Origin of the sequence: Ichthyobacterium seriolicida (assembly GCF_002369955.1) — a bacterium.
GTDB lineage: Bacteria > Bacteroidota > Bacteroidia > Flavobacteriales > Ichthyobacteriaceae > Ichthyobacterium > Ichthyobacterium seriolicida.
Genome location: NZ_AP014564.1, coordinates 1,357,854 through 1,473,196, shown reverse-complemented (window position 1 = coordinate 1,473,196; position 115,343 = coordinate 1,357,854). Strand labels below are relative to the sequence as shown.

General features: G+C 32.1%; 59 protein-coding genes and 11 pseudogenes (1 of these 70 only partly in view). 40 read left to right on the top strand and 30 right to left on the bottom strand.

The window, feature by feature from the left end; all coding sequences use genetic code 11:
* Nucleotides 1-241 precede the first annotated feature (241 nt).
* The 14 genes from JBKA6_RS05620 (at nucleotide 242) to JBKA6_RS05555 (ending at nucleotide 19,098) form a co-directional block, all read left to right on the top strand.
* On the top strand, nucleotides 242-1,240 hold the full coding sequence (locus tag JBKA6_RS05620) for a hypothetical protein (RefSeq protein ID WP_096686683.1): 999 nt from the start codon (nucleotides 242-244) through the stop codon (nucleotides 1,238-1,240).
* 33 nt (nucleotides 1,241-1,273) lie between these two features.
* Entirely contained in the window at nucleotides 1,274-2,446 is a 1,173-nt protein-coding gene (locus JBKA6_RS05615; protein ID WP_096686681.1) for a hypothetical protein, read from the top strand.
* A gap of 37 nt (nucleotides 2,447-2,483) precedes the next feature.
* Nucleotides 2,484-3,599, top strand: a complete 1,116-nt coding sequence (locus tag JBKA6_RS05610; RefSeq protein WP_096686679.1) for a hypothetical protein — start codon at nucleotides 2,484-2,486, stop codon at nucleotides 3,597-3,599.
* Between the two features lie 33 nt (nucleotides 3,600-3,632).
* The gene (locus JBKA6_RS05605) at nucleotides 3,633-4,796 is read left to right on the top strand and encodes a hypothetical protein (protein WP_096686677.1); all 1,164 of its coding nucleotides are present in this window, start codon (nucleotides 3,633-3,635) and stop codon (nucleotides 4,794-4,796) included.
* A 33-nt stretch (nucleotides 4,797-4,829) separates the two neighbouring features.
* Nucleotides 4,830-5,930, top strand: coding sequence for a hypothetical protein (locus JBKA6_RS05600; protein WP_096686675.1), 1,101 nt, complete (start codon nucleotides 4,830-4,832; stop codon nucleotides 5,928-5,930).
* Between the two features lie 35 nt (nucleotides 5,931-5,965).
* Nucleotides 5,966-7,129, top strand: a complete 1,164-nt coding sequence (locus JBKA6_RS05595) for a hypothetical protein (RefSeq protein WP_157776966.1) — start codon at nucleotides 5,966-5,968, stop codon at nucleotides 7,127-7,129.
* 34 nt (nucleotides 7,130-7,163) lie between these two features.
* Complete coding sequence (locus JBKA6_RS05590; RefSeq protein WP_157776965.1) at nucleotides 7,164-8,342, top strand: hypothetical protein; 1,179 nt, start codon at nucleotides 7,164-7,166, stop codon at nucleotides 8,340-8,342.
* A gap of 37 nt (nucleotides 8,343-8,379) precedes the next feature.
* Entirely contained in the window at nucleotides 8,380-9,537 is a 1,158-nt protein-coding gene (locus JBKA6_RS05585) for a hypothetical protein (protein WP_096686668.1), read from the top strand.
* A 234-nt stretch (nucleotides 9,538-9,771) separates the two neighbouring features.
* Nucleotides 9,772-10,899 (top strand): hypothetical protein, encoded by a 1,128-nt coding sequence (locus tag JBKA6_RS05580; protein ID WP_096686666.1) that lies wholly within the window; start codon nucleotides 9,772-9,774, stop codon nucleotides 10,897-10,899.
* A 152-nt stretch (nucleotides 10,900-11,051) separates the two neighbouring features.
* The gene (gene lpxB, locus JBKA6_RS05575; protein WP_096686664.1) at nucleotides 11,052-12,176 is read left to right on the top strand and encodes a lipid-A-disaccharide synthase; all 1,125 of its coding nucleotides are present in this window, start codon (nucleotides 11,052-11,054) and stop codon (nucleotides 12,174-12,176) included.
* The gene (locus JBKA6_RS05570; RefSeq protein WP_096686662.1) at nucleotides 12,176-14,002 is read left to right on the top strand and encodes an ABC transporter ATP-binding protein; all 1,827 of its coding nucleotides are present in this window, start codon (nucleotides 12,176-12,178) and stop codon (nucleotides 14,000-14,002) included. Before lpxB ends, JBKA6_RS05570 begins: the two co-directional genes overlap by 1 nt.
* 37 nt (nucleotides 14,003-14,039) lie before the next feature.
* The gene (locus tag JBKA6_RS05565; RefSeq protein WP_096686660.1) at nucleotides 14,040-15,353 is read left to right on the top strand and encodes a UDP-glucose dehydrogenase family protein; all 1,314 of its coding nucleotides are present in this window, start codon (nucleotides 14,040-14,042) and stop codon (nucleotides 15,351-15,353) included.
* The gene (gene pepT, locus JBKA6_RS05560; RefSeq protein WP_231952044.1) at nucleotides 15,350-16,591 is read left to right on the top strand and encodes a peptidase T; all 1,242 of its coding nucleotides are present in this window, start codon (nucleotides 15,350-15,352) and stop codon (nucleotides 16,589-16,591) included. The genes JBKA6_RS05565 and pepT overlap by 4 nt, the downstream gene beginning before the upstream one ends.
* A 26-nt stretch (nucleotides 16,592-16,617) precedes the next feature.
* Complete coding sequence (locus JBKA6_RS05555) at nucleotides 16,618-19,098, top strand: bifunctional UDP-N-acetylmuramoyl-tripeptide:D-alanyl-D-alanine ligase/alanine racemase (RefSeq protein ID WP_096686658.1); 2,481 nt, start codon at nucleotides 16,618-16,620, stop codon at nucleotides 19,096-19,098.
* A 158-nt stretch (nucleotides 19,099-19,256) separates the two neighbouring features.
* Here JBKA6_RS05555 and JBKA6_RS07950 read toward each other — a convergent pair whose 3' ends face one another.
* Nucleotides 19,257-23,513, bottom strand: coding sequence for a tail fiber domain-containing protein (locus JBKA6_RS07950; protein WP_157776964.1), 4,257 nt, complete (start codon nucleotides 23,511-23,513; stop codon nucleotides 19,257-19,259).
* 585 nt (nucleotides 23,514-24,098) lie between these two features.
* Between JBKA6_RS07950 and JBKA6_RS05545 the strand changes: the two are divergent.
* Nucleotides 24,099-24,398 (top strand): annotated as a pseudogene (locus JBKA6_RS05545) (transposase); the annotation flags it as partial.
* A 149-nt stretch (nucleotides 24,399-24,547) separates the two neighbouring features.
* Here the strand turns inward: JBKA6_RS05545 and JBKA6_RS05540 are convergent.
* A complete protein-coding gene (locus JBKA6_RS05540) occupies nucleotides 24,548-27,916 on the bottom strand; it encodes a tail fiber domain-containing protein (RefSeq protein WP_096686656.1) in 3,369 nt (1,122 codons plus the stop codon).
* A gap of 395 nt (nucleotides 27,917-28,311) precedes the next feature.
* Here JBKA6_RS05540 and JBKA6_RS05535 point away from each other — a divergent pair, with 395 nt between their 5' ends.
* The 6 genes and pseudogenes from JBKA6_RS05535 to JBKA6_RS07825 all read left to right on the top strand — a co-directional run.
* Nucleotides 28,312-28,866: a ComF family protein gene (locus tag JBKA6_RS05535; RefSeq protein ID WP_096686654.1), complete on the top strand. Its 555-nt coding sequence runs from the start codon at nucleotides 28,312-28,314 to the stop codon at nucleotides 28,864-28,866.
* Between the two features lie 97 nt (nucleotides 28,867-28,963).
* Nucleotides 28,964-29,756 (top strand): annotated as a pseudogene (locus tag JBKA6_RS05530) (IS256 family transposase); the annotation flags it as partial.
* A gap of 314 nt (nucleotides 29,757-30,070) precedes the next feature.
* Nucleotides 30,071-31,513 carry a hypothetical protein gene (locus tag JBKA6_RS05525; RefSeq protein WP_096686652.1) on the top strand — a complete coding sequence of 481 codons (1,443 nt, stop codon included), beginning with the start codon at nucleotides 30,071-30,073 and terminating at the stop codon, nucleotides 31,511-31,513.
* Nucleotides 31,514-31,536: 23 nt separating this feature from the next.
* Nucleotides 31,537-31,671 (top strand): annotated as a pseudogene (locus JBKA6_RS08115) (IS256 family transposase); the annotation flags it as partial.
* A 319-nt stretch (nucleotides 31,672-31,990) separates the two neighbouring features.
* Entirely contained in the window at nucleotides 31,991-33,409 is a 1,419-nt protein-coding gene (locus tag JBKA6_RS05520; RefSeq protein ID WP_096686650.1) for a hypothetical protein, read from the top strand.
* Nucleotides 33,410-33,433: 24 nt separating this feature from the next.
* Nucleotides 33,434-33,574: pseudogene (locus JBKA6_RS07825) on the top strand (IS256 family transposase); the annotation flags it as partial.
* 68 nt (nucleotides 33,575-33,642) lie between these two features.
* On the opposite strand, the gene truA reads toward JBKA6_RS07825, so the two are convergent.
* The 7 genes from truA to JBKA6_RS05485 all read right to left on the bottom strand — a co-directional run bounded on the left by truA (nucleotide 33,643) and on the right by JBKA6_RS05485 (nucleotide 44,360).
* Nucleotides 33,643-34,398 (bottom strand): tRNA pseudouridine(38-40) synthase TruA, encoded by a 756-nt coding sequence (gene truA, locus JBKA6_RS05515; RefSeq protein WP_096687384.1) that lies wholly within the window; start codon nucleotides 34,396-34,398, stop codon nucleotides 33,643-33,645.
* Nucleotides 34,399-34,417: 19 nt separating this feature from the next.
* Nucleotides 34,418-37,084 carry a methionine synthase gene (gene metH, locus JBKA6_RS05510; RefSeq protein ID WP_096686648.1) on the bottom strand — a complete coding sequence of 889 codons (2,667 nt, stop codon included), beginning with the start codon at nucleotides 37,082-37,084 and terminating at the stop codon, nucleotides 34,418-34,420.
* Between the two features lie 9 nt (nucleotides 37,085-37,093).
* Nucleotides 37,094-38,131, bottom strand: a complete 1,038-nt coding sequence (locus JBKA6_RS05505; protein ID WP_096686647.1) for a homocysteine S-methyltransferase family protein — start codon at nucleotides 38,129-38,131, stop codon at nucleotides 37,094-37,096.
* Between the two features lie 60 nt (nucleotides 38,132-38,191).
* Nucleotides 38,192-39,391, bottom strand: a complete 1,200-nt coding sequence (sucC, locus tag JBKA6_RS05500; protein WP_096686646.1) for an ADP-forming succinate--CoA ligase subunit beta — start codon at nucleotides 39,389-39,391, stop codon at nucleotides 38,192-38,194.
* 7 nt (nucleotides 39,392-39,398) lie between these two features.
* On the bottom strand, nucleotides 39,399-40,466 hold the full coding sequence (aroC, locus tag JBKA6_RS05495) for a chorismate synthase (protein ID WP_096686644.1): 1,068 nt from the start codon (nucleotides 40,464-40,466) through the stop codon (nucleotides 39,399-39,401).
* Nucleotides 40,467-40,516: 50 nt separating this feature from the next.
* Nucleotides 40,517-41,524, bottom strand: coding sequence for a type I glyceraldehyde-3-phosphate dehydrogenase (gene gap, locus JBKA6_RS05490; RefSeq protein ID WP_096686642.1), 1,008 nt, complete (start codon nucleotides 41,522-41,524; stop codon nucleotides 40,517-40,519).
* A gap of 79 nt (nucleotides 41,525-41,603) precedes the next feature.
* Nucleotides 41,604-44,360 carry an ATP-dependent Clp protease ATP-binding subunit gene (locus tag JBKA6_RS05485; protein ID WP_157776961.1) on the bottom strand — a complete coding sequence of 919 codons (2,757 nt, stop codon included), beginning with the start codon at nucleotides 44,358-44,360 and terminating at the stop codon, nucleotides 41,604-41,606.
* Between the two features lie 384 nt (nucleotides 44,361-44,744).
* Here JBKA6_RS05485 and JBKA6_RS07820 point away from each other — a divergent pair.
* Nucleotides 44,745-45,016, top strand: a pseudogene (locus tag JBKA6_RS07820) (transposase); the annotation flags it as partial.
* Between the two features lie 61 nt (nucleotides 45,017-45,077).
* Here JBKA6_RS07820 and JBKA6_RS05475 read toward each other — a convergent pair.
* Together JBKA6_RS05475 and JBKA6_RS05470 are read right to left on the bottom strand one after the other, a co-directional pair.
* Nucleotides 45,078-47,819 (bottom strand): tail fiber domain-containing protein, encoded by a 2,742-nt coding sequence (locus tag JBKA6_RS05475; RefSeq protein ID WP_096686640.1) that lies wholly within the window; start codon nucleotides 47,817-47,819, stop codon nucleotides 45,078-45,080.
* Nucleotides 47,820-48,342: 523 nt separating this feature from the next.
* Nucleotides 48,343-49,965 (bottom strand): BspA family leucine-rich repeat surface protein, encoded by a 1,623-nt coding sequence (locus tag JBKA6_RS05470; RefSeq protein WP_096686638.1) that lies wholly within the window; start codon nucleotides 49,963-49,965, stop codon nucleotides 48,343-48,345.
* Between the two features lie 576 nt (nucleotides 49,966-50,541).
* On the opposite strand from JBKA6_RS05470, the gene argS reads away from it, so the two are divergent.
* Nucleotides 50,542-52,326, top strand: coding sequence for an arginine--tRNA ligase (gene argS / locus JBKA6_RS05465; RefSeq protein ID WP_096686636.1), 1,785 nt, complete (start codon nucleotides 50,542-50,544; stop codon nucleotides 52,324-52,326).
* A gap of 23 nt (nucleotides 52,327-52,349) precedes the next feature.
* Nucleotides 52,350-53,486 (top strand): cysteine desulfurase family protein, encoded by a 1,137-nt coding sequence (locus tag JBKA6_RS05460; RefSeq protein WP_197703108.1) that lies wholly within the window; start codon nucleotides 52,350-52,352, stop codon nucleotides 53,484-53,486.
* 299 nt (nucleotides 53,487-53,785) lie between these two features.
* Here JBKA6_RS05460 and JBKA6_RS05455 read toward each other — a convergent pair whose 3' ends face one another.
* The 9 genes from JBKA6_RS05455 to JBKA6_RS05415 form a co-directional block, all read right to left on the bottom strand.
* Nucleotides 53,786-55,333 (bottom strand): hypothetical protein, encoded by a 1,548-nt coding sequence (locus JBKA6_RS05455; RefSeq protein WP_096686632.1) that lies wholly within the window; start codon nucleotides 55,331-55,333, stop codon nucleotides 53,786-53,788.
* A gap of 12 nt (nucleotides 55,334-55,345) precedes the next feature.
* Nucleotides 55,346-55,888: a hypothetical protein gene (locus tag JBKA6_RS05450; RefSeq protein ID WP_096686630.1), complete on the bottom strand. Its 543-nt coding sequence runs from the start codon at nucleotides 55,886-55,888 to the stop codon at nucleotides 55,346-55,348.
* Nucleotides 55,889-56,247: 359 nt separating this feature from the next.
* Complete coding sequence (locus JBKA6_RS05445) at nucleotides 56,248-56,787, bottom strand: hypothetical protein (RefSeq protein ID WP_096686628.1); 540 nt, start codon at nucleotides 56,785-56,787, stop codon at nucleotides 56,248-56,250.
* 358 nt (nucleotides 56,788-57,145) lie between these two features.
* Nucleotides 57,146-57,682 (bottom strand): hypothetical protein, encoded by a 537-nt coding sequence (locus JBKA6_RS05440; protein WP_096686626.1) that lies wholly within the window; start codon nucleotides 57,680-57,682, stop codon nucleotides 57,146-57,148.
* Between the two features lie 595 nt (nucleotides 57,683-58,277).
* A complete protein-coding gene (tsaB, locus tag JBKA6_RS05435; RefSeq protein ID WP_096686624.1) occupies nucleotides 58,278-58,940 on the bottom strand; it encodes a tRNA (adenosine(37)-N6)-threonylcarbamoyltransferase complex dimerization subunit type 1 TsaB in 663 nt (220 codons plus the stop codon).
* 17 nt (nucleotides 58,941-58,957) lie between these two features.
* A complete protein-coding gene (locus tag JBKA6_RS05430) occupies nucleotides 58,958-59,626 on the bottom strand; it encodes a ZIP family metal transporter (RefSeq protein WP_096686622.1) in 669 nt (222 codons plus the stop codon).
* Nucleotides 59,627-59,711: 85 nt separating this feature from the next.
* Entirely contained in the window at nucleotides 59,712-60,437 is a 726-nt protein-coding gene (locus tag JBKA6_RS05425; protein ID WP_096686620.1) for an SAM-dependent methyltransferase, read from the bottom strand.
* A gap of 5 nt (nucleotides 60,438-60,442) precedes the next feature.
* The gene (gene prmC, locus JBKA6_RS05420; RefSeq protein WP_231952043.1) at nucleotides 60,443-61,285 is read right to left on the bottom strand and encodes a peptide chain release factor N(5)-glutamine methyltransferase; all 843 of its coding nucleotides are present in this window, start codon (nucleotides 61,283-61,285) and stop codon (nucleotides 60,443-60,445) included.
* 51 nt (nucleotides 61,286-61,336) lie between these two features.
* Nucleotides 61,337-62,959 (bottom strand): mechanosensitive ion channel family protein, encoded by a 1,623-nt coding sequence (locus JBKA6_RS05415; RefSeq protein WP_096686618.1) that lies wholly within the window; start codon nucleotides 62,957-62,959, stop codon nucleotides 61,337-61,339.
* Nucleotides 62,960-63,174: 215 nt separating this feature from the next.
* Between JBKA6_RS05415 and JBKA6_RS05410 the strand changes: the two genes are divergently transcribed.
* The 6 genes from JBKA6_RS05410 to JBKA6_RS05385 all read left to right on the top strand — a co-directional run bounded on the left by JBKA6_RS05410 (nucleotide 63,175) and on the right by JBKA6_RS05385 (nucleotide 74,067).
* Entirely contained in the window at nucleotides 63,175-65,844 is a 2,670-nt protein-coding gene (locus JBKA6_RS05410; protein WP_096686616.1) for a T9SS type B sorting domain-containing protein, read from the top strand.
* A 13-nt stretch (nucleotides 65,845-65,857) separates the two neighbouring features.
* Nucleotides 65,858-66,448, top strand: coding sequence for a riboflavin synthase (locus JBKA6_RS05405; RefSeq protein ID WP_096686614.1), 591 nt, complete (start codon nucleotides 65,858-65,860; stop codon nucleotides 66,446-66,448).
* Nucleotides 66,449-66,493: 45 nt separating this feature from the next.
* Nucleotides 66,494-68,260, top strand: coding sequence for a peptide MFS transporter (locus JBKA6_RS05400; protein ID WP_096686612.1), 1,767 nt, complete (start codon nucleotides 66,494-66,496; stop codon nucleotides 68,258-68,260).
* 181 nt (nucleotides 68,261-68,441) lie between these two features.
* Nucleotides 68,442-69,158, top strand: coding sequence for a C40 family peptidase (locus JBKA6_RS05395; RefSeq protein WP_231952042.1), 717 nt, complete (start codon nucleotides 68,442-68,444; stop codon nucleotides 69,156-69,158).
* 79 nt (nucleotides 69,159-69,237) lie between these two features.
* Complete coding sequence (gene folB / locus JBKA6_RS05390) at nucleotides 69,238-69,591, top strand: dihydroneopterin aldolase (RefSeq protein WP_096686608.1); 354 nt, start codon at nucleotides 69,238-69,240, stop codon at nucleotides 69,589-69,591.
* Nucleotides 69,592-70,047: 456 nt separating this feature from the next.
* On the top strand, nucleotides 70,048-74,067 hold the full coding sequence (locus JBKA6_RS05385; RefSeq protein ID WP_096686606.1) for a tail fiber domain-containing protein: 4,020 nt from the start codon (nucleotides 70,048-70,050) through the stop codon (nucleotides 74,065-74,067).
* A 58-nt stretch (nucleotides 74,068-74,125) separates the two neighbouring features.
* Here JBKA6_RS05385 and JBKA6_RS07815 read toward each other — a convergent pair.
* Nucleotides 74,126-74,271 (bottom strand): annotated as a pseudogene (locus tag JBKA6_RS07815) (IS256 family transposase); the annotation flags it as partial.
* Between the two features lie 455 nt (nucleotides 74,272-74,726).
* On the opposite strand from JBKA6_RS07815, the gene JBKA6_RS05380 reads away from it, so the two are divergent.
* Nucleotides 74,727-79,139 carry a tail fiber domain-containing protein gene (locus JBKA6_RS05380; RefSeq protein WP_096686604.1) on the top strand — a complete coding sequence of 1,471 codons (4,413 nt, stop codon included), beginning with the start codon at nucleotides 74,727-74,729 and terminating at the stop codon, nucleotides 79,137-79,139.
* A gap of 497 nt (nucleotides 79,140-79,636) precedes the next feature.
* Here JBKA6_RS05380 and JBKA6_RS05375 read toward each other — a convergent pair.
* The 3 genes and pseudogenes from JBKA6_RS05375 to JBKA6_RS05370 all read right to left on the bottom strand — a co-directional run bounded on the left by JBKA6_RS05375 (nucleotide 79,637) and on the right by JBKA6_RS05370 (nucleotide 81,675).
* Nucleotides 79,637-80,832 (bottom strand): annotated as a pseudogene (locus JBKA6_RS05375) (IS256 family transposase).
* Nucleotides 80,833-80,928: 96 nt separating this feature from the next.
* Nucleotides 80,929-81,074: pseudogene (locus JBKA6_RS07810) on the bottom strand (IS256 family transposase); the annotation flags it as partial.
* Nucleotides 81,075-81,330: 256 nt separating this feature from the next.
* Nucleotides 81,331-81,675 carry a transposase gene (locus JBKA6_RS05370; protein ID WP_096686602.1) on the bottom strand — a complete coding sequence of 115 codons (345 nt, stop codon included), beginning with the start codon at nucleotides 81,673-81,675 and terminating at the stop codon, nucleotides 81,331-81,333.
* A gap of 180 nt (nucleotides 81,676-81,855) precedes the next feature.
* On the opposite strand from JBKA6_RS05370, the gene JBKA6_RS05365 reads away from it, so the two are divergent.
* From JBKA6_RS05365 to JBKA6_RS05350, 4 genes are all read left to right on the top strand, one after another.
* On the top strand, nucleotides 81,856-86,973 hold the full coding sequence (locus JBKA6_RS05365; protein WP_096686600.1) for a tail fiber domain-containing protein: 5,118 nt from the start codon (nucleotides 81,856-81,858) through the stop codon (nucleotides 86,971-86,973).
* A 481-nt stretch (nucleotides 86,974-87,454) separates the two neighbouring features.
* Nucleotides 87,455-90,319, top strand: coding sequence for a DUF5018 domain-containing protein (locus JBKA6_RS05360; protein ID WP_157776960.1), 2,865 nt, complete (start codon nucleotides 87,455-87,457; stop codon nucleotides 90,317-90,319).
* Between the two features lie 758 nt (nucleotides 90,320-91,077).
* Complete coding sequence (locus tag JBKA6_RS05355; RefSeq protein ID WP_096686596.1) at nucleotides 91,078-93,198, top strand: hypothetical protein; 2,121 nt, start codon at nucleotides 91,078-91,080, stop codon at nucleotides 93,196-93,198.
* 16 nt (nucleotides 93,199-93,214) lie between these two features.
* Nucleotides 93,215-99,601, top strand: a complete 6,387-nt coding sequence (locus JBKA6_RS05350; protein WP_096686594.1) for a tail fiber domain-containing protein — start codon at nucleotides 93,215-93,217, stop codon at nucleotides 99,599-99,601.
* A 73-nt stretch (nucleotides 99,602-99,674) separates the two neighbouring features.
* Here the strand turns inward: JBKA6_RS05350 and JBKA6_RS08180 are convergent.
* Nucleotides 99,675-99,844: pseudogene (locus JBKA6_RS08180) on the bottom strand (IS256 family transposase); the annotation flags it as partial.
* Between the two features lie 596 nt (nucleotides 99,845-100,440).
* Nucleotides 100,441-101,739, bottom strand: coding sequence for an IS1380 family transposase (locus JBKA6_RS05345; protein ID WP_096686592.1), 1,299 nt, complete (start codon nucleotides 101,737-101,739; stop codon nucleotides 100,441-100,443).
* 138 nt (nucleotides 101,740-101,877) lie between these two features.
* Here JBKA6_RS05345 and JBKA6_RS05340 point away from each other — a divergent pair, with 138 nt between their 5' ends.
* Together JBKA6_RS05340 and JBKA6_RS05330 are read left to right on the top strand one after the other, a co-directional pair.
* On the top strand, nucleotides 101,878-103,113 hold the full coding sequence (locus tag JBKA6_RS05340; protein ID WP_157776959.1) for a hypothetical protein: 1,236 nt from the start codon (nucleotides 101,878-101,880) through the stop codon (nucleotides 103,111-103,113).
* 6 nt (nucleotides 103,114-103,119) lie between these two features.
* Entirely contained in the window at nucleotides 103,120-106,797 is a 3,678-nt protein-coding gene (locus JBKA6_RS05330; RefSeq protein WP_394340184.1) for a hypothetical protein, read from the top strand.
* 55 nt (nucleotides 106,798-106,852) lie between these two features.
* Here the strand turns inward: JBKA6_RS05330 and JBKA6_RS08175 are convergent.
* Nucleotides 106,853-107,021, bottom strand: a pseudogene (locus JBKA6_RS08175) (IS256 family transposase); the annotation flags it as partial.
* 318 nt (nucleotides 107,022-107,339) lie between these two features.
* Between JBKA6_RS08175 and JBKA6_RS05325 the strand changes: the two are divergent.
* Entirely contained in the window at nucleotides 107,340-108,440 is a 1,101-nt protein-coding gene (locus JBKA6_RS05325; RefSeq protein WP_096686584.1) for a hypothetical protein, read from the top strand.
* Nucleotides 108,441-108,611: 171 nt separating this feature from the next.
* Here JBKA6_RS05325 and JBKA6_RS05320 read toward each other — a convergent pair whose 3' ends face one another.
* The 3 genes from JBKA6_RS05320 to JBKA6_RS05310 all read right to left on the bottom strand — a co-directional run bounded on the left by JBKA6_RS05320 (nucleotide 108,612) and on the right by JBKA6_RS05310 (nucleotide 111,021).
* Complete coding sequence (locus JBKA6_RS05320; protein WP_096686059.1) at nucleotides 108,612-109,910, bottom strand: IS1380 family transposase; 1,299 nt, start codon at nucleotides 109,908-109,910, stop codon at nucleotides 108,612-108,614.
* 305 nt (nucleotides 109,911-110,215) lie between these two features.
* The gene (locus tag JBKA6_RS05315; protein WP_157776958.1) at nucleotides 110,216-110,425 is read right to left on the bottom strand and encodes a transposase; all 210 of its coding nucleotides are present in this window, start codon (nucleotides 110,423-110,425) and stop codon (nucleotides 110,216-110,218) included.
* Entirely contained in the window at nucleotides 110,422-111,021 is a 600-nt protein-coding gene (locus tag JBKA6_RS05310) for a transposase (RefSeq protein ID WP_096686580.1), read from the bottom strand. The genes JBKA6_RS05315 and JBKA6_RS05310 overlap by 4 nt, the downstream gene beginning before the upstream one ends.
* 137 nt (nucleotides 111,022-111,158) lie before the next feature.
* Between JBKA6_RS05310 and JBKA6_RS08110 the strand changes: the two are divergent.
* Nucleotides 111,159-111,407 (top strand): annotated as a pseudogene (locus JBKA6_RS08110) (hypothetical protein); the annotation flags it as partial.
* Nucleotides 111,390-115,343, top strand: partial view of a tail fiber domain-containing protein gene (locus JBKA6_RS05300; protein WP_096686576.1) — the 5' portion only. It continues 579 nt past the right edge of the window; the window shows 3,954 of its 4,533 coding nt (coding positions 1-3,954); it begins with the start codon at nucleotides 111,390-111,392; the stop codon falls past the right edge of the window. The pseudogene JBKA6_RS08110 and the gene JBKA6_RS05300, both read left to right, overlap by 18 nt.

Sequence of the window (115,343 nt, the reverse complement as noted above, 5' to 3'; positions counted from 1 at the left end):
ATGAATAAAAAAGCTTCTCAATTAAAATAAAGCTACTAACTTAGTTCTTTGATTTGGTTTTTATCTAAATAGAGATTTGATTGAATCATTTTCTTGTGATCAATGGTTTTAATTGAGCTATTAAGGGCATTCGTCTTTTTTAATAATTATAAAAATTTCAAAAAAATGAAAAAAAATTTTTAAAAAAACATCTTATCATTANTAACACTTGGATTAGTAGTTTTTTTTTGTAACAAACCAAGTGAAGGACCTAAAACAGAGGAAGAAGCTATACAGAGAGCAATTGCGAACATTAAACGCATTGTATTTACAAAAGCTAAAAATCTTTGTAAAAAAGACTCCTGCTGTTACATATGCTGACTTAGCTACAGAATTTCCTGCAGTTATTCAAGGTGATACTGTTATTAAAGTAACAGTGCCATTTGATAAAACATTAAACATAAGTACTGCTGCAACGCTAATAGCTACAATTACTCTAAATGAAAAACCTGGTGAAAATGTTTATTTAGGAGACAAAAAATTAACAGATTCTACCGCTCCTTTTGATTATCCTATTAGCACTACATTGGTTCATGCCAATTTAATAGAAAGTACAGAAGGTGTTAGCCAAGTTTTAGAAATCAAAAAAAAAGACAAAGATGGCAATGTTCTAATCAAGAAATCTTTTAAAGTGGTCTTTGTTCATGATATTCCTTCGGATAACGCTATTATAGGACAAGATGATTTTAAATTTACTATTGCTGCCAGTGGCATTAACACTATTACTAACCTTACTCCAGTGGCAACAAGCTCTGTTACTGCTCCTACAGCTGGTAGTATAATAAAAGCTCATTATGTTGCTTCTACTAATGGTAGCACTAAAGATGGCACAGAGTCTAATCCATTTGAATTTCAGCTTAGAAAGAGTGACAGTAGCAAAACTACTCCTGGCGAGCTCCTTGCTGCTGGAGTTGGTAATACCGATTATTTCAAAGCAGATGCTTTAAAACTTCCAGATGGAGCCTATATTGAACTAGGCACTACTGATTGTTCTGGTAGTACCACTACTACTCCTTGCAGTAATGTCAATCCAATTACTGGAGTTAAAACTGGCGGAACCACTAACACTACTACAACAGACCTTAAAGGTCATTCTACATCTGGTACAGCAGTCGAATATAAATTCACAGTAGTAGCACAAGATGGAACGACTAAAAAATACTACAAGTTAACTATTAATGCTGCTGCTCCTACTAGTTAGTAGTATTCAAAATCACGATTAATTATTTAAATTATGAAAACAAACAAAATATTTAAAAATACTTTATCATTACTGACTCTTGGTCTTGTGGTTTTTTCTTGTTCTAAACCATCTGAAGACCCCAAGACAGATCAAAACTCAAAAGCATTAGACTTAGAGGTTACTTCTGTGAAGATTGAGAAAGCTCAAAATCTAAATGAGTCAAAGAAAACTGAGGTTTCTGAATTTTACGAAAAGCTCTTTATTACTAAAACTCCTGCTAGAGACAAAAAATTAGCTGCCGACGAAGGTTCTAACGGTTATCCAGATAAGTTTGAAGCTAAAGATGGGGATATAAAAGGAGACACTATTTTTATAAAATTTCCTTATAACCCAAATTTTGTAGCATTATCAGCGGATATGATTATTAAGACTAAGGTTACTTTTAAATCTTCTGTTGATGTTTTCTTAGAAGATAAAAACGGCAATAAGCTTCCTATTAAAGGAACAGAGGTAGAGCTTCCTGTTAAAGTAGCTGCAAGAGATCTTACTAAGGCGACATTAGAAGCTGCATCTACTAAACAAGTTTTTAGATTCACTAAACCTGGAGCTATAGCTAATGACCCTATTTCTGTAAAAGAATATACCGTAGTTCTTAAGTTTTCAGATAGTAAATCTGATCTATGTGCTATAGAACCAGATGCTTTTGGGTTTAAAGTTGGTGGTACTAGTAATGCTAATCTTATAGCTTCTTTTAGAGCAACTAAAACAACAGGCGATATAGTTAGAGCTCATTATGTTGCTCCTAATAGCAATGATAAAGATGGCACAGAAACCAGACCATTTGAGTTTGAGCTTAGAAAGGCTAAAAGTACTGCTAGTACTCCAACCCCTACTGATACTACGGATGGCGAGCTTAAAACTACTGGAGTTGAAGCTACTGCTTATTTCAAAGCAGATGCATTAAAACTTCCAGATGGGGCGTTTATTGAGATTGGCGATACGCCTTATCCTGCTACTGCTAATAGTAATATTTTTGCCTGTAATAGCGTTAATCCAATTACTGGAAACACAAAATCTATTACTAATGGTCAAAATCTTAAAGGTAATGCTGATGCATCTAGTAAAAAAAGTGAATACAAATTCACAGTGGTAGCACAAGATGGAACGACTAAAAAATACTACAAGTTAACTATTAATGCTGATGCTCCTACTGGTAGTAATTAGTATTATTCAAAATCACGATTAATTAATTATTTAAATTATGAAAACAAACAAAATATTTAAAAACCTTTTATCACTACTAACTCTTGGGGTGGTGATCTTTTCTTGTAACAAACCAGGTGAAGGACCTAAAATAGAGGAAGAAAATATACAGAAAGCAATTGCGAATATTAAAAGCATTGTGTTTAAAAAGGAGAAAAATAGCGCAACAGAAAACACTTCTGCTACTCCTGCTTATGCAGCTCTTTTTGTAAAAAGGACCCCAGCTCTTCCATACACTGATGATATATATATAAAATTTGATGCAGTTATTGAAGGAGATAGTGTTATTAAAGTACTTGTGCCATTTGATAAAACATTAAATATAAATACTGCTACAACGCTAACAGCTACAATTACTCTCAATGAAAAACCTGGTGAAAATGTTTATTTAGGAGACAAAAAATTAACAGACTCTACCGCTCCTTTTGATTATCCTATTAGCACTACATTGGTTCATGCCAATTTAATAGAAAGTACAGGAGGTGTTAGCCAAGTTTTAGAAATCAAAAGAAAAGACAAAGATGGCAATGTTCTAATCAAGAAATCTTTTAAAGTGGTCTTTGTTCATGATATTCCTTCGGATAACGCTATTATAGGACAAGATGATTTTAAATTTACTATTGCTGCCAGTGGTATTAACACCATTACTAACTTTACTCCAGTGGGAACAAATGCTGTTACCCCTACAGCTGACACTACAATAAAAGCTCATTATGTTACTCCTACTGGTGAAGATAGGAAAGGGACAGAGGATAAGCCCTTTGAATTTCAACTTAGAAAGAGTGCAGATAGCAGTAAAACTCCTGGCGAGCTCCTTGCTGCTGGAGTTGGTAATACCGATTATTTCAAAGCAGATGCTTTAAAACTTCCAGATGGAGCCTATATTGAAGTTGATGCTACCACTGCTGCTTGCAATACTAATGATTGTAACAATGTCAACCCAATTACTGGAATCAAGAGTGGAACAACTACCGCTACAGTTGGTCAGACAGACCTTAAAGGTCATTCTACATCTGGTACAGCAGTCGAATATAAATTCACAGTAGTAGCACAAGATGGAACGACTAAAAAATACTACAAGTTAACTATTAATGCTGCTGCTCCTACTAGTTAGTAGTATTCAAAATCACGATTAATTATTTAAATTATGAAAACAAACAAAATATTTAAAAATACTTTATCATTACTGACTCTTGGTCTTGTGGTTTTTTCTTGTAATAAACCAACTGAAGACCCCAAGGCAGATCAAAACTCAAAAACATTAGACTTAGAAGTTACTTCTGTGAAGATTGAGAAAGCTCAAAATCTAAATAGTGGAAAGACTGAAGTATCTGAGCTTTACGAAAAGCTCTTCATTACAAGAACTCCTGCTAGAGACAAAAAATTAGCTGCCGACGAAGGTTCTAACGGTTATCCAGATAAGTTTGAAGCTAAAGATGGGGATATAAAAGGAGACACTATTTTTATAAAATTTCCTTATAACCCAAATTTTGTAGCATTATCAACGGATATAATTATTAAGGCCAAGGTTACTTTTAAATCTGCTGTTGATGTTTTCTTAGAAGATAAAGACGGCAAAAAGCTTCCTATTAAAGGAACAGAGGCAGAGCTTCCTGTTAAAGTAGCTGCAAGAGATCTTACCAAGGCGACATTAGAAGCTGCATCTACTAAACAAGTTTTTAGATTCACTAAACCTGGAGCTATAGCTAATGACCCTATTTCTGTAAAAGAATATACCGTAGTTCTTAAGTTCTCAGAAACTAAATCTCAAGATTGTACTATAAAACCTACTGATTTTGGATTTAAAGTTGCTAGTGCTAATTTTAACCTTGCAGCTTCGTTTAGAGCTATTACTAGCACAACTAGAGCAGCTAACTCAATAGTTAAAGCTCATTACGTGGCTCCTTCTAATGGTGATAAAGACGGTACAGAGGCTAAACCATTTGAATTTCAGCTTAGAATAGGACAAGATAGCAAGGACAGTGAATCTGATGATTCTAAATATGGAGAGCTTGTAAAAACTAATGGAGCTACTGCTACTACTTACTTCAAAGCAGATGCTTTAATTCTTCCAAATGGGGCTTATATTGAAGTTGGTAAAACTGCTTGTCCTACTACTGAAAATAGTGGTGTTTTTATTTGTGATAGTGTTGATCCAATTACTGGCGGCACTAATAGTCAAAATCTTAAAGGTAATGCTGAGGGATCTACTAAAAAAAGTGAATACAAATTCACAGTAGTAGCACAAGATGGAACGACTAAAAAATATTATAAATTAACAATTAATGCTGCTGCTCCTACTGGTGCTTAGTGTTATTCAAAATCACAATTTATTATTTAAATTATGAAAACAAACAAAGTATTTAAAAACATTTTATCATTACTAACGCTTGGATTAGTAGTTTTTTCTTGTAACAAACCAAGTGAAGGACCTAAAACAGAGGAAGAAGCTATACAGAACACAATTGCGAACATTAAACGCATTGTATTTACAAAAGCTAAAAATAGCACCACTGCAACAAACCCTAATACCGCTACTCCTGCTTATGCAGCTCTTTTTGTAAAAAAGACTCCTGCTGTTACATACGCTGACTTAGATACAGAATTTCCTGCAGTTATTCAAGGTGATACTGTTATTAAAGTAACAGTGCCATTTGATAAAACATTAAACATAAGTACTGCTGCAACACTAACAGCTACAATTACTCTTAATAAAAAACCTGGTGAAAATGTTTATTTAGGAGACAAAAAATTAACAGATTCTACCGCTCCTTTTGATTATCCTATTAGCACTAAATTGGTTCATAGTGAGTTAATAAAAAGTACAGGTGGTGTTAGCCAAGTTTTAGAAATCAAAAGAAAAGACAAAGATGGTAATGTTCTTATTAAGAAATCTTTTAAAGTGGTATTTGTTCATAATGCTCCTTCGAATCTTTGTACTATAGGACAAAATGATTTCAAATTTACTGTTGATACTACACATAATATTGTAGGCTCTTTTAGAACTACTTCACCTGCCAGGGAAGCTGGCACTATAGTAAAAGCTCATTATGTTGCTCCTAATAATAATGATAAAGACGGCACAGAGGCTAAACCATTTGAATTTCAGCTTAGAACTAAAAAGAATACTGGTACTGGTGATGACTCTACAATGGGAGAGCTTGAGCAAACAGCCAATGCTACTACTTATTTCAAAGCAGATGCATTAAAACTTCCAGATGGTGCTTTTATTGAAATTGGAACTAGTACTGATGCTTGCACTACTAGCGAATGTAATAATGTCAATCCAATTACTGGAATTATAACAGGTGGAACTGCTAACGCTACTACAACAGACCTTAAAGGTTTTACTAGCTCTATTAGTTATAAATTCACAGTAGTAGCACAAGATGGAACGACTAAAAAATACTACAAGTTAACTATTAACGCTAACGCTCCTAGTTAGTAGGCTTCAAAAACTCCAATTAATTTATTTAAATTATGAAAACAAACAAAATATTTAAAAACATTTTATCATTACTGACTCTTGGTCTTGTGGTTTTTTCTTGTTCTAAACCATCTGAAGACCCTAAGGAAGGTCAAAACTTAAAAGCTTTAGACTTAGTAGTTACTTCTCTGAAATTTGAGAAAGCTAAAAATCTAAAAGAAACTAATGTTTCCGAGTTTTATGAAAAGTTATTTATTACAAGAACTCCTGCTAGGGATAAAAACAAAACTAAAACTGATAGTGAAACCGACAACGGTTATCCAGCTATGTTTTCGATTGAAACAGCAGATATAGTAGGAGATAGTATCATAAATATAAAACTTCCGTTTAACTCAAAGTTTACAAACTTAACAGGTAAGGCTAGTGCTACGGCTACTATTACTTTTAAATCTGCTGCTCAAGGCGTTAAATTAGGGGAGACTACTATCAACGGTACTACTGCGGATATTACTTTTGAAGTACCTACAACGGAGCTTACTAAGGAGAAATTAAGCGCTGCATCTACTAAAAAAGTTTTTAGATTTACTAAACCTGGAGCTACTCCTACAGACGCTCCTTCAGTAAAAGAATATACCGTAGTTCTTAAGTTCTCAGAAACTAAATCTGATCTATGTACTATAGAACAAGATGCTTTTGGGTTTGTAGTTAATACTGCTACTTCTGGTGCGGCTAATCTCACAGCTTCTTTTAGAAGCGTTAATTCTACTGCTAAAGCAGCTGGTGATAAAGTATTTGCGCATTATGTTACTGGTAATAGCAGTAAGAGAGGGTCAAGTAAAACTGATGCAATTGAGTTTGAGCTTAGAAAAGGTAAAGATGCTACTACTGCTGGCGACTCTGCAAATGGGGAGCTTGTAGCTACTACTGGAGCTACTGCTAGCCAATATTTCAAAGCAGATGCATTAAAACTTCCAGATGGGGCTTATATTGAGGTTGGTAAAACTGCTTGTCCTACTACTGCTACTGGTAATAAGATAATTTGTGATAGTGTCAATCCAATTACTGGAAATACTAGTTCAAGCACTGATGGTCAGCAGCTTAAAATATATTCTTCTACTGCAACTGACGCTCATAGTTATATGTTCACTGTAGTAGCTCAAGATGGAACGACTAAAAAATACTACAAGTTAACTATTAACGCTAACGCTCCTAGTTAGTAGGCTTCAAAAACTCCAATTAATTATTTAAATTATGAAAACAAACAAAATATTTAAAAACATTTTATCATTACTGACTCTTGGTCTTGTGGTTTTTTCTTGTTCTAAACCATCTGAAGACCCTAAGGAAGGTCAAAACTTAAAAGCTTTAGACTTAGTAGTTACTTCTCTGAAATTTGAGAAAGCTAAAAATCTAAAAGAAACTAATGTTTCCGAGTTTTATGAAAAGTTATTTATTACAAGAACTCCTGCTAGGGATAAAAACAAAACTAAAACTGATAGTGAAACCGACAACGGTTATCCAGCTATGTTTTCGATTGAAACAGCAGATATAGTAGGAGATAGTATCATAAATATAAAACTTCCGTTTAACTCAAAGTTTACAAACTTAACAGGTAAGGCTAATGCTACGGCTACTATTACTTTTAAATCTGCTGCTCAAGGCGTTAAATTAGGGGAGACTACTATCAACGGTACTACTGCGGATATTACTTTTGAAATACCTACAACGGAGCTTACTAAGGAGAAATTAAGCGCTGCATCTACTAAAAAAGTTTTTAGATTCACTAAACCTGGAGCTACCGCTAATGACCCTATTTCTGTAAAAGAATATACCGTAGTTCTTAAGTTCTCAGAAACTAAATCTGACAAATGTGAGATAAAACCAGATGATTTTAAATTTACTGTTGCTTCCAATGGAATTAACGCTATTAATAATTTTAGAGCTATTACTGGCACAACTAGAGCAGCTAACTCAATAGTTAAAGCTCATTATGCTGCTGCTAATACTACCACCAGTAATGCTAATGATGGTACAGAATCTAAACCATTTGAATTTCAACTTAGAATAGGCAAAAGTACCGACACCACTAATAATGGCAATGACTCTGAAAATGGTGAACTTCCAAAAACTACTGGAGCCACTGAGACTACTTATTTCAAAGCAGATGCATTAAAACTTCCAGATGGGGCTTATATTGAAGTTGGCAATACGCCTTATCCTGCTAGTGCCGATAGTAATGTTTTTGCCTGTAATAGCGTTAATCCAATTACTGGAAACACAAAATCTATTAACAATGGTCAAAATCTTAGAGGTAATACTGATGCATCTACTAAAAAAAGTGAATACAAATTCACAGTAGTAGCTCAGGATGGAACGACTAAAAAATACTACAAATTAACAATTAATGCTACTGCTCCTACTGGTACGTAATTAGTATTATTCAAAATCACAATTAATTATTTAAATTATGAAAACAAACAAAATATTTAAAAACATTTTATCATTACTGACTCTTGGTCTTGTGGTTTTTTCTTGTTCTAAACCATCTGAAGACCCTAGGGAAGGTCAAAACTTAAAAGCTTTAGACTTAGTAGTTACTTCTCTGAAATTTGAGAAAGCTAAAAATCTAAAAGAAACTAATGTTTCCGAGTTTTATGAAAAGTTATTTATTACAAGAACTCCTGCTAGGGATAAGAACAAAACTAAAACTGATAGTGAAACCGACAACGGTTATCCAGCTATGTTTTTGATTGAAACAGCAGATATAGTAGGAGATAGTATCATAAATATAAAACTTCCGTTTAACTCAAAGTTTACAAACTTAACAGGTAAGGCTAGTGCTACGGCTACTATTACTTTTAAATCTGCTGCTCAAGGCGTTAAATTAGGGGAGACTACTATCAACGGTACTACTGCGGATATTACTTTTGAAGTACCTATAACGGAGCTTACTAAGGAGAAATTAAGCGCTGCATCTACTAAAAAAGTTTTTAGATTCACTAAACCTGGAGCTACTGCTAATGACCCTATTTCTGTAAAAGAATATACCGTAGTTCTTAAGTTCTCAGAAACTAAATCTGACAAATGTGAGATAAAACCAGATGATTTTAAATTTACTGTTGCTGGTACTGGAGTTAATGTGATTGCTAATTTTAGAACACTTACAACAGCTAGAACAGCTAACTCAATAGTAAAAGCTCATTATGTGTCGCCTTCTGGTGGCGATAAAGACGGTACAGAGGCTAAACCCTTTGAATTTCAGCTTAGAATAGGGAAAGGTAGCAGCAGCAGCAGTAATGATGATTCTGCAAATGGTGAACTTCCAGAAACTAATGGAGCTAATGCTACTACTTATTTCAAAGCAGATGCTTTAAAACTTCCAGATGGGGCTTTTATTGAGATTGGCGATATACCTTATCCTACTAGTGACACTAGTAACGTTTTTACCTGTAATAGCGTTAATCCAATTACTGGAAACACAAAATCTACTACTGATGGTCAAAATCTTAAAGGTAATGCTGAAGGGTCTACCAAAAAAAGTGAATACAAATTCACAGTAGTAGCACAAGATGGAACGACTAAAAAACATTATAAATTAACTATTAACGCTCAAGCTCCTAGCTAGTTAATATTATTCAAAAATTGAATTAATTATTTTAAAATCAAAAGGGGCTTTTTTGCCCCTTTTTCGATCCCCTAGCTAAAAGTTGGGGGATTTTTTTATGTCCATTTTAGTTCAAGGGATAAATAAAAAACTTCTAAATTAAAATAAAGCTACTACCTTAGCTCTTTAGTTTGGGGTCACTGGCTTAGTTATTCATTTAGGTCGTTGACATTTATTTTTTAACAATAATTAGATATGAAAACAAACAAAATATTTAAAAACATTTTATCATTACTAACGCTTGGGTCGATAATCTTTTCTTGTAACAAACCAAGTGAAGGACCTAAAACAGAGGAAGAAGCTATACAGAACACAATTGCGAACATTAAACGCATTGTATTTACAAAAGCTAAAAATAGCACCACTGCAACAAACCCTAATACCGCTACTCCTGCTTATGCAGCTCTTTTTGTAAAAAAGACTCCCGCTGTTACATATGCTGACTTAGCTACAGAATTTCCTGCAGTTATTCAAGGTGATACTGTTATTAAAGTAACAGTGCCATTTGATAAAACATTAAATATAAGTACTGCTGCAACACTTAAGGCTACGATTACCCTTAATAAAAAACCTGGTGAAAATGTTTATTTAGGAGATACTAAATTAGCTGACTCTACTGTGCCTTTTGATTATGAGATTAGCACTCAATTAGTTCATGCTGAATTGAAAAAAATTGGTGGTGTTAGCCAAGTTTTAGAAATCAAAAGAAAAGACAAAGATGGCAAGGTTCTTATTAAGAAATCTTTTAAAGTGGTATTTATTCATGATACTCCTTCGGATAACGCTATTATAGGACAAGATGATTTTAAATTTACTGTTGCTGACAGTGGGATTAATGCCAAAGCTTCGTTTAGAACTACTACTATAGCAGCTAACTCAATAGTTAAAGCTCATTATGCTGCTGCTAATACTGCTAGCAATAGTCCTAATGATGGTACAGAAGCTAAACCATTTGAGTTTGAACTTAGAAAAGGGCAAACTGGTAAGGACAGTGAGTCTGATGATTCTAAATATGGGGAGCTTAAGACTGCTGGAGTTGGTAATACCGATTATTTCAAAGCAGATGCTTTAATTCTTCCAAATGGGGCTTATATTGAGGTTGGTGATACTGCTTGCAGCAGCAGTACTGCTACTTGTAATAATGTCAATCCAATTACTGGAGTTAAAACAGGCGGAACTACTAGCACTACTACAACAGACCTTAAATGTCATTCTTCAACTGCTGGTACAAAAACAGAATACAAATTCACGGTAGTAGCTCAAGATGGAATGACTAAAAAATACTATAAATTAACAATTAATGCTGATGCTCCTACTAGTTAATAGTATTCGAAAATCACAATTAATTATTTTTAAATCAAAAGGGGCTTTTTGGCCCCTTTTTTTATGTTATAAATTTATCTCTAATCTAACTGAGATATTGTTATAATTCATGTAAAGCAGAGTTGATATATTTGCTTGATCTGAAAAAGCAAATGAAATATTATATCGTAGCTGGGGAACCTTCTGGTGATCTTCATTCATCTAAACTCATAAAAGAACTCAAATCAATAGATAAATCCGCTGTATTTAGAGGATTTGGTGGAGACCTCATGCAAAATGAAGGATTACAATTGGTCAGACACTATAAATATCTCTCATTTATGGGCTTTTTAGAGATCCTCATAAATATAAAAACTATAATCAAAAACCTAAGGATATGTAAAAATGATATTAAATCCTTCAATCCAGATGTGATTATCTTGGTAGACTATCCAGGTTTTAATTTGAGAATAGCCGCTTTTGCTAAATCCCTGGGAATAAAAGTATTCTATTATATCTCTCCTAAGGCTTGGCTATGGAAAAATTCTCGTGTGGAGAAAATAAGAAAAAACGTGGATCGGATGTTTGTAATATTTCCATTTGAAGTTGACTTTTACAAAAAAAAAGACATAGATGTCAATTATGTGGGAATGCCCCTTTTAGATGAAATTAGCAATGAAAAAAGAATTTCAGAAAAACAACTGAGAGATGAATTATCTATAGATAATGACAAACCTATAATAGCTCTTTTGCCTGGTAGTAGAAAACAAGAGATAACAAAAATGTTGCCCATTATGTTAACGCAAATTGATCTGTTTAAGGAATATCAATTTGTATTGGCTGCTACCTCTTTGAAGATTAAACATATATATGAGAAAATTATAGGTGATATAGATATTCCAATAGCTTATAATAAAACTTATGATTTGCTTAATCATTCTCATGCAGCTTTGGTAACATCAGGCACGGCAACTCTTGAAACAGCTCTATTTAGAGTCCCACAAGTAGTATGCTATAAAACTAGTTTTATAAATTATCAAATAATCACAAAAATAATTTCACTCAAAATAAAATATATCTCCTTAGTGAATATAATCTTAGATAAAAAAGCCGTAGTCGAACTGATACAAAATCGTTTAAACAAAAATCTTCTAAAGAAAGAATTGGGCTCAATATTAAAAGGTGAAAACAGAAAAAAAATATTGGAAGATTACCATATGCTGTATAATATACTGGGTGAAAAAGGTGCCTCTGCTAGAGCAGCTAAACAGATGTATAATATTCTAAAAAATCATTAATGAAAAACCTATTTAAGGTATTGAAAATAGCTAAACCTTATAAAATAGAGATATTCTGTGTGTTTCTATTTGGCTTGCTCGTGATATTATTTTCACTTTTTTCCTTAGCCACTTTGATTCCAATTTTGAAAGTACTCATAAATAATGTAGAACCAATATTAGAAATACCTGTTTACAAGGGAATTTTAGACATAAAAAATTTTTTAGAAAAAACAATTAACTATAACATATACAATTCAATAATTCAAAATGGTAAAATAAAAGTACTAGAGATAACATGTATTTTTGCGGGCGCTGCCTTTGTATTAAAAAATATATTTAGATATTTTGCCTCCATGTTTGCAGTTAAAATACGTAATACCATAGAGCGAGACATAAGGAATAAACTCTATAAGAAAATATTAAACCTACACATAGGATATTTTTCTGATAAAAATAGGGGCGATCTAATATCTCATTTTACAACTGATATAGTAGAGATACAAAATGCTATTTTGAATTCTATAAGTATGATTTTCAAAGATCCTATAATGATAATAGCATCATTGATAATTCTATTTATTATGAGTCCTCAACTCACAATATTTGTATTAGTTACTATGCCTATAGGGATTATCATTATTAGTTTTGTAGGCAAAAATTTAAAAAAGATAGCATCAAAAGAAAAGTCACAACAGGATAAACTCCTATCCATATTAGATGAAACAATATCTGGAATATCAATTGTAAAAGCATTTGTATCGGAAAAAAGAACATACGATAAATTTCTAAAAAGCAATCATATCGATTATAAACTGAAAAATTCTGTGATGTTTAGGAGAGAGATGTCTTCTCCTATAAGCGAAGTTATAGGATCCTTTATAATAATATTGATAATATGGTTTGGTGGAAAATTAATATTAGAACAACAGAGTTTAGAGCCTGAGATATTTATAACCTATTTGATGTTTTTTTATCAAATCATTCCTCATTCAAAATCTATTTCTACAGCTTTTTACGACATAAGAAGAGCAAGCGCCTCGGTAGACAGAATATGGAATGTATTATACACAAAAAACGAAATAAAAGACAGTGAGAGCTCAATAGAAATAAATGACTTTAAAGATGAAATAGTCTTCGACAGTATAAGTTTCTCATATGGAAGGGAAGATCTTATAAAAGAGTTTTCTCTCACTATAAAAAAAGGACAAAACATAGCATTAGTAGGAAAGTCTGGAGGGGGAAAATCTACATTGATAAAGCTTTTGCCAAGGTTTTACGACATAGAAAAGGGAAATATATATTTAGATAAAACTGATATAAGAGATATAAAAAAGCACAGTTTGAGAAGCTTAATAGCAATGGTGACACAAGATTCCATATTATTTAATGATACTGTGTATAACAATATCACAATGGGTTTAGACACCTACACACAACAAGAAGTTATAAATGCTGCAAAAGTTGCCAATGCTCATGAATTTATCACTCAGCTCAAATATGGATACCAGACTAATATAGGGCAAGGAGGCAACAAACTATCTGGTGGACAAAAACAGAGATTATGTATAGCTAGAGCTATATTAAAAAATCCACCTATTATGTTATTAGACGAAGCTACATCATCTCTAGACGCAGAATCTGAAATACATTTGCAAAAAGCATTAGATAACATAATAAAGGAAAAAACCTCAATAATAGTAGCTCATCGTTTGTCGACTATACAAAGAGCTGATATCATAGTAGTTATAGAAAAAGGACGAATAGTAGAAAAAGGAAGTCATCGAGATTTGCTAGATAAAAAATCGGTATATCACAAATTAATTCAATTACAGTCTTTTGATTGAATTTTTAATATAAAAAGCACTATTTAATTATTTTAATATGAATATAGCAGTAATAGGAACTGGATACGTAGGATTAGTAACTGGTACTTGTTTGGCAGAAACAGGAAATAATGTGGTATGTGTAGATATCGATAAGGAAAAAATAGAGAAGATGCAAAATAGGCAACTCCCTATTTATGAACCAAATTTGGATATCCTTTTCAATAGGAATATAAAAATGAACAGATTGAAATTTACCAGTTCACTAGAAAATGCTATACGAGAGGCACAAATTATATTTTTGGCTTTGCCTACTCCTGCAAATGGAGATAATTCAGCTGATATATCCTATGTTCTAAAGGTCTCAGAGGAGATAGGCAAACTAGTTTGTGATTATAAACTAATAGTAAATAAAAGTACTGTCCCAATAGGGACTACAAAAAAGGTATACGATATAATATCAAAAAATGCTAAATCCACTTTTGATGTGGTATCAAATCCTGAATTTTTAAGAGAGGGATTTGCTGTGAACGACTTTTTAAGACCAGATAGAATAATCATTGGCACTAGCTCGGACAGAGCTTTTGATTTGATGAGCGAACTGTATAAACCTTACGTACACTCGGAAAATCAGATTATAAAAATGGATGAAAAATCTTCTGAGCTGACTAAATACGCTTGTAATTCTTTTCTGGCTACTAAAATATCTTTCATAAATGAAATGGCTAATTTTTGCGATGAAGTAGGAGCAGATATAGATCTGATCAGAATAGGAATGAGTGCAGATGAGAGAATAGGCAAACACTTTTTATTTTCAGGATTAGGCTACGGAGGCAGTTGTTTTCCAAAAGATTTAAAAGCACTGATAAAATTAGGACAAGACAACAACTACGACTTTAAAATTATAAATGCCATTTCCAAGGTAAATGAAAAACAGAGAACATCTATATTGTTAAAACTAGAAAAATATTTTCGTGGAGATATAAAAGGTAAATCTATAGCTCTGTGGGGTTTGTCTTTCAAGCCTGATACAGATGATATAAGAGAGGCTCCATCTTTGTACATCATAGATAAACTATTAGAATTAGGAGTATCTGTAAGGGCCTTCGACCCAGTATCCATTAGCAATGCAAAAAAAATATACAATTCTAAAATATATTTTGCCACGGACATTTACGACTGTGTAAAAGATGTAGACGCCCTTATTATTGCTACAGAGTGGGCTTCATTTAAAAATCCTGATCTAGATAAAATGAAATCTATAATGAAAAACCCAGCTATATTCGATGGCAGAAATATATACGACCTAAAACATATGCAAAAAAACAATTTTCACTACGAAAGTATAGGCAGAAAAAAAATAGAAATATGAAAAATAATATGAAACCTATTGTAAAAAGATTTTTTAAATACCTGAGTTTTCACACTGAGTCAAAGCACGATGTGGATACTATCCCTAGTACTGAAAGACAATTTCAAATGGGAAATTATTTAGTAGATGAACTAAAAAGCATAGGATTAAAAGAAGTAGAGATAGATGAAAACTGTTATGTAATGGCAACCTTGCCTTCTAACACGGAAAAAAATATCCCAGTTATTGGTTTTGTAGCGCATATAGATACTTCTCCTGATTTCACTGGTAAAAATGTGAACCCTAAAATCACTTATAATTACGACGGTGGAGACATAATCCTCAACACAGAAAAAAATATAATACTTTCTGCCAAGTACTTTCCCGAGATAAAACTGTATAAAAATCAAACGATTATCACAACGGATGGGACAACCCTATTAGGAGCAGATGATAAAGCAGGAGTAACTGAAATAGTTACAGCTATGGAGTATTTAATCAATAATCCAGATATAAAACACGGTGAGATACGAATATGCTTTACCCCTGACGAAGAAGTAGGAAAAGGAGCTGATCTATTTGATGTGGAAAAATTTAGAGCTAAATGGGCTTATACTATAGATGGTGATAGAGTAGGCAAATTAGAATTTGAAAATTTTAATGCTGCTACTGCAATAATAGATATAAAGGGGAACTTGGTTCATCCAGGTTTTGCAAAAGACAAAATGGTAAATGCAAATACTATAGCTTCTGAGTTTTCAGAATCATTGCCTAAGGAGGAAACTCCCGAAAATACTCAAGGATATGAAGGCTTTTATCACCTATGCGATATAAACGGAAATGTAGAAACAGCACGATTGAGATATATTATAAGAGATCACGATCACATTAATTTTACCAATAGAAAAAATAATATAGAGCAGTTGGTAAATGATTTCAACAAGAGGTATAATAATTCTCTAACTCTAGAGATGAAAGATCAGTACTATAATATGAAAGAAAAAATAGAACCGATCATGTATATTGTAGATATAGCCAAAGAGGCTATGGAAAAAGCTGATATAAAACCTATAATAGAACCCATAAGAGGTGGCACGGATGGTTGTAGATTGTCTTATATGGGATTACCTTGTCCTAATATTTTTTCTGGAGGACATAATTTTCATAGCAAATACGAATACATAGCTGTAGAATCGATGGAAAAAGCCGTAGAAGTAATAGTAAATATAGCCTCTATAGTGGAAAATAAATTTAAGTAACTTTTTATCTTGATGTAGATAATAAAATGATTCAAGAAGTATACAGTGATACAATTCATTACGATATAGATATTATATCAAAAATAATATGTGCCCAATCTCATATAGGAAGTGATAAAAAAGAAATAAATAAAATAACTACTGACAGTCGTCAATGGGATAATGATAGCACTAGTCTATTTTTTGCTTTAAACACCCAAAATGACGACGGACATAATTATATAAAGAGTGCATATAACCAAGGGGTTAGAAATTTTGTAGTAGAAAAACTAGACTGTAAAATACCAAACGCTAATTTTTTATTAGTAAAGGATGTATTGACATCTCTTCAAAATTTAGCTGTATTCCATAGGGAAAAATTTAATATTCCAATTATAGGAATAACTGGTAGTGGTGGAAAAACTACAGTAAAAGAATGGCTCTATCAAATATTAAAGGAACGATTCAATACGGTTATAAGTCCCAATAGTTATAATTCTCAAACAGGGGTCCCTTTGTCGATATGGGAGATTAAACACAATCATAAACTAGGTGTTTTCGAGGCAGGCATCTCTAATATAGGAGAGATGGAAAAACTTGAAAAAATAATATCTCCTACAATAGGGATATTTACCAATATAGGTGATAAACACTCCGAAAATTTCACTTGTATAGAACAAAAAATACATGAGAAATTAAAACTTTTCAAAAATTCTAAAACAGTCATAGTACCATTTGATGACAAACTGATACTAAATGAAATTTTAAAATCAAATATAAAAAGAGAATCATTACTCACGTGGGGATACAATAAAGGAGCTGATTTACAAATACTCAAATTAAATAAATTAAAAAATTCATCTAACGTATTTCTAAATTTTAGGGGTTCTAATTATAAAATAATCCTTCCTTTCAAAGATGATTTTTCTATAGAAAATGCAATACAAGTTTTGCTCACATCCCTATATCTAGGTATAGACCTTAACTATTTAAAAGAAAAATTTGCTCAACTTTCCATATCTAAAATGAGATTAGAGCAATTTAGAGCAAAGCAAAATTGTATTGTGATAAATGACAATTACACCCTAGATTTTCACTCGTTTAAGATAGCTTTGAATAAACTGAATAATTTTCCTAAAAAAAAGAAAACACTTATCATATCAGATATTCATATTCAAGGAAATCAAAAGGTCGTATACGAAAATATATTTAGTTTGATAGACTCTTGCAGTCTACATAGAATTTTTACCATAGGTAAAAATATCGATAAATATACCCATCTATTCAATGGCTCGATAATGAATTTTAAGAATACAAAATCATTTTTAGAGTGGGTAAAAGACGACTCTTTTTCCGATGAAGTGATCTTATTAAAAGGAGATAGAAGTTTTAATTTAAAAAAAATATCTAAAGTATTAGAGGATAAAAAACACAACACTATTTTAGAGATAAACTTAAGTAGTTTAGTACAAAACTTAGATTTATACAGGAGTTTCTTAAAAAAAGAGACTAAAGTAATGGCTATGGTAAAAGCCTTTTCTTACGGTAGTGGAAGCTATGAAATAGCCCAAGCCTTACAATTTCACAGGATAGATTATTTAGCTGTAGCTTATGTGGATGAGGGAATATCTTTGAGAAATAACGGTATAACTACTCCTATTTTAGTTTTAAACCCAGAATACAACAGCTATAAGGCTTTGATAGAACATGACTTAGAACCTGAAATCTATACTTTTGACGCTTGGAAAAAAATTGCACAAATTATAAGAAGACATTCTAATAAAGCTCCTTACCCTATTCATCTCAAGTTAGATACTGGAATGCATAGATTAGGATTTGAATCTAAAGACATAAATAAAATTTGTGAGTATATAAACGATTATAAAGAATTAAAAATTAAATCTGTATTCTCTCATCTTGCAGAGAGTGATAAACTAAATTCAGATTTTACAGAAAAGCAGATAAATTTATTTAAAGATCTATCTGACAGGATACAGAAAGTTGTAAAATACCCAATTATCAAACATATTTTGAATTCATCGGGAATAATAAATTATCCATCTGCGCATTTCGATATGGTTAGACTCGGTATAGGTCTATACGGAGTATCCAACGAACTTGATATTAGAAATAAATCTAGTAATGTTTTTAATTTAAACACTGTAATATCTCAGATTAAGAATATAAAGAAAAATGAGACTATAGGTTATAATAGGAGTTTTTTAGCAAAAAAAAATATACGTATAGCCACTCTACCTATAGGATATGCAGATGGTATAAATACTCATCTGAGTAATGGCAAAGGTTATGTTATTATAAATAATAAAAAAGCTGAAATAGTAGGAAGGATATGTATGGATATGATGATGGTCGACATTTCTGATATTCAGTGTTATCAAGGCGATAGTGTAGAGATATTTGGTCAAAATATCAGCATAAGTGAAATAGCTGAAAAATTAAATACTATAAGTTACGAAGTATTAACAAGTATATCTACTAGGGTGAAAAGAGTATATGTATACGATTAACTTAAAGACACTATCGCTGAAAAGCTTATAAAGTTTTAATTGTTTTTTTTAAATGTCTAGGATTTTTTATCCTAAATATAAACTTTACACACTTCAAGCCGATAGTGTCAGTCCTATCAATTACACTGGTCTCTATTAGAAATGATGTCTTTCAAAAATTATTCTTTTGTTAAAGTTTTGATATCTTTCTCGCTGAGAATATTTGTATTGCTCAATACCTTTATTAGAATATCTAACTTCTTTTGAGAACTAAAAAGCTTTTGCTCAGTAGCATCTAATTTTTCCTTAGTGGCCGAAAGTTCTTCATAAAGAGCTTGAGTAGCTGAAATATTTAAAGTGGTAAGACCATCGTAATCTACTGATCGTAAATCATCTACTTGCTTACCATATACAAATACTCTATTTGGAGATACCTCATCTCCTAAATCTACCACAAAAGCATTAGCACTTTTTATCTCTTTTACTTTAACTAAACTCTCTCGGTCATCATCCAAAATTAATCTTACCATATCTCCCTTAGAAAAACCGTGAGATTTCTTTGTAGTAATTGATGTCATATTATCAATAGTTTCTACCAAACTCGATGATTCATAGACGCTAGGTATCACACCTCTATTCTTTTCTACAATATTTGGAACTATACCTTCTATCTGCTGAGCTATTACTTTTTTAAAATGCTGATTACCGGCTTTATTAGTATCTCTCATACTGTAATCCGTGATTTCTATATCTAAAAGTTTTTTAAGGTCTGATTCTTTATCTGAAATGCCTATTATGCTCTTGATACGTTTATCAGAAAGAACTTGTATATTTTCTGCATAAACAGTTCTTGCGTCTAAGAAAATTTGAGTAGTGGTCTTAGCATTACCAATGGTTACAGTATTATTCCCATGTCCTATAGCGTCATAACCTATAACTATCTCATTCTCGCTGTTATCTAATAATGATTTAGTATTAGCTCCTATGAAAATAGAATTAGTTGATTTCTTGAGAGGTGTTTTTTTGTCACGAATATAATAACCAGCGCCACTTCCTATAGCTATATTATTATCACCTGTAGTCACATTATGTAAAGCATTTGACCCTATAGCTGTATTTTCACTCCCTGTAGTTATCATATATAAAGGGTGTGAGCCTATTCCTACATTTTTTTCTCCATCTATTAATCTGTATAAAGAAGCGTATCCCATTGAAGTATTCAGAGCACCATTAGTGTTAAAAGCTAGAGAATATGCGCCAATAGAAGTATTCATATAACCTGTAGTATTAGCTTTCAAACTTTTAAAGCCAAAAGCCGTATTCCGATAGCCAGTGGTTATGGCATTACCAGAGCTTATACCTAAAAGACTATTTTCTTTACCAGTACCTGCACTAGTTCCATTACTGAGCTTACCTGACCATTTAGTTATGAGATTATCGCTCCCTACTTTTAGCAATTTATCAGAACTAATATCTTCCCAATTAGGATCAGAAGATGGGGTAGTGCTAGTGCCAGCAGATCCTGTTCTCTTATAAAAAATCCCATCGTAAAGAACTACATCATCAACGTTATAAGTAACCCCACTCATTTTACTTCTTTTGTTAAAACCTCCACTGTGCAATACACCTCCTAAATGAGTAGATGTAATACTACCTTCCTTACCTATGACTACCGTATTATCTCCTTTTCCTGTAGCGTCATAACCTATAACTATCTCATTAAGGCTGTTAGCCGCTAGCGCTTTAACATCTGTTCCTATGAAAATAGAATTATTTGATTTATTGAGAACCGTTGATCCGTTAGCCATATAATAACCAGCTTCATTTCCTATAGCTATATTACTATTACCTGTAGTTACATTATATAAAGGACGTACGCCTATTCCTACATTTTCTTCTCCATCTAATAATTTGTATAAAGAAGCGTATCCAATAGAAGTATTCAGAGCACCTTTAGTGTTATCAGCAAGAGAATATGGGCCAATAGAAGTATTCATATAACCTGTAGTATTATCTTTCAAACTTTTAAAGCCAAAAGCCGTATTCCGATAGCCAGTGGTTATGGCATTACCAGATTTTATACCTAAAAAACTATTTTCTTCATTAGTACCTGCACTAGTTCCATTACTGCCCTTTCCTGACCATTTAGTTATGAGATTATTAGTCCCTACTTTTCGCAGTTTATCAGAACTAATATCTTCCCAATCAGGATCAGAAGATGGGTTAGCGCTAGTGCCAGCAGATCCTGTTCTTTTGTAAAAAACCCCATCATAAAGAACTACATCGTCAACGTTATAAGTAACCCCACTCATTTTACTTCTTTTGTTAAAACCTCCACTGTGCAATACACCTCCTAAATGAGTAGATGTAATACTACCTTCCTTACCTATTACTACCGTATTATTTCCTTTTCCTATAGCGCCATCACCTATAACTATCTCATTAACGCTGTTAGCTGCTAGCGCTCTAACATCAGTTCCTATGAAAATAGAATTATTTGATTTATTGAGAGCTGTTAATCCGTCAGCAATAAAATAACCAGCGTCACTTCCTATAGCTATATTACTATTACCTGCAGTCACATTATATAAAGAATATGGCCCTATAGCTATATTATTACTCCCTGTAGTTATACTATATAAAGGATGTGAGCCTATTCCTACATTTTTTGTTCCATCTGCTAGTCGGGATAAAGAAGAGTATCCAATAGAAGTATTCCTATCACCTGTAGTGTTACGAGCGAGAGAATATGCGCCAATAGAAGTATTCCTATCACCTTTAGTGTTATCAGCAAGAGAATATGCGCCAATAGAAGTATTCCTTTCACCTGTAGTATTATCTCTCAAACTTTCAAAACCAAAAGCCGTATTCTGATAACCAGTGGTTATGGCATTACCAGAGCTTATACCTAAAAAAATATTTTCTATACCAGTACCTCCACTAGTTCCATTACTCCCATTTCCTGACCATTTAGTTATAATATTACTTTCTCCATTTGGTCTTATAAGCGTATGTGCTTTTTCTATTTTTTCATTTAAACGTTTACCCTGTTTAGCTGATAAGGCACTTATTCTATCCTCAGAAGTTAACTCATCTATAATTTTTACTGGACCTGGAGGACCTTGCACTCCCGTGTCTCCTTTTTCACCTTTAGGACCTGCAGCACCTGCTGGACCCTGTGGTCCTACTTGACCTGTGTCTCCTTTTTCACCTTTTGGTCCTTTTGGTCCTGTCGCACCTGCTGGACCTTGTGGTCCTGTTTGACCTGTGTCTCCTTTATCTCCCTTTTCTGCTTTTTTTTCTATCATCTCCTTTAACTCTTTCCCCTTTGCGGCTGATAAAACTTTACCATTACCTCCATTAAAATTATCAGCAATATCTATTTTATCTAATTTCTTATCCTCTAAAATTCTCCCTTGATTAGCTGATAATACCTTTGTAACATCATCTGTCATTAAATCATTTGCAACTTTATCAGTACCAATCTTGTTTTTTAATTGGCTGGATAATTCCCTACCCATATTGGCTGATAATGCATTTTTCTTATCAGTAGATGTCAACTCATCTAATACATCTACTTTTAAACTAGAATCTAGTTTTTTATCTATTTCTGCCTTAAGGGCTTTTCCTTGCGCTGCTGACAATACTTTATTAGGATCATTAGTAAATAAATTATCCGCTATTTTGTTCTCATGAATCCTCTTTTCTAAATCTTCAGCTAACTCTCTTCCCTTATTAGCTGATAATGCATTTTTCTTATCAGTAGATGTCAACTCATCTAATACATCCACCCTTAAACTGGAATCTAACTTATTGTCTATTTCTTCCTTAAGGGCTTTTCCTTGCGCTGCTGACAATACCTTTGTAGCATCACTGCTATTTAAATTATCTACGATCTTATTCTTATGGATCTTAGTTTGTATCCTTTTAGACAATATTCTGCCTTGGTTAGCTGATAGAGGGATTACACTATTATGAGAACTTAGATTATCTACAATATCAACTTCACTAGCACTATGCGAATGTATAGCATAAGGAACACTAAGCAGCTCGCTTTTTTTGTGTACATCGTATTGTCCATTATTATTAAGATCTAAATCGACCTTAACATTATGAGGAACCTTCCAATCTAGATCTGTCAATTTAACATCTTTATAATTGGAAAGTTTATTCCCTTCTCCTATTTTTAAAGATGCTACGCCTCCTTTATTAGTTTTTACTCTATGAGATTCGCTGTATGTGACTTTCTCATTGCCTGAAACATCATTAACAAATAAGGATATACGAACATTGACTGGGGTCTCCTTCAATAAATTTCCTTCATTATCTCTTATCAAGGTCTGGTAACTTAACCTATCAGGAAAGGTTTGAGAAAACAATGATACACTAGCTAATACTGACAAAAAAAATGACGTAAAAAAAATATTCTTCTTCATATAAAGTTGACTTTTATGATTAAAAAACTAAGCTATTTGGTTCTGTTTAATTTATGATTAACTCCGAAATGAGTTGATACAACTACTAGATAATAAAAACCAAAAGCCGCACAAATATACATTTTTTTTTGGAATATTCTAGTTAATGATACACGCCAGACACAATAACATTAGTTTAAAAGCATATATCTTAACTGAGGTATTAATTCTTCCTACAAATGGCAAGAGGATTAGAAATGAAGATAAAAACCTTAGAGCAGATATCCCCAGCCTTTATAGACGGCACATTTACTATACCTTAACCCAGATTATTCATAGTTATATTTCAATTTAGGCATAAAGTGTTAATTTTAAAGGACTTTACCCCAAAATCAACCACTTTAGATAAAGCCCAAAAATGAGGAATAAAAACACATTATTTATAACCTGAGTTAAATTGACAATTACTCATAAATACTGAATAAAAACGATAGATTTAACCTAAAAATTCATACGATTATGAATAATCTGGGTTAACCCTAGTCCTAGTTCCCAAACGCAAGAATATGTTCGATGGTATAGAGAATGTAATTATTAGACTTTACGCCAACTAAGCAAGCGGCCGAAGAGGTATTAAATGACTTTGCAAGGACATGGGAATCTAAGTATTCATACGCTATTAAAAGCCAGCGAAATAACTGGGAGGAATTATCTACTTTTTATAAATTTCCAATAGAAATCAAGAAAATTATTTACACCATCAACTTGATTGAAAACCTCAATAGAAAAATCAGAAAATACACCAAAAACAAATTGTCATTCCCAACAGATGATACTGTTATAAAATCTACTTTCTTAGCTCCTAGGAAGGCTACAAAAAAATGGCCCAAACCTATACTGAATTGAGAAATAATCCTGAATCAATTTTTAACTATTTTTTACAAAAGAGCTCAACGACTATGAATAAAAAACAAAAAAAATATGTCATTTCTTATTTACACACTTTAAGGGATAGTGTCCCTAAGGGCTAGTAGTAAGTTAACATAGTTCAGATATTATTCTTCTGTTAAACTTTTAAGATCTTTAACATCTAGAATCTTAGCTTTACTTAAGATATTAATTAAATTCTTAATCTCTTTTCTAGAATTAGAAAGCCCTTCCTTAAGGACCTTAACCTCTTGTTTAAGAACACTATTCTCATCTTTAATAATGCTACTTTCTTTTTCTAAGTCTACTACATGATTGAAAACAGCTTGAGTAGCTGAAATATTCAAAGTGGTAAGGCCATCGTAATCTACTGATCGCAAATCATCTACTTGCTTACCATATACAAATACTTTATTTGGAGATACCTCATATCCTAACTCTACCATAAAAGTATTATTGCTTTTTATCTCTTTTACTTTAACTAAACTCTCTTTGTTATCATCCAAAATTAATTTTACCATGTCTCCCTTAGAAAAACCGTGAGATTTCTTTGTAGTAATTGATGTCATATTATCAATAGTTTCTACCGATTTCGAAAATTCATAGACGCTAGGAATAACACCTCTATTCTTTTGTACAATATTTGGAACTATACCTTCTATCTGCTGAGCTATTACTTTTTTAAAATGCTGATTGCCCAGTTTATTAGTATCTCTCATAGTGTAATCCGTGATTTCTATATCTAAAAGTTTTTTAAGGTCTGATTCTTTATCTGAAATGCTTATTATGTTTTTGATACGTTTATCAGAAGTGAGTAGTGTACTCTTTGCATAAACTCTTCCTCTTAAGTAAATATCAGTAGTATAACCATTACCAATGGTTACAGTATTATTCCCATTTCCTATCGCATTAGCCCCTATAACTATTTCATTAACGCTGTTATTTTCTAGTGCTTTAACTTTAGCTCCTATGAAAATAGAGTTGTTTGATTTATTGAGAGTTATTGATCCGCTAGCAATATAATAACCAGCGCCACTTCCTATAACTGTATTATTATTACCTGTAGTTATTTTATGTAAAGCAGATGCTCCTATAGCTATATTTTCACTCGCTGCTTTCACATTAGATAAAGCATTTGCCCCTATAGCTATATTTTCACTCCCTTTAGCTATAATATTTAAAGAATGTGTACCTATTCCTATATTTTTTCTTCCATCTGCTAATCGGGATAAAGAAGCGTATCCAATTGAAATATTCTTAATACCTGTAGTACTATAAAATAGAGAATATGGGCCAATAGAAATATTCATAGAGCCTGTAGTGTTACGAGCGAGAGAAAATGCGCCAATAGAAGTGTTATCAGTACCTGTAGTATTATCTCTCAAACTTTCATGGCCAAAAGCCGTATTGCGACTGCCAGTTGTTATGGTATTACCAGACCTTATACCTAAAAAACTATTTTCCTCACCAGTACCTACACTAGTTCCATTGCTGCCCTTTCCTGACCATTTAGTTATGAGATTATCAATCCCTACTTTTCGCAGGTTATGAGAACTAATATCTTCCCAATTAGGATCAGAAGATGGGTTAGTGCTAATGCCAGAAGCCCCTATTCTCTTATAAAAAATCCCATCGTAAAGAACTACATCGTCAACGTTATAAGTAATTCCATCCATTTTACTTCTTTTGTTAAAACCTCCACTGTGCAATACACCTCCCAAATGAGTAGATCTAATACTACCTTCCTTACCTATGACTACAGTATTATTTCCTTTTCCTGTAGCGCCATCACCTATAACTATCTCATTAAGGCTGTTATTTGCTTTCGCTTTAACATTATCTCCTATGAAAATAGAATTATTTGATTCAGTGAGAGCTGTTGATCCGTTAGCAATATAATAACCAGCGTCGCTTCCCATAGCTATATTTTTATTCCCTGTAGTCACATTATATAAGGCATTTGCCCCTATAGCTGTATTTTTACTCCCTGAAGTTATTCTATGTAAAGTAAATGACCCTATAGCTATATTTTTACTCCCTGTAGTTATACTATATAAAGGATGTGAACCTATTCCTACATTTTTTGTTCCGTCTTCTAATTGATATAAAGAAGCGTATCCAATAGAAGTATTCCTTTCACCTGTAGTGTTAAAAGCCAGAGAATATGCGCCAATAGAAGTATTCCTTTCGCCTGTAGTATTATCTCTCAAACTTTCAAAGCCAAAAGCCGTATTCTGAGCGCCAGTGGTTATGGCATTACCAGAGCTTATACCTAATAAAATATTTTCTTTACCAGTGCCTGCACTAGTTCCATTACTGCCCTTTCCTGACCACTTAGTTATGAGATTGTTTTTTTTATCCTCTACCTTGATGAGAGTATTAGTCTTATTTATTTTTTCATCAAGCTTTTTACCCATTTTAGCAGATAATACCTTTGTAGCATCATCAGTGATTAAATTATCTGCTATTTTGTTCTCATGAATTCTCTTTTCCAAACCTTCAGCTAACTCTCTTCCCATATTGGCTGATAATGCATTTTTCTCATCAGTAGACGTTAATTCATCTAATACTTGCGCTCCAGAAATAAGACCTAATTTATCGATTTGATCCTTAAGTTTTTTACCCATTTTAGCAGATAATACCTTTGTGGCATCATCAGTGGTTAAATTATCTGCTATTTTGTTCTCATGAATCCTCTTTTCCAAACCTTCAGCTAACTCTCTACCCATATTGGCTGATAATGCATTTTTCTTATCAGTAGACGTTAATTCATCTAATACTTGCACTCCAGAAATAAGATCTAACTTATCGATTTGATCCTTAAGTTTTTTACCCATTTTAGCAGATAATACCTTTGTAGCATCATCAGTGGTTAAATCATTTGCAACTTTATCGGCATTAATTTTCAATTTTAATTGATCAGATAATTCCCTCCCCATATTGGCTGATAATGCATTTTTCTTATCAATAGACGTCAATTCATCTAATACCTCTACTTTAAAACTGGAATCTAACTTATTGTCTATTTTTGCATTATTAGGATTTAAATTACTTTGGGACAAAGTTTCCCCAGCAGTGTAAGCATATATAGCATAAGGGACACTAAGCAGCTCACTTTTTTTGTGCACATCGTATTGTCCATTATTATTAAGATCTAAATCGACCTTAATCTTATGAGGGACTTCCCAATCTAGATCTGTCAATTTAATATCTTTATACTTGGAAAGTTTATTCCCTTCTCCTATTTTTAAAGACGCTACGCCCCCTTTATTAGTTTTGACTCTATGGGATTCGCTGTATGCGACTTTCTCATTACCTGAAACATCATTAACAAATAATGATATACGAACATTGACTGGGGTCTCTCTCAATAAATTTCCTTCATTATCTCTTATCAAGGTCTGGTAACTTAACCTATCAGGAAAGGTTTGAGAAAGCAATGATGCACTAGCTAATAGTGACAAAAAAAATGACCTAAAAAAAATACTTTTCTTCATATAAAGTTGACTTTTATGATTAAAAAACTAAGCTGTTTAGTACTGTTTAATTTATGTTTTACCTCGAAATTAGTCGATACAGCTACTAGTTAGTAAAAAGTAAAAACCCGACAAAGATACAGTTTTTTTTTGGAATACTCTAGTTGATGAGACATGCCAGACACAGCGATAGTGTCTTTTTAAGCCTTAGTGATTCCTTGTAAATTTATTATAGTTAATTTTTAACTTGTTCGCTCAAATCTGAATTGTATTTTTTTGTGTTAGCTGTATTAAAGGATTTATTCTATTTATTTTATCCTTCCACCTGTCTATGTTGTGAAAGATTATTAACTGATAACGAGAGTGTTATTTGTGTATTTTGTAGGAATGATATTCCTCAAACTAACTTTCACCTTATGAAATATAATCTCGTTGAATCTTTTTTCTACGGCAGAGTTAAAATAGAAAGAGCTACTTCTTTTCTGTTATTTAAGAAAAAGGGCTTAGTGCAAAACTTACTTCATCAATTAAAATATAAAAATCACCCTGAAATCGGTTATATCCTAGGTAATTGGGCATATAGAGAGCTAGGCAAAACAGATTTTTTCAATGAATGTGACATAGTTATACCCGTTCCTCTACATAAAAAGAAGCAGAGAAAAAGAGGGTATAATCAAATTCACCTCTTTGCTAAGGCCATATCAGAAAATTTGAAAATCGACTTGTCTCTTTACAATCTAGTAATGAAATATCAAAAAGATACTCAGACAGAAAAAAGTCGTTTCGATCGTTGGGAAGGTGTAAAGAATGTGTTTTATTTATCAAAACCACAGGAAGTAGAAAATAAACACATATTAATAGTAGACGACGTGATAACTACAGGAGCCACAATAGAAGCTTGTATAAAAGCCATTAAAAATGACGTTAAGGGGGTAAAAATAAGTGTACTTACAATTGCATTGGCAAGTTAAGGTTTTCTAGACGCTATCGCGTAAAGTGAACAAAATTTATATTTAGGATAAAAAATCCTAGATATTTTTTTAAAAAATCAATTAAACCTTTATACAAATGAAAAAAGAAGATTTATTAAAAGATGAATTCTTAAAACAATTCAAAACAGGAGAAAATCTGACATCATATCTAAAAAAAATTCATAGGCGTGGTATTGAAAAGATTCTAGAGGGGGAATTAGATTCACATTTGGATTATTCTAAATATGAGCAATCTAACAATACGAATTCCCGAAATGGTTACTCTACAAAAAATGTTAGGACATCATTAGGAGAAAGCAAGATTAAAGTTCCAAGAGATAGAGATTCTTCTTTTAATCCTATGTTAATCCCTAAACGCAAGAATATAGCAGATGGATTAGAAAATGTGATTATCAGTCTTTATGCTAAGAGAATGAGTAACTCAGATATAGAGGATCAAATACAAGAGTTATACGATTTTGATATTTCTACATCTGCCATATCACGTATCACAGATAGAGTGACAAATGATATCATAGCCTGGCAAAATAGACCTCTAGAGCCCCTATATTTAGTTGTTTGGATGGATGCCATAGTATTTAAGGTTAAAGAGAATTCCAAAGTGATTAACAAGAGTATGTACATCGCTGTCGGTCTTAGTAGAAATGGTAAAAAAGAAGTATTAGGCTTATGGTTAGGAAAAAATGAATCCTCTGCCTTTTGGATGAGAGTATTAACAGATCTAAAGGCTAGAGGGGTTGAGGATATACTTATCACAGCCACGGATAATTTAAATGGCTTTACCCAAACTATAAAAAATGTATTTCCTAAATCCACGACACAAATATGTGTAGTGTCACCAAATCAAGAATTCCAGTAGATGCGTAGTAACCTGAGTTCGATTAATAATTTTCTTGATTAAAGCCGAAAGCCTTGAATTAACTGGGATTAAAGAGACTCGTGTTTGTGATAAATCGAGTATTTTTTGTGCAAAAGTTGTTAAATTTATACTAAATCGTCTCATAAACACACAAAAGAGACAAAAACTAAAGGAGCTTTTCCTTAAATCCTAATAAAATCAAAGGCCTTGAGTGATTTATTAATCGAACTCAGGTTCATAGAATAACTCTTTTTTACTACTAACTTAGACTAGTTAATCTCACATTATATTTGTACATCTGTACGATTAACTTTATTTAGCTAAATGAAGACAAGATATTTTTTAAAGGAGTTTTTTTCTCTAATGTTTTTATTAACGATCCCTTTCTCTTGTGTAAAGCATAAGAGGGTAACTGGATATGGAAGTTCAGAAAAAACAATTAAACTCTTTAAGTTTTTAAATTCTGACAATATAGGTAAAAATCTTGGTGAGAATCTCGAAACCACTATAGATGGTTCTATCATATCCTTAACTGTTCCACATGATGCCTCCCTAAAAGGATTAAAACCTAAAATAATTATTTCGGATAAAGCTAAAGTTTTCCCTTCGAGTGGTCAAAAGGTAGACTTTAAATTTATATCAGATCTTAATATTTATCAAAAGGTATTTAAAGTAACTGCAGAAGATGGCAGTTCTCAGAATTATAAAGTAAATATTACCAAATCATCTTTGTCTAAGTTAACATTTAATAAAGATAATGCAGTTTTAACATCTTTTACGATATCTGCTGATGCTTCTAAGGGTATTACAAGTCCTGTTACAGGAATTATATCCAATTCAGATACTGAAGCTACTGGTACTATTTTGTTAAAGTTTCCTAAATCTAATAATAACGATATTAATTTAGAAGGCTTAACGCCTATTATTGGTATTCCTAATGGTTATACGGTAGATCATACTAACAGTATAGCTGTATCTGGAGATATTACTAATAGAGTATTTACTCTCAAAAAAATAGATACAGATTATAGAAGAGTTTATACTGTTAAGGTAGTTAAAGGCCCTTATATTAAGTCTTTTGTATTTGCTACTCAAGAAGGCATAACCACTCCTGTAACAGGAATAATAGATCATGATGCTAATACTATAAAATTAGTTGTGCCTAGAGATTTAGATCTAAATACAACACTTCTAACTCCTACGATTGAATTAGAAAATGGTGAGGTCTCTCCAGCTAATTCTGTAGCTCAGAAATTTAGTAGTGGTATAAAGTATACAGTAGTAACATCAGCTACAGATTTAAATCCAATTTTTACTAAAGAATACACGGTTACAGTAACTAAGAAGGTTTCATCTGAGGCTAAGATCATAAATTTTTCAATCGGTGGCGCTAGAACTCTTTATATTAGCCATCCTGGCCAGTACAGTTCGTATACTGGAACTGTCAGGGATAGAGGTGAAATTTATATAGTTAATCAAATTACTTCCCCGCCTACAGACAATATTCTAACATTACCTGTACCTAATATAGGGATATCTGATCATGCTTCTATAGATACAAGTCAGGAAAAAAATTATGATGGTAATGAAAAACCGAGGTATTATTATACAGTAACTGCTGAGGATGGTACAAAAAATGTATACGATGTGAGAATACAGATTGCACTTGCTATTTCAAGTGCAAGTGGTAACCTTGGATTATTATTTAGTGCATCCGAAATACGAAGAGATACTAAGAGTTATACAATTCGTATGGCAAATAGGTAGGCCCCCTTAAATTTTCTTGGACCGTCAGGAAATACAACAAAAACAAGTTGTATTTCCCAACTAATAATGCTGTTATGAAACATACTTTCTTAGCTCTGAGAGAGGCTACAAAAAAACGGTCTAAGTCTATACTGAATTGGGGAATAATCCTGAATTAATTTTGAACTCTTTTTGACAAAAGAGTTCAAATATGAATAAAAACGAAAAAATATGTCATTTTTTATTTACACACTTTAAGCGATAGTGTAGCGTAAACTTTTGACTTGGGTTGGAACGTGTATAATAACTATTAAAGGGTCTACTATAGCAGCATGCAAATTTTTCATAGAATAACTCTTTTTTGCTACTAATTTAGATTAATTAGCCTCGCATTATATGCGTACCTTTGGTCGAGAAATGTTTAATGCATTGTATGCAATACAGTATTCATTTTTTTTTAGTTAGGTTTATGTGATATGATTAATTTTATTTAGCTAAATGAAGACAAGATATTTTTTAAAGGAGTTTTTTTCTCTAATGTTTTTATTAACGATCCCTTTCTCTTGTGTAAAGCATAAGAGGGTAACTGGATATGGAAGTTCAGAAAAAACAATTAAACTCTTTAAGTTTTTAGATTCTGACAATATAGGTAAAAATCTTGGTGAGAATCTCGAAACCACTATAGATGGTTCTATCATATCCTTAACTGTTCCACATGATGCCTCCCTAAAAGGATTAAAACCTAAAATAATTATTTCGGATAAAGCTAAAGTTTTCCCTTCAAGTGGTCAAAAGGTAGACTTTAAATTTATATCAGATCTTAATATTTATCAAAAGGTATTTAAAGTAACTGCAGAAGATGGCAGTTCTCAGAATTATAAAGTAAATATTACCAAATCATCTTTGTCTAAGTTAACATTTAATAAAGATAATGCAGTTTTAACATCTTTTACGATATCTGCTGATGCTTCTAAGGGTATTACAAGTCCTGTTACAGGAATTATATCCAATTCAGATACTGAAGCTACTGGTACTATTTTGTTAAAGTTTCCTAAATCTAATAATAACGATATTAATTTAGAAGGCTTAACGCCTATTATTGGTATTCCTGATGGTTATACGGTAGATCATACTAACAGTATAGCTGTATCTGGAGATATTACTAATAAAGTATTTACTCTCAAAAAAATAGATACAGATTATAGAAGAGTTTATACTGTTAAGGTAGTTAAAGGCCCTTGTATTAAATCTTTTGTATTTGCTCCTCAAGAAGGCATAACCACTCCTGTAACAGGAATAATAGATCATGATGCTAATAATATAAAATTAGTTGTGCCTAGAGATTTAAATCTAAATACAGTACTTCTAACTCCTACGATTGAATTAGAAAATGGTGAGGTTTCTCCAGCTAATTCTGTAGCTCAGAAATTTAGTAGTGGTGTAAAGTATACAGTAACATCATCTGCAGATTTAAATCCAATTTTTACTAAAGAATATACAGTTACAGTAACTAATAAGGTTTCATCTGAGGCTAAGATCACAAATTTTTCAATCGGTACAAATAGATCTCTTATTATTAGGCATCCTGTTGCTGGGGTTACCAATGGTAGAGGTGAAATTACCACACTTATTAATATTACTTCCCTTAGTAAAGACAAAATTATAAGATTACCTGCCCCTGTTATAGGGATATCTGAGCATGCCTCTATAGATACAAGTCAAGAAAAAAATGTTACACATAGCAATAATATATATTCTTATACAGTAACTGCTGAGGATGGTATTACAAAAAATGTATACGATGTGAAATTACGGGTTATGCTTACTATTTCAGTTGAAAACATTGATGTATTATTTAGTTCATCCAAAATACAAAGTGATCTTAATAGTCATGAAATTCGTATAGGAAATAGGTAAAGTCCCCTTAAATTCTCTTGGACCATCAGAAAATACAACAAAAACAAGTTGTAATTCCCAACTAATGATGCTGTTATAAAACATACTTTCTTAGCTCTGAAATAGGCTACAAAAAAATGGTCCAGACCTATACTGAATTGGGGAATAATCCTGAATCAATTTTGAACTCTTTTTGACAAAAGAGTTCAAATATGAATAAAAACAAAAAAAATATGTCATTTTTTTTACACGCTTTAAGCGATAGTGTTACGTTTGAATATTTCTTTAGGATAATCTATCTCGGTGAGATACAATCCTCTAGCTGGAACAGAATACGATACATTAGAACTATTTTCAATTATGTTTTTCAGATCATCAATTGTGATTTTATCTCTACTAATTTCCATCATGGTACCTACTATGGCTCTCACCATATTTCTGAGAAATCTATTTGATCTTATAGTGAAAATTAATAAATCTTCTTTTTTTTCCCAATGAGCTAATGTGATATCACAGTTATAAGTGAATACATCTGTATTTGACTTGGAAAAACATTTAAAATCAGTATAATCTAATAGAACTTTACAAGATTCATTCATCTTTTCTATATCCAGAAGAAAATTATATATCTGATACGTATAATTATACGTAAAAGAGTTTTTCACAGTTGAAATATAATATTTATAAGTTCTACTCGTAGCATCAAAACGAGCATGACTATCTGCGTTGACTTGAAAAATATTTCTTATAGATATATCCTTTGGTAAAAACATATTGAGCTTAAAAACTAATTTGTCTATATTTTCTATTATATCCGTATCGAAATGAGCAAAAGTCTGTTTGGCATGTACTCCAGAATCTGTTCTACTGGCTCCTACTATATTTATCTGTTTTCCAAGTATTTTACTAATCCTATCCTCTATTATCCCTTGTATAGTATATTGCTCAGGTTGTATCTGCCATCCACAATAATCATATCCACAGTATGATATCTCTATAAAATATCTCATCATTTATAACTATAAACCCTCAATAACCTAAATTTGGACGTAGCCACTTTTCTACATCGCAAATATCCATATTTCTACGCCTCGCTAAATCTTCTATTTGATCTTTAGATATCTTACCTATTCCAGTGTATCTAGCCTCTTTATTAGCGAAATAATATCCAGATATGGAAGAATTCGGCAACATAGCTAAATTATCAGTTAGAGAAATTCCTATCTTTTTTTGCGCATCTAAAATATTTAGAACAGTAGTCTTTTCAAAGTGATCAGGACAGGCTGGATAACCCGATGCAGGGCGTATGCCTACATATTTCTCTCTTATTAATTCTTCATTAGTGAAATCTTCATTACTGCTATATCCCCAGTAATTCGTCCTGACCTTAAAGTGAAGATACTCTGCAGTAGCCTCTGCAAAACGATCAGATATGGCCTTTATCATAATGGATTTATACTCATCGTGGTCTTCTCTGTATTTAGATACTAATTCATCCCCGCCGAAAACTGATATAGCAAAACATCCTATGTAGTCATCCCTCTCCTCTTTTGGAGCTATAAAATCCGAGAGTGAGATATAAGGTAACCCTTTGGCTTTTTTCAATTGCTGACGAACAGTTCTAAAAACACCTCTAATACTATTTCTGCTCTCGTCTACGTATACTTCTATATCATCGTGATTAACTGTATTAGCTGGGAATAAACCTAAAATTGCATTTATCTCCAAATAATTATTTTTTACCACATCATCTATCATACACAACGCATCGTTATATAACTTTTTTGCTTCCTTACCCTTTGTCTTATGATTTAATATCTCCGGAAATTTACCAGTCATTTCCCAAGTAGCGAAAAAAGGAGACCAATCTATAAATTCTAATATCCTCTTAAGAGATATTTTATTTAATAGTTTAATTACCAAGTGATTAGGTTTTTTAATTTCTGTGTTTTTCCAATCTATCTTATATCTATTTTTTCTACACTCCTCAATAGTCAGATATATTTTTTTAGAAGATTTATTCAAAAATTTCTCTCTAATATGTGAGTATTCTTTTTTTATATCAGCCAAAAATGAATCCTTACTTTTACCCAATAGAGATTCTATGACAGTCACACTACGAGAAGCATCTATAACATGTACCACGCCATTGTCATACTCAGGTTCTATCTTAACGGCAGTGTGAGTTTTAGATGTTGTAGCACCACCTATTATAAGGGGAATCTTCAAATTATTTCTCTTCATCTCCTTGGCTAAAAATACCATTTCATCTAAAGAAGGGGTAATAAGTCCACTGAGACCTATTACATCTACATTTTCCTCTATGGCTGTCTTAATTATCTTCTCAGGAGGAACCATCACTCCTAAATCTACTATCTCATAATTATTGCAACCCAAAACTACATTGACTATGTTTTTGCCTATATCGTGAACATCACCTCTAACGGTCGCCATGAGTATTTTTCCAGAATAATTGCGAGTATCTTCTTTTGTCTCCATATACGGCAATATACACTCAACCGCCTTTTTCATAACACGAGCAGACTTTACAACTTGAGGTAAAAACATCTTTCCATCTCCAAATAAATCTCCCACAGTATTCATGCCATTCATGAGATAAATCTCTATCACCTCTATGGGTTTTGATACACTTTTTCTAGCCTCTTCGACGTCTTGAACAATATATTCTGCTACTCCCTTTACCAAAGAATAAGTAATGCGATCTTGTAAACTCTCCTCTCTCCAAACTTGGCTTTTTACCTCTTTTTTATTAGTTGTATCTTTTATCTTATCGGCATAGTCTAACAAACGTTCTGTAGAATCTGCTCTGCGATTTAATAAAACGTCTTCCACTAATTCTAAAAGCGGTTCTTTTATATTGTCATACACCTCTAACATAGAAGGATTTACAATCCCAAATGTCATGCCGTTTTTTATAGCGTGGTATAAAAATGAAGAATGCATGGCTTCTCTAACCACATTGTTACCTCGAAAAGAAAAAGATACATTACTAACTCCACCACTAATATGAGCATGAGCAAGATTCTCAGATATCCATTTAGTGGCTCTAAAGAAATCTATTGCATTGTTATTGTGTTCTTCCATCCCAGTAGCTACTGGGAAAATATTGGGATCAAATATTATATCCTCTGGAGGAAAGTCCGCTTTTTCTACTAAAATATTGTACGACTTTTCACATATACTTATACGCCTTTGGTAAGTATCGGCCTGTCCCTTTTGGTCAAAAGCCATTACCACTATAGCTGCACCAAATCTCTTTATAAATTTTGCTTGAGTGATAAAATTCTCCTCACCATCTTTCAGACTAATGGAATTGACTATTCCCTTACCCTGTATAACCTTTAAGCCCGCTTGTATTATTTCCCATTTAGAACTATCTATCATTATAGGCACGCGCGATATATCTGGATCTGAAGCTATTAAATTCAAAAATTTAACCATGGATTCCTTACCATTTATAAGCCCGTCATCCATATTGACATCTATAACCTGTGCCCCTCCCTCGACCTGATCTTTTGCTATAGATAAGGCCTCTTCAAACTTGTCTTCCTTTATTAAACGTAAAAATTTTCTGGATCCAGATACATTAGTACGCTCTCCTATATTGACGAAATTACTGTCCTCTGTAATTATTAGAGGTTCTAGTCCCGATAATTTCGTAGCTTTCCTTTTCATATTTTAATATTAAAATATTCTCCTAGTATAATTTTTAGATATCCTAGATATTTCTGCTATATGATCTGGAGTAGTGCCACAACATCCCCCTACTATATTTATCAATCCTCTTTTAAAAAATTCTTCAATTTTTTCTCCCATCATTTCTGGAGTCTCATCGTATTGCCCAAAAGCATTTGGCAATCCTGCATTGGGATGAACACTTATATTAAACTCTGATTTATCCGATAATATCTGTAAATATGGAAGTATTTGTTCTGCCCCCAAAGCGCAATTTAACCCTATGCTCAAAAGGGGAACGTGAGAGACTGATATCAAAAAAGCTTCAGTCGTCTGACCCGATAGAGTTCTACCACTAATATCAGTAATAGTTCCCGATAGCATGATAGGAATATGTACATTCTTTTTTTTCATAGCCTCTTGACAGGCAAACATAGCAGCTTTGGCATTTAGAGTATCAAATACAGTCTCTATTAAAAATATATCAACTCGACCATCTATCAAAGCCTCACACTGCTGCTGATATGATATAGCTAATTCATCAAATGTAATGGATCTAAAACTAGGATTATCTATATCTGGAGATATACTAGCTGTTTTATTAGTAGGACCTATAGCTCCTGCTACAAATCTCGGTTTTTCTTCTGAACTATACTTTTGAGCAGCCTTTTTAGCCAATACAGCTGACTCGTAATTTATCCTATATACCTCATTTTCTAGATTGTAATCACTCTGAGCAATACTAGTGCCCGAAAAAGTATTAGTCTCTAAAATATCTGCCCCAGCAATCAAATATTTTTCGTGTATCTCTGAAATGACATCAGGCTGAGTTATAGATAAAATATCATTGTTTCCCTTTATAGGGTTTTCAATGTCTTTATATTTATCACCTCTGTAATCCTTTTCCGAAAAATCATATTCCTGTATCATAGTGCCCATAGCTCCATCTAATATGAGTATGCGCTCACCTAATATTCTATTTAATATAGAATCTGTCACTTTTGAATTTTTTAAAATACAAGAAATAGAAGGAATACAAGTACCCATACTAATGAGTATGGGTATTACTATTGATTAGTATCTATAACTTAGATCGTTATAATCCATCTATGCAGATATAGATTTAGTTACCTCATCACTAGCCTCCTGTAAAGTTATAGCAGGAATAACTTTTAATCCGCTTTCAACTATTAATTCCTTTGCCTTTTCAGCATTAGTACCCTGTAATCTCACTATAATTGGCATATCTGTAAGTTGTTCTTTTATATTTTTATACGCATCGCATATGCCTTGAGCTACTCTATCACATCTGACTATACCTCCAAATATATTTACCAATATAGCCTTTACATTTTTGTCTTTCAATATAATGCGAAAAGCCTTTTCTACCCTTTCAGCATCAGCTGTTCCACCTACATCTAAAAAGTTAGCCGGATTACCCCCAGCCTGCTTTATAATATCCATGGTCGCCATAGCTAATCCAGCTCCATTTACCATACAACCTACATTCCCATCTAATTTGACAAAATTTAATCCAGCTTCATTAGCCTCTATCTCGGTAGAATCTTCCTCTTCTTTGTCTCGCATCTCAGCGTAATCCTTATGACGATATAAAGCATTATTGTCTAATACCACCTTAGCATCCACAGCTAATATCTTATTATCTGATGTTTTTAAAACTGGATTTATCTCAAAAAGAGATGAATCAGATTCGTAATAAGCCTTGTAAAGATTAGTGACAAACTTAATCATATCCTTTAAAGCATCCCCTTTCAGACCTAAATTAAAAGCTATCTTTCTAGATTGAAATCCTGTTAATCCAACTTTAGGATCAATTTCTTCCACAAATATTTTTTCTGGAGTCTTATCTGCAACTTCCTCTATGTCCATCCCTCCTTCTGTGGAATACATAATCATATCTCTACCTGTGCTTCTATTCAAAAGCACCGACATATAAATTTCATCTGTGTCGGAATCTCCTGGATAATACACATCTTCACATATGAGTACTTGATTCACTCTCTTACCCTCTTTAGGAGTCTGAGGAGTTATCAATTGCATTCCCAAAATACTTGAAGCGTGTTGCTCTACTTCCTCTAGTGATTTAGCTAACTTTACTCCACCTCCTTTACCCCTACCCCCAGCGTGTATTTGAGCTTTCACCACATAAAACTTACTACCTGTAGTCTCAGATATTTTTTTAGCAGCATCTACAGCCTCTTGAACTGTCTTAGCTACAAAACCTCTCTGTATCCTTACCCCAAAGCTATTTAAAATCTCCTTTCCTTGATATTCGTGTAAATTCATCTTTTTTTTAGTTTAAAATATTCATAGCATTTAATAAAATATAATCAGCTATAACCATTGCAGCCATAGATTCTACTATAGGAACGGCCCTAGGAACCACACAAGGGTCATGTCTACCCCTCCCTACTATATTTATATTCTCATTGTTCTTATCTGTGGATATCTGATCTTGCATAATTGTTGCTACAGGCTTAAATGCAACTCTGAAATATATATCCTCTCCATTGGATATCCCTCCCTGTATACCTCCTGAAAAATTTGTCTTTGTTCCTCCCCCCTTCACAAAAAGATCATTATGTTTAGAGCCTAACATCTTAGTCCCTTCAAATCCACTTCCGTATTCAAATCCCTTCACCGCATTTATCGATAACATAGCCTTACCTAATACAGCATGAAGTTTATCAAACACAGGCTCACCCAAACCTATTGGAACATTTTTTATTACACAACTAACAACACCCCCTATAGTATCTCCACTTTTCTTAACTTCCTCTATTAAAGATATCATCTCTTTAGATTTATCTAAATCCGGACATCTGACTATACTATTTTCAGCTTCTGAAAGATTATATTCATAATAAGGCTTATCTAAAGATATACTTCCAACAGACGAAACATATGCAGAAATACTTATATCATTTAAAAACTGCTTAGCTATACTACCTCCTATAACTCTACTTATAGTCTCTCTAGCAGAGGATCTGCCACCGCCTCTATAATCCCTATGTCCATACTTTTTATCATAAGTAAAATCAGCGTGAGAAGGCCTGTATATATCCTTTATATGATCGTAATCTTCAGATTTGTGATTTCTATTTTCTACTAGAAATCCTATGGGCATACCAGTAGTCTTTTGTTCAAAAATTCCAGATAGTAAAACTACTTGATCAAGCTCTTTTCGTGAAGTAGTAATGGAAGACTGTCCTGGTCTCCTCCTATCTAAATCTCTCTGAATTTTAGATATGTCTATCGTTATTCCAGGCGGAACTCCATCTACAATACCACCTACAGACCTTCCATGAGATTCACCAAAGCTAGTTAATCTGAATATTCTACCAAAAGTATTACCCACGATATACCTAATATATAGGTGACAAATGTAGTTTAAAATAAAAATCTATCAAATTAATCTAAACCCTTCATATATTGAATCAGCTCGATGATCTTATTAGAATAACCCCATTCATTATCGTACCAAGAAACAACTTTAACAAAGTTATCATTTAACATTATCCCAGCATTTGCATCAAAAATAGAGGTTCTGTAATCAGTTTGAAAATCTGTAGATACAACATCCTCCTCCGTATAACCTAAAATTCCTTTCATCTCACCTTCAGATGCTCTCTTCATAACCTGTTTGATAGTTTCGTAATCAGTAGCCTTTTCTAAAACACAGGTTAAATCTACTACAGATACAGTAGGAGTAGGAACTCTAAAAGACATACCCGTCAGCTTTCCTTCGAGTTCGGGAATTACTTTTCCTACAGCTTTTGCAGCTCCAGTAGAAGAGGGAATTATATTTTGTAGAGAACCTCTACCACCTCTCCAATCTTTACGAGAATGAGAATCCACAGTTTTCTGAGTAGCAGTAACAGCGTGAACTGTAGTCATCAAACCCTCTTTTAACCCAAAATTGTCATTTAAAACCTTAGCTATAGGAGCTAGACAATTAGTAGTACAAGAAGCATTAGATACAATAGTCATATCCTTAGTGAGCTTATCGTGATTCACCCCCATAACAAACATTGGAATATCATCTTTAGAAGGCGCAGAAATAATTACCTTTTTAGCTCCTGCATCAATATGACTCTTAGCTTTTTCCTCTGTTAAAAATAGCCCTGTAGATTCAACAACATATTCAACGCCCACATCTCCCCACTTTAAATCAGAAGGATTCCTCTCATTGCTGACTCTAATATGTTTTCCATTTACCATTAGATTACCATTGTCTACTTCTACTACTCCATCAAATTTCCCATGGGTGGAATCGTATTTCAACATATAAGCTATATAGTCTACATCTATGAGATCATTTATCGCTACTACCTCTATATCATCTTTGGTTAAAGCCACTCTAAATACCAATCTTCCTATTCTTCCAAATCCATTAATACCTATTTTCGTCTTGTTCATGATTATACAATTAACAACATACTATATTTAAATTAACCTTATACTAAAAAAACAAGCCTTGTAAGTGCTTGTTTTGTAATTATCCCTGTTTTAGGATATGTATTTTCTCCTCATTATCCATATCTATGAGGATATTATCCCCTTCTCTTATTTTCTTACTTATTACCTCTTCTATCAAACTATCTTCAATCAACTTTTGTATTGTCTTTTTTAAATACCTTATGCCGTAATCTTTATTATATCCCTTTTTTGCTATATAGCTTTTAGTACTCTTACTTATTTCAACACCATATCCTGAACGTTTAATTCTGGATGCCAAATCTAATAATTCTAAATCTATAATTTTCATAATATTTCTCTTGGTCAATGAATTAAATATTATGAAATCATCTATTCTACTTAAAAACTCTGGAGAAAAATGTTTTTTTAGAGCATCTGTTAAAACTTTGTCTTTAAGGAGGTCTTTATCCTCTTGCTTGGCAGAAGTTTCAAAACCTACTCCAGTGCCAAAATCTTGAAATTTTCTAGCTCCTACGTTGGAAGTCATAATGATTATAGTATTTCTAAAATTTATCTTTCTACCAATATTGTCGGTTATCTCTCCCTCATCTAGTATCTGAAGTATGGAATTCATAATATCTGGATGAGCTTTTTCTATTTCGTCGAGTAGTATTACAGAATAAGGTTTTGTTCTAACCCTTTCAGTCAACTGCCCCCCTTCTTCATATCCTACATATCCAGGAGGCGCACCCAATAAACGAGATAAAGAAAATTTCTCCATATACTCATTCATATCTATTCTTATTAGACTGTCGTCAGAATTAAACATGAGATCGTTTATAACCTTGGCCAATTTAGTTTTTCCAACTCCCGTTGGCCCTAAAAAGATAAAAGAACCTATAGGTCTATCAGGATCACTAAATCCAACCCTATTTCTCTGTATAGATTTTGCTACCTTATCTATAGCTTGATCTTGTCCAATTACTTCTTTTTTTATTCTCTTTGGTAAATCCACTAGCATATTCGTCTCGTATTCTGTTATTTTATTGGCTGGAATACCAGTTATAACAGATATTACCTCAGAGACATCGTGTTCTGATATTACTTGTCTGTTTTTTTTGACCTGTTCATGCCACTTAGATTGGATTATATCCATATTAATTTTTAACTGTTCTTCAGTTTCCAAAAGATTAGCTGCTTTTTCAAACAATTGATCTCTGACGGCTAGTTTCTTTTTTAGCTTGACGCTTTCTAATTTTTTTTCTAGCTTGGTCAACTCCTTTGGAACCTTTATATTCTTAATATGGACATTAGCTCCAGTTTCATCCAAAATATCTATGGCTTTATCTGGCAAATTCCTATCAAAAATATACCTAGACGACAATTCTATACAGGCCTTTATTGCATCATTCGTATATGTTACATTGTGATAATCTTCATATTTATCTTTTATGTTGAGTAATATTTCCAATGTGTTTTCCTTAGAAGTAGGATTGATTATTATCTTTTGGAATCGTCTGGCTAAAGCCCCATCTTTTTCTATATATTGACGATACTCAGAAATAGTAGTAGCCCCTATACACTGAAATTGTCCTCTAGCAAGAGCTGGTTTAAACATATTTGAAGCGTCCATAGAACCTGTGGCATTTCCCACACCAACTATAGTGTGTATTTCATCTATAAATAAAATAATATCCTTGTTGCTCTCTAACTCTTCCAAGAGATGTTTTAACCTCTCTTCAAATTGACCTCTGTATTTAGTTCCTGCTACAAGACCTGCTAAATCTAACATTAATACTCTCTTGCCAGATAACACTCTAGATATCTTTTTATTTGCTATACGCAAGGCTAATCCCTCTGCTATAGCAGACTTTCCCACACCTGGCTCTCCTATTAATATAGGATTATTCTTTTTTCTACGACTGAGAACTTGAGACAAACGTTTTATTTCTTTTTCCCTACCTATTATGGGATCTAATTTGCCCTCTTCTGCTAAAAAAGTTAAATCCTTGGAAAATAAGTTTAGTGTAGGAGTCTTATTATTTTTCTTTTTTACAATAATCATTTTCTTATCCTTCATGGAAGAATAGTTTGCTTTTTTTTCTTCTTCTTCTTCATCAAATGTCTCAGATCTTTTATTACTAACATCTTTCAATGAAAAAAAACTACTATCTAAACTTTTATACTCTTCTATAACTCTATTGTAATCAATAGAATATCTATTCATAATTATAGTTACTGGATCTTTTTTATTCTTGAGTATGCTCAAAAATAGATGAATAGTATCTAAAATATCATCCTCTAAATACTCTGCTTGCGCATATAAACCTACATCTAGTATTTCCTGAACTTCTTTAGTGTATGGAATGTTAATATATTCAGATTCACCGAGCTTACATAAATTTATAAAACCCCTTAAGAAACATATAGACCTAGTTAAACTATCAGGAGTCTTATCATCTAGATTTATAGAATTATATAACTCTTCTAATTCAAAAGAAATTGAATTTAATTCCTCATCATCTAATAAATTACCATCTATTCCTAGTATATCTATAAGTTTATTGTATATCTTCTTTAAGTCTTCAGTGTTTTTTATACCAGTGATGCCTATCTTAAGTAAAACACTAGATTCTATTAATCCCTCTATATCTTTATTTAAGTCAACTAATCCATCTCCCAATTTACTTATTATCCTAACTGGTATATCATCTGCTTTTGACAACATAGAAATCATCAAATGCTCAGTTCCTAAAAATTCAGTTCCAAAGCACAGAGAAGTATATTTACTCAATATAAATACTTCTTCTAACATTTTAGACCTTTGTATACTCATATTTAATCAAGTTTCAGATTAAAAAATATCACGCAAAGTAATGATTTAGGCAATATTATTCAATTATATAACAAACTAAACATCCACTTACCTATAACCTAACATCAAAAAAAAACATTACTTTTTTAGATAATTCCTTTATTTTCTTATAATTCTTGTGAAAAGATATCAAACAATAAATTTATCATTTATGAGATTTAAAATTGTTATTTTTTTCTATTTATATCATCATAAGGTGATCATACCCAAAAATGTGAAAAAAAAACAGATGAAATTTAAAGTTCAAATAAAAAATATAAATACCTTCAGATGCTATTGAAATGTTTTAAACAGAGTTAGTTTACAAACTCGTTTTTTTTAGACGCTTTTAGCGACAGTATCTGAGATAACTGGGAAGAGCTATCTGCATTTTATGAATTTACCGTATAAATCAGAAAAATTATTTACACGACCAAATTGATTGAAAACCTCAATGGAAAAATCAGGGAATACACCAAAAATAAATTGTCATTCCCAACTGATGAAATGCTGTTATAAAATCTACTTTTTTGGCCCTGAAGGAGACTACAAAAAAATGGCCCAAACCGATACTGAAATTGGGGAATAATCCTGAATCAATTTTTAACTTTTTTTTTGACAAAAGAGTTCGACTATGAATAAAAACAAAAAAAAGTATGTCATTTCTTATTTACACACTTTTCAGGATAGTGTCTTTTTTTATTCACTTAGAAGGTTTGATTTTCTTAACTCTTCAATTAAAGCATTTAATTTTTCCTCAGTAGCAGAAAGTTTTTCTTTAGTATTAGAGAGTTCCTCATTTAACTTGACATTCAATTTTATCATATGATTATAAATCGCTTGAGTAGCTGAGATATTCAAAGTGGTAAGGCCATCGTAATCTACTGATCGCAAATCATCTACCTCCTTACCATATACAAATACTTTATTTGGAGATACCTCATCTCCTAAATATACCACAAAAGTGTTAGCACTTTTTATCTCTTTTACTTTTACTAAAATCTCTTTGTTATCATCCAAAATTAATCTTACCATATCTCCCTTAGAAAAACCATGAGATTTCTTTGTAGTAATTGATGTGATATTATCAATAGTTTCTATCGAACTCGATGATTCATAGACGCTAGGAATCACACCACTATTCTTTTCTACAATATTTGGAACTATACCTTCTATCTGCTGAGCTATTACCTTCTTAAAATGCTGATTACCCAGTTTATTAGTATCTCTCATACTGTAATCCGTGATTTCTATATCTAAAAGTTTTTTAAGATCTGATTCTTTATCTGAAATGCCTATTATGCTCTTGATACGTTTATCAGAAAGAACTTGTATATTTTCTGCATAAACAGTTCTTGCATCTAAGAAAATTTGAGTAGTGGTCTTAGCATTACCAATGGTTACAGTATTATTCCCATGTCCTATAGCGTCATAACCTATAACTATCTCATTCTCGCTGTTATCTAATAACGATTTAGTATTAGCTCCTATGAAAATAGAATTATTTGATTCCTTGAGAGGTGTTTTTTTGTCACGAATATAATAACCAGCTTCACTTCCTATAGCTATATTATTATCACCTGTAGTCATATTATGTAAAGTATTTATCCCTATAGCTATATTTTCACTCCCTCTAGTCATTTCATATAAAGAGCGTCCACCTATTCCTACATTTCCTAATCCAAATACTAATTGGTTTAACGAGTAGGATCCAATTGAAGTATTCTGAGTAGCTTCAGTGTTATTAGCGAGAGAATATGCGCCAATAGAAATATTATCACTACCTATAGTATTATTTTCCAAACTTTTAAAACCAAAAGCCGTATTCCGATATCCACTGGTTATGGCGTTACCAGAGTTTATACCTAAAAAACTATTTTCTATACCAGTACCAGAAATAGCACCACCAGCAACAGGAACACCTCCACTAGTTCCATTACTGCCCTTTCCTGACCATTTAGTTATAAGGTTGCCTCTTGGGTCTTTTATAAGAGTAACGTTTTTATTTATCTTTTCGTCTAATTTTTTCCCCTGAGCTGCCGATAAGGCCTTTGCAGCATCATTAGTGGTTAAATCATCTACTATATCAAATATATTTAATTTAGTATCTACTTGATCCTTAAGACTCTTCCCCTGAGCTGCCGATAAGGCCTTTGCAGCATCATTAGTGGTTAAATCATCTACTATATCAGATATATTTAATTTAGTATCTACTTGATCCTTAAGACTCTTCCCTTTAGCTGCCGACAAGGCCTTTTTAGCATCATTAGTGGTTAAATCATCTACTATATCAGATATATTTAATTTAGTATCTACTTGATCCTTAAGACTCTTCCCTTTAGCTGCCGATAAGGCCTTTGCAGCATCATTAGTGGTTAAATCATCTACTATATCAGATATATTTAATTTAGTATCTACTTGATCCTTAAGACTCTTCCCTTTAGCTGCCGACAAGGCCTTTTTAGCATCATTAGTGGTTAAATCATCTACTATATCAGATATATTTAATTTAGTATCTACTTGATCCTTAAGACTCTTCCCCTGAGCTGCCGATAAGGCCTTATTAGAATCATTAGTGGTTAAATCATCTACTATATCAGATATATTTAATTTAGTATCTACTTGATCCTTAAGACTCTTCCCCTGAGCTGCCGATAAGGCCTTATTAGGATCATTAGTGGTTAAATCATCTACTATATCAGATATATTTAATTTAGTATCTACTTGATCCTTAAGACTCTTCCCCTGAGCTGCCGATAAGGCCTTATTAGGATCATTAGTGGTTAAATCATCTACTATATCAGAAATATTTAATTTAGTATCTACTTGATCCTTAAGAGCTTTTCCTTGCGCTGCTGATAATACCTTTGTGCCATCATTGCTATTTAAATTATCTACTATCTTATTCTTATGGATACTGGTTTGTAGCCTTTCAGACAATATTCTACCCTGATTAGCTGATAGAGGAATGATATTACTATGAGAACTTAGATTATTTACAACAATAATTTTTCTGGCAGTATTAGCATATATAGCATATGGAACAGTAAGCAGCTCACCCTTTCTCTTTATATCGTATTGTCCATTATCATTCAGATCTAATTCTGTCTTAATCATATGAGGAACTTCCCAATCTAAATCTGTTAATTTTAAAGCTTTATAAACGTAAAGTTTATCACCATCGCCTATCTTTAAAGACGCTATGCCATCTTTACTAGTTTTGACTCTATGAGTTTCGCTATATACTATCTTCTCGCCAAGGGAAGCGTCATTAATAAATAATGATATTCGTATTTTGATAAAACTATCCTTCAATACATTGCCTTGATCATCTCTTACTAGAATTTGGTAACTCAATCTATCGGGAAAAGTATTAGAAAATAATGATTCTCTAACTACTGTGAGTAAAAAAAATGATATAAAAAAAATATTTCTTTTCATAGAGCTTTGGATTTTAGATTAGAAATTTTTTTTCTCCCAACTATCTATTTATTTATATTCAATGCGAAATATATTGACATAGGTATAAAAAATCAGAATTTCGGGCACGTGAATGTACATCTTATTTTTAATAGGATTTAACTTAAAATTTTACACTCTAAATATTAACTTAATCTAACTCGGACCTTAACCAGAATTATTCATAGTCATATGACTTTTTCAGGTTAAATCTATCATTTTTATCGAGTATTTCTAAGTAGTTATCAATCTAACTCAGGTTATAAACAATGTGTTTTTATTCCTCATTTTTGGGGAATATCTAAAGTGATCTAGATTTCCTTAAAAACATTTAAAATTAACACCTCATATCAAATATTGAAATATAACCATGAATAATCTGGATTAATTAAGTAAATTATTAATCCAACTCAGGTAAATAATTAGTTTATACGGAAGTAAAACAAAAAAGCCGCTTAGGATCAATCCTAAACGGCTTCTTCGTTAAATAATATCAATAATTATACTATTTAGATTTGTTTTCAGGATGCTTGCTGTTAGCAGCGCCTTCAATATAAGGCATTCCTGAACGTCGAAACATTAAACTAAAATTTTGAATTCCATTATATGGCAAATCCCAAGAACTTAAATCTTGATTAAAATTTTTAGCAAAATAAAACATCTCTAGCCTATGAATAACATTAGAAACATTCCAACTGCCTATATTTCCATTGAAAGATTTAGCGACCTTAAACATACTTACCATATTAGTAACATTAGAAACATTCCAAATGCCTATATTTTGATCGAAAGATGTAGCATTTTCAAACATACTTTCCATATTAGTAACCTTAGAAACAGTCCAACTGCTTATATTTTGATTAAAAGCTTCAGCTTTATGAAACATATATGCCATATTAGTAACCTTAGAAACATTCCAACTGCCTATATTTCCATTGAAAGCTTTAGCTCCTGAAAACATCCGTGCTATATTAGTAACCCCCTCTAAATTAGGCACTTCCATAGGTAAAGTTACTAACTTGGAACATTCCTCAAAACTTCCATAATATTTAGATTTACGATCTTTTGTATATTCAATACTGTTGAGTAATTTCAGATCACCCCAAGATGAAATATCTATTATCTTGTCTGTATCAGAACAACCAGGACTCGGATAATCACCAGAAGACTTATCAAAACTATAAGGATTAGTTCTTATACAATTGAAGACTTTACCAAAGTTAAAACCTTCTATTTTTCCTGTAATAGTAATGGTGTACTTACCTGCTGTTGTATAAGTATGTGAAGCTCCAGTATGAGAAGTAACTTTTTGCTTTTCTGAACCATCGCCCCAATCTACTGTAAAGTCATATTCTCCACCATCGTAAATAGGCAATTTTATTTGTTCGTTGTTTGAAGTAGTTTTCCACTTAGAAATAAATTTCTTAAACTCATGATGCGTAATAGTCACAGTGTAATCTTTAGTTTCTCCGTTCCCTGCTGTTACTCTGTATTTCACAGATTCTGTCTTTGAAAGGTCTATATAATCATTAGAATTAGGATATATAGAAGCAAGGTTTGAAATCTCTATTGATGGCACTACGTTTGTTATTTTTGCTAAATCATAGTAAGATAAATCTGTTAGTGATATAGATATAATTGAATTTATTTCATCTATACTTGTCGATATTTTCGCTTTCACCCCATTAGGTTTTGTAATACTAAATGATAATATTTCATTTTCAGTATTCTCGGGTAATACAGAAACAGTTACTGTATAGGTTTTAGATTTTCCTTTTTCAGAAGTAATTGTAAAAGCTACAGGGTTTGTAAAATCTCTACTTTCACTAGGGTCAGGTTCTATTTTTTTACCTACAAACTTTATTGTAGGAACTAAATTTTTTCTTAATTCTCTTTTCCTATAAGGTAAAACAACAGATATCTTAGTAGAATCTTCAGAATTGACAACTCCTTCTATATCTTTACTCAGACCATTATTCTTATCAGAATCAAATTTCAAACTGAAAGAAAGTAAAGAAACAGTATCTGAAGTATTTTCTACTTCTTCCACTTTTTCTTCTTTTGAACAAGAAGTAAAGGACATAATTTGAAAAACAAATAAATAAAACAGTAAAATTTTTGACTTCATAATATTTAAAATAATAAACTAAAAACCTGATTTACAGATAAATCACTGACAATCTTCAAGCTTTCTAGTATGAGTTAGCATATGTACGAATTTAGTAGTTTTACCTTAAGTGTTTAAAAAAATATTACTCCTTGTAATTTAAATTATATTTAAGGAAATACCCCTTTAGTTTTGGGCTTTTTTATGCTTATGATATCGATTTAGTCGAAATCTAACCCAGATTATTCATAGTCATATGACTTTTTCAGGTTAGACCTATCGTTTTTATAGAGTATTTCTAAGGAATTATCAATCTAACTCAGTCTATAAAAAATGTATTTTTATTCCTCATTTTCGGGGAATATCTAAAGTGGTCTAGATTTCCTTAAAAACCTTTAAAATTAACACTTCATATCAAATATTGGAATATAACCATGAATAATCTGGGTTAACAAAAAGGTTAACGAAAAAATATCATATCTAACCTATTTTAATATGACTATGAATAATCCAGGTTAATTAAATATTAACTATAACTTTGCTGAATCTAAGCTCCTTTTGAGATTTAAATCCTATTTTTTTTCTACAAAACATTCAATGGAAATAAACAAAATATTAAAAGAAAAAGTATGTGTTATACTAAACAAACTATACGATCTATCAGACAATAGCAACATCAACTTTCAAAACACTAGAACTGAATTTATAGGAGACATAACCTTAGTAACTTTCCCATTTACTAAATATTCTAAAAAATCACCTGAGCTCACAGCAAGGGAAATAGGTGAAAAACTGATAGAAGAATCCGACATAGTATCTAATTACAATGTTGTAAATGGCTTTTTAAACCTAGTAATAAGCACAAAATATTACTTGTTATTTTTCGACAGTGTAAAACACGACCAAAACTATGGTTCTACAGCAACAGATGAAAATTCCCAAAAGGTTGTACTAGAGTACTCATCTCCTAATACTAATAAGCCTCTACATTTAGGACACATAAGAAATAATTTATTAGGTTATTCAGTAGCAGAAATTTTAAAATATTCTGGCAAAAAAGTATATAAAACCCAAATAATAAACGACAGAGGAATACATATTTGCAAATCTATGTTGGCTTGGAAAAAATATGGAAATAATGAAAATCCATGTTCAACGGGGATAAAAGGAGATAAACTAGTTGGAAAATACTACGTTGTATTTAATGAGGTATATAATCGAGAAATTCAAGAATTATTATCAGAGGGAAAAGATTTAGATTTTGCAAAAACTAACGCTCCTATATTAATTGAGGCAAAAAAGATGTTGTTAAAATGGGAAAAGGGAGATAGAGAAACTCTAGATCTTTGGAATATGATGAATAAATGGGTTTTAGATGGATTTGAAGAGACTTATAAATTGTTGGGAGTAGATTTTGATAAAAATTACTATGAGAGTGACACCTACAAAATAGGCAGAGAAATAGTAGAATACGGCCTAAAAAAAGGTATATTTTACAAAGAAAAGGACGGATCTATATGGATAGATTTAACAGAGGATGGATTAGACAAAAAACTCCTATTACGATCTGACGGAACCTCTGTATACATAACTCAAGATATTGGAACTGCCATAAAAAGATCAGAAGAATTCGATGCGGATATAAATGTATATACAGTTGGCAATGAACAAGAATACCATTTTAAGGTTTTGTTTTTGATCTTAGAAAAGATGGGATATGCATGGGCGAATAAAATGTATCATTTATCCTATGGAATGGTAGACTTGCCTTCTGGAAAAATGAAATCTAGGGAAGGTACAGTAGTAGATGCCGATGATATCCTAATAGAAATGAAACAAACTGCAAAAAGCATCTCTGAACAACTAGGAAAATTAGAATTATACGATGAAAAAGAAAAAGAGCAACTCTATGAGATTATAGGCACTGGGGCATTGAAGTATCATTTATTAAAAGTAGAACCTAAAAAGAGAATTGTATTCGACCCTGAAAAATCTATAGATTTTAATGGTAATACAGGACCTTTTATACAGTATACCTATGTGAGAATACAATCCATTTTAAAGAAATACAATGGAGATATAAAAGAGACCTTAAATATAGAAAACATCGATCTTCTAGAAAAAGAAAAAGACATAATAAAATGCGTTATAGAGTATGGGGAAATAATAAAAAAATCAGCTGAAACCTATAATCCATCACTAGTATGCAATTTCGTTTACGAATTGGTAAAAACCTACAATACCTTTTATCAAAGCACCCCTATACTAAACTGTACGAATAAAAATGAAAGGTTATTTAGGATACAGTTATCAGACCTAGTAGCTAATATTATTAAATCTAGCATGCGTCTATTAGGAATAAAAATGCCAAAGAGGATGTAATCTAAAAATATATATGAGCAATGATAAAAAAAGTCTACTTAGATAATGCTGCTACAACACCATTAGCCCCAGAAGTATTAAAAGCTATGAAAGACTCAATGGAAGTGAATTTTGGAAATCCCTCTTCCATACATTCCTTAGGGAGAGAATCTAAGACTATTATAGAGTCTGTCAGAAAATTAATATCAAAACAATTCAACACAAATACAGGTGAAATAATCTTCACATCTGGAGGAACAGAATCGAATAATACAGCCATTTTAATGTCCATACACGATTTGGGAGTAAAGAGAATAATAACTTCGACTATAGAGCATTCATCAGTAAAATACGTCGTAGAAAGGGTTAAAAATTTATATGATATAGAGGTTGTATATCTAAATTTAGATAAATATGGAAATGTAGATTTAAACCATCTAGAAGAATCTTTAAAAGAAAAAAATACAAAGACTTTAGTGTCTCTAATGCATAGTAATAATGAAATAGGTAACCTTTTAGATCTAAATATGGTTAGCGAATTATGTAGCAAGCATGGGGCCTTATTACACTCTGATACTATTCAAAGCATAGGGCATTACAATTTCGATTTGAGCGAATTAAATATAGATTTTATAACTTGTTCTGCACATAAAATCCACGGTCCAAAGGGAGTAGGATTCATCTACATAAATAATACAAACAATGTGAAATCAGTATTATGCGGAGGAAGTCAAGAAAGAGGCAAAAGAGGAGGAACAGAAAATCTTTTTGGTATTGTAGGTCTTGGCAAAGCAATAGAGATTGCCTATCTAAATTTAGATGAACACAGAAGACATATAGAAGACATAAAACTCTATATGATAAAAGAACTGAAAAAAAATATTGAAGGAATAGGATTTAATGGAGAATCTGCCAATATGAAAAAAAGCCTATACACATTACTAAACGTAATGTTACCTCCTAAAAAAATAGGGATGCTCCAATTTTCTTTAGATATAAAAGGAATAGCTTCATCATCTGGGAGCGCTTGTTGCTCTGGAGCTAGCTCTCCATATTATGTATTAGATTCTTTAGGTTTAAACTTAGAAAATAGAACTTCAGTTAGATTTTCCTTCAGTAAATTTTCTTTGAGAGAAGAAATAGACTACGTAATAGAAGTGTTAAAAGAGATTTATAAATAAAGTTTAAAGCGTATCTCAAAACTTATTAATCAATAATTTGAGTTACAAATAATTAGCCTCTTAAAAAAATATAGATTAACCCAGATTATTCATAGTCATATGAATTTTTCAGGTTAAAGGTATTGTTTTATTCAGTATTTCTAAGGAAGTATTTTTTTTCTAAACGGTTTCTATGATGGGTATTGTATTTAAGACATAAAAGAAAAGGGATATTAAAAAACACCCCTTTCTTTGGTTTTGATACCATTTTAGCTCTCTTTGGGTGGGACTTCTCCGCCAAAGTAGAGACTACAAATGTATTAATAAAAACTTGTAATTTTCCTCGTATTAGTAGAATGATAAACACCATCTGGGCTTATAGTAGTTGTCCACCAAGAACCTATATCAATTCCAGCACCTTCTAAAATACAATACCATACAAGAGTTGAACATGTAAAACCTCGGTAATATGTATAATTTTCCCAAAACCCTCTAGCATAGTCATAACCCCAAGCATCAAGTATATACCCATATCCTCTCAAATCTTCAGCGGTAGATGCTATTCTATCATATTCGTATGATCTAATTTCTCTAAATCCAGCATCAACTAATCCAAAAGTAAACCATGAGACCCAACTCCATACCCGTTTTCTACGTCCTACAGACATTATATACTTATATGTATTTTTACTTCCCCATACTTTAACATCTTCATTAATAACACCAACATTATTCGTATCAAAAGCTCCTATTGACAAAGTATAGTTATTTTTCCTTACTTCGCCACCACCATTGTAATAAATATCATTTCTAATATTGTATGTATTTGTGTTAGTATATATGCCAGTATGACCTACACAAGCCAACTCAACTAATATCCTGCCTCGTCTACCCTTTCTATCAGTAGCTCTTAAGAATTCTAAAAGTTTAACTCTATCATATTTTTTTTGTTTTTTCTTAGAAGAAGAAGATTTACCGTAATAAAATGAACAACTAAAAAATAATTTACCAGGATAAAATATATCAGGAATTAGATTATTAGTTGGATTATAAATTGGAGGATCAGGAGGTGGATTACCAGTTGGTTTAGATAGAGCAGAACTTGGTGGCTTGTAATCTTTTTTATATTGATCAAATAGTGGATCATCTACTTCATCAGTCGTTGGATAACGGGAACTACTAATATTAGCTCGGTCTTTATGATAAATCTCTTCGTTGATTTTATTTAACTCTTTTGAAACTTTTTCAGTTAAATCAGATAGACTACGTAATTGTGAATCTGTTATTTTATTCTCTACCAAAGAACTATAACTTCTAATATAGTTTTTGGAATTTTTGTTTTGGAGATTATTACTGTACATAGAAATCTTATCATTAATAATAAGTTTATCAGTATTTTTATCTAATAAAAAACCAAAATTATCCCTATATGTATCTGCTATACTAGAATACAATAACATCTCTTTTTTATCGGATAGCTCTACGGAGTTTACCTCTGATTTCACATATTCCATTAAAAACATATCCAACTCTCTTCCTTCTAAGTCACTTATCTTAATTTCTTTTCCATTTTTTTCTACTATATCTTGATCGAAGATATTTAACAATCTCTTTTCAAAGGAATTTCTAGATGATAAATCCTTAGTTTTTATATTTTTAAATAATGCTGCTTCAACTCTTTTTACATAAAAAATGTCTTGATTTATACCTGATTGTTGAATATTTTCACTTCTTAGAGTGGATTTAGAAATATTATTTCTTTTTGGCTTGTCTACTTTTAAATTTATATCATCTTTGGAGCAAGAAAAGAAAAATAAAGTCAGAAGTAATAAGTAGATTACACTATGATAGATTTTTTTTGATTTCATTTTTTAATATATTTAGTTACTATTTATATCGCTTATAGAGTCCATGCAAGGAAGATCTGTTTTTAATAGTTTATCATACATTTCCCTATTGTATTTCTCTAATTTCATGAACTTAGATTTAGTATCAAATTTGTTTTTTACTCCACCCCAATAAAGTGTATCATTTCTAATTAAATAATCAACTCTTTCTAAAAATGAAGTTTTCCCAAGTACATATTTTTCAAACATACTATAAACAACCCCTTCAGATTTTAGAGATTCTAATGCCCAGAGTAAATTACCTTCATACGAATTATCACACTTAAACTCTTTGAGTTTTTTATAATAAATCACCTTTTCATTAAACACCTTATCTTTTCTAAAAATGTATATTTTTATACTATCAATTTTTAATCCAGGTATAGGAGTCTTAGCCCAAATACCTACTAGTTCTGGATCTATAACGCCCTGTTTTATTACTTCTAGATTACTTTGATGTGTTTCTAGGCTATACGGATTATATTTACAAGATATTAAAGTCAATAGGAGAATAATTATTAGTGCTTTTCTAAACATAAAGAAGGGAAATGAGAGCGGAATGTATTAAAAAAATATTATAAAACCAAAAAAAACTCCTTAGGTTTGTTCTACAAGTCTATTTTCCAAAAGTGGCAATGGTGTTATTTTCTTCTAAAGTCTTTAAATAAACCGCTTAAAATGCGTTTTAGTATAGTTAGATCATCTTATTAAATCCCATCATAGAGAACGTTTAGAAAAAATATTTCAGCAGTTAATTTTCCAAAGGAAAAAAAAAGAAGGGCAAAATATTTATTTACACACTTTACGAGATAGTGTAAAATATTTCAGTTAGTTAAAGAAATTATCTACACTAAATCAATTTTTTTTATGTTTCTCATATTATCATTGTTTGAATATTAGTTATCGTATATAGTAGATAAATCCATGCAAGGAAGATCTGTTTTTAATAGTTTATCATACATTTCCCTATTGTATTTCTCTAATTTCATGAACTTAGATTTAGTATCAAATTTGTTTTTTACTCCACCCCAATAAAGTGTATCATTTCTAATTAAATAATCAACTCTTTCTAAAAATGAAGGATCACCAGGTATATAATTTTCAAACATACTATAAACAACCCCTTCAGATTTTAGAGATTCTAATGCCCAGAGTAAATTACCTTCATACGAATTATCACACTTAAACTCTTTGAGTTTTTTATAATAAATCACCTTTTCATTAAACACCTTATCTTTTCTAAAAATGTATATTTTTATACTATCAATTTTTAATCCAGGTATAGGAGTCTTAGCCCAAATACCTACTAGTTCTGGATCTATAACGCCCTGTTTTATTACTTCTAGATTACTTTGATGTGTTTCTAGGCTATACGGATTATATTTACAAGATATTAAAGTCAATGGAAGAATAATTATTAGTGCTTTTCTAAACATAAAGAAGGGAAATGAGAGCGGAAGCTATTAAAAAAATATTATAAAACCAAAAAAACTCCTTAGGCTTGTTCTGCGAGCCTTTATTTCATAAGCAGTACATCTATTATTTTATTCTAAAGTCTTTAAATAAACCGCTTAAAATACTTTTTAATATAGTTAGATCATCATTATTAAATCCCATCATAGAAAACGTTTAGAAAAAATATTTCGAGGGTGAATTTTCCAAAGGAAAAAAAAGAAGGACAGAATATTTATTTACACACTTTACGAGATAGTGTAAAATATTTCAGTTAGTTAAAGAAATTATCTACACTAAATCAATTTTTTTTATGTTTCTCATATTATCATTGTTTGAATATTAGTTATCGTATATAGTAGATAAATCCATGCAAGGAAGATCTGTTTTTAATAGTTTATCATACATTTCCCTATTGTATTTCTCTAATTTCATTAACTTAGATCTAGTATCAAATTTGTTTTTTACTCCACCCCAATAAAGTGTGTCATTTCTAATTAAATAATCAACTCTTTCTAAAAATGAAGGATCACCAGGTATATAATTTTCAAACATACTATAAAAAGAACCCTTAGATTTTAATGACCAAATAATATTACCTCTACCCTCATACCAATTAGCACACCCAAACTCTTTGAGTTTTTTATAATAATTTACCTTTTGATTTAGTACCTTATCCTTTCTAAAAATAAATATTCTTATGCTATCAGTTTTTAATCCAGGTATAGGTGTCCCAACCCAAATACCTACTAGTTTTGGATCTATAACGCCCTGTTTTATTACTTCTAGATTACTTTGATGTGTTTCTAGGCTATAGGGATTATATTTACAAGATATTAAAGTCAATAGGAGAATAATTATTAGTGCTTTTCTAAACATAAAGAAGGGAAATGAGAGCGGAGTGTATTAAAAAAATATTATAAAACCAAAAAAAACTCCTTAGGTTTGTTCTACAAGTCTATTTTCCAAAAGTGGTAATGGTGTTATTTTCTTCTAAAGTCTTTAAATAAACCGCTTAAAATACTTTTTAACCTGAGTTCGATTAATAAATCACTCGAACCCTTTGATTTTATTAGGATTTAAGGCAATGCCTCTTTAGTTTTTGACTCTTTTGTGTTTTTGTGAGACGATTTAATAGAAATTTAACAATTTTCGCGCAAAAAACACTCGATTTATCACAAATACAAGTCTCTTTAATCCCAGTTAATTCAAGCCTTACAGATGTTTTAATTAAGCAAATTATTAATCGAACTCAGGTTTTTAGTACATTAGATGTTAGATCATCTTATTAAATCCCATCATAGAAAACGTTTAGAAAAAATATTTCGAGGGTGAATTTTCCAAAGGAAAAAAAAGAAGAGCAGAATATTTATTTACACACTTTACGAGATAGTGTCAAAAAATATCACGTCTAATCTGTTTTTAATATAACTATGAACAATCAGGGTTAACCAAGTTAATTACTCAATAATATTTAAGGGCTATTTAAATATGATGGTTCGAAATAGGCGATATTTTCGAAGTCTTTTTCTAAAAACTTTTTTTCTGCCAAAAATCCCATATATCTAGACGAAGGCACAATTCCATCTAAAAATTTAGCATTAGAGTGTTTCAGAATGTCTCTATACCCCTCTAAATTATTCCCCAAATAACAAACTTTAGCCTCATTTAAAAGATATTTAGAATGTGAATTTTCATTTATATGCTCTATATAATCTCTTTTTACAAGTGTCTTTTTTCTATTGAAAACAGCATTGTAAACACGCGTATTCCTAGCATCTATCATTGGAATTAAAAAGTCTGCATCCGAGAATTTTTCATCTACCACAGAGTAGAGCATACACTCCAAAGTACTGAGAGAAATAAGTGGTTTTTCCAAAGAAAAACAAAGGCCCTTGGCTGCAGCCAACCCAATTCTAAGACCAGTATACGAACCTGGACCTCTGCTGATAGATATAGCATCCAAATTACTGAAATCACCTATGTGCTTTAGCAGATTAGATATAAATAAATGAAGTTTTTCAGAATGACAGTAATTATCATCATATACTTCCTCTGTAAATAAGCTCTTTCCATCTATAGAGATAGATACCGAACAATTTTTAGTAGCAGTTTCTATATTGAGAATAGCAGCCATAAGAAATATTTAAAATTCTAACTAGAAAAAAAAGCTAAAGCAGAAGCCAATACAATAGCTAAGGTTTTAAAAGTATTATTTCTATAACTACTATTAATCTCAAATATGACAATTATAGATATATACAACAACATGCCCACTACAAAAGAAGTTATTTCAGTGTGAAATGCATCTAACACATCCAAAGACCCCGCCAAATAACTTCCCAATGGGGTCATAGCAGTAAATATCAAAAAGTATATAAATGTTTTTTTTACACTGATATTCGATTTAACAAAAAAAGAGTACAAAACCATACTCACTGGCACTTTATGTAACATTATACCGTATAAAAGAGATCTGTTTTCTTCATGTGGATGAAAATGCAATGGCATCCCCTCTATAAAAGCGTGAATACAAATACTTACAAACATAGACATAGTCAGGCTAGTACTCTTGTGTATATGACCGTGTTCTATGCCATTAGATAGAGATTCTAAAAAGAATTGTAACATAATTCCAAGAATCATAAAAATCCCTGTGGTCTCTTTTTTTATGTGGTAAACCTCTGGAAGGAGGTGAAATACTGAAATAGATAAGAGATAAAATCCGCTGAATATAAGTAGTAACTTATGATTTATTCGCTTAAAAAAAGAGGCGATTACCACTCCAATTAGAATAGATAACAATAACCCAGCATATATCATATTCAGATAATAATATTAAGTTTAAAAAAATATCTGCTCGCATTTGAATTATCCTCATATTCAAAAATCAAAAAACTGTATATGCTCATGATTTTTTACCTATCAAAATAAGTCTATCTGAAGTAGTTTTATCAAAACTATTTAAGTCATAATCTCCATGTATGCTGACTATCTCTAATGCCGAATTAGCAAAAAATGAAATAAAATCATCAAGAGTAAAATCTCTTACTTTCTCGGTGAAAGAATAAAATCTGCCATTTGCTTGAAAATCTATTTTCTTACATATGAAATTATTATCTATAAACCTATGTATTTGAAATTCTATTGCCTCTTTACTCTTTTTTTCTCTCTCTATGAGTTGTCTCTTTGCTTTTTCCACATTTAGAAAATCCAAGATGAGATACCCTCCTCTCTTAAGAGATCTACTAGAATTATTAAAGAAAGCCTGATTATCTTTGAGATTTTCGAAGTAGCCAAAACTAGTAAATAAATTCAATATTACATCTAATTCTGTTCTTGGAAAAGGTTCTCTCATATCTCCCAATTCAAAAGACAAAGTTGAATTTTCAAACTCTTTTGCATGAGATATGCTCTCAGAGGATATATCCATTCCCAAGACATTCATCCCTCTCTTGTTTAAATGCACAGAATGCCTACCCCTACCACAAGCCATATCTAAAAATTTCGATCCCTCCGAAATATTCAAGTTAGATATTATGTTGTCTATAAACCTCTCTGCTTCTCTTTGATCTCTATCTCCATAGAGAATGTGATAATACTCCGTGTCAAACCAGTTTTCAAACCACTCCATATAATTTACTTCTTAGCTTTTATCATTCTATCTTTACCTCTAAAATCTCTTTTTAATACAATATCTACAAAGCCTTTTGATTTTAACATATGCATTATCTCTCGTCCAAAATTTTCATTTATCTCAAAGTACAAAGTGCCATTGCGTTTTAACCCTTCGGTAGCCAAGTCACTTATTTTATCATAAAATAATAACGGACTCGAATCAGATACGAATAAAGCTTTATGAGGCTCGTATTTTAATACATTATCTCTCATATATTCTCTCTCGCTATCTCTCACATATGGAGGATTACTAACTATGATATCATATTTTTTATCTAATGAATCTATCAAGAGGATATCCTCTTTTATAAAGTAGATTTTCTCCCCATTTAAATCCGCATTTTTACTTGCTGTATTCAAAGTATTCTGACATATATCAATGGCCTCCACATTAGAATTAGATATGTTTTTTTTTAGTGAAATAGCTATACAACCACTTCCAGTTCCTATATCTAAAATTTCTGGAGAATCTGATTCTAAATCATCTATTATCCACTTAACTAACTCTTCTGTCTCTGGTCTGGGTATAAGTGTAAACTCATCTACAAAAAAAGGAAATCCAAAAAACTCTGTCTTGCCCAAGACATATTGTATTGGCTTTTGTTCTATCAAACACGATATAACGCGTTGTAAATCCAAAAATGCATTCTCATCTATCTGTATATCTGGATAAAGAGATACGTCTATCCTCTTTAACTTTAAAGTATTTTCAGTCCATAAATAAAACATACTCAAACACTCTTGATGAGCATATATTTCACAAACCTTATCGACAAAATATTTTTTTACTTCTCTTAATCTCAATTTATATTCCCACTCAATTTATATTCCCAAATGGGACTGGTTTATGATTTATCATTTTTTCTTAAAATCATCTATTGTCTTTTTTAACATCTCTTCGATATGATTTTTGTCTGTATTGTATTTTATCTCTACATCTTTTTGATTTGGCATTTGTTCTATCATCAAGGTAGAAGACGGGAATGCAAACTCAACACCTAAATTTTTTGCCAGTTTAACAATAGCCATATGTAATCTATGTTTAGATGATTGCTCTACCCCCCACTCTAGAGATTTAAAATAAGTATTGAGCATAATCAAAAGAGCAGAATCTCCAAATCCTGTAAATTCTACATTATAAGATTCAGAACGCGTTTCGGGATGAGCTATGATAATCTCTCTTATACCATACACAAATGATTGTATCAACTCTGGAGGCGTATCGTAACGTATACCTAATTCTGTTTTGTATCTTCTGTATAATCTCAAGCCTTTATTGTTAATGACTATTTCAGCTAATCGGCTATTTGGTATTTGATAGATAGATGTATCTGCGGCCCTAATCATAGAAGATCTGAAACTGACCTGCTCTACTGAACCGACAATATTTTCAGCTTCTATCCAATCGCCTATTTGAAAAGGTTTATCTAAGAAAATCATAAATGTACCTATCAAATTTTTTACAGTATCCTGTGATGCTAAAGCCACGGCTAAACCTCCTATGGATGCACCAGCGAGAACAGTTGTAGCATCTATGCCAAATAAGGTTATAATCTTTAAAAAACCAGCGAATATTATTATCCCCTTTAAAAAATTATCTAATATGGGAACTATCTGTTCAGTTAATTTTTCCTTAGACCCTTCAGTAACCCCTACATACATATTCATAACGATCTTAGCTAGTTTTAGGAATAGATAAATCCAGAAAACAGTAGAAACTATATTCAGTGCTAGAAATAACCATTTATTTATCTCTGACTCAAATTCTAGTGAAGGAAATATCTTGACAAAAAAATTAATCGTTATCATCAGACTGATTACATGAGATATTTTTCTCAAAGGTCTTTGACCAAAGCCTTCATCATTTTTTATAATCCTGTAATATATTTTATTCAGAATGAAGAATATTAGTTTCTTGAGAAAGAAACCCAATACCATACTAGATAAGGATAAAACAAATATTCCTAAAAACTTCCACAGCTCAATATTAAATATCTTTTTATAACCTATTTTGGGTATTAATTTTTTTACTTTTGAGGTATAAGAGGGAAATACATTATCGTATATGTGATCTACTTTCTCAACCGTCTCCTCGGAATAATACCAATTATTACCTTTTTTCTCTAGATATATCAAAGGCATCTCATTTGGAAATAATACGTATTTCGAAAGCCTATTATGTCTGATAGTATCTTGGTAATTAGGATCTGTAGGGATTTTGTAAAAATCCACAAACAGGCCTTTGCCATTAAAGATTTTCTTCAGCTTTATGACTACTTCTTCTGGATTGTCAACAGAATTTGGAATTATGGTCTTAATAGATTCTTTTATGTCATATGAATTTGACTCTAAAAAGTGTAGATGTGTGTATATGGTAGAACTTGGATTAGTCAAATCTGCTTTTACACTATGCTGTGCGTATAAACTCAATATTGATAAACACACTATCACTACCGATGATAATACTATTCTGCTCATAAGTCTGAAATAAAAAACTCGTTTGTTATATCTTCTAAATTCAAGAAAAATAATCCAGCAAACTTACAAAAGTTAGACTTGAAAAAAACACAAACTATTTATCCAACAATTTGGAATTTTTAGACTGAAAAAAATCTGCATTATAAACTACTTTTCCAAAAAAATATTAAACTACTATATTTGCAGACCTCTTTATCTAAAATATACAAAAATTAGTGCTTAGATTTTATACCATATTTTTATTCATATTCACTTCTTTGCATTCCTTTGCCAGTCACAATCGTGCTGGAGAGATAATATATAAGCACTTAGGCGGATTGACATATCAAGTCACCATAATAACTCATACAAAAGCCTCTGTTCATACTGACCGTTGTTATCTTTATATAGACTGGGGAGATGGTACGCCTCCTTCAACTCTTTATAGAATTAATGGGCCTCCTAATATCAACTGCAAAAATGGAGGTGAAATATTAAAAAACGATATAAAGGTAAATAAATACGTCGGCACTCATACTTATTCTTCTAGGGGGACCTATAGTATTCACATGCAAGATCCAACCAGAAATGTAGGAGTTCTAAATATACCTAGGTCTGTATACGAACCTTTTTATATCAATTCTATAATATATGCAGGTTATGACAATTCGTCTCCAGTATTGAGCAATCCACCTGTAGATATTGGATGCATAGATACTCCCTTCACACATAATCTGGGAGCCTTTGATATGGAAAATGACAGTCTGTCTTTTAAGCTAGTCGACTGCAAAGGTAATAATGGTAAGCCTATTCCAACTACGTATTCCAGAGCCTATAATCTAAATGATATAAAAATAGATAGAAATGGAACTATTACTTGGAATTCTCCAAATACAATAGGGACTTTTAACATAGCTGTAGAAATAACTGAATATAGAAAAAGTAATACTGGTAAATGGACAGCTATAGGAAAGATAATTAGAGATATGCAAATAGATATCTTAGACTGTAAAAACACCCCTCCTACAATTGAGGTTGAAGAAAAATATTGCGTTGAAGCAGGAAAAACTCTTTCATTTGACGTAACGGCTAATGATATAGATAATGATGAAGTTTCGCTTAAAGCCCTAGGCAGACCATTTTTCTTAGTTCCAGAAGCAAATTTCGATCCCAAAAAAGGCTCAGTACCCATCACATCTACATTTACATGGAATACGGATTGCTCTTTGATTCAAAAGAATGAATATAAAGTCTTCTTCAAAGCTGATGATTTTCCCCAAGAGGAAGATAGAAAAGGGACTTCTTTTCAAAAAGCAGTTACCATACAAGTGATAGCTCCCAAGCCAAAAGGTCTGACAGTATCAATTAAAGATGAAAAATTCCATTTGACTTGGAATAAATACGAATTATGCTCCAAATCTGAAAAAAATGATCTAAAAGGTTATAAGATATACAGAAAAAAACACAATGCAAATAACTCAAAACAAGAGTGTCTACAAGGCGTAACCGATAGTAATTTTGAATTAATAGCTGATCTAGATGGAAGGGATAATAACAATTATACCGATACTAATAAAGGTTTGCCTTTTGACAGGGGTGCCAAGTATTGCTATGTAGTCACTGCTATTTTCAAAGACCAAGCAGAGAGTTATCCCTCAGATGGAATGTGTGGCGAATTAGATATTACTGTCCCAATAATTACAGAGGCTAGTGTATCGTTTACTTCTATGAATGTACAAACTACTGGCTCAATAAATGTAAAATGGCTTAGGCCTCAAGATTTAAAAGGAACATTAGCAACAACTTCTCTTACATATAATCTAATGTATGCTGAAAACTTGAACAATGAAGACAAATTCACTCAAATAACTAACATAAGTAATACAGACAGTGAATTAAGTTTTTCTCATACAGGCGTAAATACTTTTGAAAAAAATCATAGGTATAGAGTAGATATGTCTAGTGGCAATAGCTCTATTGCATCTACCCCATTTTTAAGGCTGAGACATGGGGATAAAAAAGTTAAGATATATATAGACCAAAATGTTCCATGGCATACGGATTCTATACAGATATATAGGGCTAAGAACAAAGATTTTGTTCAATCTAATGACAGTGACTTTATAAAAGTAGGAAGTAGTAAAACTCTAGATTTTATAGATACTGGATTGACAAATGGAAAAGAAGAATGTTATAAAGTAAAAGTATTTGGTAAATATTCTTCATCTAAGATTACTCAAAAAATTATCAATTTTTCTCAAATAGCTTGTATAGTGCCCAATGAAAATGAGATAAAGTGCACTCCCACTATAAACCTAAATAGCAACTATTGTTCCGATGGTTTATATCGTATAAGTTGGGATAATCCTAAAGGCAACTGTGCAAACTATATAGCTAAATATGAAATACATCACTCAAAAAAAATAGATGGCCACTACAGTAAATTATTAGACATAGAAAACGCTAATACAACTGAGTACATCATAACTGATGACAAATACACAATTGGACATTTTAAAATTAGATATGTAGATGACGTAGGAAACAAAAGCGCATTTAGCAATGTGGTCTCTCTGTATGCCTGTTCAGAATTTATACTTCCCAATATATTCACTCCTAACGGTGACGGAGTAAATGACATTTATAGAATAATACCTCCATCAAACCTAAAAAAGCTAAGTATAGTGATCTATAGTCGTTGGGGCAAAGAAGTTTTTCAAACAAATAATCCAAATATAAATTGGGATGGCGTCAATCAAAATACAGGAAAAAAGTGTTCAGATGGAGTGTATTTCTACGCCTGTGATGTAGAAGTAATAATAGATGGTAATGTAAAAGAAAAGAATTACAGTGGTAATATCCATTTGTATAGATCCGTAGAAAATATGGAAAATTACGGTCATTAATAATATTCAATAAATGTTTACAGGTATTATAGAATCTATAGCCAGAGTAGAAGAGATAAAAATGTATTCAGAAAATATACGGATTAGCCTATCGTGTGACTTTGTCTCCGAATTAAAAGTGGATCAAAGTATTTCTCACAACGGAATCTGTCTGACTGTAGAATCTATAAATGGAAATATATATACCACCACGGCTATTAAGGAAACTGTAGGTAAAACCAACATAGGCTCTTTTGTGGTAGGAGATGAGATAAACGTAGAGAGATGCCTGAAGATAGGCGATAGACTAGATGGACACTTAGTACAGGGACATATAGATCAAACTGGTGTTTGCACCGATATATTGAGAAATGAAGGTAGTGATACTTTTTATTTCTCTTATGATAGAGAATTGGGAAATATAACAGTTAAAAAAGGATCAATAACTATCAATGGTGTTAGCCTGACAGTGGTCGATTCTGGTGAAGGAATGTTTAGTGTAGCTATAATCCCCTACACTTACAATAACACAAATTTTAGAACGTTAAAAGTAAATGATATTGTAAACTTAGAATTTGATATAGTGGGAAAATATATTCATAAGTTATGTGGATATAATAAATAATTTATTAGACTATATCTATTGAAATAACTCTTAAAAAATTAAAAAATGAATACAGAGACAAAAGACCTTTTCAAAACTAAATTATTTGGACATCCAGTAGGGTTGTTCATCCTTTTCTTTACAGAGATGTGGGAGAGATTTTCCTACTATGGGATGAGAGCGTTATTGGTAATATTCTTAATAACAGTAAATACAGGAGAAAATCCCGGTTGGAGTTGGGAAAGAGAAAATGCTTTGAGTCTTTTGGGGACATATGCCCTTTTGGTTTATTTAACTCCCGTATTAGGAGGATATATGGCTGATAAAAAATTTGGATATAGAAAAGCCGTAATAATAGGAGCCGTCCTAATGACACTAGGACACACTTCTATGGCCATAGAGACTCCTCTATTTTTATATATAGGTATAGGCCTTTTAGCCTTGGGTAATGGTTTTTTTAAACCTAATATTACATCTATAATATCTGAAATGTATAAGAATCATCAAGATAAAAAAGATGCTGCATATACTATTTTCTACATGGGTGTAAACTCTGGTGCTTTTCTAGGAATTATGTTATGTGGATATATTGGTGAAAAAATATCTTGGAGCTTTGGATTTGGACTAGCTGGTATTTTCATGTTTTTAGGGATGTTACAATTTTGGTTAGCCTCTCCTATTTTCGGGAGTTTAGGCGAAAAACCAAAACACGATGAAAGCGAAGATGAAAGTGAGAATGAAAAATTAGAGAACACTACCGATAATACAACATTAAATCCATTTACGATTTTTGATAAAATATTAATAGGTGTATTTTCATTACTATCTCTGAGTTGGATATTTAATGATCCAGTATCCAAGATAGGGGATTATAATTTTATGAATCTAGATGTAATTAATTACGACATCTCTAATATTGTAGTGACAACTGCTTTTGTTATATTTTTATTCATAATAGTATCTCGTATAGTACGATATGACACTATTGTTAGAGATAGATTAATAGCCATAGCTATTTTCGCTATACTAAACATATTTTTCTGGGCTTGTTTCGAACAAGCAGCCGGTTCTTTAGCCATCTTTGCAAAAGACTATACTTTTAGAGCACTATCGGGAGAGTCAGCTAGCCTTTTTAAAATTATAGATACATTAGTTACGGTTATTCCATTGCTTATCATCTCATATGTTTTATATATGCTTTTCTCTAGAACATATACTAGAATTAAACTTTCAAATATCATCTTAGGGTTTAGCTTTGTTTTCATTTGGGCTATAGTAATCTACAAACTGTACAATGAATTTTCTACTGAAAACACAGAAGTACCAGCTACTTGGTTTGGTATTTTGAATTCCTTATTTATAATTGTACTAGCGCCATTATTCTCAAAGTGGTGGGAAAGTAAATACAACCCTACTGCAGCTTTTAAATACGGTTTTGGTTTAATACTATTAGGTTTAGGATTTTCATTTTTAGTTTATGGATCTATGAATATCCCTCAAGGTGCTGAAACAGCTTCTATAAGTATGGCATGGCTTATTTTAGCTTATCTATTCCACACTATGGGAGAATTGTGTCTGTCTCCTTTAGGATTATCTTATCTGAGTAAATTAGTTCCACCTAAAATGTTAGGATTTATGTTTGGAATCTTTTATTTGGCTATGGCAATAGGTAATAAAATAGCTCATTCCCTAGGAGGTAAGATAGATGATATAGTATCACAATACGATATGGCTACTTTCTTTTTAATATTTACTCTGATTCCTATACTAGTTGGAATAATAATAATGTTATTAAACCCTCTATTGAAGAAACTAATGCATGGTGTTAGGTAATTTTTGTGTAATTAAAAAAAACAGATGAAATATAATTTCTTACCATATTTAATGTATATTCTTTTAGGTTCAAAATAGCTAATAACAAAGTAGTTATTTATATAAAATGAATGCTTCATTAAATGAAAATATGCTCTCTTATGGGATTTGTAATCTTTCTATCGTTCCCGTCCGTTTAAAGATGGATGAGAAAAGTGAGTTAGTAACACAATTACTATTTGGAGAGCATTTTAAAATTTTAGAAAAAAAAGATAAATGGTGTTTAATCCACAACCCATTTGACGATTGTGAGGGTTATATAAACAGTAAACAATTTTCTGAAATAGATTACTCATTATTCGAGAAATTAGAAAAAACGCCTGCCGCTATTAATATAAATACAATAGCTTCAATATCTAATAATGAAGAGATGCATGCCATACCAATGGGAGCGAGTTTACCATTTTTAACAAGAGATATGCTGACTTTTGACAAAAATGTTTACAGATTCTATGGAGAATCATCCTTTGGAGAATTCAATGCTAACAGCATAAAAAATATTGCTTTTTTATATTTGAATTCACCCAAAATGCTAGGTGGAAAAACTGTTTTTGGAATAGATAATTCTGGATTCGTTCAAATGGTATACAAAATGTGTGGAAAGAGAATATCTAAAAACATAGCTTCTCAAATCGATAAGGGCGAAAGCATAAATTTCATAAAAGACACGAAAATTGGAGATTTAGTATTCTTTCACAAGAAAAATGTTATAGATCATATTGGAATAATATTATCTAATAAAACCGTGATACACGTAACTGAAAAGGTATGTATCGATACTATAGATCACTTAGGGATTTACAATAAAGAATTAAAGAAGTATTCACACAATTTAAAAGTAATAAAGAGGATATTATAATTTTGATTATCTTGGTAAATTTAATTTTTGGTCTTTATAAGAATTGCATTTTCGCAATCGCTTATTTCATTTGAAGCAGATGAACATTATACATATAGAAGGAATTAAAGTATACGCCTTTCATGGTGTTATGGAAGAAGAAAAAAAAATAGGAAGCTATTACAAAGTAGATATAAAGTTATTTCTAGATTTACAAAGAGCAGCTATATCAGATGATTTGTCCGATACTATAAATTATTCCCAGGTGAATGACCTAGTTTTAGAACAGATGAAAATCTCTTCAGATTTGTTAGAAAACTTAACTCACAGAATAAATCTCACCATTAAAGAAAACTTCGAGAAGGTCTCTAGTGTGGAGACAAAAGTCACCAAAATAAACCCTCCTATGAATAATGGAGAAGTAAAACAAGTGAGTGTGATTATCAAATCATAGCCTTAAAACCTAAGCCAAAGTAATTTTATATGGCATCCTTCCTAAGAAAATTAGCACTTTATGCCTAATATTGACAGTATATCTGTGAATAATCCAGGTTAAATTAATCTTGTTACCTGAGTTCGATTAATAATTTGTTTAGTAAAAATGCTTAAAAGCCTTGAATTAACTAGGATTAAAGAGACTCATATTCGTGATAAGTATAATGTTTTAATGCAAGAATTGTTAAATTCCGACTAAATCGACTTTATAAGCATACAAAAAGAGCCCAAAACTAAAGGGGTGTTTCCTTAAATCCGAATAAAATCAAAAGGTTCAAGCTTTTTTATTAATCTATTAATCTAACTCAGGGTTGTTGAATCTTTTTTTTAAAATCTATGAAAATAGTTTAAATTGCATTGGCATCTAAATGCGGATATAACAATATTTCTTTTTATCCCTAAAGAAAAAAAATTTATGAAAAAAATAGGTCTTTTATTTATAATGTTTAGCACATATGCATTTCCCCAAGTTTTCCCTGATAAGTTAAGTTATCAAGCTATAATAAGAGATGATCAAGGCAATATATTGAGGGATAGTTTTATCAATATACGAATAATATTATTTATCAATGAGACTTCCCTTGGCGAAAAGACCGTATATAGCGAAACTCATAGAGTTAGGACTAACAGTGACGGTATAGCGTCTTTAAAGATAGGCGATGGCGATAAACCTAACGTTTATAAAACTCTCAAATTAACAGATTTAGATTGGGAAATTCCTCATATGATTAAAACAGAATTAGATCTGAATAATAATGGACAATACGATATAAAGAGAAAGGGGAAGCTGCTTAGTGTTCCATATGCTATATATGCTAATACTGCTAGAAAAATTATTGTTGTAAATAATCTAAGTTCTCATAGTAGTGCCGTTCCTCTATCAGCTAACCAGGGTAGAATATTGTCTGAAAGGATACAAACTAAGATCCATAAGAATACGATCGTAGATAATTTAAATAGCAATGATGCTAAAAAGGTATTATCAGCGGCACAAGGAAAAGTTCTTAAGACAGAAATAGGTACTAAATTAAATATATCTGATATAGCAGATAATTTAACCACTAATAATCCTAATAAGGCCTTATCAGCAAACCAGGGCAGAATATTGTCTAGAATGATACAAACTAAGATTGATAAGAGTAAGATAATAAATAATTTAAATAGCACTAATGCTACAGAGGTATTATCAGCAGCACAAGGAAAAGTTCTTAAGACAGAAATAGGTACTAAATTAAATATATCTGATATAGTAGATAATTTAACCACTAATAATCCTAATAAGGCCTTATCAGCGAATCAGGGCAGAATATTGTTTGGAATGATACAAACTAAGATTGATAAGAGTAAGATAATAAATAATTTAAATAGCACTAATGCTACAGAGGTATTATCAGCAGCACAAGGAAAAGCTCTTAAGATAGAAATAGATACTAAATTAAATATATCTGATATAGTAGATGATTTAGTTACTAATGATCCTGCTAAGGCCTTGTCAGCAGCTCAGGGGAAGAAATTAAACGAAAAGATAAATAAAAACAACACTCTTATAAAAGACCCAAGAGGCAATCTTATAACTAAATGGTCAGGAAATGGCAGTAATGGAACTAGTGGAGGTATTGGTATAGAAAATACTTTTTTAGGTATAAGGTCTGGTAATGCCATAACCACTGGCGGTTTTAATACGGCTTTTGGCTCTGAAAGTTTGAAAGATAACACTATAGGTACCAGGAATACTTCTATTGGACACGCTTCTTTACACAAATCAATAGATGGAGAAAAAAATGTAGCTATAGGGTCATATACTTTATATAATATGATTACAGGGAATAAAAATATAGCTATAGGAAATGAAGCTGGTTATTATATTGCTGACGGATTAACATTTCTACAGGCAACAAATAATTCTATTTTCATAGGAAATAATGCTAAAGCGCTAGCAGATAACAGCATTAATGAGATAGTTATAGGTGATGACGCTATAGGAAGAGGAAATAATACGGTAGTCATAGGTAAGGAAGGTAGTATTACATCTACTCATTTAGGAGGTATATTGCACAGCGCAGGCTTTAACAAAAGAAGTAAAATAATGGGAGGATTTACCTATAATGTAGGTGATGTAGTTTTTTACGATTGGGTTTTTTATAAGAGAACTGGATCTGCTGTCACTATCACTAGTACCACCCCTACCCCACCTTCTGATCCTAATTGGGAAGATATTAGTTCTGATAAACTGCGAAAAGTAGGTACTAATAATCTCATAACTAAATGGTCAGGAAGGAACAGTAATGGAACTAGTGCAGGTAGTGGTATAGAAAATAGTTTTTTAGGTATAATGTCTGGTAATGCCATAACCACTGGCAAATTTAATACGGCTTTTGGTTTTAAAAGTTTGAGGGATAATACTACAGGTCATAGGAATACTTCTATTGGCTCATATTCTCTCGCTTTTAACACTATAGGTGCTATGAATACTTCTATTGGGCACTCTTCTTTATACAACTTAGTAAATGGAGAAAAAAATGTAGCAATAGGCTCACATCCTTTATATACGATGACTACAGGGAATAACAATGTAGCTATAGGGCCACTTGCTTTATATGAAATAACTACAGGTGATAATAATATAGCTATAGGAAATAACGCTGGTTATAATATTCGAAACGGAACATATCTCAGAGTATCAAATAATTCTATTTTTATAGGAAATGATGTTAACGCGCTAAACGCTAACAGCTCTAATGAGATAGTTATAGGTAATGCCGCTACAGGAAAAGGAAATAATACGGTAGTCATAGGTAAGGAAGATAGTATTACATCTACTCATTTAGGAGGTATATTGCACAGTGCAGGTTTTAACAAAAGAAGTAAAATGAGTGGGTTTACTTATAATGTAGGCGATGTAGTTCTTTACGATGGGGTTTTTTATAAGAGAACTGGATCTGCTATTACTATCCCTGTAACTGGCCCTAGCCCTACCCCGTCTTCTGATCCTAATTGGGAGGATATTAGTTCTGATAAACTGCTAAAAATAGGGAGAAATAATCTCATAGCTAAATGGTCAGGAAAGGGCAGTAATGGAACTAATGCAGGTACTGGTAAAGAAAATATTTTTTTAGGTATAATGTCTGGTAATGCCATAACCTCTGGCGATCGGAATACGGCTTTTGGATTTAAAAGTTTTGAAGATAATACTACAGGTGAAAAGAATACTTCTTTTGGCGCATATTCTCTCGCTGATAACGATACAGGTTCTAGGAATACTTCTATTGGATACGCTTCTTTATACAAATTAGCAAGTGGAAGAAGAAATGTAGCAGTAGGCTCACACCCTTTATATGAAATGACTTCAGGGGATGATAATACAGCTATAGGAACAAATGCTTTATATAAAATAACTACAGGGGATAATAATACAACTATAGGGGCATATGCTTTACATAAAATAACTACAGGGGATAATAATACAGCTATAGGTACAAATGCTTTACATAAAATAACTACAGGGGATAATAATACAGCTATGGGAAATAAAGCTGGTTATTATATTTCTAACGGATCACTTCTCCTGACATCAAATAATTCTATTTTCATAGGAAATAATGTTAAAGCGGAAGCAGATAACAGCTCTAATGAGATAGTTATAGGTAATGACGCTAAAGGAAAAGGAGATAATACTGTAACCATTGGTAATAGTAATATTACTAAAACACACTTAAAAGGAATAGTTTATGCAAATGGCGTACAACTCTCTTCTGATAAACGTATCAAGAGCATAATAAGCATTTCAGATAAAGAATCAGACCTTAAAAAACTTTTAGATATAGAAATCACGGATTATACTATGAGAGATACTGATAAAATGGGTAATCAGCATTTTAAAAAAGTAATAGCTCAGCAGATAGAAGGTATAGTTCCAAATATTGTAGAAAAGAATAGCGGTGTGATTCCTAGCGTCTATGAATTTTCGAAATCGGTAGAAATCATTGATAATATGACATCAATTACTACAAAAAAATCTCACGGTTTTTCTAAGGGAGACATGGTAAGATTAAATTTGGATGATAAGCGAGAGATTTTAGTTAAAGTAAAAGAGATAAAAAGCGCTAATGCTTTTGTGGTAGATTTAGGAGATGAGGTACCTCCAGATAAAGTATTTGTATATGGTAAGCGAGTAGATGATTTGCGATCAGTAGATTACGATGGCCTTACCACTTTGAATATCTCAGCTACTCAAGCTGTTTTCAATCGTATAGTAGATTTAGAAAAAGAAAGCAGCATTATTAAATACGAGAATAGTATTCTTAAACAAGAGGTTAAGGTCCTCAAGGAAGGACTTTCTAATTCTAGAAAAGAGATTATTAAGAATTTAATTAATATCTTAAGTAAAGCTAAGATTATAGATGTTAAAGATCTTAAAAGTTTAATAGAAGAATAATATCGACACTATCGCGTAAAGTGTGTAAATAAGAAATGATATATTTTTTTGTTTTTATTCATAGTCGAACTCTTTCGTCAAAAATAGTTAAAAATTGATTCAGGATTATTCCCCAATTTGGTATGGTTTTGGACCATTTTTTTGTAGCCTCCCTCAGAGCTAAAAAGTAGATTTCATAACAGCATCATCTGTTGGGAATGACAATGTTAAAATAGATTAGACGTGATCTTTTTTTTCGTTAACTTTTTTATTAATCTAACAGAAACCGTCTTCTTTGCCGTTTTTTTTGCACCATTTTTTAGCACGAGAATGATCCTTTTTAGTGTTTTCATATAGTTCTAACAACAGAACGTAACCATTCCTAAGAAGGTATTCATTTCAACAAATAAACAACCGATATTGAGTAATAGTTTTCCGAAATAAAACCTTGTAAACAAAAGACTTATATAGCTGGCAACAGATTCGTCTTTTGGTAATATAAAAACATTGCACAGGCAAGACAACTTATCATAGGTCTAAAAAAAATAGCCAAAAAATATGATTTTATAACCTGTCAGAAGTTGAATCTTTTTTTAAAAACATATGAAAATAGTTTAAATTGCATTGGCATCTAAATGCAGATATAACAATATTTCTTTTTATCTCTAAGAAAAAAAATTATGAAAAAAATAGGTCTTCTATTTATAATGTTTAGCACATATGCATTTCCCCAAGTTTTCCCTGATAAGTTAAGTTATCAAGCTCTAATAAGAGATGATCAAGGCAATATATTGAGGGATAGTTTTATCAATATACGAATAATATTATTTATCAATGAGACTTCCCTTGGCGAAAAGACCGTATATAGCGAAACTCATAGAGTTAGGACTAACAGTGACGGCATAGCGTCTTTAAAGATAGGCGATGGCAATAAACCTAACGTTTATAAAACTCTCAAATTAACAGATTTAGATTGGGAAATTCCTCATATGATTAAAACAGAATTAGATCTGAATAATAATGGACAATACGATATAAAGAGAAAGGGTAAGCTGCTTAGTGTTCCATATGCTATATATGCTAATACTGCTAGGAAAATCCTCGTTATAAATAATCTAAGTTCTCATAATAGTGCCGTTCCTCTATCAGCTAACCAGGGCAGAATATTGTCTGAAAGGATACAAACTAAGATCCATAAGAATACGATCGTAGATAATTTAAATAGCAATGATGCTAAAAAGGTATTATCAGCGGCACAAGGAAAAGTTCTTAAGGATCAAATAGACAATAAGTTAGATTCCAGTTTCAAAGTAGATATATTAGATGTTTTGACATCTACTGATGCGAGTAACGCATTATCAGCTAACCAGGGAAGAATATTGTCTGGAATGGTACAAACTAAGATTGATAAGAGTAAGATAATAAATAATTTAAATAGCACTAATGCTACAGAGGTATTATCAGCAGCACAAGGAAAAGTTCTTAAGACAGAAATAGGTACTAAATTAAATATATCTGATATAGTAAATAATTTAACCACTAATGATGCAACTAAGGCATTATCAGCAACACAAGGAAAAGTTCTTAAGACAGAAATAGGTACTAAATTAAATATATCTGATATAGTAGATAATTTAACCACTAATAATCCTAATAAGGCCTTATCAGCGAACCAGGGTAGAATATTGTCTCAAAGGATAAAAGCTAAGATTGATACGATTAAGATAATAAATAATTTAAATAGCAATGATGCTACAGAGGTATTATCAGCAGCACAAGGAAAAGTTCTTAAGACAGAAATAGGCACTAAATTAAATATATCTGATATAGCAGATAATTTAACCACTAATGATGCCACTAAGGCATTATCATCGAACCAGGGCAGAATATTGTTTGGAATGATACAAACTAAGATTGATAAGAGTAGGATAATAAATAATTTAAATAGCACTAATACTACAGAGGTATTATCAGCAGCACAAGGAAAAATTCTTAAGACAGAAATAGGTACTAAATTAAATATATCTGATATAGTAGATGATCTAGTTACTAATGATCCTGCTAAGGCCTTATCAGCAGCTCAGGGGAAGAAATTAAACGAAAAGATAAATAAAAACAATACTCTTATAAAAGACCCAAGAGACAATATTATAACTAAATGGTCAGGAAAGGGCAGTAATGGAACTAGTGGAGGTATTGGTATAGAAAATACTTTTTTAGGTATAAGGTCTGGTAATGCTATAACCACTGGTGGTTTTAATACGGCTTTTGGCTCTGAAAGTTTGAAAAATAACACTATAGGTATCAGTAATACTTCTATTGGACACTCTTCTTTACACAAATCAGTAGATGGAGAAAAAAATGTAGCAATAGGCTTACGTTCTTTATATGAAATGGCTACAGGGAGTAAAAATACAGCTATAGGGTCATATACTTTATATAATATGATTACAGGGAATAAAAATATAGCTATAGGAAATGAAGCTGGTTATTATATTGCTGACGGATTAACATTTCTCCAGGCAACAAATAATTATATTTTCATAGGAAATAATGCTAAAGCGCTAGCAGATAACAGCATTAATGAGATAGTTATAGGTGATGACGCTATAGGAAAAGGAAATAATACGGTAGTCATAGGTAAGGAAAGCAGCATTACATCTACTCATTTAGGAGGTATATTGCACAGTGCAGGTTTTAACAAAAGAAGTAAAATAATGAGAGGGTTTACTTATAATGTAGGTGATGTAGTTTTTTACGATTGGGTTTTTTATAAGAGAACTGGATCTGCTGTCACTATCACTAGCACCATCCCTAACCCATCTTCTGATCCTAATTGGGAAGATATTAGTTCTGATAAACTGCGAAAAGTAGGTACTAATCTCATAACTAAATGGTCAGGAAAGGGCAGTAATGGAACTAGTTCAGGTACTGGCGATTATAATACTCTTTTGGGTATAAGGTCTGGTAACGCCATAACCACTGGCGGTTTAAATACGGCTTTTGGCTTTAAAAGTTTGAGAGATAATACTACAGGTCATAGAAATACCTCTATTGGCCTTGAAAGTTTGAGAGATAACACTACAGGCGATAGGAATACTTCTATTGGCGCTTATTCTCTAGCTTTTAACACTATAGGTACTATGAATACTTCTATTGGATACTCTTCTTTATACCAATTAGTAGATGGAGAAAAAAATATAGGAATAGGCTCACATCCTTTATATGAAATGACTATAGGGAGTAATAATGTAGCTATAGGGCCATATTCTTTACATAAAATAACTACAGGTGATAGTAATATAGCTATAGGAAGTGACGCTGGTTATTTTATTGCTGACGGATTAACATTTCTCGAGACAACAAATAATTCTATTTTCATAGGAGATAACGCTAAAGCGCTAGCAGATAACAGCATTAATGAGATAGTTATAGGTTATTACGCTACAGGAAAAGGAAATAATACAGTAGTCATAGGTAAGGAAGGTAGTATTACATCTACTCATTTAGGAGGTATATTGCACAGTGCGGGTTTTAATAAAAGAAGTAAAATGGGTGGTTTTACTTATAATGTAGGCGATGTAGTTCTTTACGATGGGGTTTTTTATAAGAGAACTGGATCTGCTATCACTATCCCTAGCACTACCACTAACCCTAACCCTAACCCATCTTCTGATTCTAATTGGAAAGACATTAGTTCTGATAAACTGCTAAAAATAGGAAGAAATAATCTCATAGCTAAATGGTCAGGAAATGGCAGTAATGGAACTAGTGCAGGTACTGGTAAAGAAAATATTTTTTTAGGTATAAACTCTGGTAATGCCATAACCTCTGGCGATCGGAATACGGCTTTTGGCTTTAAAAGTTTTGAAGATAATACTACAGGTGAAAAGAATACTTCTTTTGGCGCATATTCTCTCACTGATAACGATACAGGTTCTAGGAATACTTCTATTGGATACGCTTCTTTATACAAATTAGCAAGTGGAAGAAGAAATGTAGCAGTAGGCTCACATCCTTTATATAGTATAACTACAGGGGATGATAATACAGCTATAGGGACAAATGCTTTATATAAAATAACTACAGGGGATAATAATACAGCTATAGGGGCATATGCTTTACATAAAATAACTACAGGGGATAATAATACAGCTATAGGAAATCAAGCTGGTTATTATATTTCTAACGGATCACTTCTCCAGACATCAAATAATTCTATTTTCATAGGATATAATGTTAAAGCGAAAGCAGATAACAGCTCTAATGAGATAGTTATAGGTAATGGAGCTAAAGGAAAAGGAGATAATACTGTTGTCATTGGTAATAGTAACACTACTGACATTCACTTACCAGGAAATGTTCATGCAGGCACTATAAAACTCTCTTCTGATAAACGTATCAAGAGCATAATAGGCATTTCAGATAAAGAATCAGACCTTAAAAAACTTTTAGATATAGAAATCACGGATTACACTATGAGAGATACTAATAAAATGGGTAATCAGCATTTTAAAAAAGTAATAGCTCAGCAGATAGAAGGTATAGTTCCAAATATTGTAGGAAAGAACAGTGGTGTGATTCCTAGTGTCTATGAATTTTCGAAATCGGTAGAAATTATTGATAATATGACATCAATTACTACAAATAAATCTCACGGTTTTTCTAAGGGAGACATGGTAAGATTAATTTTGAATGATAAGCGAGAGATTTTAGTTAAAGTAAAAGAGATAGAAAGTGCTAATGCTTTTGTGGTAGATTTAGGAGATGAGGTACCTCCAAATAAAGTATTTGTATATGGTAAGCGAGTAGATGATTTGCGATCAGTAGATTACGATGGCCTTACCACTTTGAATATCTCAGCTACTCAAGCTGTTTTCAATCGTATAGTAGACTTAGAAAAAGAAAGTAGCGTTATTAAAGACGAGAATAGTATTCTTAAAAATGAGAATACTATTCTTAAACAAGAGGTTAAGGTCCTCAAGGAAGGACTTTCTAATTCTAGAAAAGAGATTATTAAGAATTTAATTAAAATATTAAATAAAGCTAAGATTATAGATGTTAAAGATCTTAAAAGTTTAATAGAAGAATAATATCTGAAATATATTAACTGACACTAGCCCTTAGGGGAGCAAATAGGGAATGTAAATCAAACTCTATCCAATAGATTTTTTAAAAATCATTAAAAATTAGATACATAAGTTCGATTAATAATTTACTTACTAAAAATTATTGAAAGCCCTCAATTAACTGAAATTAAATAGAATAGCAGTTGTGAAAAATCGAGTGTTTTTTGCTCAAAAATTGTTAATTTTCCTCTAGTTTATCTCATAAACATAAAAGAACCAAAAAATAAAGAGGCATTTATTTAAATGCTAATAAAATCAAAGGATTCAAGTGCCCTTATTAACCCAGATTATTCATAGTCGTATGAATTTTTTGGATAGAATCTATCGCTTTATCCAGTATTTATAAGTGGTCATTGATGAACTAAGAGTTATAAATGGTATATTTTTATTCCTCATTTTTGGGCTATGACACTATCCCTTAAAGTGTGTAAATAAGAAATGACATATTTTTTTGTTTTTATTCATAGTCGAACTCTTTGGTCAAAAATAGTTAAAAATTGATTCAAAATTATTCCCCAATTTGGTATGGGTTTAGACCATTTTTTTGTAGCCTCCCTCAGAGCTAAAAAAGTAGATTTCATAACAGCATCATCAGTTGGGAATGACAATTTGTTTTTGGTATACTTTCTGATTTTTCCATTGAGGTTTTCAATCAAATTGGTCGTGTAAATAATTTTCCTGATTTCTACGGGAAACTCATAAAAAGCAGACAGTTCCTCCCAGTTATCTCGCCAGCTTTTAACAGCATAGGAATACTTAGATTCCCATGTTTTTGCAAAGTCATTTAGGGCAGCCTCAGCTGATTGTTTAGTAGGGGAATTGTATATTGATTTCATGTCATTAAAAAACGTCTTTTTATCCTTAAATACTACATATCTGCTTGAATTCCTGATTTGATGTACTACACATATTTGGGTTGTGGATTCAGGAAATACATTTTTTATAGTTTGGGTAAAGCCATTTAAATTATCCGTAGCTGTGATAAGTATATCCTCAACTCCTCGAGCCTTTAGATCTGTTAATACGCTCATCCAAAATGCAGAGGATTCATTCTTCCCTAACCATAAGCCTAATACTTCTTTTTTCCCATCTCTACCAAGGCCAATAGCGATGTACATACTCTTGTTGATCACTTTGGAATTCTCCCTAACCTTGAATACTATAGCGTCCATCCAAACTATCAAATATACAGGCTCTAGAGGTCTATTTTGCCAGGCTATGATTCATTTGTCACTCTATCTGTGATACGCGATATGGTAGATGTAGAAATATCAAAATTGTATAACTCTTGTATTTGATCCTCTATGTCTGAATTACTCATCCCCTTGAAATAAAAACTGATGATTATATTTTCTAATCCTTCTGCCATATTTTTGCGTTTAGGGATTAACATAGGATTAAAAGAGGAATCTCTATCTCTTGGAACTTTAATCTTGCTCTCTCCTAATGATGTCCTAACATTTTTTGTAGAATAGCCATTGCGGAAATTTGTATTCTTTGATTGCTCATATTTAGAATAATCCAAATGTGAATCTAATTCCCCTTCTAGAATCTTTTCAATACCTCGTCTCTGAATATCTTTTAGAAATGACATCAGATCTTCTCCTGTTTTGAATTGTTTTAAGAATTCATCTTTTAATAAATCTTCTTTTTTCATTTGTATAAAGTTTTAATTAGTTTTTTTAAAAAATATCTAGGATTTTTTTTCCTAAATATAAACTTTACACACTTTACAGGATAGTGTCGTTTTTATTCATAGTCGAACTCTTTCGTCAAAAATAGTTAAAAATTGATTCAGGATTATTCCCCAATTTGGTATGGTTTTGGACCATTTTTTTGTAGCCTCCCTCAGAGCTAAAAAGTAGATTTCATAACAGCATCATCTGTTGGGAATGACAATGTTAAAATAGATTAAACGTGATCTTTTTTTTCGTTAACTTTTTTATTAACCCGCATTATTCATAGTCATATTAAAATAGATTAGACGTGATATTTTTTCCTTAACTTTTTTACTAATCGAAGAGAACTCATCTTCTTTGTCGTTTTTTTGCACCTTTTTTTAGGATGACAATGCTCTTTTTTAGTGTTTTTACATGGTTTTTTAACGACAAGGCGTAACTATCCCAAGCTTGTTCATTTCACAAATAAACAACCGTTACTGGGTAATAATTTCCCGAAATAAACCCTTGTAAACAAAAGATTTAGATAGCTGGTAATAGATTCGCCTTTTGGTAATTTTAATCGTTGCTCCTACCTTGAGAAGATAGGTTCTAATCGAACTGATTAACCATTTTTTTGCTACTTCAAATCTTGTTTTCTTTATCTTCTGTTTCAGTAATAAAAACATTTCATAGGCAAAACTACTCATCATAAGTCGAAAAAAATTAGCAAGAAAACTATGATTTGACAAACGATCAGAAAAACACATATTTTTAACTTCTTTTATTCTATTTTCACTTGAATCACCTCTTTTAACATAAAAGTCAAAACAAACTTCTATGGCATTCTTCCTAAGAAAATTAGCACTTTATGCCTAATATTGACGATATATCTGTGAATAATCTGGGTTAAATTAATCTTGTTGAATCTTTTTTTTAAAATCTATGAAAATAGTTTAAATTGCATTGGCATCTAAATGCAGATATAACAATATTTCTTTTTATTTCTAAAGAAAAAAAATATGAAAAAAATAGGTCTTTTATTTATAATGTTTAGCACATATGCATTTCCCCAAGTTTTCCCTGATAAGTTAAGTTATCAAGCTCTAATAAGAGATGATCAAAGCAATGTATTGAGGGATAGTTTTATCAATATACGAATAATATTATTTATCAATGACGCTTCCCTTGGCGAGAAGACCGTATATAGCGAAACTCATAGAGTTAGGACTAACAGTGACGGCATAGCGTCTTTAAAGATAGGCGATGGCGATAAACCTAACGTTTATAAAACTCTCAAATTAACAGATTTAGATTGGGAAATTCCTCATATGATTAAAACAGAATTAGATCTGAATAATAATGGACAATACGATATAAAGAGAAAGGGTAAGCTGCTTAGTGTTCCATATGCTATATATGCTAATACTGCTAGAAAAATTATTGTTGTAAATAATCTAAGTTCTCATAGTAGTGCCGTTCCTCTATCAGCTAATCAGGGTAGAATATTGTCTGAAAGGATACAAACTAAGATCCATAAGAATACAATCGTAGATAATTTAAATAGTAATGATACTAAAAAGGTATTATCAGCAGCACAAGGGAAAGTCCTTAAGTCAGAACTAGGTACTAAATTAAATATATCTGATATAGCAGATAATTTAACCACTAATGATGCCACTAAGGCCTTATCAGCGGCACAAGGGAAAGTCCTTAAGTTAGAACTAGGTACTAAATTAAATATATCTGATATAGCAGATAATTTAACCACTAATGATGCCACTAAGGCCTTATCGGCAGCACAAGGAAAAGTTCTTAAGTTAGAACTAGGTACTAAATTAAATATATCTGATATAGCAGATAATTTAACCACTAATGATGCCACTAAGGCCTTATCGGCAGCACAAGGAAAAGTTCTTAAGTTAGAACTAGGTACTAAATTAAATATATCTGATATAACAGATAATTTAACCACTAATGATGCCACTAAGGCCTTATCATCGAACCAGGGCAGAATATTGTTTGGAATGATACAAACTAAGATTGATAGGAGTAAGATAATAAATAATTTAAATAGCACTAATGCTACAGAGGTATTATCAGCAGCACAAGGAAAAGTTCTTAAGACAGAAATAGGTACTAAATTAAATATATCTGATATAGCAGATAATTTAACCACTAATGATGCCACTAAGGCCTTATCGGCAGCACAAGGCAAAGTTCTTAAGACAGAACTAGGTACTAAATTAAATATATCTGATATAGTAGATGATTTAGTTACTAATGATCCTGCTAAAGCCTTATCAGCAGCTCAGGGGAAGAAATTAAACGAAAAGATAAATAAAAACAATACTCTTATAAAAGACCCAAGAGGCAATCTTATAACTAAATGGTCAGGAAATGGCAGTAATGGAACTAGTGGAGGTATTGGTATAGAAAATACTTTTTTAGGTATAAGGTCTGGTAATGCCATAACCACTGGCGGTTTTAATACGGCTTTTGGTTCTGAAAGTTTGAAAGATAACACTATAGGCACCAGGAATACTTCTATTGGACACGCTTCTTTACACAAATCAATAGATGGAGAAAAAAATGTAGCTATAGGGTCATATACTTTATATAATATGATTACAGGGAATAAAAATATAGCTATAGGAAATGAAGCTGGTTATTATATTGCTAACGGATCAACATTTCTCAGTAGATCAGATAATTCTATTTTCATAGGAGATAATGTTAAAGCGCTAGCAGATAACAGCCTTAATGAGATAGTTATAGGTAATGACGCTATAGGAAAAGGAAATAATACGGTAATCATAGGTAAGGAAGGCAGCATTACATCTACTCATTTAGGGGGTATATTACACAGTGCAGGTTTTAACAAAAGGAGTAAAATGATGAGTGGGTTTACTTATAATGTAGGTGATGTAGTTCTTTACGATGGGGTCTTTTATAAGAGAACTGGATCTGCTATCACTATCCCTAGCACTACCACTAACCCATCTTCTGATTCTAATTGGAAAGACATTAGTTCTGATAAACTGCTAAAAGTAGGGACTGATAATCTCATAACTAAATGGTCAGGAAAGGGCAGTAATGGAACCAATGGAGGTACTCCTGGTACTATTACTGGTGCTGGCACGAGTGCTGTTACTGGTACTGGTAAGGAAAATATTTTTTTAGGTATAAGCTCTGGTAATGCCATAACCTCTGGAGATTTTAATACGGCTTTTGGCTTTGAAAGTTTGAGAGATAATACTACAGGTCATAGGAATACTTCTATTGGCGCATATTCTCTAGCTGATAACACTATAGGTGATAGAAATACTTCAATTGGATACTCTTCTTTATACAAATTAGTAAATGGAGGAAAAAATGTAGCAATAGGCTCACATCCTTTATATGAAATGACTACAGGGAATAATAATGTAGCTATAGGGCCATATGCTTTATATGAAATAACTACAGGGAATAAAAATATAGCTATAGGAAGTGACGCTGGTTATTATATTACTAACGGAGTAACACCTCTCCAGACATCAAATAGATCTACTTTCATAGGAAATGGCGTTAGAGCTAAAGCAAATAACAGCGTTAACGAAATAGTTATAGGGGCTGGTGCTATAGGAAAAGGAAATAATACGGTAATCATAGGTAAGGAAGGTAGTATTACATCTACTCATTTAGGAGGTATATTGCACAGTGCAGGTTTTAACAAAAGAAGTAAAATGAGTGGGTTTACTTATAATGTAGGCGATGTAGTTCTTTACGATGGGGTCTTTTATAAGAGAACTGGATCTGCTGTCACTATCACTAGCACCACCCCTACCCCACCTTCTGATCCTAATTGGGAGGATATTAGTTCTGATAAACTGCGAAAAGTAGGGACTAATAATCTCATAACTAAATGGTCAGGAAAGGGCAGTAATGGAACTAGTGGAGGTGCCCCTGGTACTATTACTGGTGCTGGTACGGATAGTGTTACTGGTACTGGTGAAAAAAATAGTTTTTTAGGTATAAGCTCTGGTAACGCCATAACCTCTGGCGATTTTAATACGGCTTTTGGCTTTGAAAGTTTGAGAGATAATACTACAGGTCATAGGAATACCTCTATTGGCCTTGAAAGTTTGAGAGATAATACTACAGGTAATAGGAATACCTCTATTGGCCTTGAAAGTTTGAGAGATAATACTACAGGTCATAGGAATACTTCTATTGGCGCATATTCTCTAGCTGATAACACTACAGGTGATAGGAATACTTCAATTGGATACTCTTCTTTATACCAATTAGTAAATGGAGAAAAAAATGTAGGAATAGGCTCACATCCTTTATATATGATGACTACAGGGGATAATAATATAGCTATAGGGCCATATTCTTTACATAATGCGACTACAGGGAATAGAAATATAGCTATAGGAAATGATGCTGGTTTTTTTATTGCTGACGGATTAACATTTCTCGAGACAACAAATAATTCTATTTTCATAGGAGATAATGCTAAAGCGCTAGCAGATAACAGCCTTAATGAGATAGTTATAGGTAATGAAGCTATAGGAAAAGGAAATAATACGGTAATCATAGGTAAGGAAGGTAGTATTACATCTACTCATTTAGGAGGTATATTGCACAGTGCAGGTTTTAACAAAAGAAGTAAAATGAGTGGGTTTACTTATAATGTAGGCGATGTAGTTCTTTACGATGGGGTTTTTTATAAGAGAACTGGATCTGCTATCACTATCCCTAGCACTACCACTAACCCATCTTCTGATTCTAATTGGAAAGACATTAGTTCTGATAAACTGCTAAAAGTAGGGACTAATAATCTCATAACTAAATGGTCAGGAAATGGCAGTAATGGAACTAGTGCAGGTACTGGTGAAAAAAATACTTTTTTAGGTATAGGGTCTGGTAATGCCATAACCACTAGCGGTTATAATGCGGCTTTTGGCTTTGAAAGTTTGAGAGATAATACTACAGGCCGTAAGAACACTTCTATTGGCGCATATTCTCTCGCTCATAACACCACAGGCAATCAGAATACTTCAACTGGATACGCTTCTTTATCCCGATTAGTAAATGGAGAAAGAAATGTAGGAATAGGCACACATCCTTTATATATGATGACTATAGGAAATAGAAATACAGCTGTAGGGGCATATGCTTTATATTATGCGACTAAAGGTGATAATAATACAGCTATAGGACATAAAGCTGGTTGTTTTATTACTGGCGGATCAAAATTTCTCCAGACATCAAATAATTCTATTTTCATAGGAGATAATGTTAAAGCGAAAGCAGATAACAGCATTAATGAGATAGTTATAGGTTATAACATTACAGGACATGGGAATAATACTGTAACCATTGGTAATGATGACACTACTGATATTCACTTACTAGGAAATGTTTATGCAAAAAAAACACTAATCTCTTCTGATAAACGTCTCAAGAGCATAATAGGCATTTCAGATAAAGAATCAGACCTTAAAAAACTTTTAGATATAGAAATCACGGATTACACTATGAGAGATACTAACAAAATGGGTAATCAGCATTTTAAAAAAGTAATAGCTCAGCAGATAGAAGGTATAGCTCCAAATATTGTAGAAAAGAATAGTGGTGTGATTCCTAGCGTCTATGAATTTTCGAAATCGATAGAAACTATTGATAATATGACATCAATTACCACAAAAAAATCTCACGGTTTTTCTAAGGGAGACATGGTAAAATTAATTTTGGATGATACGCAAGAGATTTTAGTTAAAATAAAAGAGATAAAAAGTGCTAATGCTTTTGTGGTAGAGTTAGGAGATGAGATATCTCCAAATAAAATATTTATATACGGTAAGCAAGTAGATGATTTAAGATCAGTAGATTACGATGGCCTTACCACTTTGAATATCTCAGCTACTCAAGCTGTTTTCAATCGTGTAGTAGACTTAGAAAAAGAAAGTAGCGTTATTAAAGATGAGAATAGTATTCTTAAAAATGAAAATAGTATTCTTAAACAAGAGGTTAAAGTCCTTAAGGAAGGACTTTCTAATTCTAGAAAAGAGATTAAGAATTTAATTAATATCTTAAGTAAAGCTAAGATTCTAAATGTTAAAGATCTTAAAAGTTTAACAGAAGAATAATATCTGAAATATGTTAACTGACACAGTCCTTAGGGGTGTAAATAGGGTATGTAAATTAAACTCTGTCCAATAGATTTTTTAAAAATCATTAAAAATTAGATAACATGAGTTCGATTAATAATTTACTTACTAAAAATTATTGAAAGCCCTTAATTAACTGAAATTAAACAGAATAGCAGTTGTGAAAAGTCGAGTATTTTTTGCGCAAAAATTGTTAATTTTCCTCTAAGTTACCTCATAAACATAAAAGAACCAAAAAATAAAGAGGCATTTATTTAAATGCTAATAAAATCAAAGGATTCAAGTGTCTTTATTAATCCAACTCAGATTAAAAACTCTCTCAGTTTAAATAATTACTACTACCTTAGCTAAGGTGTTCGGCTCTCTGTCTTTTCGGCAAGAGAACAGGATAAAACTTATGGCTAATCCTTTTTACGCTCTCGCATTTAGGGGATTATTGTTTTTTTTAATTATTAAAATTATGTTTAAGAAAAATTATTTTATAAAGAGTATTATTTTCTCTTTTGTATTGTTATCGGTAATTATTTTCTCCTGTGATAAAAAGAACATTATAGAAGACGATTTAAATATATGTATAGAGTCATTTGCCTTGCTGGATTCTGAAAATGACCAAAAAAATTTAGGTTCTGATATAAAATGTGATATAGATGCTGAGAATTATACTATATCGCTAATAGTTCCCAGTTCGGCTGAATTAAGAGGCTTAAAGTTTAATATAACCCCATGTGAAGGGGTTAGCATATCTCCTGCTAGTGGAGAAGAAACTGATTTTGAACTTGTTGAAAAACCTTCTGGAGAGTCTACTGAGGAAGCTTCTGAAGCGTCTTCTGAGGGATCCTCTTCTAAACGTTATAAAAAGATATTTACTTTAACAAAAGGAGAAAAAAGTCAAGACTATACTGTATATATAACAAAAGAAGCAGCGCCGAAGTTGACAGGGTTTACAATAACTGCTAATACTGGTAAAGGTATTAAAACTGATGTATCTGCTGTTATAACTGATGACACTGATACTGCTACAGGTAAAATTTTATTGAAGATTCCTTATACAGGTACTACTATTAATTTAGAAGGGTTGTCATCTGTTATCAATGTTCCTGAAGGTTGTACTATAGATCCAATTGCTGGCACAATAGCTGAAGATATTATTACAAAACAATTTACTCTGATAAAAACTGACACAGGTTCTCAAAGAGTTTACACTGTTGAAGTTGTTAAAGGGCCTTATATTGAATCATTTAAGTTTGCTGCTGCTGCGTCTGGCAGAAGTTCTACTAATGCAGATATAACTGGTGAAGGTGTAACAGGGACAATCGATCACATTGCTGGCACTATAACTGTAACAGTTCCTAGTGGTGTCACTTTATCTAGTTTAACTCCTACAATTACAGTTGGAGATAACACTAAAGCTGAGTTCACTCCTTCTGCTCAGATAGATTTCAGTTCTAATGTTCAGTATACTGTAACATCTAATGATACTTCAGCGACTGATTTTACTAAGGTGTATACAGTTACAGTAACTCAAAACGCTGAACCTCAGATAGCAACATTCATATTCACTACTTCTTCTCCCAATAATGATAAAAACCTTGGGAGTGATAATATTACAGGTACTATTACAGGTAACGATATAGTTCTTAAAGTTCCTTATAACGCAGAATTAAATGGATTAACTCCAACCATTACACATGCTTCTGATGTTACAATATACAAAGGAGATACAGGTTCTACTACTCCATCTACTACTCCCACTGATTTCAGCTCTTCTCATTCAACAGCTGTTAAATATCGTGCTGTGTGTGCAACAGGTGGTGAAAAAGTTTATTCTGTGAAAGTTTATAAAGAGCCAAATGTAACAGGATTTAGCTTTACTAAAGATCAAAATACAGATAATAGTGGTTTTCCTACTGGAAAAACATATAATGGTAATGTTTCAGGTAATAATATAACTATCACAGTTGCTAATACGGTTGATGTAGCAAATTTAAAAGCTTCCATTACTGGAGATAATATTGCTGCAAATTATATTACTCCTACTACTTTGAATTTTAGTGGTAATGCAACCGTTACGGTTCCAAATCAGTATTTGCCAGAATATACCAAAGAGTACACTGTAACTGTAACTAAAGAATCAGCACCAGTTTTATCAAGTTTTTCAATAAATGCTAACCCTGGTAAGGGTATTCAAAGTGAGGTAATTGCTGAATTTACGCATCCTAGCGATAGTAGTAATACTGGCACCATATTACTAAAGTTTCCAAAGAATAATGAACATACTTTTGATTTAACGGGATTAACTTATACTAGTAAACCTGTTACAGGACATACTTTAACCCCTAATTCCCCTCTAACAGATGGAGGAAGTATTCATAGTAAAACATTTACTCTAACAACTTCCTTAGGCTCTAAAAGTATTTATACTGTAACAGCAATTAAAGGGCCTTATATTAGTAAATTTGAATTTGCCGCTAATAGTGGGAGCAGCGGGAGCGTTAATACGGGTATAAGCACTGCTATGAGTGGAAATATTAACCATGAAGCCAATACTATAACAGTAACACTTCCTGCTACGGTGAAGAAGACCTCATCAGATGGTAATAACAAAGTAACCCTAACTCCTACAATTGAGTTGGGAGGAGATGGCACCACTACTGTTTCTCCTAACACTGGAGTTTCTCAGGAGTTTATCTCTGGCACCCCTGTTAATTATACAGTAACAGGTCAAGATGGAATAACAAAAACTTATCAAGTTACTGTAACTAGAACAAAATCGACAATAGCGCAGATTACAAAATTTGAAATAGAATCAGGAAATTCAGGTAACATTTCAGAGACTAGCACTGGTGATAAAGGAAGAATAGTTGTGCCTGTGACTACTCTACCAACAAGTTCAACTCCTACTATAACACAATCAGAATATGCTACTGTAACTCCAGCAGATGCTCAAACTTTTACTTCGTATGATGATTCAAAAGAATATACAGTAACAGCTGAAAATACTAGTACACAAAAAACTTATGATGTTTATATCTATGATTCTAGCAAGACTATAGCTGTTGGTGATAGTTTGAAACTAAAAAAAGATGATTCTTCAGAGATTAGCGGAACTTCTGTTTCTATTGATGCAAGTACTAGAATTATAAATATTACTACCCCTTCTGACACTGATCTTAGTAGTTTAAAGCTTGTTTTAGAAGATACTTCCGGGCTTAGCATAGAGCCTACCAATCCTCAGGATTTTTCTGCAGGAGAAGAAGTAAAGTATACTCTTAAAAATAGTGGTACAATTGTAGGTCATTATTGGGTTAAGATTACTACAAGTTAAATTATAATTATTTATTTACCTCACTATAAAAAACAGGCAGTCCATTACGGCTGCCTGTTTCTGTTTATACAGTTTCTTATTTTGAAACTTTTTAAAAAAAAATATAATCTAGCTTAACCTGGATTATTCATAGTCATATTTAAATAGATTAGACCTGATCTTTTTTTTCGTTAACTTTTTTATTAATCTAACAGAAACCGTCTTCTTTGCCGTTTTTTTGCACCATTTTTTAGCACGAAAATGATCCTTTTTAGTATTTTAACATGGTCTTTTAACGACAGAGCGCAAGTATTTTCCTAAGAAGGTATTCATTTCAACAAATAAACAACCGATATTGAGTAATGATTTCCCAAAATAAAACCTTGTAAACAAAAGACTTATATAGCTGATAATAGATTCGTCTTTTGGTAATATAAAAACATTACATAGGCAAAACAAATTGTCATGGGTCTAAAAAAATTAGCCAATAAAATATGATTTTATAACCTGTTAGAAAAACACATATTTTAACTTCTTTAATTCTATTTTCATTTGAGCCACCTCTTTTCACATAAAAGCCAAAGTAATTTTCTATGGCATCCTTCCTGAGAAAATTAGTACTTTATGCCTAATTCTGACAATATATCTGTGAATAATCTGGGTTAAATTAGTTTTGTTGGATCTTTTTTTTAAAAATCTATGAAAATGGTTTAAATTGCATTGTTATCCCAGTGCGGGTATAAGAATATTTCTTTTTATCTCTAGAGAAAAAAAAAATCATGAAAAAAATAGGGCTTTTATTTATAATGGTTAGCACATATGCATTTCCCCAAGTTTTCCCTGATAAGTTAAGTTATCAAGCTCTAATAAGAGATAATCAAGGCAATGTATTGAGGGGGAGTTTTATCAATATAAGAATAACATTATTTATTAATGACGCTTCCCTTGGCGAGAAAACTGTATACAGCGAAACTCATAGAGTTAAAACTAGTAATGACGGAATAGCGTCTTTAAAAATAGGCGATGGCTATAAACCTAACGTTTATAAAACTCTCAAATTAACAGATTTAGATTGGGAAGTTCCTCATATGATTAAAACAGAATTAGATCTGAATGATAATGGACAATACGATATAAAGGGAAAGAGTGAGCTGCTTAGTGTTCCGTATTCTATGCACGCCCATACTACTAAGAATATTCTCGTTATAAATAATCTAAGTTCTAATAGTAGTGCCATTCCTCTATCAGCTAACCAAGGTAGAATATTATCTGAAAGGATACAAACTAAGATCCATAAGAATAAGATCGTAGATAATTTAAATAGCAATGATGCTACAAAGGTATTATCAGCAGCACAAGGAAAAGCCCTTAAGGATCAAATAGACTATTTAGATTCCAGTTTCAAAGTAGAAGTATTAGATGTGTTGACATCTACTGATGCGAGTAAAGCATTATCAGCGAACCAAGGTAGAATATTATCTGAAAGAATACAAACTAAGATTGATAAAAGCAAGATAATAAATAATTTAAATAGCACTAATGCTACAGAAGTATTATCAGCAGCACAAGGAAAAGTTCTTAAGACAGAAATAGGTACTAAATTAAATATATCTGATATAGTAGATGATTTAGTTACTAATGATCCTAATAAGGCCTTGTCGGCAGCACAAGGAAAAGCCCTTAAGAATCAAATAAACAATAAGTTAGATTACAGTTTCAGAGTAGATGTATTAGATGGATTAACGTCTACTGATGCGAGTAAAGCATTATCAGCGAACCAGGGCAGAATATTGTCTGGAATGACACAAACTAAGATTGATAAAAGTAAGATAGTAAATAATTTAAATAGCAATGATGCTACAGAGGTATTATCAGCTGCACAAGGAAAAGTTCTTAAGGCAGAAATAGGTACTAAATTAAATATATCTGATATAGTAGATGATTTAGTTACTAATGATCCTAATAAGGCCTTATCAGCGGCACAAGGAAAAGTTCTTAAGGATCAAATAAACAATAAGTTAGATTCCAGTTTCAGAGTAGATGTATTAGATGAATTAACGTCTACTAATGCGAGTAAAGCATTATCAGCGAACCAGGGCAGAATATTATCTGGAATGACACAAACTAAGATTGATAAAAGTAAGATAGTAAATAATTTAAATAGCAATGATGCTACAGAGGTATTATCAGCTGCACAAGGAAAAGTTCTTAAGGCAGAAATAGGTACTAAATTAAATATATCTGATATAGTAGATGATTTAGTTACTAATGATCCTAATAAGGCCTTATCAGCGGCACAAGGAAAAGTTCTTAAGGATCAAATAAACAACAAGTTAGATTCCAGTTTCAGAGTAGATGTGTTAGATGAATTAACGTCTACTCATGCGAGTAAAGCATTATCAGCGAACCAGGGCAGAATATTATCTGGAATGACACAAACTAAGATTGATAAAAGTAAGATAGTAAATAATTTAAATAGCAATGATGCTACAGAGGTATTATCAGCAGCACAAGGAAAAGTTCTTAAGGCAGAAATAAGTACTAAATTAAATATATCTGATATAGTAGATGATTTAACAACTAATGATCCTGCTAAGGCCTTATCGGCAGCACAAGGAAAAGCTCTTAAGGATCAAATAGACAATAAGTTAGATTCCAGTTTAAGGGTGGATGTGTTAGATGAATTAACGTCTACTGATGCGAGTAAAGCATTATCAGCGAATCAGGGTAGAATATTGTCTGGAATGACACAAACTAAGATTGATAAAAGTAAGATAGTAAATAATTTAAATAGCAATGATGCTACAGAGGTATTATCAGCAGCACAAGGAAAAGTTCTTAAGGCAGAAATAGGCACTAAATTAAATATATCTGATATAGTAGATCGATTTAACAACTAATGATCCTAATAAGACCTTGTCAGCAGCACAAGGAAAAGCTCTTAAGGATCAAATAGACAATAAGTTAGATTCCAGTTTAAGGGTGGATGTGTTAGATGAATTAACGTCTACTGATGTGAGTAAAGCATTATCAGCGAATCAGGGTAGAATATTGTCTGGAATGACACAAACTAAGATTGATAAGAGTAAGATAATAAATAATTTAAATAGCAATGATGCTACAGAGGTATTATCAGCAGCACAAGGAAAAGTTCTTAAGACAGAGATAGGTACTAAATTAAATATATCTGATATAGTAAATAATTTAACCACTAATGATGCCACTAAGGCATTATCAGCGGCACAAGGAAAAGTTCTTAAGGATCAAATAAACCGTTTAGGTTCTGGTTTAAGGGTGGATGTGTTAGATGAATTAACGTCTACTGACGCGAGTAAAGCATTATCAGCGAACCAGGGCAGAATATTGTCTGGAATGACACAAACTAAGATTGATAAAAGTAAGATAGTAAATAATTTAAATAGCAATGATGCTACAGAGGTATTATCAGCAGCACAAGGAAAAGTTCTTAAGGCAGAAATAGGTACTAAATTAAATATATCTGATATAGTAGATGATTTAACAACTAATGATCCTGCTAAGGCCTTATCGGCAGCACAAGGAAAAGTTCTTAAGGATCAAATAGACAATAAGTTAGATTCCAGTTTAAGAGTGGATGTGTTAGATGAATTAACGTCTACTGATGCGAGTAAAGCCTTATCAGCAAATCAGGGTAAAGTATTAAATGAAGGATTAGGAAGAAAGATTGATAAGAGTAAAATAATAGATAATTTAAATAGCACTAATGCTACAGAGGTATTATCAGCAGCACAAGGCAAAGTTCTTAAGGATCAAATAGACAATAAGTTAGATTCCAGTTTAAGAGTGGATGTGTTAGATGAATTAACGTCTACTGATGCGAGTAAAGCCTTATCAGCAAATCAGGGTAAAGTATTAAATGAAGGATTGGGAAGAAAGATTGATAAGAGTAAAATAATAGATAATTTAAATAGCACTAATGCTACAGAGGTATTATCAGCAGCACAAGGCAAAGTTCTTAAGGATCAAATAGACAATAAGTTAGATTCCAGTTTAAGAGTGGATGTGTTAGATGAATTAACGTCTACTGATGCGAGTAAAGCCTTATCAGCGAATCAGGGTAGAATATTAAATGAAGGATTGGGAAGAAAGATTGATGAGAGTAAAATAATAGATAATTTAAATAGCACTGATGCTACAGAGGTATTGTCAGCGGCACAAGGCAAAGTTCTTAAGGATCAAATAGACAATAAGTTAGATTCCAGTTTAAGGGTGGATGTGTTAGATGAATTAACGTCTACTGATGCGAGTAAAGCCTTATCAGCGAATCAGGGCAGAATATTAAATGAAGGATTGGGAAGAAAGATTGATGAGAGTAAAATAATAGATAATTTAAATAGCACTAATGCTACAGAGGTATTATCAGCAGCACAAGGAAAAGTTCTTAAGGATCAAATAGACAATAAGTTAGATTCCAGTTTAAGGGTGGATGTGTTAGATGAATTAACGTCTACTGATGCGAGTAAAGCCTTATCAGCGAATCAGGGTAGAACATTGTCCCTAGGGATACAGACTAAGATAGATAAGAGTAAGATAATAAATAATTTAAATAGCAATGATGCTACAGAAGTATTATCAGCAGCACAAGGAAAAGTCCTTAAGGCAGAAATAGGTACTAAATTAAATACATCTGATATAGTAGATGATTTAGTTACTGACATTCCTACCAAGGCCTTATCAGCGGCACAAGGAAAAGTCCTTAAGGATCAAATAGACAATAAGTTAGATTCCAGTTTAAGGGTGGATGTGTTAGATGTGTTGACATCTACTGATGCGAGTAAAGCCTTATCAGCGAATCAGGGTAGAATATTAAATGAAGGATTGGGAAGAAAGATAGATGCGAGTAAAATAATAGATAATTTAAATAGCACTGATGCTACAGAGGTATTATCAGCAGCACAAGGGAAAGTTCTTAAGACAGAAATAGGTGCTAAATTAAATATATCTGATATAGTAGATGATTTAGTTACTAATGATCCTAATAAGGCCTTATCAGCAGCACAAGGAAAAGTTCTTAAGACAGAAATAGGTACTAAATTAAATATATCTGATATAGTAAATAATTTAACCACTAATGATGCCACTAAGGCATTATCAGCAGCACAAGGCAAAGTTCTTAAGGTAGAAATAGATACTAAATTAAATACATCTGATATAGTAGATGATTTAACAACTAATGATCCTAATAAGACCTTGTCAGCGGCACAAGGCAAAGCTCTTAAGGATCAAATAGACAATAAGTTAGATTCCAGTTTAAGGGTGGATGTGTTAGATGAATTAACGTCTACTGATGCGAGTAAAGCATTATCAGCAAATCAGGGGAGAATATTAAATGAAGGATTGGGAAGAAAGATTGATGAAAGTAAAATAATAGATAATTTAAATAGCACTAATGCTACAGAGGTATTATCAGCAGCACAAGGAAAAGTTCTTAAGGCAGAAATAGGTACTAAATTAAATATATCTGATATAGTAGATGATTTAGTTACTAATGATCCTGCTAAGGCCTTATCGGCAGCACAAGGAAAAGATCTTAAGGATCAAATAGACAATAAGTTAGATTCCAGTTTAAGAGTGGATGTGTTAGATGAATTAACGTCTACTGATGCGAGTAAAGCATTATCAGCGAATCAGGGTAGAATATTGTCTGGAATGACACAAACTAAGATTGATAAGAGTAAGATAATAAATAATTTAAATAGCACTAATGCCACAGAGGTATTATCAGCAGCACAAGGAAAAGTTCTTAAGGCAGAAATAGGTACTAAATTAAATATATCTGATATAGCAAATAATTTAATCACTAATGATCCTGCTAAGGCCTTATCGGCAGCACAAGGAAAAGATCTTAAGGATCAAATAGACAATAAGTTAGATTCCAGTTTAAGAGTGGATGTGTTAGATGAATTAACGTCTACTGATGCGAGTAAAGCATTATCAGCGAATCAGGGCAGAATATTAAATGAAGGATTGAAAACTAAGATAGATAAGAGTAAGATAATAAATAATTTAAATAGCACTAATGCCACAGAGGTATTATCAGCAGCACAAGGAAAAGTTCTTAAGGCAGAAATAGGTACTAAATTAAATATATCTGATATAGCAAATAATTTAATCACTAATGATGCCACTAAGGCCTTATCAGCGGCTCAGGGGAAGAAATTAGACGAAAAGATAAATAAAAACAATACTCTTATAAAAGACCCAAGAGACAATATTATAACTAAATGGTCAGGAAATGGCAGTAATGGAACTAGTGGAGGTGTTGCTGGTGCTGTTACTGGTACTGGTAAAAAAAATAGTTTTTTAGGTATAAACTCTGGTAATGCCATAACCACTGGCTATCAGAATACAGCTTTTGGCTTTGAAAGTTTGAAAAATAATACTACAGGTCATAGGAATACTTCTATTGGCTCTGAAAGTTTGAAAAATAATACTACAGGTCATAGGAATACTTCTATTGGCTCTGAAAGTTTGAGAGATAATACTACAGGTCATAGGAATACTTCTATTGGCGCTTATTCTCTAGCTTTTAACACTACAGGTACTCTGAATACTTCTATTGGATACTCTTCTTTATACCAATTAGTAAATGGAGAAAAAAATGTAGGAATAGGCTCACATCCTTTATATGAAATGACTACAGGGAGTAATAATATAGCTATAGGGCCATATTCTTTACATAAAATAACTACAGGGAATAAAAATATAGCTATAGGAAGTGACGCTGGTTATTATATTGCTGACGGATTAACATTTCTCCAGGCATCAACTAGTTCTATTTTCATAGGAGATAATGTTAAAGCGAAAGCAGATAACAGCCTTAATGAGATAGTTATAGGTTATGACGCTACAGGAAAAGGAAATAATACGGCAGTAATAGGTAATGAAGGCAGTATTACATCTACTCATTTAGGAGGCATATTGCACAGTGCAGGTTTTAACAAAAGAAGTAAAATGATAAAAGGGTTTACTTATAATGTAGGTGATGTAGTTCTTTACGATTGGGTTTTTTATAAGAGAACTGGATCTGCTGTCACTATCACTAAAACCACCCCTACCCCACCTTCTGATCCTAATTGGGAAGATATTAGCCCTGATAAACTGCTAAAAGTAGGGACTGATAATCTCATAACTAAATGGTCAGGAAAAAGCAGTAATGGAACTAGTGGAGGTACTGGTATAGAAAATAGTTTTTTAGGTATAAGCTCTGGTAATGCCATAACCACTGGCTATCAGAATACGGCTTTTGGCTTTGAAAGTTTGAGAGATAATACTATAGGTTATAGAAATACTTCTGTTGGCGCTTATTCTCTCGCTTTTAACACTAGAGGTTACAGGAATACTTCTATTGGATACGCTTCTTTATACAACTTAGTAGATGGAATAAAAAATGTAGGAATAGGCTCACATCCTTTATATGAAATGACTACAGGGAATAAAAATATAGCTATAGGGACATCTGCTTTATTTAATGTGACTGCAGGTAATAGTAACATAGTTATAGGAAATGATGCTGGTTTTTATATTGCTGACGGATTAACAGCTCTCACTGAATCAACTAATTCTATTCTCATAGGAGATAATGTTAAAGCGCTAGCAGATAACAGCATTAATGAGATAGTTATAGGTGATGACGCTACAGGAAAAGGAAATAATACGGTAGTAATAGGTAATGAAGATAGTATTACATCTACTCATTTAGGAGGTATATTGCACAGTGCAGGTTTTAACAAAAGAAGTAAAATGATGATAGGGTTTACTTATAACGTAGGTGATGTAGTTCTTTACGATTGGGTTTTTTATAAGAGAACTAGATCTTCTGTCACTATCACTAACACCACCCCTACCCCACCTTCTGATCCTAATTGGGAAGATATTAGTTCTGATAAACTACTAAAAGTAGGGACTGATAATCTCATAACTAAATGGTCAGGAAAGGGCAGTAATGGAACTAGTGGAGGTGTTGCTGGTGCTGTTTCCGGTACTGGTGAAGAAAATAGTTTTTTAGGTATAAGATCTGGTAATGCCATAACCACTGGCTATCGGAATACAGCTTTTGGCTTTAAAAGTTTTGAAGATAATACTACAGGTTATATGAATACTTCTATTGGCGCGTATTCTCTCGCTGATAACACTACAGGTTATATGAATACTTCAATTGGATACGCTCCTTTATACGTATTAGTAAATGGAAAAAGAAATGTAGGAATAGGCTCACATCCTTTATATAGTATAACTACAGGGGATAATAATACAGCTATAGGCACATATGCTTTACATAAAATAACTACAGGGGATAATAATACAGCTATAGGAAATCAAGCTGGTTATTATATTGCTAATGGATTACATCTCCTGACATCAAATAATTCTATTTTCATAGGAAATAATGTTAAAGCGAAAGCAGATAACAGCATTAATGAGATAGTTATAGGTAATAAGGCTGAAGGAAAAGGAGATAATACTGTTGTCATTGGTAATAGTAACACTACTGACATTCACTTACCAGGAAATGTTCATGCAGGCACTATAAAACTCTCTTCTGATAAACGTATCAAGAGCATAATAGGCATTTCAGATAAAGAATCAGACCTTAAAAAACTTTTAGATATAGAAATCACGGATTACACTATGAGAGATACTAATAAAATGGGTAATCAGCATTTTAAAAAAGTAATAGCTCAGCAGATAGAAGGTATAGTTCCAAATATTGTAGGAAAGAACAGTGGTGTGATTCCTAGTGTCTATGAATTTTCGAAATCGGTAGAAACTATTGATAATATGACATCAATTACTACAAATAAATCTCACGGTTTTTCTAAGGGAGACATGGTAAGATTAATTTTGGATAATGACCGAGAGAGTTTAGTTAAAGTAAAAGAGATAAAAAGTGCTAATGCTTTTGTTGTAGATTTAGGGGATGAAGTATCTCCAAATAAAGTATTTGTATATGGTAAGGAGGTAGATGATTTGAGATCAGTAGATTACGATGGTCTCACTACATTGAATATCTCAGCCACACAAGCTGTTTATGATCGTATAGTAGAACTAGAAAAAGAAAGTAGCATTCTTAAAAATGAGAATAGTATTATTAAAAGTGAGAATAGCATTCTTAAAAATGAGAATAGCATTATTAAACAAGAGGTTAAAATCCTTAAGGAAGGACTTTCTAATTCTAGAAAAGAGATTAAGAATTTAATTAATATCTTAAGTAAAGCTAAGATTCTAGATGTTAAAGATCTTAAAAGTTTAACAGAAAAATAATATCTAAAATATGTTAACTAACACTATCCGTTAAAGTGTGTAAATAAAAAATGACATATTTTTTTGTTTTTACTCATAGTCGAACTCTTTTGTCAAAAATAGTTACAAAATTGATTCAAAATTATTCCCCAATTTCAGTATCGGCTTGGACCATTTTTTTGTAGCCTCCCTCAGAGCTAAAAAAGTAGATTTCATAACAGAAGCATCTGTTTGAAATAACAATTTATTTCTAGTATACTTTCTATTGTCATAGATCTAAAAAAATTAGCCAAAAAAAATATGATTTTATAACCTGTCAGAAAAACACATATTTTTAACTTCTTTAATTCTATTTTCATTTGAATCACCTCTTTTCACATAAAAGCCAAAGCAAACTTCTACGGCATCCTTCCTAAGAAAATTAGTACTTTATGCCTAATTCTGACAATATATCTGTGAATAATCTGGGTTAAATTAGTCTTGTTGGATCTTTTTTTTAATCTATAAAAATAGTTTAAATTGCATTAGTATCCCAATGCGGGTATAACAATATTTCTTTTTACCTCTAAAGAAAAAAAATTATGAAAAAAATAGGTCTTTTATTTATAATGGTTAATACATATGCTTTTTCCCAAGTTTTTCCTGATAAGTTAACCCGCATTATTCATAGTCATACTAAAATAGATTAGACGTGATATTTTTTCCTTAACTTTTTTACTAATCGAAGAGAACTCATCTTCTTTGTCGTTTTTTTGCACCTTTTTTTAGGATGACAATGCTCTTTTTTAGTGTTTTTACATGGTTTTTTAACGACAAGGCGTAACTATCCCAAGGTTGTTCATTTCACAAATAAACAACCGTTACTGGGTAATAATTTCCCGAAATAAACCCTTGTAAACAAAAGATTTAGATAGCTGATAATAGATTCGCCTTTTGGTAATTTTAATCGTTGCTCCTACCTTGAGAAGATAGGTTCTAATCGAACTGATTAACCATTTTTTTGCTACTTCAAATCTTGTTTTCTTTATCTTCTGTTTCAGTAATAAAAACATTTCATAGGCAAGACTACTCATCATAAGTCGAAAAAAATTAGCAAGAAAACTATGATTTGACAAACGATCAGAAAAACACATATTTTTAACTTCTTTTATTCTATTTTCACTTGAATCACCTCTTTTCACATAAAAGTCAAAGTAAATTTCTCTAGCATCCTTTTGGGGAAGATTACTAGAAAAATGCCTTATGTTCATCCCTAATCCTGTACTCTCAACTTTAGAATAGCACTGTTGAGGCTTGTGCCAACTCTTGGCTTTGTACGTAAAACTCATAAAATGTTGGTGCTTCTCTCCCTGATCTAAATACATTTTTTTTACAGCATTTTTTGACCAAGATACCTTTCTTTTTAAAACTTCATTGCTCGCTATGCCTGTCACATATAGTAAATCAAAATCATCTACTAATTGGTAAAAAGGAGCGCAACTAAAGCCGCTATCACTTCTAATAATTATTTCCATCTCTGGGTGACTCTCACGTATTTTGATAATTATTCGCTTTAAAATACTCACATACCATTTATTAGAATGACTATTTCCTGGGCGGAGTACAGGAAGGATAATCTGTCCTGTTTTTCCATCATGAAAAAATAGTTCATTGTACATGAATTGACTATAATAACCGTTAAACATTGACAATTGTTGACTGCCATGAGTTGGATCATTAGTTGAATCTACGTCAATAACTATTCTCTTACGATCAGATAAACTTGAAACATATTTGTATAACCACGCATCACAAAACTTAAAAACAGCTTGTTTGTCAAAGCTATTCTCAAATCTTGATATAGTAGGTTGAGAAGCCAAATCACCTTGAAGAACATCTTTGAATAAAGGATCGTTATGTAAATGATTAACATCATTGGCGTCTTCATAGCCTAACATGATCATATAAACCCTTTGTTTTAACTGTTGCTTTCTGGTATAAGTAATAAATCTAGAGTCTCGAGTATCAGGCAAAAGTTTACTGTAATAATGAATCAATCTATGATCTCTTTCTAGTTTTTCAAGCATGATTAAAGATCCATCAGAGCTAATTTCTGATGATGAAAAAGTTAACTCAACAGAAGTTTTCCCTCTATAAAATAATGTGTTTTTATTCCTCATTTTTGGGCTATATTAAAGTATGTTTCTTTGGACTTTAATGCCTTAAAATTAACACTTTATGCGCAATATTTAAAGGGTAACTATGAATAATCTGGGTTAAGTTATCAAGCTCTAATAAGAGATGATAAAGGCAATGTATTGAAGGATAGTTTTATCAATATACGAATATCATTATTTATCAATGACGCTTCCCTTGGCGAGAAGATCGTGTATAGCGAAACTCACAGAGTTAAGACTAATAGAGATGGCGTAGCGTCTTTAAATATAGGCGACGGCAGTAGAACTCAAGATTATAATGCTCTCAAATTAACAGATTTAGATTGGGAAGTTCCTCATATGATTAAAACAGAATTAGATCTGAATAATAATGGACAATACGATATAAAGAGAAAGGATGAGCTGCTTAGTGTTCCGTATTCTATGTACGCCTATACTACTAGGAAAATTCTCGTTATAAATAATCTAAGTTCTCATAGTAGTGCCATTCCTCTATCAGCTAACCAGGGCAGAATACTATCTGAAAGGATACAAACTAAGATCCATAAGAATAAAATCGTAGATAATTTAAATAGCAATGACGCCACAAAGGTATTATCAGCAGCACAAGGAAAAGTCCTTAAGGAGCAAATAGACAATAAGTTAGATTCCAGTTTCAAAGTAGATGTTTTAGATGAATTAACATCTACTGATGCGAGTAAAGCATTATCAGCAAATCAAGGAAAAGTATTGTCAGATAGATTAAAAAACAAGATAGATAAGAGTAAGATAATAAATAATTTAAATAGCACTGATGCTACAGAGGTATTATCAGCAGCACAAGGAAAAGTCCTTAAGGTAGAAATAGATACTAAATTAAATATATCTGATATAGCAGATAATTTAACCACTAATAATCCTAATAAAGCCCTATCAGCAGCACAAGGAAAAGTCCTTAAGGGGCAAATAGACAATAAGTTAGATTCCAGTTTCAAAGTAGATGTTTTAGATGAATTAACGTCTATTGATGCAAGTAAAGCATTATCAGCGAACCAGGGCAGAATATTATCTGGAATGATACAAACTAAGATTGATAAGAGTAAGATAATAAATAATTTAAATAGCAACGATGCTACAGAGGTATTATCAGCAGCACAAGGAAAGGTCCTTAAGGTAGAAATAGATACTAAATTAAATATATCTGATATAGCAGATAATTTAACCACTAATAATCCTAATAAGGCCTTATCAGCAGCACAAGGAAAAGTCCTTAAGGGGCAAATAGACAATAAGTTAGATTCCAGTTTCAAAGTAGATGTTTTAGATGAATTAACGTCTATTGATGCAAGTAAAGCATTATCAGCGAATCAGGGAAGAATATTATCTGGAATGATATGAGCTAAGATTGATAAGAGTAAGATAATAAATAATTTAAATAGCACTGATGCTACAGAGGTATTATCAGCAGCACAAGGAAAAGTCCTTAAGATAGAAATAGATACTAAATTAAATATATCTGATATAGCAGATAATTTAACCACTAATGATCCTAATAAGGCCTTATCAGCAGCACAAGGAAAGGTCCTTAAGGGGCAAATAGACAATAAGTTAGATTCCAGTTTCAAAGTAGATGTTTTAGATGAATTAACGTCTATTGATGCAAGTAAAGCATTATCAGCAAATCAGGGAAGAATATTATCTGGAATGATAAAAACTAAGATTGATAAGAGTAAGATAATAAATAATTTAAATAGCAATGATGCTACAGAGGTATTATCAGCAGCACAAGGAAAATTTCTTAAGACAGAAATAGACACTAAATTAAATATATCTGATATAGTAAATGATTTAATCACTAATGATCCTACTAAGGCATTATCCGCAGCACAAGGCAAAGCCCTTAAGGATGAAATAAACCATTTACATTTAAGTTCTGGTTCCAGTTCAGGCGTGAATGTGTTAGATGAATTAACATCTACTGATGCGAGTAACGCATTATCAGCAAACCAGGGCAGAATATTATCTGGAATGATACAACCTAAGATTGATAAGAGTAAGATAATAAATAATTTAAATAGCAATGATGCTACAGAGGTATTATCAGCAGCACAAGGAAAAGCTCTTAAGACAGAAATAGATAATAAATTAAATATATCTGATATAGTAGATGATTTAGTTACTAATGACCCTGATAAGGCCTTATCAGCAGCACAGGGTAAATTTCTTAAGGATCAAATAGACAATAAGTTAGATTCCAGTTTCAAAGTAGATGTACTAGATGTGTTGACATCTACTGATGCGAGTAACGCATTATCAGCAAACCAGGGCAGAATATTATCTGGAATGATACAACCTAAGATTGATAAGAGTAAGATAATAAATAATTTAAATAGCACTAATGCTACAGAAGTATTATCAGCAGCACAAGGAAAAGCTCTTAAGGCAGAAATAGATAATAAATTAAATATATCTGATGTAGCAGATGATTTAGTTACTAATGATCCTGATAAGGCCTTATCAGCAGCACAAGGAAAAGCTCTTAAGACAGAAATAGATAATAAATTAAATATATCTGATGTAGTAGATGATTTAGTTACTAATGATCCTGATAAGGCCTTATCAGCAGCACAGGGTAAATTTCTTAAGGATCAAATAGATTCCAGTTTCAAAGTAAATGTACTAGATGTGTTGACATCTACTGATGCAAGTAACGCATTATCAGCAAACCAGGGCAGAATATTGTCTGGAATGATACAACCTAAGATTGATAAGAGTAAGATAATAAATAATTTAAATAGCACTGACGCTACAGAGGTATTATCAGCAGCACAAGGAAAAGTTCTTAAGACAGAAATAGGCACTAAATTAAATATATCTGATATAGTAGATGATTTAGTTACTAATGATCCTGCTAAGGCCTTATCAGCGGCTCAGGGGAAGAAATTAGACGAAAAGATAAATAAAAACAAGACTCTTATAAAAGACCCAAGAGACAATCTCATAACTAAATGGTCAGGAAAGGGCAGTAATGGAACTAGTGGAGGTACTGCTGGTACTGCTGCTTATACTGGTAGAGAAAATATTTTATTAGGTATAAGCTCTGGTAATGCCATAACCACTGGCTATCAGAATACGGCTTTTGGCTTTGAAAGTTTGAGAGATAATACTATAGGTTATAGAAATACTTCCATTGGCGCATATTCTCTCGCTTTTAACACTAGAGGTTACAGGAATACTTCTATTGGATATGCTTCTTTATACAACTTAGAAGATGGAACAAAAAATGTAGGAATAGGCTCACATCCTTTATATGAAATGACTACAGGGAGTAAAAATATAGCTGTAGGGACATCTGCTTTATTTAATGTAACTACAGGTAATAGTAACATAGTTATAGGAAATGATGCTGGTTTTTATATTGCTAACGGATCAACAGCTCTCACTGAATCAACTAATTCTATTTTCATAGGAGATAATGTTAAAGCGCTAGCAGATAACAGCATTAATGAGATAGTTATAGGTTATGACGCTACAGGAAAAGGGAATAATACGGCAGTAATAGGTAATGAAGGCAGTATTACATCTACTCATTTAGGAGGCATATTGCACAGTGCAGGCTTTAACAAAAGAAGTAAAATGATAAGAGGGTTTACTTATAATGTGGATGATGTAGTTCTTTACGATGGGGTTTTTTATAAGAGAACTAGATCTGCTGTCACTATCACTAAAACCACCCCTACCCCACCTTCTGATCCTAATTGGGAAGATATTAGTTCTGATAAACTGCTAAAAGTAGGGAATAATAATCTCATAACTAAATGGTCAGGAAGAGGCAGTAATGGAACTAGTGGAGGAACTAGTTATAGTATAGAAAATAGCTTTTTAGGTATAAACTCTGGCAATGCCATAACCATTGGCTATCAGAATACAGCTTTGGGCTTTAAAAGTTTGGAAAATAATACTACAGGTAGGGAAAATACAGCTATAGGCGCATATTCTCTCGCTAATAACACTACAGGTTCTATGAATACTTCTATTGGAAGATCTTCTTTACACAATTTAGTAAGTGGAACAAAAAATATAGGAATAGGTCTACATCCTTTATATTATATAACTACAGGGGATGATAATATAGCTATAGGGACATTTACTTTATCTGGTGTGACTACAGGTAATCGTAATATAGCTATAGGATATGATGCCGGTACTCCTCCTACTAACAAAATAATAAATCCCAAGACATCAAATAATTCTATTTTCATAGGGAATAATGCTAGACCGAAAACACATAACAGCCTTAATGAGATAGTTATAGGTAATGACGTTATAGGACATGGGGATAATACTATAACCATTGGTAATATTAATAATGATGGTATTTTCTTACTAGGAACTGTTTATGCAACTGACGTAATACTCACTTCTGATAAACGTATCAAAAACATAATAAGCATTTCAGATAAAGAATCAGACCTTAAAAAACTTTTAGATATAGAAATCACGGATTACACTATGAGAGATACTAATAAAATGGGTGATCAGCATTTTAAAAAAGTAATAGCTCAGCAGATAGAAGGTATAGTTCCAAATATTGTACAAAAGAATAGTGGTGTGATTCCTAGCGTATATGAATTTTCTAAATCGGCAGAAACTATTGATAATATCACATCAATTACTACAAAGAAATCTCACGGTTTTTCTAAGGGAGACATGGTAAAATTAGTTTTGGATGATGATCAAAATACTTTCGTTAAAGTAAAAGAGATAAAAAACGATAATACTTTTACGGTAGAGTTAGGATATGAGGTATCTCCAAATAAAGTATTTGTATATGGTAAGCAAGTAGATGATTTGCGATCAGTAGATTACAATGGTCTTACTACTTTAAATATTTCAGCTACCCAAGCTGTTTATGAAGAGCTTCTTTCTACTAAAAAAAAACTTTCTGCTACTGAGGAAAAGCTTACCTCTACCAAGAAAGAATTATCTTCTACTAAACAAAAGTTGGGTAATTTAATTAAATTACTAAGTAAATCAAATATCATCAATAAGGAGGATACCAAAGCTTTGACAAAAAAATAAGACTCTATCCCTTAAAGTATGTAAATAAAAAATTGACATATTTTTTTATTTTTATTCATAGTCGAACTCTTTCGTCAAAAATGCTTAAAAATTGATTCAAAATTATTCCCCAATTTGTTATCAGTTTAGACCATTTTTTTTGCAGCCTTTCTCAGAGCTAAAAAGGTAGATTTTATAACAGAAGCATCTGTTTGAAATAACAATTTATTTCTAGTATACTTTCTATTGTCATAGATCTAAAAAAATTAGCCAAGAAAATATGATTTTATAACCTGTCAGAAAAACACATATTTTTAACTTCTTTAATTCTATTTTCATTTTAATCACCTCTCTTCACACAAAAGCCAAAGCAAACTTCTATGGTATCTTTCATAAGAAAATTAGCACTTTATGCCTAAATATTGACAATATATCTGTGAATAATCTGGGTTAAATTAGTCTTGTTGGATCTTTTTTTTTAATCTATAAAAATAGTTTAAATTGCATTGGTATCCCAATGCGGGTATAACAATATTTCTTTTTACCTCTAAAGAAAAAAAATTATGAAAAAAATAGGTCTTTTATTTATAATGGTTAACACATATGCTTTTTCCCAAGTTTTTCCTGATAAGTTAAGTTATCAAGCTATAATAAGAGATGATCAAGGCAATGTATTAAGGGATAGTTTTATCAATATACGAATAACATTATTTATTAATAACGCTTCCCTTAGCGAGAAGACCGTATATAGCGAAACTCACAGAGTTAAGACTAATAGTGGCGGCGTAGCGTCTTTAAATATAGGCGATGGAAGTAGAACTAAAGATTATAAAACTCTCAAATTAACAGATTTAGATTGGGAAGTTCCTCATATGATTAAAACAGAATTAGATCTGAATAATAATGGGCAATACGATATAAAGAGAAAGGGTAAGTTGCTTAGTGTTCCGTATTCTATGTACGCCTATACTGCTAGGAAAATCCTCGTTATAAATAATCTAAGTTCTCATAGTAGCGCCATTCCTCTATCAGCTAACCAGGGCAGAATACTATCTGAAAGGATGCAAACTAAGATCCATAAGAATAAGATCGTAGATAATTTAAATAGCAATGATGCCACAAAGGTATTATCAGCGGCACAAGGCAAAGCCCTTAAGGATCAAATAGACTATTTAGATTCCAGTTTAAGGGTGGATGTGTTAGATGAATTAACGTCTATTGATGCGAGTAAAGCATTATCAGCGAATCAGGGAAGAGTATTATCTGGAATGATACAACCTAAGATTGATAAGAGTAAGATAATAAATAATTTAAATAGCAATGATGCTACAGAGGTATTATCAGCAGCACAAGGAAAAGTCCTTAAGGTAGAAATAGATACTAAATTAAATATATCTGATATAGCAGATAATTTAACCACTAATAATCCTAATAAAGCCCTATCAGCAGCACAAGGAAAAGTCCTTAAGGGGCAAATAGACAATAAGTTAGATTCCAGTTTAAGGGTAGATGTTTTAGATGAATTAACGTCTATTGATGCAAGTAAAGCATTATCAGCGAATCAGGGAAGAATATTATTTGGAATGACACAAACTAAGATTGATAAGAGTAAGATAATAAATAATTTAACCCGCATTATTCATAGTCATACTAAAATAGATTAGACGTGATATTTTTTCCTTAACTTTTTTACTAATCGAAGAGAACTCATCTTCTTTGTCGTTTTTTTGCACCTTTTTTTAGGATGACAATGCTCTTTTTTAGTGTTTTTACATGGTTTTTTAACGACAAGGCGTAACTATCCCAAGGTTGTTCATTTCACAAATAAACAACCGTTACTGGGTAATAATTTCCCGAAATAAACCCTTGTAAACAAAAGATTTAGATAGCTGATAATAGATTCGCCTTTTGGTAATTTTAATCGTTGCTCCTACCTTGAGAAGATAGGTTCTAATCGAACTGATTAACCATTTTTTTGCTACTTCAAATCTTGTTTTCTTTATCTTCTGTTTCAGTAATAAAAACATTTCATAGGCAAGACTACTCATCATAAGTCGAAAAAAATTAGCAAGAAAACTATGATTTGACAAACGATCAGAAAAACACATATTTTTAACTTCTTTTATTCTATTTTCACTTGAATCACCTCTTTTCACATAAAAGTCAAAGTAAATTTCTCTAGCATCCTTTTGGGGAAGATTACTAGAAAAATGCCTTATGTTCATCCCTAATCCTGTACTCTCAACTTTAGAATAGCACTGTTGAGGCTTGTGCCAACTCTTGGCTTTGTACGTAAAACTCATAAAATGTTGGTGCTTCTCTCCCTGATCTAAATACATTTTTTTTACAGCATTTTTTGACCAAGATACCTTTCTTTTTAAAACTTCATTGCTCGCTATGCCTGTCACATATAGTAAATCAAAATCATCTACTAATTGGTAAAAAGGAGCGCAACTAAAGCCGCTATCACTTCTAATAATTATTTCCATCTCTGGGTGACTCTCACGTATTTTGATAATTATTCGCTTTAAAATACTCACATACCATTTATTAGAATGACTATTTCCTGGGCGGAGTACAGGAAGGATAATCTGTCCTGTTTTTCCATCATGAAAAAATAGTTCATTGTACATGAATTGACTATAATAACCGTTAAACATTGACAATTGTTGACTGCCATGAGTTGGATCATCAGTTGAATCTACGTCAATAACTATTCTCTTACGATCAGATAAACTTGAAACATATTTGTATAACCACGCATCACAAAACTTAAAAACAGCTTGTTTGTCAAAGCTATTCTCAAATCTTGATATAGTAGGTTGAGAAGCCAAATCACCTTGAAGAACATCTTTGAATAAAGGATCGTTATGTAAATGATTAACATCATTGGCGTCTTCATAGCCTAACATGATCATATAAACCCTTTGTTTTAACTGTTGCTTTCTGGTATAAGTAATAAATCTAGAGTCTCGAGTATCAGGCAAAAGTTTACTGTAATAATGAATCAATCTATGATCTCTTTCTAGTTTTTCAAGCATGATTAAAGATCCATCAGAGCTAATTTCTGATGATGAAAAAGTTAACTCAACAGAAGTTTTCCCTCTATAAAATAATGTGTTTTTATTCCTCATTTTTGGGCTATATTAAAGTATGTTTCTTTGGACTTTAATGCCTTAAAATTAACACTTTATGCGCAATATTTAAAGGGTAACTATGAATAATCTGGGTTAATTCTATTTTCACTTGAATCACCTCTTTTTAACATAAAAGTCAAAGTAAATTTCTCTAGCATTCTTTTGGGGAATATTACTAGAAAAATGCCTTATGTTCATCCCTAATCCAGTACTCTCAACTTTAGAATAGCACTGTTGAGGCTTATGTTAACTCTTAGCTTTGTACCTGAAACTGATAAAATGTTGGTGCTTCTCTCCCTGATCTAAATACATTTTTTTACAGCATTTTTTGACCGAGATACCTTTCTTTTTAAAACTTCATTGCTCGCTATGCCTGTCACATATAGTAAATCAAAATCATCTACTAATTGGTAAAAAGGAGCGTAACCAAAGCCACTATCACTTCTAATAATTATTTCCATCTCTGGGTATCTCTTACGTATTTTGATAATTATTCGCTTTAAAATACTCACATGCCATTTATTAGAATGACTGTTTCCTCGGGCGGAGTACAGGAAGAATAATCTAGCTCTGTATCTCCATCATGAAAAAATAGTTCATTGTACATGAATTGACCATAATAACCGTTAAACATTGACAATTGTTGACTGCCATGAGTTGGATCATCGGTTGAATCTACGTCAATAACTATTCTCTTGCGACCAGATAAACTTAAAACATATTTGTATAACCACGCATAACAAAACTTAAAGACAGCCTGTTTATCCAAGCTATTCTCAAATCTTGATATAGTGGGTTGAGAGGCCAAATTACCTTGAAGAACATCTTTGAATAAAGGATCATTCTGTAAATGATTAACATCATTGGCGTCTTGATAGCCTAACATGATCATATAAACCCTTTGCTTTAACTGATACCTTCTGCTATAAGTAATAAATCTAGAGTCTCGAGTATCAAGTAAAAACTTACTGTAATAATGAATCAATCTATGATCTGGTTCTAGTTTTTCAAGCATGATTAAAGATCCATCAGAACTAATTTCTGATGATGAAAAAGTTAATTCAACAGAAGTCTTCCCTCTATAAAATAATGTGTTTTTATTCCTCATTTTTGGGCCTTATATAAAGTCGTTGTTTTTTAGTTAACCCTACTAAAATTAACACTTTATACCCAATATTGAAATATAACCATGAATAATCCAGGTTAAATAGCAATGATGCTACAGAGGTATTATCAGCAGCACAAGGAAAAGTCCTTAAGGTAGAAATAGATACTAAATTAAATATATCTGATATAGCAGATAATTTAACCACTAATAATCCTAATAAGGCCTTATCAGCAGCACAAGGAAAAGTCCTTAAGGGGCAAATAGACAATAAGTTAGATTCCAGTTTAAGGGTAGATGTTTTAGATGAATTAACGTCTATTGATGCAAGTAAAGCATTATCAGCGAATCAGGGAAGAATATTATCTGGAATGATAAAAACTAAGATTGATAAGAGTAAGATAATAAATAATTTAAATAGCACTGATGCTACAGAGGTATTATCAGCAGCACAAGGCAAATTTCTTAAGACAGAAATAGGTACTAAACTAAATATATCTGATATAGCAGATAATTTAACCACTAATAATCCTAATAAGGCCTTATCAGCAGCACAAGGAAAAGTCCTTAAGGGGCAAATAGACAATAAGTTAGATTCCAGTTTAAGAGTAGATGTTTTAGATGAATTAACGTCTATTGATGCGAGTAAAGCATTATCAGCGAATCAGGGAAGAATATTATCTGGAATGATAAAAACTAAGATTGATAGGAGTAAGATAATAAATAATTTAAATAGCAATGATGCTACAGAGGTATTATCAGCAGCACAAGGTAAATTTCTTAAGACAGAAATAGGTACCAAATTAAATATATCTGATATAGTAAATAATTTAACCACTAATGATGCCACTAAGGCCTTATCAGCAGCACAAGGCAAAGCCCTTAAGGATGAAATAGACCATTTACATTTAAGTTCCAGTTCCAGTTTAAGAGTGAATGTGTTAGATGAATTAACGTCTACTGATGCGAGTAACGCATTATCAGCAAACCAGGGCAGAATATTATCTGGAATGATACAACCTAAGATTGATAAGAGTAAGATAATAAATAATTTAAATAGCACTGATGCTACAGAAGTATTATCAGCAGCACAAGGAAAAGCTCTTAAGACAGAAATAGATAATAAATTAAATATATCTGATGTAGTAGATGATTTAGTTACTAATGATCCTGATAAGGCCTTATCAGCAGCACAGGGTAAATTTCTTAAGGATCAAATAAACAATAAGTTAGATTCCAGTTTCAAAGTAAATGTACTAGATATGTTGACATCTACTGATGCGAGTAACGCATTATCAGCAAACCAGGGCAGAATATTATCTGGAATGATACAACCTAAGATTGATAAGAGTAAGATAATAAATAATTTAAATAGCACTGATGCTACAGAAGTATTATCAGCAGCACAAGGAAAAGCTCTTAAGACAGAAATAGATAATAAATTAAATATATCTGATGTAGTAGATGATTTAGTTACTAATGATCCTGATAAGGCCTTATCAGCAGCACAGGGTAAATTTCTTAAGGATCAAATAAACAATAAGTTAGATTCCAGTTTCAAAGTAAATGTACTAGACGTGTTGACATCTACTGATGCGAGTAACGCATTATCAGCAAACCAGGGCAGAATATTATCTGGAATGATACAAGCTAAGATTGATAAGAGTAAGATAATAAATAATTTAAATAGCACTGATGCTACAGAAGTATTATCAGCAGCACAAGGAAAAGCTCTTAAGATAGAAATAGATACTAAATTAAATATATCTGATGTAGTAGATGATTTAGTTACTAATGATCCTGATAAGGCCTTATCAGCGGCTCAGGGGAAGAAATTAGACGAAAAGATAAATAAAAACAATACTCTTATAAAAGACCCAAGAGACAATATTATAACTAAATGGTCAGGAAAGGGCAGTAATGGAACTAGTGGAGGCACTGCTGGTGCTGTTACTGGTACTGGTAAAAAAAATGTTTTTTTAGGTATAAGCTCTGGTAATGCCATAACCACTGGCTATCAGAATACAGCTTTTGGCTTTGAAAGTTTGAGAGATAATACTATAGGTGAAAGGAATACTTCTATTGGCTCTGAAAGTTTGAAAAATAATACTACAGGTCATAGGAATACTTCTATTGGCGCATATTCTCTAGCTAATAACACCACAGGTATTCAGAATACTTCAACTGGATACGCTTCTTTATCCCGATTAGTAAATGGAGAAAGAAATGTAGGAATAGGCACGCATCCTTTATATATGATGACTATAGGAAATAGAAATACAGCTGTAGGGGCATATGCTTTATATAATGTGACTAGAGGTAATAGTAATACAGCTATAGGACATAAAACTGGTTATTTTATTGCTGATGGATCAACATTTCTCCAGGCATCAAATAATTCTATTTTCATAGGAAATAATACTAAAGCGAAAGCAGATAACAGCTCTAATGAGATAGTTATAGGTTATGACGCTACAGGAAAAGGAAATAATACTGTAGTCATAGGTAAGGAAGGTAGTATTACATCTACTCATTTAGGAGGTTTATTGCACAGTGCAGGCTTTAACAAAAGAAGTAAAATGATAAGAGGGTTTACTTATAATGTAGGTGATGTAGTTCTTTACGATTGGGTTTTTTATAAGAGAACTGGATCTGCTGTCACTATCACTAACACCACCCTTACCCCACCTTCTGATCCTAATTGGGAAGATATTAGTTCTGATAACCTGCTAAAAGTAGGGACTGATAATCTCATAACTAAATGGTCAGGAAAGGGCAGTAATGGAACTAGTGCAGGTGTTGCTGGTGCTGTTACTGGTACTGGTGAAAAAAATAGTTTTTTAGGTATAAAATCTGGTAATGCCATAACCACTGGCTATCAGAATACGGCTTTTGGCTTTGAAAGTTTGAGGGATAATACTATAGGTTATAGAAATACTTCCATTGGCGCTTATTCTCTAGCTTTTAACACTATAGGTGATAGGAACACCTCAATTGGATACGCTTCTTTATACAAATTAGTAAATGGAGGAAAAAATGTAGCAATAGGCTCACACCCTTTATATAAAATGACTACAGGGAATAAAAATATAGCTATAGGGCCATATACTTTACATAAAATAACTACAGGGAATAAAAATATAGCTATAGGAAGTGAGGCCGGTTATTATATTGCTGACGGATCAACAGCTCTCACTGAATCAACTAATTCTATTTTCATAGGAGCTGAAGTTAAAGCGCTAGCAAATAACAGCATTAATGAGATAGTTATAGGTGATGACGCTACAGGAAAAGGAAATAATACTGTAGTCATAGGTAAGGAAGGTAGTATTACATCTACTCATTTAGGAGGCATATTGCACAGTGCAGGCTTTAACAAAAGAAGTAAAATGATAAGAGGGTTTACTTATAATGCAGGTGATGTAGTTCTTTACGATGGAGTTTTTTATAATAGAACTGGATCTTCTGTCACTATCACTAAAACCACCCCTACCCCACCTTCTGATCCTAATTGGGAAGATATTAGTTCTGATAACCTGCTAAAAGTAGGGACTGATAATCTCATAACTAAATGGTCAGGAAAGGGCAGTAATGGAACTAGTGGAGGTGTTGCTGGTGCTGTTTCCGGTACTGGTGAAGAAAATAGTTTTTTAGGTATAAGCTCTGGTAATGCCATAACCACTGGCTATCAGAATACGGCTTTTGCTTTTAAAAGTTTGAGAAATAATACTACAGGTTATATGAATACTTCTATTGGCGCTTATTCTCTCGTTTTTAACACTACAGGTTATATGAATACTTCTATTGGCGCTCATTCTCTCGCTTTTAACACTACAGGTTATATGAATACTTCTATTGGATACTATTCTTTATACAGCTTAGTAAATGGATTAAGAAATATAGGAATAGGCTCATATCCTTTATATAAAATAACTAAAGGGAGTGATAATATAGCTATAGGGACAAATGCTTTACGTACAATAACTAGAGGGGATAGTAATATAGTTATAGGAAATAATGCTTATTATATTGCTGACGGATCATCTCTCCTGACATCAAATAATTCTATTTTCATAGGAGATAATGCTAAAGCGAAAGCAGATAACAGCTCTAATGAGATAGTTATAGGTAATAGCGCTACAGGAAAAGGAAATAATACTGTAACCATTGGTAATAGTAGGACTACTGAAATTCACTTACTAGGAAATGTTTATGCAAATGGCGTAAAACTCTCTTCTGATAAACGTATCAAGAGCATAATAGGCATTTCAGATAAAGAATCAGACCTTAAAAAACTTTTAGATATAGAAATCACGGATTACACT

Bases quoted from the DNA above. Each gene is read 5' to 3' on its own strand.
- JBKA6_RS05600 (WP_096686675.1), top strand. From the start codon at position 4,830: ATGAAAACAAACAAAGTATTTAAAAACATTTTATCATTACTAACGCTT.
- JBKA6_RS05355 (WP_096686596.1), top strand. From the start codon at position 91,078: ATGAAAAAAATAGGGCTTTTATTTATAATGGTTAGCACATATGCATTT.
- JBKA6_RS05585 (WP_096686668.1), top strand. From the start codon at position 8,380: ATGAAAACAAACAAAATATTTAAAAACATTTTATCATTACTGACTCTT.
- JBKA6_RS05615 (WP_096686681.1), top strand. From the start codon at position 1,274: ATGAAAACAAACAAAATATTTAAAAATACTTTATCATTACTGACTCTT.
- folB (WP_096686608.1), top strand. From the start codon at position 69,238: ATGAACATTATACATATAGAAGGAATTAAAGTATACGCCTTTCATGGT.
- JBKA6_RS05555 (WP_096686658.1), top strand. From the start codon at position 16,618: ATGATTCAAGAAGTATACAGTGATACAATTCATTACGATATAGATATT.
- truA (WP_096687384.1), bottom strand. From the start codon at position 34,398: ATGAGATATTTTATAGAGATATCATACTGTGGATATGATTATTGTGGA.
- JBKA6_RS05485 (WP_157776961.1), bottom strand. From the start codon at position 44,360: ATGAGTATACAAAGGTCTAAAATGTTAGAAGAAGTATTTATATTGAGT.
- pepT (WP_231952044.1), top strand. From the start codon at position 15,350: ATGAAAAATAATATGAAACCTATTGTAAAAAGATTTTTTAAATACCTG.
- JBKA6_RS05445 (WP_096686628.1), bottom strand. From the start codon at position 56,787: ATGTTTAGAAAAGCACTAATAATTATTCTTCCATTGACTTTAATATCT.
- JBKA6_RS05385 (WP_096686606.1), top strand. From the start codon at position 70,048: ATGAAAAAAATAGGTCTTTTATTTATAATGTTTAGCACATATGCATTT.
- lpxB (WP_096686664.1), top strand. From the start codon at position 11,052: ATGAAATATTATATCGTAGCTGGGGAACCTTCTGGTGATCTTCATTCA.
- JBKA6_RS05525 (WP_096686652.1), top strand. From the start codon at position 30,071: ATGAAGACAAGATATTTTTTAAAGGAGTTTTTTTCTCTAATGTTTTTA.
- JBKA6_RS05320 (WP_096686059.1), bottom strand. From the start codon at position 109,910: ATGAGGAATAAAAACACATTATTTTATAGAGGGAAAACTTCTGTTGAG.
- JBKA6_RS05605 (WP_096686677.1), top strand. From the start codon at position 3,633: ATGAAAACAAACAAAATATTTAAAAATACTTTATCATTACTGACTCTT.
- JBKA6_RS05345 (WP_096686592.1), bottom strand. From the start codon at position 101,739: ATGAGGAATAAAAACACATTATTTTATAGAGGGAAAACTTCTGTTGAG.
- JBKA6_RS05430 (WP_096686622.1), bottom strand. From the start codon at position 59,626: ATGATATATGCTGGGTTATTGTTATCTATTCTAATTGGAGTGGTAATC.
- JBKA6_RS05380 (WP_096686604.1), top strand. From the start codon at position 74,727: ATGAAAAAAATAGGTCTTCTATTTATAATGTTTAGCACATATGCATTT.
- sucC (WP_096686646.1), bottom strand. From the start codon at position 39,391: ATGAATTTACACGAATATCAAGGAAAGGAGATTTTAAATAGCTTTGGG.
- JBKA6_RS05470 (WP_096686638.1), bottom strand. From the start codon at position 49,965: ATGAAGTCAAAAATTTTACTGTTTTATTTATTTGTTTTTCAAATTATG.
- JBKA6_RS05400 (WP_096686612.1), top strand. From the start codon at position 66,494: ATGAATACAGAGACAAAAGACCTTTTCAAAACTAAATTATTTGGACAT.
- JBKA6_RS05540 (WP_096686656.1), bottom strand. From the start codon at position 27,916: ATGAAGAAAAGTATTTTTTTTAGGTCATTTTTTTTGTCACTATTAGCT.
- JBKA6_RS07950 (WP_157776964.1), bottom strand. From the start codon at position 23,513: ATGAAGAAGAATATTTTTTTTACGTCATTTTTTTTGTCAGTATTAGCT.
- JBKA6_RS05455 (WP_096686632.1), bottom strand. From the start codon at position 55,333: ATGAAATCAAAAAAAATCTATCATAGTGTAATCTACTTATTACTTCTG.
- JBKA6_RS05565 (WP_096686660.1), top strand. From the start codon at position 14,040: ATGAATATAGCAGTAATAGGAACTGGATACGTAGGATTAGTAACTGGT.
- JBKA6_RS05450 (WP_096686630.1), bottom strand. From the start codon at position 55,888: ATGTTTAGAAAAGCACTAATAATTATTCTCCTATTGACTTTAATATCT.
- JBKA6_RS05405 (WP_096686614.1), top strand. From the start codon at position 65,858: ATGTTTACAGGTATTATAGAATCTATAGCCAGAGTAGAAGAGATAAAA.
- JBKA6_RS05590 (WP_157776965.1), top strand. From the start codon at position 7,164: ATGAAAACAAACAAAATATTTAAAAACATTTTATCATTACTGACTCTT.
- JBKA6_RS05440 (WP_096686626.1), bottom strand. From the start codon at position 57,682: ATGTTTAGAAAAGCACTAATAATTATTCTCCTATTGACTTTAATATCT.
- JBKA6_RS05395 (WP_231952042.1), top strand. From the start codon at position 68,442: ATGGATGAGAAAAGTGAGTTAGTAACACAATTACTATTTGGAGAGCAT.
- JBKA6_RS05535 (WP_096686654.1), top strand. From the start codon at position 28,312: ATGAAATATAATCTCGTTGAATCTTTTTTCTACGGCAGAGTTAAAATA.
- JBKA6_RS05425 (WP_096686620.1), bottom strand. From the start codon at position 60,437: ATGGAGTGGTTTGAAAACTGGTTTGACACGGAGTATTATCACATTCTC.
- tsaB (WP_096686624.1), bottom strand. From the start codon at position 58,940: ATGGCTGCTATTCTCAATATAGAAACTGCTACTAAAAATTGTTCGGTA.
- JBKA6_RS05610 (WP_096686679.1), top strand. From the start codon at position 2,484: ATGAAAACAAACAAAATATTTAAAAACCTTTTATCACTACTAACTCTT.
- JBKA6_RS05325 (WP_096686584.1), top strand. From the start codon at position 107,340: ATGAAAAAAATAGGTCTTTTATTTATAATGGTTAACACATATGCTTTT.
- JBKA6_RS05475 (WP_096686640.1), bottom strand. From the start codon at position 47,819: ATGAAAAGAAATATTTTTTTTATATCATTTTTTTTACTCACAGTAGTT.
- argS (WP_096686636.1), top strand. From the start codon at position 50,542: ATGGAAATAAACAAAATATTAAAAGAAAAAGTATGTGTTATACTAAAC.
- JBKA6_RS05570 (WP_096686662.1), top strand. From the start codon at position 12,176: ATGAAAAACCTATTTAAGGTATTGAAAATAGCTAAACCTTATAAAATA.
- JBKA6_RS05365 (WP_096686600.1), top strand. From the start codon at position 81,856: ATGAAAAAAATAGGTCTTTTATTTATAATGTTTAGCACATATGCATTT.
- gap (WP_096686642.1), bottom strand. From the start codon at position 41,524: ATGAACAAGACGAAAATAGGTATTAATGGATTTGGAAGAATAGGAAGA.
- JBKA6_RS05360 (WP_157776960.1), top strand. From the start codon at position 87,455: ATGTTTAAGAAAAATTATTTTATAAAGAGTATTATTTTCTCTTTTGTA.
- JBKA6_RS05310 (WP_096686580.1), bottom strand. From the start codon at position 111,021: ATGAGGAATAAAAACACATTATTTTATAGAGGGAAGACTTCTGTTGAA.
- JBKA6_RS05520 (WP_096686650.1), top strand. From the start codon at position 31,991: ATGAAGACAAGATATTTTTTAAAGGAGTTTTTTTCTCTAATGTTTTTA.
- metH (WP_096686648.1), bottom strand. From the start codon at position 37,084: ATGAAAAGGAAAGCTACGAAATTATCGGGACTAGAACCTCTAATAATT.
- JBKA6_RS05580 (WP_096686666.1), top strand. From the start codon at position 9,772: ATGAAAACAAACAAAATATTTAAAAACATTTTATCATTACTAACGCTT.
- JBKA6_RS05415 (WP_096686618.1), bottom strand. From the start codon at position 62,959: ATGAGCAGAATAGTATTATCATCGGTAGTGATAGTGTGTTTATCAATA.
- JBKA6_RS05595 (WP_157776966.1), top strand. From the start codon at position 5,966: ATGAAAACAAACAAAATATTTAAAAACATTTTATCATTACTGACTCTT.
- JBKA6_RS05505 (WP_096686647.1), bottom strand. From the start codon at position 38,131: ATGGGTACTTGTATTCCTTCTATTTCTTGTATTTTAAAAAATTCAAAA.